This window comes from Paenibacillus cucumis (ex Kampfer et al. 2016), assembly GCF_019748695.1.
Classification (GTDB): Bacteria; Bacillota; Bacilli; order Paenibacillales; family Paenibacillaceae; genus Paenibacillus; species Paenibacillus polysaccharolyticus.
Map to the genome: position 1 here is coordinate 346,029 of NZ_JACLIC010000023.1, position 92,789 is coordinate 438,817.

Below are 92,789 nucleotides of genomic sequence, written 5' to 3' on the forward strand. Positions count from 1 at the left end.
GTGATGTGCCGAAGCTGTGGATATGTGGCGGGCTGTCCTGAATGTGACATCTCTTTGACATATCATCAGCGTTCCAACAATTTACGCTGTCACTATTGCGGGTATGCAGAAGCGGCGCCCGAAACGTGCCCGGATTGTGGAAGTGAGCATATTCGCTACTTTGGTACAGGAACGCAACGGGTTGAAGAGGAACTGGCCAAGCTGTTTCCAGGGATACGAGTAATCCGTATGGATGTGGATACAACAACGGAGAAAGGCGCGCATGAGAAGCTGTTAAAACAGTTTCGGGAGAAAAAAGCCGATGTGTTACTTGGAACCCAGATGGTTGCCAAGGGGCTCGATTTCCCTGATGTGACGCTCGTTGGAGTCATCACCGCGGATTCAGCTCTTAACTTGCCTGATTTCCGTGCTGCCGAGAAAACCTTCCAACTGCTGACACAAGTGGCAGGCCGAGCGGGTCGCCATCAATTACCGGGTGAAGTATTTGTACAGTCTTACACGCCAGAACACTACTCCATTGGACATGCAAGCCAGCATGACTATGTATCCTTTGTGAAGGAGGAATTGCTACATCGGAGAAATTTACAGTATCCGCCATACTGTCGTCTGATTCTGGTAACCTTCTCCCATGAACAACTTCCTGTACTGATTCGATTGGCTGAAAACTATACCCGATTGCTGAAAGAAAAGGCGAATGCTGCTGGATGGCTGGGCAGTCTGGACCGTTTCAGTAACGAAGCCTTTGATGTGCTTGGGCCTGTAGCTTCTCCAATTCCAAGGATCAAGAATAGATACCGATTCCAATGTATGATAAAATGGCGTGGGGATGTGGATGCCATCGGCCTGGCTCTGGCAACGGCCCGGCACATGGACGATGATGTTCAGGCCCAGAAGCTGCTCATTAGCCTTGATGTAGATCCGCAGATGTTAATGTAGACATTTTATAGCATTTTGATGCGAAAATGTGGATGTGAACAAGCGGTATAAACATAGATTAAATGAACAACGAAATAGAGATTATTGCCTAGAAACTATGATGAGAATTGGGAAGGTGCTTACAACATGTCGATTCGTATTATCGTTAAAGAACCAGATGAGGTGCTTCACAAAAGAGCCAAGGAAGTTACCAAAGTTACACCTAATGTGCAAAAGTTGCTTGATGATATGGCAGACACGATGTACGACGCAGAAGGGGTAGGTCTTGCAGCTCCGCAAGTCGGTATTTTGAAACGTTTGATTGTGATTGATGCAGGAGATGAGCAAGGGCTGATCAAAATGATTAACCCGGAGATCATTTCCAGTGAAGGAGAACAGTTCGGACCTGAAGGATGTCTGAGTATTCCTGGAATTAACGGTGATGTTCGTCGTTTTGAGACAGTGACCGTTAAAGGCCTCGATCGTGAAGGTAAAGAGTTGATTATTACAGGAACCGGTTTGCTATCCCGTGCGTTTCAGCACGAAATTGACCATTTGGACGGTGTGCTCTTCACAGATATCGCTGAAAAAGTATATGAAATTACCCCAGAGCAAACTGGACCGCGTCGCAATTAAGGAGTGATCGATTTGAATATTGTCTTTATGGGAACACCTGAATTTGCCGTTCCTTCTCTGGATATGTTGATGGCGGAAGGATACCATGTGGTAGGCGTGGTAACACAGCCGGATAAACCGCAGGGAAGAAAAAAAGTGCTTACACCTACACCGGTTAAGGCCGCAGCTGAACGCCACGGTCTGCCGGTGTTTCAGCCTGTCAAACTTCGTGATCCGGAAGCGGTAGCCCGCCTTGCGGAATGGAAACCGGATTTGATCGTCACTGCCGCATTTGGACAGATTCTTCCCAAAGCGGTGTTGGATATGCCGGTTCGCGGCTGTGTGAACGTGCATGGATCTCTTCTGCCTAAATATCGCGGAGGCGCTCCGATACAACGTTCTATCATTAACGGAGAATCCGTCACAGGGGTCACGTTGATGTATATGGCAGAAGGTCTGGATACCGGGGATATGATCTCTCGTGTGGAAGTACCAATCACGGATGAAGATACATCCGGCACGATGTTTGTCAAATTAAGTGAGGCCGGCTCCAAGTTGCTCCAAGCGGAGATGCCACGTCTCATCGCAGGCGAAACGACAGCTGTTCCACAGAATGATGAGGAAGCTTCCTATGCTCGTAATCTGACACGGGAAGACGAGAAGATGGACTGGAATCGTACATCCCGTGAATTGTTCAATCAGATTCGTGGTCTTGTTCCTTTTTCGGGTGCATTCACGATGTGGGATGAACAGGTATTTAAAGTTTGGGCAGCGTGCAATCCAGATCAGGTGGCGAATGAAGCTTCATCTGTTTCCAGTGCTGGACAAGCCGAGCCTGGAACCGTGTTGCAATTGAACAAATCAGGCATAGAAATCAAGACAGGCAATGGTTCTTTGTGGCTGACAGAAGTACAACCCGCTGGCAAAAAAGTAATGCAAGCTGCTGACTTTGCTCGCGGTGGAACATTGAAACCTGGTATGGTGCTGCGATGAGTACTTCAAGATCAGGACATTCTTCAGGAAAAGAACGCAAAGGAGCAGGCAACGGAAACGCAGGAGGCCCCGCGAATCTTCGTCAGACTAGCAAAGGCTCTTCTGCTAAGGGAAGCCAGACTCATGATCGTTCGCAGAAACCGAAGACATCTGCTCGTGCACTCGCTGTCAAGGTACTGAGTGCGGTGGAGCAGGACGGAGCATACAGCAATCTGGAACTGAACCGCCGTCTCAAAGAAGCAGATCTTAGTTCTGCTGATGCAGGACTCGCTACGGAACTGGTGTATGGAACGATTGCAAGACGAAACACGCTGGATTATTATCTGGAGCGTTTTGTTGCCAAAGGAACAGCAAAGTTACAGCCTTGGGTGCGTAGTTTGCTTCGGATCAGTGCGTATCAATTGATCTACCTGGATCGAATTCCGGAACATGCCGTCGTCAGCGAAGCAGTGAACCTGGCTAAGAAACTTGGTCATCAGGGAATCTCAGGTATGGTTAACGGTGTGCTGCGGAATATGATTCGAAACAAGGAGCAGTTGCATGTTCCCTCGCATCTGCCGGTAGCTGAACGGATCTCACTGGAGCATTCTCACCCGCTGTGGATGGTGGAGCGGTGGATTGCTCAATATGGGGAAGAGACAACTGAGGCCATCTGTCGTGCGAATAATGAACCTCCAGCAGTGAGTATACGTGTGAATACGACGATGACAACACGGGACAAGCTGATGGAGGAAATGGTAAGCTCGGGAGCTGTGGTTGAAGCTTCGCATCTTAGCCCAGATGGCATTCTGGTTCGAAGCGGTGGCAATATGGCTCTAACGTCCTGGTACCGCGATGGGCTTTTCTCGGTTCAGGACGAAAGTTCTATGCTGGTCGCTGAAGCCGTAGCGCCGGAAGAGGGACAAAAGGTGCTGGACTGTTGTGCAGCACCTGGCGGCAAGACAGCTCATATCGCAGAGAAAATGCGGGACCGTGGACGCATTATAGCTAACGATGTTCATGCCCATAAACGCGAGCTTATTTTGGATCAGGCTGAACGTCTTGGATTAAGCTGCATTGATGCGGTAACCGGGGATGCGCTTGATCTAGACAAGCGATATGCCGAGTCTTCGTTTGACCGGATTTTGCTGGATGCACCTTGCTCAGGTCTAGGAGTCATTCGTCGCAAGCCGGATGTGAAGTGGACTAAATCCTCATCCGACATCGAAGATATCTCCAGTTTGCAACGAGAACTTCTGGATTGCGTTGCGCCATTGCTCAAACCGGGTGGCATTTTGGTATACAGCACGTGTACCATTGAATCGGCAGAGAACGAGGATATGGTAGCGGACTTTTTGGATCGTCATCCAGAGTATAAGGCTATCGAAACATCCGCATGGTCACAGCCAGGAAGCAGGGAATGGAAGGCTGTGAATGGTGGTGTTCAGATTTTGCCACAATACGCTCACAGTGACGGTTTCTACATCGCAAGGTTGACAAGAACGGTCAATTAAACGTTTAATAGAGCACTAAAGGAAGGCCGCCGAGGAAAACCCTCGGCGGATTTCTTTGTGAGAGGCCACTTGGTGATTACTAACTCGTTTATAAAACGATGTCAGGATGCGATGGTAACAGTGAGATGTTATAATGCATGAAGAACGGGTCTCCAGGGTATACATGGATGTAAAGTGCCGTTTGTGATAGAATAGGACGAATGCAGTAAAACGATGGAAAGCAAAAGAAGTGCAAATGAAAAGAAAAAAGGAATAGGTGTTGAAAACAAAATGAAACCTTTTATATACGATTTTTCCCTGGAGCAACTGCAGCAATGGGCTGTGGAGAACGGGGAACCAGCGTTTCGCGGCGGTCAGATCTTTGACTGGATTTATGTGAAACGTGTTAATGATTTTAGTGAAATGACCAATCTCTCCAAGACGCTACGCGAGAAGCTCGCAGAGCAGTTTGAATTCGTAACTCTTAAGGAAATTACGAAGTTCGAGTCCAAGGATGGCACGGTGAAATTCCTATTTGGTCTGCATGATGATCATGCGATTGAAACGGTTATTATGAAACATAACTACGGGAACAGCATCTGTGTAACAACGCAGGTTGGTTGCCGGATTGGTTGTACGTTCTGTGCATCCACGCTCGGGGGACTGAAACGTAACCTGACAGCCGGGGAGATCGTTGCTCAGGTTGTACAGGCTCAGAAAATTCTGGATGAGCGCGGTGAACGTGTCAGCAGCATCGTGATCATGGGTTCGGGTGAACCATTTGAAAACTATGAAGCAACGATGACGTTTTTACGGATTATGATTCACGAAAAAGGTCTGAATATTGGTCAGCGTCATATCACTGTCTCTACAAGTGGAATCGTGCCGAACATCTACAAGTTTGCAGATGAAGACACGCAAATCAATCTGGCTATTTCGATTCACGCACCAAATGATGCCTTGCGTTCGAAACTGATGCCGGTGAACCGTCGTTTCCCATTTGATGATGTGATGGAGTCTCTCCGTTATTATCTGGCCAAGACAGGCCGAAGAATTACGTTTGAGTACGCATTGATCGGCGGTGTGAACGACCAGCCGGAGCATGCGGCAGAACTGGCAAGTGTGCTCAAAAACATGTTATGCCATGTCAACCTGATCCCGGTTAACCATGTGCCTGAGCGCAAATATGTTAGAACATCAAGAAGTGATATTTTTAACTTCCAGAGAATTCTCTCGGAACAGGGAGTTAATGTAACGATTCGCCGTGAACAGGGACATGATATTGCTGCCGCTTGCGGCCAGCTTCGTGCAAAGCATATGGAGTTGAGGTGAGAGCGTTTTGATCAAAACAGTTCATGTGAGCCATATCGGACGAGTACGTTCGGTGAATGAAGATTCAGCCTGGATTCGGAATCTGGATACAGGATATATTCTGGGAATCGTTGCAGACGGCATGGGTGGACATCTTGCTGGTGATACGGCAAGCCGCCTTGCAGTGGAGACGTTGGTACAGGATCTGGCAACACTTGAGCCAGGTTTGTCCCATGCTTCCTTGTCAGCTGCGCTTAGCGATGCGATTCTTCATGCGAATGAGGTCATATTCCGCACTGCATCCACGGACGATAAGTATCATAATATGGGGACGACAGTTGTCGCCGCTCTGTTAAATGATGCGGAAGGTGTGATTGGACATATCGGGGACAGCCGTGCATACAAAATTGCAGGTAAGGAAGTATTCCAGCTGACCGAAGACCACACACTGGTGAATGAATTGTACAAAAATGGTCAGATTAGCAAGGAGGACGTATCTCACCATCCACGTCGCAATGTGCTTACCCGGGCACTTGGCACAGATGCTGAAGTGAAGGTGGATATGGACGCTGTTCGATTGGAAGAGGGGGAAGTACTGCTTCTCTGCAGTGACGGACTCAGTAACCTGGTCAGCAATGAGCAGATTATTCAGGTTGCAGGCAATCTTGACCTTCCACTGGAAGATCGTGCAGATCGACTGCTACAGCTGGCATTGCTTGCTGGAGGAGACGATAATATCACTGTCGCTTTATTTGAGCCTCAGCAGCAAGACGCCCCACAAGTGGAAACGGGGTGTGAGTCATGATTGGGCATCAGCTAGGCGGACGCTATGAAGTCATTGAGCGTGTCGGTGGTGGCGGCATGGCTCTGGTTTACAAAGCCCAGGATTTGCTCTTAAACCGAAATGTGGCAATTAAAGTGCTCAGACAACAGTTTGTTCATGATGAAGAGTTTATTCGCCGTTTCCGGAGAGAGGCACAATCAGCTGCATCGCTCTCACATCCGAATGTCGTCAGCATCTATGATGTGGGTCAGGAAGATGACGTTCATTATATTGTTATGGAGTACGTTGAAGGCAAAAATCTAAATGAAATTATTAAGGAACGTGCGCCTTTGCAGGTCGACGAAGCGGTACACATTGCTTCTCAGATCGCGGATGCACTGGATCACGCCCATCATAATCAGATTATTCACCGGGACATTAAACCGCATAACATATTAATTGGCCGGAATGGCCGGGTAAAAGTAACAGATTTCGGGATCGCGCGTGCTGTTACCTCTACAACGATCACACAGACTGGCTCTGTCGTGGGCTCAGTACATTATTTCTCACCAGAGCATGCCAAGGGTATTGTGACTGGAGAGAAGTCGGACTTATATTCTCTTGGAATTGTACTTTATCAAATGCTTACAGGACAGCTTCCATTTCTCGGGGAAAGTCCGATTAGTGTAGCCTTGAAACATTTGCAGGAAGAGTTTGATGAACCACGCAAATTCAATCCGCTCATTCCGCAAAGTGTGGAAAATGTCATTCTGAAATCCATGCGTAAAAATCCGCAGGAGCGATATCAATCTGCGAAAGAAATGCAGCATGATCTGGAAACATGTCTCATGCCAGAGCGTCGCAATGAGTCCAAGGTTGATTTTCCGGATGAGGATGACATTGATCAGACACGTGTAATGCCAGCCATCAAACCGGAACCGCGTGGAATGAAGTCTACTGGAGCGGTACCTGTGATGGAAACAGATCAGGAACAGAACGCAGGTAAACCGAAGCAGAAAAACTGGAAAAAACCAACGCTTATCATATCCTTGACGGTTCTTATCCTGATCGCCATGGTCGGAGTGGTATGGTATGTCAAAGGTATGCTTGTTGTACCTGAGGTAACGGTGCCTAACGTAGTCAATCAGACAGAAGAAAAAGCCCGCCAACTGCTGGAGGAACAGGGCTTGGTGGTGAGCAATGAAGTCATTCGACAGTACAAAGAAAATGTAGAACCAGGCATTGTCTTTGACCAGAGCAGGAATGAAGGCGATGTGGTCAAAAAGGGCACTGAGGTTCAGCTAAGTGTTGGCGCTGAAAAAGAATTGGTGAAAATGATTGATGTTAAAGGTATTCCATATACAGAGGCCGTCAAAAATTTGACTGCACTCGGTCTTAAGGAAGACCAAATCAAACGTAAGGACGAGTTTTCCAATGAAGTTCCTTCAGGTGAAGTCATTTCTCAGACACCAGGTGTGAACGAAGAATTTGATCCTGAAGCTGTTGAGATTGAGTTAACCGTAAGCAAGGGCACTGAAACGGTCAAAATGCCTGATCTGAAAAATCATACGCGCAGTGAAGCAGAACAGATGCTGAAAGAGAAGGGACTTGTGCTTGGACAGGTACAGGAGGAATCCAGCTACACTGTAGAAAAGGGAAAAGTTACCCAGCAATGGCCTGTGGAAGCAGGAACCGATGTGAATCCTGGCGACAAGATCACGATTTTTATCAGCACAGGATATCCGGATCAGGCTCTGGAGTATTCTTTTAATATCAATGTATCACCAAAAGAAGCAGGGAAAAACAGTAAAATTCGTATCACCTTTGAAGATGCACGCGGCAAAAATCAGGAGTGGGGCACACGTACAATCAATTCCGCTCAAGTCTTGACGATACCGCTTGTACTCGCACCGAATGAAAATGGCGCTGTGTCCGTTTATCGTGATGGTAAATTCCTGGATACGTATGTTGTGTCTTACAGTGAAGCGAAGAACGGTACAGTGAATGTACCTTCCATCGACCCTGAACAGAACACGCAAGCACCGCCAGCCAATACCCCTGATCCAGGGAATGGCGACAATGAAGGCAGCGTAGATAGTGGTCAGGAAAAAGAACCTGACTCCACCCCGGCTGATGGAGAAGGGGATAATCAGGAAGGCGACACTTCAGCAATGAAGACGGATAAAGGTCCAGGCAAGCATAAAGAGGATAAGAAAAAAGGAGTTATCAACGCATCAGGCCGTCCATAAGGACGGCTTATGCTGACGTAAGGAAAGAATATTACTCATCTGAAGGAGGGCGACGGAGCTGTGCCAGAAGGTATCATCGTTAAAGCGTTAAGTGGTTACTACTATGTCATGCCGGTAGAAGACAACGGGGTTCCTTCGGTTGAAGGTTCCGCCGTTCAATGCAGAGCCAGGGGGATTTTTCGCAAAAGAGGCACTTCTCCGCTTGTTGGTGACCGTGTAAGCTACATGCTCACGGAGAATGGGGAAGGAACCGTTGATGAGATTCACAAGCGAGAGACCGAGTTAATTCGTCCGCCGGTGGCAAACGTCAGCTTGGCTGTTTTGCTATTTTCGGTCAAAGAGCCCGATATGAACCTGAATCTCCTGGATAAGTTCCTCGTGCATATTGAGCAAGCTGGACTTGATGCCCTTATCGTGCTGACGAAACAGGATTTGATTGATCCAGAAGCTGAGGATCGGAACATCGTGGCTGAAGTGAAGGCGATGTACGAACAGATAGGCTACGAAGTCATATCAACCAGTTCGCGGACTGGAGAAGGCAGTGAGCTGCTTAGAGAACGCCTTGCGGGCAAGATCAGCGTGTTTTCCGGTCAGTCTGGTGTTGGCAAATCATCGATGCTGAACGCATTGATGCCAGGACTCACCCTAGAGACGAGTGCAATCAGCATGCGTCTTGGGCGCGGTAAACATACGACCAGACATGTGGAACTCATTCCACTCGATAATGGCGGATTTGTTGCGGATACACCGGGATTCAGCCAGTTGGACTTTCTGGAGATTGGTGTGGAGGAATTATCCACATGTTTCCGAGAGTTTGCTCAGTTTGCTGATCAGTGTAAGTTCCGTGGTTGTACACATACGCATGAACCAGGTTGTAAAGTGCTGACAGCCAAGGAGGAAGGTCTGGTCTCCGAAAGTCGATATCAGCATTATGTTCAGTTCCTGACAGAAATGAAAGATAAGAAGCGGAGGTATTAATATGATTAAAATTGCCCCATCAATATTATCGGCTGACTTCGCCAAATTAGGTGCAGAGGTTGCCGAAGCACAAGCAGCAGGCGGAGATTGGATTCATGTTGACGTTATGGACGGGCACTTCGTTCCTAATATTACACTCGGTCCTGCTATTGTTAAGGCCATTGCACCTCATACAACATTGCCGCTTGACGTTCATCTAATGATTGAGAATCCGGAACGGTACGTGGAAGAGTTCGCTAAAGCCGGCGCAGCGGTGATTACAGTTCATGCTGAGGCGTGCGTGCATCTGCACCGTGTCATTCATCTCATTAAAGAGCAGGGAATTATGGCAGGCGTTGCTCTTAATCCTGGTACTCCAGCAAGTGCAATTCAGGAAGTACTGGACGATGTAGATATGGTTCTTGTCATGACGGTGAATCCTGGTTTTGGCGGACAAGCATTTATTTCCGGTACGATGAACAAAATCAAGCAGATTCGTACATGGCTGAACGAAAGAGGACGCCATGACGTACATATCGAGGTAGACGGCGGTATTGCTGCAGATACAGCTCCACTCGTTGTGGAAGCTGGTGCTGATGTTCTGGTCGCTGGTAGTGCCGTATTCGGACGTGAAGACCGCGCTGCTGCCATTGCCGAGATTCGTAGCAGTTACGAGGGTTAATTCATGACTTTTAAAGAGACATTGCTGACAATGGCGGGAAGCATGATTACGGGCTTGGTGCTTGCACTGTTTTCAGTTCTCCAGGCTCCATTTAATGCGCTCACGTCATTAATTGGGGTTGCCGTAGTTATCATGTATTTCCGAAAGTTTGATCGGAAGGGACATCGGATTACTTTTGTCATTTTCAGCATACTGTATTATCTCATGAGTGTTTTTATGATCGCTGTTTATCAGTACATCCCTACTCAAACGTAAATGGGCTGATCTCAGGCTTGTCATTGTGGAATAGGGACAGCAGGTTCCGCATAAATATGGTTACATGAGCAGGTTTCTCATGTAGCCTTTTTTGTCGTGTTTGGGTGAAAAAGGCCTGAAGCATAGGATACGGCGGATGCATGAGCATGATGGGGAGGGTGAAGTATGAAATTTTACACATTCAAACTGCCGAAGTTTTTGGGAGGGTTTGTAAAGGCGATCCTGAATACGTTTCAAAAGAACTGATCTGATTAACAGCACAGTTAGTCGAATACCGCCGTTTTGGCTCCACGCTCATCTGGAGAACCAGATCTGTATGATGTGCCATGCGGCGGCCATTCCTGTGTGTTGGACATGTGCTTTTTGGAACACCAAAAAAGCACCTGCAAGGAACAAGGTGCTTTTTGCTTACCCGATTTATAGTAGCTTTGCGTGATTATACGCGAGTCACTTTACCGGCTTTCAGTGCACGGGTGCTTACGTATACACGTTTTGGTTTGCCGTTCACGAGAATACGAACCTTCTGAACGTTTACGCCCCAAGAACGACGGTTACGGTTGTTAGCGTGGGATACGTGGTTACCGGTGCCCGGTTTCTTACCTGTCACATAACATTTGCGAGACATAGATTACACCTCCTATCCTAAAATAACCAGTGCCTTTGGGAGAGACAAACGTCATTCCATAAGGACTTAATTGTTCTTACCTGATCCTAAAGGTCAGGCTTCAGTAGCTAATGGGTTGTTCAAGCCGGCATGGCCGGATCATTTCCATTACTTAACCTGCATAAAACAATACTTAAATATAATATCATAATCAAAAAAGCTTCGTCAACTGATCCAAAAACTTTATTTATTTCTCTTGTCTAATATAGTACAATGTTGAATAGTCCATAATACAGCCATGAATAGGCTGTTGCCGCGGGAAGCCGGAGAAAAAACCGTACGTAGAGGTTGGAGGTTTGCTTTTTTGGCAACGCTGTGAGATGCGGCATTCCATCATTGGCACCAGTCTCCATGCGGCATTCATGTCGGCTTCTGATACCGGTGCATATCCCTATGCCCGCATAACGGGTTGCAGAGAATGCAGGATATTGGTAGCCCGGCCGCCCAGACCGTTTATCCGGCTGACATGTTGTATTATATGCCTGTGCCGGACAAGGTATGGACGAAGAATAACGCAGCCGCGTTAGCGCATGAACAGACCAAATTGATTCTTGGTGCAAGTTGTTCGTGTATCAAGCTAGGAAGGGGAATTCTCACTTGAGTATACGTTCTTTAAATGGAACAGATTTCACCGCAATGGTTCTCGCCGGAGCGGAACAACTAGGGCAGCACGCAGAACATGTCAATTCCCTGAATGTTTTCCCTGTGCCGGATGGTGACACGGGAACAAATATGAATTTGACAATGACTGCTGGTGTTGCAGAGATCAAAAGAAAGAGCTCTGCTTCCATCGGTGAAGCTGCCGCAATACTGTCGAAGGGCTTGCTTATGGGCGCGCGAGGAAATTCAGGGGTTATTTTATCCCAATTGTTCCGTGGATTCAGCCGTTCAGCAGCTCCTTATGAAGAATTGAATACGATTCAATTCGCAGCCGCCCTGCAAAATGGTGTTGACGCAGCATACAAAGCTGTAGTTAAACCTGTGGAGGGAACCATTCTTACCGTAGCTAAAGAAGCGGCTAAACATGCCAGCTACTATGCAAGACGGACGAATGATATCACTGAATTAATGAATGAAGTTCTATTAAAAGCAAAAGAAGCGCTGGCGATGACTCCAGAGTTGCTGCCTGTTTTAAAGCAGGTCGGTGTGGTGGATTCGGGTGGTCAGGGTCTTGTATATATTTATGAAGGTTTTATGGACGTGCTATTGAAAACAGACGGTAGTTCACGTGCCTCACTGCAAAAAGAATCTGCTTCTTCAGCAGTAACACCGGTGAAAACGCCTGCAATCGAGCCAGTTGCAACGAAGGCGGCACAAGTAATTACGCCCGAGATGCCTTTGTCAGCTCAGGCAAGATTGGAAACAGAAGATATTGAATTCCTGTACGACATGGAGTTTTTCATCAATCGTGAGCTTGGTGAGAATGCAGGAGCAACATTTGATGAAGAGTCGTTCCGTAAATCGTTGTCAATAAATGGAGATTCGATCATCATCATTGCAGACGATGAAGTGATTAAGGTGCATGTGCATTCCAAGACACCTGGTGATGTATTAAATCTGGCTTTGAAGTATGGAGAGATTACACAGATTCATATTCTCAATATGCGTGAACAGCACCGGGACCTGCTGAGCGCAGGCATGGATATTGCAGCTTCACCTGATCTCTTTGCTGACATTCCGCATGAGAAGACAAGCACATTGGAAGAAGCGGTGCTTCCGGCTGATGAAATGGCACCTTACGGCTTTATTGCGGTTTCTTCCGGTGACGGCATTGCGGAAATTTTCAAAAGTCTGGGTGTAGATGTGGTGATGTCTGGTGGTCAGACGATGAACCCAAGCACAGAAGACTTTGTAAAAGCCGTTCGTTCGATTGCGGCGGATCAAATCTTTATTTTACCGAACAACTCCAACATCGTTCTTGCAGCTGAACAAGCTCGTGAATTGCTGGAGGATGAGCGTCGGATTACGGTTATTCCAAGCAAGACGATTCCACAAGGGATGGCAGCGGCATTTGCTTTCCAAGAGGATGAGTCTGCAGAAACGAATCGTGAACAGATGCTGGAGGCCATTAGCCGCGTGCAGTCCGGACAAGTGACACATGCCGTTCGGGATACACAATATGATGAACTGGATATCAAAGCCGGAAATTATATCGGAATCTATAACTCCAAAATTGTTGCGACAGATGAGAGCATGCTTCATGCTTGTGAAGGTCTGCTTGGGCAGATGATGGAGAGCGGAGATGAAGTGGTTACGGTTCTTGAGGGGGAAGAGGCTGACGCTGAGATTACTTCTTCTCTTGTTGCATGGCTGGAAGAGCAGTATCCTGACGCGGAAGTCGAGGTACATCAGGGAGGACAGCCCGTGTACTATTATCTGTTCTCTGTAGAGTCCTAATTGCGGTTGTTTCACAAGCCAATCACTATTGATTTTAGACGCTGGACGAATGACTTGTTAAACATGCATGATAGCACTTGATGTGAAGAGGAGGAGAGCCTGTGAGCCACAAGGTTGCGATTGTAACGGACAGTACGGCGGATATTCCTGAGGAACTGATTCGTAAATACGGTATACATGTGGTTCCCTTGCGTGTGTTGTTTGGGGAAGAAAACTATGCGGATGGAGTGGAACTGACTTCGGAGCAGTTTTACGATAAGTTAAGGCAGAGCGCAGTCCTGCCTACGACTTCACAGCCTTCTCCTACCGATTTTATGGATGTGTACCAGCGTTTGCTGGACGAAAACCCGGACAGACCTATCGTATCTATACACTTGTCTTCGGGCATGAGTGGTACGTATCAATCGGCGATGCTCGGCAAGTCTCTACTGGAACGGGAAGCGGATCTAACAATCATTGATTCAAAATCGGCTTCCTACGGGTATGGTCTAATGGTTGTACATGCTGCCGAGCTTGCTGAACAAGGTAAGTCTGTTACTGAGATTGCAGTTGCTGTGAAGGCAATGCAACAATCCCGTAAACTGTTTTTTCTGGTGGATACGCTGGAGTATCTGCAGAAAGGTGGACGGATTGGCAAAGCTTCAGCGATCTTGGGAACGCTATTAAATATCAAACCGATCCTGTCTATCGATGAAGAAGGCGTAATCTACGCCGTAGAGAAAGTCAGAGGTCATAAAAAGGCTATGGCACGTATTATTGAACTGTTCCAGAGGGATCTGGCTGGAAAGCGAGTCAACCTGGCGGTAGGTCATACGGCCGACCCCGCGTCAGCAGAGGCTTGTGCGGAACAGTTACGAGGTCATTTTACATTGAATGAAGTGATCTATACGAACATCGGGGCCGTTATTGGCAGTCACGTGGGGCCCGGTGTTATTGCTATCTTTATGTGGCCTGTTCCGGAATGAGGGATTAGATATGAACTTGGAAGAAATATCAGTCAAGCAAATTAACGGCGTGAGTGCTCTCAAAGAGGGAGAGCTTCACGCCTTTGGCATCTCTAGTGTGAAAGACTTGCTGGAGTATTATCCGTTTCGTTATGAAGATTATCGTCTGCGTTCGCTTAGTGAGGTAAAAGACGGAGACAAAATTACGGTACAAGGTCAGGTTATGGGTGTTCCGGTGTTGCAACGTTACGGTAAAAAGTCCCGTCTGACTTGCAAGATTATGACGGAAGAGTGGATGATTACAGCAACGTGGTTTAACCGCCATTTTCTCAAGGACCAGCTTACACCCAACCGGGAAATTGTGCTTACCGGAAAATGGGAACAAAAGCGTATGCAGCTTACCGTATCTGATTCGGAATTCCCGGATAAAGGCGATGGACGTTCAGGCACACTGCAACCGGTATATTCCGTCACGGGCAAGGTCACGCAGCAATGGATGCGCAAGACGATTAACCAGGGACTGACTCAGTACGGTGAGATGATTCCGGAGATTTTACCACAGGCATTGATTAAAAAATATAATCTGATGCCACGCAAGCAGGCAATAGCCGGTATTCACCGTCCGCAAGATAATCAGGAAGGTCAGCGAGCCAGACAGCGCATGGTCTATGAGGAGTTATTTTTGTTCCAACTTAAAATGCAGGCGTTTCGTGCGTTAAATCGAAACCGAATGGATGGCATGGTACATACAACGGACAATACGACGATTCGAGAGTTTGTACGTAGTTTGCCATTTGAGTTGACAGATGCGCAGAAGAAGGTGGAACTTGAAATATTGCATGATATGCGTTCACCCTATGCGATGAATCGGTTGCTGCAAGGCGATGTAGGTTCTGGTAAAACGGTGATCGCAGCCATTGCACTTTATACGACGGTGCGCTCCGGCTTTCAGGGAGCACTTATGGTGCCAACTGAGATTCTGGCGGAACAGCATATGCGTTCCTTGCAGAAGCTGTTTGAGCCTTTTGGTGTGACGGTGGGTCTGTTAACGGGCAGTGTCAACGGGCGCAAACGCAAGGACTTGATCGCCTCATTGCAGATGGGGATGCTGGATATTGTTGTGGGCACACACGCCCTGATTCAGGAAGATGTCTTTTTCCGGGAGCTGGGCCTTGTGGTGACGGACGAGCAGCATCGCTTCGGGGTGAATCAGCGCAGCGTTTTGAGACGTAAAGGCTTTAATCCTGACGTATTAACGATGACTGCTACGCCGATTCCCCGGACACTTGCGATTACGGCTTTTGGTGATATTGAGGTGTCGACGATATCGGAGCGGCCGAAGGGACGGATTCCGATATCCACGTATTGGGTGAAGCACGACATGATGGAGCGAGTGCTCGGTTTTATTTCGAGAGAGGTAGATCAGGGACGTCAGGCTTATCTGATTTGCCCACTGATCGAGGAATCGGAAAAGCTTGATGTGCAAAATGCGATTGACCTGCATGTGCAGATGCAGCAGAACTTCCCCAAATACAAAGTGGGACTTCTCCATGGGCGCATGACAGCTGCGGAAAAAGAAGAAATGATGCGTGAATTTTACAGCAATGACATTCAGCTACTGGTGTCTACCACGGTGGTAGAAGTCGGGGTGGATGTGCCTAACGCTACTCTAATGGTGATTATGGACGCAGACCGTTTTGGTTTGTCCCAGTTGCACCAACTTCGCGGTCGTGTTGGACGTGGTGCTCATGCATCCTATTGTGTGCTTATTGCTGATCCGAAGACAGAGGTCGGGCAGGAACGCATGAAGGTCATGACCGAAACCGAGGATGGATTCGAGGTGTCACGGCGTGATTTGGATCTGCGGGGGCCTGGCGATTTCTTTGGCACGAAGCAGAGCGGGTTACCTGAATTCCGTCTGGCCGATATGGTGGCGGATTTCGCTATACTGGAGCAGGCTCGGGATGATGTATCTGATCTGATTGCGGATGCTACATTCTGGACGTCTGTTGACTATACACCACTCCGTGATTTTCTTCAGCAACAGCAGGTGTTCAAGGGCGATCTGATCGATTAAGCGCTGGATGTGTTTTAAGGCATGTTTTGTAAAAAGTGACAAGTGAACAAGCCCTCCCGACATATGAATAAGAAGTGAGTTCATTTCTTGGGAGGTGCTGTACGTTTTGGGTTACCAACAATATGGAATTAGTCCGCAGCTGGTGGAGCGGATCAAACTTAAGATGAAAAATCCTGCGGTCAAAGAGCGGATTAAAAAGCTGATCGATGGCGTAACGAAGGCCGATCTGCAGGATAAAGCGAAGGTGCGTCGGCTCATTAAATCGTCGGCAGTCATTATGAATGAGAACTTCTCGCCTGCACAGGAGGAGCAATTTGTTACTTTTGTGATCGCGCAGAAGATTGATCCGAACAATACGTTTCATTTGATTAAGCTGTGGGGTATGTTCAGGTAAGGTTGAATGTGATGGGGTTACTTCAAAACATATAGGGGTTTACACGGGACACTCCGAGTGCAGTACCATCTTCCGAGCGCTGTTATCCCCGGATTTTTTGGAATTACCCTTTATAAGGGTAAAATCCGGTAATAAAGGCGCCCGCTTCGCTTCTTCAGATTGGTTCTGCTCTCTCCGTTAATTTGCAAACTGAATTTTTTGAAAAGCCGCATTACATTCAAAAGAGTATGGTAATGTAAAGAAGGGTGTTTCATCAGTCATGTGTGACTTGATGAAATGCCTTTTTGGATTTTTAGAGAAGATAATTTCTGTTTTCCTCACTTGGAAGGGAAGACCGCGGCATACGAGCGGGGTATTGATAACTTCGCAGTATGAGATGCAAGATGTATTACAGTTACCAGGTTATGTTATTTTTTGATAGATGTAGAGGAAGTTAGATTGGAAATATTTACGATGCTGAGAGGGCACCGGGGACTAGGTTTTTCTAACGATCACCAGAAACGCTATTTCAGCGATATCACACGTTTTTATTTTCTAACGATTCCAGGGAAGCTTATTTGAGTTGTTTGCCGCTAAAATGGGCTTGTTTCTTCTGTTTTTGTTGAAATAAGCTTTGTGGAGATCGTTACAATTTCAGAGGGCTCTATTTCGCTTAAATAAGCTCATCTGAGATCGTTAGAATTTGGAGAGATATGGTGAGCAGTTTTACTGGGAGGCTTTGCTCGTTAGATCATAATTGAAAATTACAAAATAAATTGTGTTAGCTAACGTTTGCTGCGGAAGAAAGGTTGTAGTGTTGACTATTGTTATCTGAGGAAGAGAAGTTGGTCAATTCAGCCAAGTGAGGATAGTGGAAGAAGGACGTAGTTTTGGCTGGCTTTATATGTGCTTGCCAAGTGTGGCTGTGTTAGCAGCGTTTCCAGATCAGTCTAGCATTCTCTGTGCAGGAAAAGATGCAATGACTTTGCACCAAACCGGCAAACCTCAAAGAACCAGGTCATCACTCGTGACTTGGTTCTTTGGTGCTGCACGTAACTTTGTACTGTTTCCGGAATTCCTCGGGGGTCAGTCCGGTCACTTTTTTGAATACGCGGAAGAAGTATTTTGGATTATCGTAACCAAGCTGCTTGGCAATGCGATAGACTTTGTCCTCTGTCAAGGTTAAGGCGTGCTTTGCTTGTTCGATACGCAGGCGGTTAACGTAATCTGTGAAGTTCTCTCCGTGTTTTTCTTTAAACAGATAGCTGAGATAACTTGGGTTCAGGTAAAACAGGGAGGAGACCCATTCCAGCGTTAAATTTTTGGCATAATGAATATCGATATATTTCCTGACGTTGTCGATAACCTGATCGGATCGATAAGGATTATATTCTTGAAGCAGTAGTGCTGTCCCTGTCAACACCTTGTCCATATACTGACGAATGGATTCCATATCAAATGAAATGTCAAGCACGGCTTCTAGACTGGAGGAAGCATTTCCGTTGCTACTGCTACCGCTTTGCAAATAATGTTGCAGCAAGCGTTTCGTTTCAGCCACAATGTCCCGGCACTGCTCTTTCAGGTGTGCTAGTAAAGCATCAGGTTGCTGGAGAAAGAAAGCAAAGAAATCAGCGATTAACTCTTGCACTTTGGATACGCTGCCGCTTTCGATGGAAAACAGTAATTCATGCGACTTGCTCCAGCGCAAGGAAGACAAGGTGTTGTTCTCCTCTGTATAGGTATAACATTTACCGAAATCGGTAATGGAGCGTTGGTCGAGAGCTAAAATAGTCTGATGATGAGCATCACGAATACGACTTACATCGGATAAGGGGAGACTGATTCCGATACAACATTCCGCTGTTGTTGTTTCTGCAAGGATACGCTCCGCGTATAGAACGGCACGTTTTTGCAGTTCAGCAACTGTGTCGCCTGGATCACACATCATGAGAAAAACAAGTTGTTCTGATTGGGGATGCGGGATATAGAGACTGTGCGGAAAAGATGGAAGATGCTCCACGATGAAGGGTTTAGGACTATAGATCATCATAAAAAGCAGAAGTTCGGCTTCCAGAAGGACAGCGAATTCTCGGGAACGGAATATAGGGCGCTTCGCGGGCAGATATGGACTCAGCACAACATGAAGAAAAGTCTGATGGTCAGCATCGATTTTCATCTGTTCTGTCTCCACAGTCAGCTGAACAACCTCTTGTTTCAGCGCGCGTTCCTGTTCAAGTGTTCGTATGGCTTGTTGCAAGGCACGTTGAACTTCGTCCCGGCTAAACGGTTTAAGCAGGTAATTGACTACCTTGGCCGAGATGGCCTCCTGCATATAATCAAAATCAGTATGGCCACTGATCACGATGAGTTTGATATGAGGAAAACGCTGGCTCACCGTTCGAATTAACCATTGCCCGTCCATCTCGGGCATGCGCATATCTGTGAAGACAATATCGGGGCTCAAAGATTCAATCAATTCCAATGCCTCGGCTCCATTGTCTGCTTCACCAACCAGCGTCATCTTATGCTCCGATGCCTCCAGTTTTTTTAACAGACCTTTACGAATCAAATGTTCGTCATCCACAACGATAAACGTATACATAGCCGTCACCTCTACTCTCAAAGACTTGGAATTTTTACGGTAATTCGGGTTCCTCGATGAACCTCACTATGGAAGGTCAACCCGTATCCGTCACCATAATACAGAACAATTCGTGAATGTACGTTTTTGATGCCAATGCTCTGCTTGAGCCTTTGACCGACAGAAATGAATTCTGGCGGCTGTAATAGTAGTTGTCTCAGCTCATCTGCCTGTTCAGGTGCAATGCCTACGCCGTCATCGCATACTTCAAAGATGATCTGTTCATCTTGAACCTTGCCGGTAATCATAATCGTACCCTTGCCACGTTTGTTCTCCAGACCATGATAGATTGCATTTTCCACGAGCGGTTGCAGCAGGAGTTTAAGCATATAGTGGTTTTGGATCTCAGGCTCCACGTAGAGCTCGAAGTTGATTTTATCTCCGTACCTGATCTGCTGAATGGCCATATAATTTTCAACATGCTGTAGCTCTTCGCTGACGGTCACGCGTTCACTATCTGTTTTGATGCTGTAACGGAACATATCGCCGAGTGACTTGGTCATAATGACAATGCTTTCGACCTCTTCAATCTCTGCAATACTGTTGATTGACTCCAGTGTATTGTATAAGAAATGAGAATTGATCTGTGCTTCGAGTGCTTTCATCTGTGAATCGAGTGTCAGGATTTTATTTTGATAGCTCTCCCGAATATGGGTATCAATATCCTTCATCATTTTATTGAATTCATGATAGAGGATTCCGATTTCATCCACATGTTTGCTTTTTTGCGGTTTGATCTTCACGAACTGATGTGATTTGGTCTTACGCATCATTTTGGTTAATTCAATGATCGGTTTGGTAATCAGGTTGGACAAGAAAAAGGATAAGAGTAGAAAGATTACAGCACAGCTTACAGCAACATACAAAAATAGCTTTTGAGAGATGTTGTACTGCTCGTATAAGCGTTCAAGAGAGATGTTGGCAATGACATTCCAGTTATGTCCAGGCACCTTTTGTATAACGGTCATCATTTTATCCTGAATGGTTTTATACTGTGAACTACTGTTCACTTGCTTCATTGCCGGATTAAAGCTGGCAGGAAGAGGATGTCCGATCTGGTCGCTTTCCGTGGAGTATAGTATTTTCCCCTGATCGTCAGCCAAATACAGGTTGGAGAGACTTGGCGCAGGATTCCGTTTCAGTCCGTCAAAAATGTTCATCCCGCAATCCAGCATGAATACGCCGAGAAACTCATGATTGTTCGGATCGTAAAGGGCTCTGGAGAAACCGATCGACTGTTTGGCATTGATAATATAAGGTTTAACGCCCACCTCGCCAACATATAAATCGCCTTTACGCTGAATGGTGTCGAGATACCATTGATCCTGAAGAGCAACGTAGTCTAGACGCAGATCCGTGCCACTGCTTCCATAACTGATCCATTTTCCGTCTGGTGTGAAGAGGTAGAGACCATTAATGTAATTGTATCCGAGCAAAATATTTTCAAAGATCAGCTTGAGCTTGCTACGTATCATAAAAATGTCATACTGATCATTCGTATCGTTCAGCTTCGTTAGTTCATCACTAACTGTGCTGTAAGCGGTTGCATTGGAAGACTGCTGAAGAAGAGTGACCGAAATGCGGTCGATGTTCTGCAAAATCTCTTCCATACTTTTGACCGAATTGCCGATTGTTGTGGATGTAATCAGAGAAGTCTGCTCATTCACCAGCTTTGTATAACTTCGGTAGGAACTCAGGGATACAACGATAATAGGTATGATCGACACAAGAACGAGGATCAGAAACAGTTTGGTTTTGATATTGAACAGAATCATACGTGCTCCCCCTGCGAATGTCAATTCTAAAAATAGTGCACCACACAAGCTAAAGTAAATGTACTAATGAACGCCGTATGATGAAAATGTGCACAAAGCAAGAATAAACATGAATCGGGGGAATGACAAGATGAAAAATAGAAAACAACTGTGGCCTTTGACTTTAGTGCTGCTAATGACGTTCCTTAGCGCATGTAGTTCTGCCAGTCAGGAACAGGGAAGTTCCGACAATAATGGGGGAGCCGGTGACTCTGCCAAACCGATCACGTTGACGATGATGCTCTCAGGAAACAAGGCGTCGGAAGGGGAGGACTTCGAACTCGAAACGTTGCCTCGTCTAGTCAAGGAAAAGTTTCCGAATATCACGCTGGAAGTGCAGAAGCTTCCTGATGATCAATACAACACCTCGGTACGAACGAAACTGGCAGCTGGTCAGGGGCCAGATATGTTCTGGATTTTCCCCAAAAATTCAGCAGGTGGAGTCGTTGATTTTGCCAAAGCCGGATTTGCCGCTGACCTGTCTGACCTGAAGTTCTGGAATAATATCAGTCAAGGTGCAAAGGATGATATGTCTGTGGACGGCAAGCCATACGGCGTATCGGGTGGTATTGCATTTCTGGGGGCTTATTACAATAAGGAACTGTTACAACAGGTCGGTTACTCCGAATTTCCGAAAGATTGGCCTTCGTTTCTGGAATTATGCCAAAAGTTGAAGGATGCGGGGATCACACCGATTGCTATGGGAGATAAAGATCCTTGGGTGATCCAATTTGGAATGTATCAGATTGCGGCCAACATGGTATACCCGGATGATAAGGATTTTGATGTAAAGCTGCAAAAAGGTGAGAAATCACTGACCGATCCAAAGTGGATTGAAACGATCTCAAGGTATAAAGATCTGTACGACAAAGGTTACATCGTGAAGAACTCACTGGGTATCGGCAGTGCACAATCAGCACAGCTGTTCATTGATGGCAAAGCAGCGATGACATTGACCGGTACATGGGATTACGCTTCCATGACATCCAAAGGTGCAGCTGACTTCACTCGCGGATTCTCTTCCCTTCCAGGCAATGATTCTGGCAAACCGGTATATGTGTCTGGTGCAACATCGGCCGGTTATGCACTCAATGCAAAATCAGCCAATCTGGATGCAGCGAAGCAAGTGCTGAATTATCTGTTTGACGGACAGTCAGAGTTGTTCAAAGCTTTTGTGGCTTCCAACAGTTCAATCAGTGTGTACAAAGGCGTGACATTGGAGAAGGAATTGTTCAAGGAAGTAAATGACAATTATCAACAAACAGGCAACTCTATATATTTTAGCAATCAGATGTGGCCTGCGGGAGTGTCGGATGTCATGCAAGCCAAATTCGCAGAGATTATCGCTGGACAAAAGACAACACCTGAAGAGGTCGCAGCTGCGATGGAAAGCAAATTTAGAGAGCTGTGGAAGAACTAGAGTGTGTCTGAAAAACACTTGATCAAGAATTAGATGAAACTGTCTGTTGCCATGGGGAAGGGCTTTTCAGCTACTTCCCTGGCCGCATTCTTCTGGGAGAGGATGGAGCAAGATGAACTCGACTGTCATGAAAAAGTCCATGTACTGGTTTGCTGTACCCGCATTACTTTTTTACCTTACATTCTGGATTTTCCCGATTCTGCGGTTATTCCAGTACAGTATAACGGACTATAACGGATATGCTCAGGCGTTTAGCTATATCGGATTGGACAATTACAAAGATTTGTTTCGCGGTGATGTGCTTGGTGTATCGTTGAAAAACACATTAATCTATACGTTTGTTACGGTTGTTGTGGGTAATCTAATCGGTTTGGGGATGGCCTTGCTATTAAATATGAAAATAAGAGGAACCGGAATCTACCGTTCTTTGGCCTATATTCCTACGCTATTCAGCGCAATCGTTGTGGGATTTCTCTGGAGTTACGTATACATGCCGGATTACGGGCTGATTTCTTCCTTTCTGAATAAACTGGGTATTGCGAGTGAACTGAATTTCCTCGGTGATTATTCAACAGCCTTGTATTCCATTATTTTTGTGGAAATCTGGAAAACGATCGGGACTACGATGATTATTTTCCTGGCCGGTCTGCAAACAGTCCCGAATGATCTGTTAGAAGCAGGCCGGATCGACGGGTGCGGTCCTTGGCGGTTGTTGAGACATGTGAAGATACCTCTTCTGGCAACGGCTATCACCATTAATGTAACTCTGAGCTTAATCAACGGGCTCAAAGCGTTTGACTTTCCGTTTATTATGACCAATGGCGGCCCGGGTACAGCGACGAATACGTTAATCTTTTCAATCTATAAAATGGCATTTACCGAGCAGCTCTTTGGTAAGGCTTCAGCGCTTGGTGTCATATCCTTTGCTGTAATTATCGTTATTACGGCGGTATTTGTACTGAAAATGAACAAGCGGGAGGTGTCGGCATGACTTCTCGTAAATGGATGGGAAAAGGGTTTACTCAGCTCGCTGTCATTTTAATTATGGCGCTGAATCTTATTCCACTGATTATTGCTTTTTCGACTTCACTGCGTGATCCGAAAGATAACACCAATCCGCTCGTCCTGTTTCAAGGTATGTCTCTGGCAAGTTACAAAGCTGCCTTCGAGCGTATGCATTTTCTGGATGCTTTATGGAACAGCGTTGTGTTAACTGGGGTATCGGTCATCTTTGTGGTCCTGTTCGCAGCGATGGCCTCATATCCGATGGCCCGGCTGAAAACAAAGCTCAGCAAGTTTATGTATTTATTTTTTCTGTCGGGGCTCGTGGTGCCTGCTCAGATGGTGTTGATCCCTATCGTGCAGATGATTAATGCGCTGCATATTCCGACGAACCAGTATACTCCGATTTTTATGTTTATAACCTGCAGCTTGCCGTTTTCCACCTTCCTGTATACCGGATTTATTCGCAGTGGTGTACCTGAAGAGGTGGAGGAGGCTGCACATATTGATGGTGCCGGATTATTCCAGCGTTTCTGGACAGTTGTTTTTCCGCTGCTCATTCCAGTGACGGTGTCCGTTATTATTACGCAGGGAGTATGGATCTGGAACGATTACTTTTTTAATATGATTTTTATTTCCGGAGCCGGAGAATCACCTTTACCACTGGCGATGCTTGGATTTATGGGGGATCAGCAAAACCCGACGCAATGGAATGTATTGTTCGCAGCTTGCTTTCTGTGTGCACTGCCGCTGTTGCTGGTCTTTTTATTTTTACAAAAATACTTTGTTGGTGGTATGACGGTTGGTGCAGTTAAAGGTTAAGGAGGGGAACCTGACATGAGTGAAAAGATTATAAGTGAACGCAGGGTGGGCGAACATATCGTAAACGAATCATGGATGGATCAGGCGCAGCAATGGATTCCAAAGCTCCACGAGCAAACGGTATATCCCGAGCGGATCGTTCGTTCCATGTCAGATTCACATGCATTTCAAGGATGGCGGATGGAGACGATAGGCCCGGCTTCTGTTTTGCCCAAGCAAACGCTACGCAAGGGAGACGAGATAACACTGGATTTTGGCCAGCATCTTGTCGGTTATGTAACCCTTTCACTGCTGAATGTACGAAGCAATGCAGATGCACCTTTGAGATTAAAATTGACATTTGGCGAGATGCCATGTGAGGTTGCTGAAGACTTTTCCACATATGAGGGGTGGCTTAGTCGTTCCTGGTTGCAGGATGAGGTGCTTAATGTGGACGTGCTACCTGGCACAGTTACGTTGAACCGTCGATATGCCTTTCGTTATCTGAAGATTGAAGTACTGGACACATCGATTCGGTATGATATCCAGATCAAGGATATTTATTGTAGGGCGGTGACTTCCGCATCGATGGATGCTATACCGCCATTGCCGGAAAACATCGATGAAGAGCTCGCACAACTTGATCTGGTATCAATTCGTACTCTTCGGGATTGTATGCAAACGGTATTTGAGGACGGTCCGAAGCGGGATCGGCGGTTATGGATTGGTGATCTGCGTTTGCAGGCCTTGGTCAATTATGAGACATTTGGCTGTAATGATCTGGTGAAGCGCTGTTTATATCTATTTGCCGGATCAAGGCTGGAAGGTGGGCAAGTTGGTGCGTGCCTGTACGAAAAACCGGAGCCTTATGTAGATGACATCTACTTGTATGACTATGCCCTATTTTTCATCACTACATTATGGGACTATTACGAGGCAACGAAGGATCGAGAGACACTGGAGGTGTTGTGGCCTGTTGCCAGAGAGCAGATCGACATTGCCTTGAAAAGGCTGGATGCACGTGGTGTTGTGCAGGATGATGACACGTGGTATTGCTTCCTCGATTGGCATGAGCAGTTGAATAAACAGGCAGGTGCACAGGCGATATTGATCTATAGCATGAAAAGAGGGCAATGGATTGCCCGGGAACTGGGGCTGTCCGCGCAAGAGGAACAGATTCAGATGCAGGTTCAGCAGGCGGAACGGGCTACCCTTCATTATTTATGGGATGAGGAACAAGGTTTCTTCATCAGCGGTGAGGGACGTCAGGTATCGTGGGCATCGCAGGTCTGGATGATTCTGGCTGAAGTGGTGGATAAGGATGCAGCGTGGGCATTATTGCAACGGTTGATGAATCATAAGGAAGCAATTCCAATGAACACGCCTTACATGATGCATCATTACGTAGAGTCGCTGTTGCAATGTGGAAAAAAGGAAGAGGCCTTGGCGCAGATTCGAGCTTACTGGGGCGGCATGGTAAAGGATGGAGCAGATACGTTCTGGGAGCTATATAATCCCGACGACAAGACATATTCTCCGTATGGCAGTAATCTGATCAATAGTTATTGCCATGCCTGGAGCTGTACACCAAGTTATTTTATTAGACGAATATTTGCTTCAACTGCTTGCTGATTCAAAAGCAGTGGAACGAGGTCAACCGGATGTTCGGTTGGCTTTTTTACGATATTCACAGGATATCCTTTGCTTTCCTCCAAGGGGGAGGGTAAACTGTTGCATACGAGTAGTACAGATACAATATCGCAGTGTGGGATGCATGAGGGTGATCTGGCGCTGTTATTGTTATTTTTTCAGATAGATGTGGAGGAAGATGGATTGGAAATGTTTACGATGTTGCTGGGGCTGTTTGAGCGGGCGGCGCTGCTGATTATATTTTTGTTTTTTCTGTCGCGGGTGCCGCGGTTCAGGCAGATTTTGCAGAAGGGCAAGTTAAGGTGGCAGGAGTATGCTGCGGTAACTATGTTATTCTGTGCGTTTGCCATCTTTGGTACATATACAGGCATCAACGTTGAAGGCTCACTTGTTAATGTGCGGATTATTGCGATTTTATCGGGTGGAATCTTGTTTGGAGCACCGGTGGGCATTATTACGGGACTTGTGTCCGGAGTGCATCGTTATCTCATCGATATGGATGGTATAACCGCAATTCCGTGCCTGATCACAAGTATACTTGCGGGGTTGGTGTCGGGTTACATTCACAAATACACCCCAAAATCCAAACGCTGGATGATCGGTATTGGGGCAGGCATGATCATTGAAGCGCTCACGATGCTGCTGATTCTCCTATACTCGTATCCTGACCCGCTTGGAGCAGATATCGTTTCGAAGATTGCACTGCCGATGATTCTGGGTGAGGTGAACATTGGGCTGATCGTACTTCTGGTGCAGAGTGTGGAGGGGGAAAAGGAGTTAATTGCAGGCCGTCAGGCCAAGCTGGCATTGGAGATTGCGAATAAAACACTGCCTTATTTCCGCTCCATTGATGAGGATTCCCTGCGCAAAATATGTAAAATCATTCAGGAAGATATCCAAGCGGACGCGGTAGCGATCACGGATACACGGAATGTTTTGGCTTATGTTGGTTTTGGTGAGGAAAGGTATCATATTGGCAATGAGATTATTAGTGAAATGACCAAGAAGACGATCTCCAGCGGGGAAATTACGATCAGTAACGATGTAACAGATGAGAAAACCCCAGATATCCACTCGTTGCTGATCATTCCCCTGAAAGAACGGGGCGATGTGACGGGCGCGCTTAAAATCTATTATCGTAAAGCCTACAAAATTACGTATCCACTGCAAACGATGGCTGTGGGACTTTCTCAGATTATCTCCACACAGATGGAGGTGTCTCGCGTAGAGGAGATTAAGGCTGCGGCGAACAAAGCGGAATTACGCGCATTACAGACAACGATTCATCCTCATTTTTTGTTCAATGCGCTGAACGCTATCGCTTCGTCCATACGCACCAAGCCGGATCGTGCGCGGGAATTGATTGTTAACCTCTCGGGTTACATGCGTTACAACTTGGAGCTGTCGGATGAGTTAATTGATATTCATAAAGAGCTGGAGCAAGTCCGTAATTATGTGGAGATTGAAAAAGCGCGTTTTGGCAGCAGACTCACGGTTATCTACGAGATTGATGAAGTGGCAGTGCATATTCCAAGCCTGGTCATTCAGCCTCTCGTAGAAAACGCGATTATACATGGGATTCTGAAGGTTAAAGGCCCTGGAACCGTGCGGATTCAGGTGCAGGATCATTCTGATTTTGTGCGTATTAGCGTGAGTGATACCGGGGCAGGCATCAGTGGAGATATTATTGAAAAAGTCTACCATGATCGCATGCCGGGCAACCAAATCGGGCTATATAATGTGCATCGGCGTGTGAAGTTGATTTATGGACAAGGCCTAACGATTAGAAGGTTAGAGCAAGGGACCGAGATTTTATTTGATGTACCCAAAGGAGATGTCATATCAAGGTGATGATGAAGCGATGAGAGCGTTAGATGAAGGCATGTTGAATGGGGTAGACAAAAGAAGGATGAGAGCCTTAGTTGTGGAGGATGAAATTCCGGCAAGCGAAGAATTGAGTTATCTCATTCACGAGCATAGCCAGATTGATGTTGTGGATTGTCTGGAAGATGGCCTGGATGTGCTTAAATTTTTGCAGGAGCAGGAAGTGGATGTACTATTTCTCGATATTAACATTCCTTCGCTGGACGGTATGATGCTGGCACATCATATTGGCAAGTTTGCACGTAAACCTTACATCGTATTTACGACAGCATATAAGGAGCATGCGGCTGAGGCTTTTGAACTGGAAGCCTTTGATTATATTTTGAAGCCTTATGACGAGAAGCGGATCGCAGCCATGTTGCACAAGCTGGAGCTGACCTTCAAGCGGGATCAGGAGCAAACGGAGAACTTGGATAGCCTAATGCAGGGGGAGAACCGGGCATATCGGCGCGCAGAGGAACATTCGTCAACAAATGATCATGGGGCTCAGCGAGGACATGACACAAGAGAAGATCAGGTTCGCTCTGGCGTACGGCAGGCACATCAAGGACTGGAGCAGCGACCGATATCTTCTAATTCTCCATCACAGGCGGCGGATCATCTGACAGGAACACGGGTCAATTTGCTGCGCAATGACAATATCATTGTCACCGATTCGGCAGATATCTATTATGCAGAGGCTCAGGAGAAGGTCACTAAGGTGTATACCAAAAACGGAGAGTTCACGATGCCGGTCAGCATTTCCGATTTTCACAGTCGCTTGCCTCAGGATGCTTTCTTCCGTTGTCATCGTTCCTATCTCGTGAATCTTGTCCAAATCCGTGAGATTGTGCCTTGGTTTAACAATACTTATCTGCTTCGTTTGCGTGATCTGGAAGCCGAAGTGCCCGTAAGTCGTGGCAAAGTCAAAGAATTCAGGCAACTCATGCGCATATAACGGCATTTCATTCCGTATTTGATGCAACTCATGCTGCAAACGGCTCTATGAATCCCCTTTCATGTATGATGGTCTTGTGAACGCATTCAAGTATGTTTGAATGGTACAGAGAATGTTCAACATGTCACAGACATCGGCAAAGGGGAGATTACGATGAAAGCAGCTATTTCATCCGCTTCATCAGCATTGAATTCAACCACGACATCATCTTTATCCATGAACCGCTGGCTTATTGTACTGGGTACAATTATTGTACAAATGGGACTCGGCACCATTTACACTTGGAGTTTATTTAATCAACCGCTGTCTGATCGTTTCGGATGGGACGTCAGCTCGGTCGCGATAACTTTTTCGATTACGAGTTTTGCTTTGGCATTTGCTACCTTGTTTGCGGGCCGATTGCAAGAGCGCTGGGGGCTTCGGCGTTTGATCCGTGTAGCCGGGGTGGTACTCGGGCTTGGACTTATTCTAAGTTCTCAGGTGAGCTCGTTAACGCTGCTGTATCTGCTGGCTGGGTTTGTGGTTGGTTTTGCGGACGGCACAGCATATATCACTTCTCTATCCAATCTGATCAAGTGGTTCCCTGAACGTAAAGGTCTGATCTCGGGTATTTCGGTAGGTGCTTTTGGTACCGGTAGTCTATTGTTCAAATATGTGAACTCCGCCCTGATTAGTGCGGTTGGCCCAGCGCAAGCCTTTATGTACTGGGGGATAATCGTTCTTGTATTGGTTGTTGCCGGATCATTCCTGATCCGTGAAGCGGTGGTTCGTGAACAGTCTCCGGTGACTGCCAAAGAGGGCGCGGTCAGTGAACCTGCAGAAGTCCATCATGAATATACAGTTAAAGAAATGCTTCGCACAAAAGAGGCGTATATGCTTTTCGGTATTTTTTTCACAGCATGTATGAGCGGTCTGTACCTGATCGGCATTGTCAAAGACATTGGCGTACAGCTCGCAGGTCTTAACGTGGCAACGGCTGCAAATGCGGTTGCCATGGTCGCTATTTTTAACACAGCGGGTCGTATAATTCTGGGAGCCTTGTCGGATAAAGTAGGACGGATGAAAGTCATCGCCGGAGCGTTGCTCGTTACAGCCGTGGCTGTCATGACGCTGAGTCTGGTGCCGCTGAACTTTGGAATCTTCTTCGCTTGTGTGGCAGCGATTGCCTTCTGCTTTGGGGGTAACATTACCGTGTTCCCAGCCATTGTGGCCGATTACTTCGGGTTGAAAAACCAGAGCAAAAACTATGGCGTGATCTATCAAGGGTTCGGATTTGGTGCTCTGGCTGGATCATTTATCAGTGCGCTACTGGGTGGTTTCCATCTTACCTTTATCGTCATTGCGGTACTCTGTGCGGTATCACTGCTGATGGCACTGATCATCACACCTCCAGGTACAAGCCTGCGGGCACGTGATTCCCATAATAAACAGATGCAGTTCAACCCGTCATCGCGGGCAAGCTAAGTTGTAGTTATATCGTTGTACAGATCCATATATACGTATCACAACATCACAGAGACCTAGCGATTGGACACGGCATTGGGCTAAGAACGAATACCAAAAGTTAGATTAGATTAATGGCAAGCGGTCTCAGATGAGGCCGTTTTTACCTTTTTCAAAAGCTTCACAAATCCCAAAAGCCTTGTTGCCAAGTGCAAGAGCGACATAACCACGCTGACGTACATCCCAAGATGTGCATTGCTACCTTTGCTTCTGTTATACTTTAGGTGAATCAAAGCAAAACTGTACTCGATGACGCGCTATAAAATGATATACGGTATGCGACACGATGACATTGAAATGATCTATCCTGAGGAGGCATATTCATGAACTTTGTAAAATACACAGAACCGGACTTTGAACATTATTATGCACTCGTTTCCAATGAGGACGTCATGAAGCAGATTACCGAGCGGGCGATCCCGGAGCCGGAAGCGAGAACACAGTTCGATTCCATGCTAGATTATAACCTTCGTTCTTTATGCGGGCACTATCGAGTGACCACGCAGGATGATGCGGGTGTGGCCTACGCCAAATTGATTCTGGATGAAGATAACCCAAGCCGGGCAGAGATGGGGTATATGATTCTACCGGAGCATTGGGGCAAAGGTCAGGGTACAGCTATCGCGTCCCGCCTGATTATTCAGGCTCAGGCTGCAGGCATTGAGGTTCTATATGCCGTTATTGATCCTTCCAATGCGGCATCCCGTCAGATTTTGCTTAGACAGAACTTTGAATCAACATGGGTGGGAGATTACGACGGTTTGCCTGGGGAGATTCTGGAGTTGAATCTGCGTCCTAACAGATAAAGACGTTAGATACACATGAAAGTATATGCTTAAACATGCTGCAGCCGCTTATAAAGCGGCTTTTTTCTGTGCAATCTATATTAGATAGAGAATGGCCCTAAATTACATGTAAAAGGAGAGCATATGATAAAGTCATTGGAATGGATTACGCATCCTCCGTTTAACCCTATTCATGATAAGCTTTATTCTCCCTTTGAGTTGCTTAAGGGTTTTAATGTGGATGATGCACGGAGTCTATTAGCCACGCCAGATTTTCGGTGTTTTACATATTTTCATCAGCAAGGAGGTACAACCGTTTCAGATCCTTATGCTGCGATGATGGAGGCTGTGCATGATACATCCGTTGTACGCGAAATGAACGGATTTCTGGCAACGGAGTTACAGGCAGGCCGTCGTCCTGTTGCAATTATGGGAGGACATCGTGAGAAACGTGGAAGCGAAACCTATCGTAAAGTAGCACGAATTGCCCAGAAGCTATCAGAATCTGGCTTTATTGTCGTTAGCGGTGGTGGACCTGGTTGTATGGAAGCAACACATCTTGGTGCTCTTCACGCTGGACGGTCCGCAGACTGCCTTGAATCTGCAATAAATCGTTTGGCAGAGGAACCGTTCGCTGAATTCCCGCAAAACATGAGCGATATTATCGGTAAAGATGGACAGACCTTTAATGAAGAACTGTTAAGCAAACTCCATAAATGGATGCTTCCCGCATGGGAAATAGCAAATGGACTCAAGAATCAGCTCAGCCCACTCAATTGCAGTTTGGCACTGCCGACCTGGCATTATGGCCACGAGCCTTTTACTCCGTTTGCTACCCACGTTGCGAAATACTTTCTCAATAGTATACGGGAAGATGTACTTCTTACACTCGCTTCATGCGGTATCATTTTTTCGGAGGGGCGGGGAGGCACAATCCAGGAAGTGTTCCAGGACGCCGCTCAAGTCTATTACCGTGAGAATGACGCGTATAATAAGGCTCCAATTACTTCAATGCTGTTTCTTGACAGCCAGTTCTGGACCAATTCAGAGACCCCTGATAAAAGGCTGCACATGCCAGTGATGGGTTTGCTTTATCAACTTTTTGTCGGTACGAAAAATATGACAGAAGAGGAATTCAAACGTTATATTCGCGTTGTCGATGATGCTGATGAAGCCGTAAACATCATTATTGAAAATGCACAATCTGCGAGTCAGGTCGTGCACAAACTAGCCAGAATTGGCATTAGCAATATTGATTCGGAGCTTATGGCTGAAAGAGCAGAAGATTTTGTTAATCAGCGAGGAAACAATACTGAAATATGACTGATAGAATGTGCAGAAAATGAATGAACCGTTCCCATCGTAATCCATGAACAACCTGATTCAGAAAATAGAACAAAGTCCCCATAAAAGCTGTTACGCTAGCAGCTTTTTTGTTTTCCCGGTAGAAATCCGTGTAACTTCGCGTACCACAGGGTAATGCTTAGGATAGAATAAGGAGTATAAGGTGTCTTGCCTCAGTACAGCGCTCCGTTGTATTGCAGGGCTAGTATCTCTTGTAAGATACTTCTATAGGTAAACGTGGAGGAGATGACATATGAGTGATTCAACGATGGAACGACTGAATGCTCTGTTGCCCGAGTGGTTGGAGACCAGCCGCCTGCATACGGGACAGGGGAAAGTAGCTTCCTATATTCCGGAACTGGTCAAAGCATCTCAGGATGATCTGGGAATACATATCATGGACGCGGCAGGTAACCATGTGTCTGCCGGCGATTGCGGAGTTCCTTTTACGATGCAAAGTATCTCCAAAGTGTTCACCCTCATTCTGGCCCTGATGGATCACGGGGAAGAGGCGGTCTTCTTTAATGTAGGAAAAGAACCCACCGGCGATGATTATGACTCCATGATCAAGCTGGAACTGGTTGAACCAGGTATTCCGTTTAATCCTCTCATTAATGCGGGGGCGATCACCGTATCCTCTCTTGTTGGTGGTGACTGCAAGGAAGAGAAGTCCCGCCGTATTCTCGAATTTTTCCGCAAGTTAGCGAATAATGAACGATTGGGTTATAACGAAGACGTTTTTCGCTCCGAATCGGAAAGTGGACATCTGAACCGTTCTCTCGCCTATTTCCTCAAACATAACGGTGTCATCAAAGATGATGTGGAAGATGTGCTGGCAGTTTATTTCCGCCATTGTTCTATTGAAGTCACCTGTGCTGACCTGGCTCGCATGGCGCTTGTTCTCGCTCATGATGGAACCGATCCGATTACTGGCGAAGAACTCATTCCCCGTCGTTATGTGCAGATCGCCAAGACCTTTATGACTACCTGCGGGATGTACAATGCTTCTGGTGAATTTGCCATCGAGGTTGGTTTGCCCGCCAAAAGTGGTGTTTCCGGTGGAATACTGACGCTTGTTCCGGGACAATTCGGCATCGGTGTGGTTGGCCCGGCACTTAATCGCAAAGGCAACAGCCTCGCTGGCGTTCATCTGCTTGAGCGTCTGTCCAAGGAGTTCGACTGGAGTTTCTTCTAATATTAAAAAAGCAACGTAATAGCTACCCTTCTAAGGCAGTGGATGAATCAGATTCCAGTTATTTTGCTTCTTTTGAACGAGGCAGAATGAACGGACATCGGTTTTATCGACTGCTCTTTTATGTTCTTAAAGTATAGTAGGGATACGGTCCTGCACAACGTGAAGCTGCTGCATCTATCAAGGGGTTCCCACCATGTCCATATGTGAAGAAATGCTCATTTTGCTACATCACTCACATGTTTACTCATCCATCCATTCACCTGCTGGAGTCACACCTGTAATGAGATTCATCTGAAGATCCCGATTCCCGTCATCGGTTAGCAGTCTGAGTGTACGGGCGGGGCGATCCAATCGGAGCACACGTCCAGTATAAGAAATGTCATCATGCTCGTGGAACAGTGTAATCGTAACGCGGTCGCCAAGTACCATGGAGTTGCTCAGCAAACGGGACATTTCATCTGCGGCCTGGGCATCCAGGGAGGGACGCGTGCGGGGGGCAAGCTGCTCCTGATGAAGAATATAGGCTTCCCGGTGTTCGGGAAGCATCATGCGTGAGGATTCAAAAAGTCCGTTTTGTTGCAATTTTTTACTCATCTATAGTGACCTCCAATTTTATGAGAACGATCCTGCGCCTGAGCGGACGAGCACAGAGATGAAGCACGCATGATGGCGGTATCTCCGAACTTGCGCTTGATATCATCCGTGGCTCGCTCCAGTTCTCTCTTGCGTTCGCGGTCGTCAAACCAGGACAGTTGTACTTCTGAATCGGGTACAAGTCCGCTCAGCGACACATGGATGCGTCTTATGGGTAATCCGTCCCAATGGCGCAGAAACAGAGTTGCCGCCGCATCATATACTTCATCTGTGATGTTGGTCGGTTCATTCACCTTCATCTGACGGGAAAAACCGGTTGGCCGGTCGTAATCCTGTCCGCGACACCCGACCGAAACGACATGCCCCATGAGTGATTTGTCCCGGGAACGTCGGCTGACTAGTTCCGCGAGCTCCAGCAACACAACCTTAATCTCTTCCCAAGTCTCGTAATCCCGTGGCAGCGTCATCTGATGTCCGATCCCCTGCTGCTGGTGTGTGTATGTTCCGGGTTTTACCGGAGAATCATCTATACCGCGGGCGATACGCCATAACACTTCACCATTTACACCCCACCGCTCCTTGAGCCGGGATAGCGGTGTATTCGCCAAATCACCAATCGTATGAACGCCCATTTTGTAGAGATGCTGTGCCATGCGTGAACCAACCATGAACATATCGCGTACAGGTTTTTCCCAGATCGTGGAGGGCATATCCTTCCTTGGCAGCGTATAGATGCCTCCTGGGACTTTTTTGGCATACAGGTCACAGGCCATTTTGCTGACGACTTTGGTATCGCTGATGCCGATTCGAATGTAAACGCCAGTTTCATCCATCACTTTGGACTGAATGCTGCGTGCAATTGTTTCGGGACTGCCGAACAGATCGAGGCTTCCCGTGACATCGAGAAACTGCTCGTCGATGCTGTAGGGTTCCACCAGATCGGTATAGGACTGAAGAATACGTGTAATATGAAGGGATACGCGGATGTATTCGGCCATTCTTGGGCGAATAACGACAACATCTGGACATTTGGCAAGCGCCTCTCCCAGTCGTTCTGCGGTTGTAATACCGTAGGACTTGGCGAGAGGACACGCCGCCAGAATGATACCTGAACGCCTCGCCGGGTCACCAGCTACAACAAGGGGGCGATCCTTGTACTCAGGATGTGCAGACTTCTCCACACTGGCGTAAAATGACTGGCAGTCTGCCAGCATGATGACACGTCTGTCTTGGCGGGGCATGATGTTTCCTCTCCTTATCTGCAATTCTTGATGTTGCTCCTGTCGTCTGATCCTTGCAGAGAGCTGTTCATTTACAGTTTATTTACAGTATGGAACAAGTGTTCCTGTTTTATAAGCATAAAGGACAATTCAAAATGCGGCAACCGGAATTATTTTGCAAATTGGACACAATTATACGCTAGGCAGACTAGGGACATGAAATAGGAAATAAGATGTGGCTTTTTACATTTAATGTGAGATATCTGTGACCTCTGGGCGATGACTGGTAGTTCATTTTGATTTTTGTAAAAGTGTCGTTCATGGACAGAGTCCTAGATAGGGGGACTGATGTCCTTTTTTCATTTTCAGTACTTTTCAGAAAACCTTGATAGGACGCGGATTTTCAGTGATGCGTTATCGGACTATAGTATCAATTTTGTAATCTTTATGGTTAATACTGTAAAAAACGCGAAACTTTAAAATGTTACTCGCGTTTAATGGGGTATATGTTTTTCGGGGGAAGAGTGCCTGTATCCGCGTTGCACATAACAATATTACGTGAAGATGTGCAGGATAAGCAGGGCATTCATCTGTGCTTTTCGGCAGATCACGAATGTAAAAAGACCGCAAACGGAATTGTTGCCTTGGAGTGCTGGCGGGTGGCTCAACGGGCTGAGTATGGGCAGAACGTTCCATATCATGTTTGCTTCCATCAGCCTAGTTACAATGCAGAGGCTTAGCGCTATAGTGAGAACTACACCGCTGACATCTCTACCAAGCGGACATCCGAAGCGGAATGATCGTATGTTTCCTGCATGGGTTTGTGCAATGCATGAATCTGATCTATGGGGAAGCAGGATGCATACTAGAGAGGTGAGCAATCAGAAGTCATGAGCAGACAACGACGAAGACGCTGGTTACTGACAGCTTTGACAGGCGCCTTGGTGGTGACTGGCGGAATACTTGCCGGATGGCATTACATGCAGCCAAAGCTTGTCACGTATACAGCGGAGAACGGCACGGAAATGAAATTCAAGACCGATGGAGACCGGTTCATGCAATATGGGCCAGATGGAACGTGGAAGGAAATGTTCGTTAAAGGGGTGAACCTGGGGGCCACTTCGCCGGGACATTACCCGGGAGAGTTTCCACTCACCGAGGAGGATTACCTGCGCTGGTTCGAGCAGATTCAGGATTTGGGCGCGAATGTGATTCGGGTCTATACCGTCCACCAGCCGATTTTTTACTCCGCACTGGTCGATTATAATCGTGGCCGGGAGCAACCGTTATATTTTATACAAGGCATATGGTCACCTGAAGAGGAATTGATTGAGAAGCAGGATGCCTACGCCGATCATATTGAACAGAGGTTCAAGCAGGAGATAGAAAAGGCCGTATCTGCCGTGTACGGTGATGCAGACATTCCTGCCAAGAACGGAGAGTCCAGCGGCAAGTACAGAACCAATGCCGGAAAATACTTGATGGCTTGGCATGTAGGTACCGAGTGGGACCCGGGGATGGTGGACAACACCAATAAGGTGCATGCGGATGTGCCGCAGTACAAAGGTGTTCACTTTTCCGGCAGTGCAGAAGCATCGCCGTTTGAAAATTGGTTAGCAGAGCTGCTGGACTACACGGCGGTTCAGGAGAAAAAATATGGATGGGAACATCCGATGACGTTTACCAACTGGGTTACAACCGATGTGCTGGATCATCCAGGCGAGCCGCTCTATGAAGAGGATCTCGTCAGTGTGGATGCACGGCATATTAAGCCGGAAGCATGGGATGGGGGTTATTTTGCTGCCTACCACGTGTACCCGTATTACCCGGATCTGTTCCACATTGATAAGACACTGCAAACCATCAAGGATGAAAAGGGCGAGTACAACACGTACAAAAGCTATCTGCAAAAGCTAAAAGCCGAGTTTTCCGATATGCCTGTAATGATTACAGAGTATGGTGTGCCGTCCTCACTTGGTATATCTCATCTGGGCATGGGTGGTCGAAATCAAGGCGGGCATAACGAGGTACAGCAGGGAGACATCGATGCTTCGCTTACGCAGGATATCTATGATGAAGGCTATGCAGGAGCGATTCTGTTCATGTGGCAGGATGAGTGGTTCAAAAAGACCTGGAACACGATGCCGCTGGAAATTCCGGCAGATCGCCGGGCGTACTGGCTAAACGTGTTAACCAACGAAAAGATGTTTGGTTTGCTGGCCATGGACCCAGGGAAACAGGAACAGCTGACGATAGATGGCAAGCTGGATGACTGGGATAAGCTGAAAGATGAAGAAGTTACGGTCTGGCAGGGACAGGTGAATGGTATTCAGGAGATGAAAATGACCCATGATGAAGCTTATCTGTATGTGGGCTTGACGCTGGATCAGCCATTTGACCCGGAGAAAACTGTACTTCGCATTGGGACAGATACTCTTACCGGCGGCAGTCAACCAAGCAACATGTTGCCAGGCAAAACGCTAAGTGATGGACTGGAAACGGTCATCACATTGGGTAAAGATAACGAGTCCCAGGTACAGATTGCGAAGGACTATGATTTCAATCAGCGTCTGTATGGCAAGGACGGGTATAACATGATCCCAGACGAGGAGTTGAAGTCAGCCGATCCGTTCCATCCGTGGGAACTGGCTGTCAGTCTGAAGATGACCCCGCCAGATACACGTTCAGCGCATCCATTCATGGCGGAGAACGTGGGAACGTTAAAGAGAGGTACGACAGCTCCAGGACAGGCAGACAGCGATTCGTTAACAGCTTGGCAGTATAACGGCAATCAGGTGGAAATGCGAATTCCGTGGATGTTGCTTGGTTTCGGTGATCCGAGCTCCTTGCAGGCCATCGAATACGGACCGCTGAAAAACGGTCGGGAGTTTTCTACAACTAGCGTTGAAGGTATCACGCTGGTTCCATGGCTGACAGATCGTTCCACGAAACAGATATCCTGGCCTGGGGGCGAGCAATCAACGCTGGATTTGAAAACTTTACCCGTTTACAGCTGGAAACCTTGGGAGCAGGTCGAATATAGCGAAAGACTTAAGTTAAGCTATGAGAAAATGCGGCAGAGCTACGAAAAAATGCCTAGTTTTCAGATCGAATAAATCAGCATAGAACATCATAAGCAAGTATAAAAGGAGGACTTTTTCACATGTTCCAGAGTTTAGCTTTGGCCTATTGGTTTTTGATCGCCTGCATTGCACTTGTGATTGTAGGCGTCATCGTTCTGTTTGCCATGAAAATGTCCCACAACGGCAAACGACGCAAAACCGCTTTGTATGAAATGAAGCAACGAGACTATTTCACGTATCTGCAGACCGCTTTGACGGAGAACAGCCCACTCAAGTTGCCGCCAGGCAAGCTTGCTCCACTAGAACGACGGGTTATTCAGGACAAACTGATTGAATGGATTGACCAGTTCAAGGGAGAGTATCGTGACAAGCTGATCGAACTGTGCCGCGAGGCCGGATTCGTCGAACACGATCTGAAAGAGCTGGGCCGTCTGCGTTACGGACGTCAGATTGATGCAGCATATCGTCTCGGAGGCATGCGCTGTCCCGAAGCAGTTCCAGGTTTAATGGAGCTTCTCAAGGATGAGAAACCGGGTCCGATGGCGATCATGATTGGACGTTCGATTGCGAGATGTACAACCCGGCATGGCGAGCTGAAAGACATGCTTACACTGCTTTTAACGAAAGGGAAATCGATTCATCATCTGGCTGCGGACATCTTATTGGAAGCAAACCTGGATACGAGTCGTGTGTTGATCGAATTGCTTGAGGATCGCAACCCTGATTTTGTCAAAGTAGGACTTGTGGCGATGTGGGGACAAGCGGTGCCGGAAGTAATGCCTGCACTCCACAGACTCGTCGGAGCAGAGCATGAGGATGTTCGTGCCGAAGCAGTGAAGCTGTATCTCAGTGCAAGTCCAGCACTTAAGGATGAGACGATTCTGAAGCTGATCCAGGACACCGATCCGGAAGTTCGGGCGGAAGTGGTACAGGCACTTGGTTCGAAGCATGCATCAGGCAGCATCCCGTTGCTGCGCAAGGCACTTCGCGATGAAGACTGGAGAGTTCGCTATAACAGCGCGGAAAGTTTGAGTAAGCTGGGCGAACCGGGATTCGAAGCTTTGTGTCAGGCAGCAGTTCAAGGAACGGGTGCAGAGCGCGAGATTGCCATGCAGCAGATCGAGAGCACGATGCAGCATTCGGGAACCGACCACAAGGCGATAGAGCAGATGATTGCACATAACAAAAAAAGACTGCTGTACGAACGTTATTTTGGCCCGGTGCGCGGCGAAAACCGTACAACCAAGAAACGCACAGGCGTTGCAACAGTAGGAGGGGATTACACTGCTTAGAGATCTATTGCTAATCTACGGTATGGTCGCCATCTATTATGTGGTGTTTGTTAATACGCTTTATTTTTCCATACTGGCCTTATCATTTCGTAACATCTGGACGATCTTCCGGAGGTCACATTACTCCAAGTACAACACGTTATCCGGCTCGGAACTGGTTCCTTCGGTATCCCTGCTGGTGCCAGCGTACAACGAGGAACTGACGATTATTGAAAATGTAAACTGCCTCATGACACTGAACTATCCAACGTATGAAGTCATTGTCATTAATGATGGTTCGAACGACTCCACCTTGAAGGTGTTGCTGGAAGAATACCGGCTGAAGCCGGTGCCGAATACGCAGATTCGCGGAAAAATCTCCTGTCAGAAGATTCGCGGCATCTATCATAACCCGGACTTCCCGGATCTGTATGTCATCGACAAGGAGAATGGTGGTAAGGCCGACTCCCTCAACGCAGGGATTAATTTGTCCCATTATCCGCTGATCTCTTCCATCGATGCCGATTCACTTCTGGAGAAAGACGCTTTGATCCGCATGGCACGCATGTATATGGAGAATCCGGAAGAGACTGTTGCGATTGGTGGGGATGTCCGCATTGCCAACGGCTGTAAAATCGAAAACGGTGCGGTACAGGACGTATCCTTGCCGCGTAAGATTTGGCCGATGTTCCAATCTATCGAGTATTTGAAAGCTTTCCTCGGCGGACGCATTGGCTGGAGTCACATGAACGGTCTGATCATCGTCTCTGGCGCATTCGGCATGTTCCGTAAGGATGCTGTTATCGCCGTAGGTGGATACCGCGACGGTTACCCAGGTGAGGACATGAACATTATTATCAAGCTTCACCGCTATATGCTGGAAAATAAACTCAAATACCGCGTCGCTTTCTGTCCTGAAGCGGTGTGCTGGACACAAGCGCCGGATTCGTACCGCATTTTGTCTAGCCAACGCAAACGCTGGGGCCGCGGGAATCTGAAAAACATGCTGGAAAATCGCGGCATGCTGTTTAATCCGAAATATAAGGTTATGGGTATGATTACCATGCCATATAACGTTATTTTCGAAGCACTGAATCCGTATTTCCGCATTACCGGACTGATCGCTTTGGCTGGATACGTGCTTCTGGACATGACCCAGTGGCCGATCCTCGTTTTGTTTGGCTTGCTGAACTTTGTGAGTGGATATCTGCTGAGTGTAGGGGCGTTGATTCTGGAGGAGATTGCATTCAAACGGTATAACAAGCTGTCCGATCTGGTCAAAATGCTGGTCTACTCCGCCCTGAAATTTGTGGGATATCATCAACTCGGCGTGCTGTGGAGATTGCAGGGACACATTCAGTTTTTGCAAAACAACAATTCATGGGGCACGATGACACGCCAAAGCTGGTCTGAGGAATCCAAGGACGCAAGCAAAGCGGCTTAATTGTAACAACATTATAGATGTTCAACTCCATTTTTACACGATGATGGAGAGGACAGAAATAATCTGAAGAAGCGAAGCTAAAAGCTTTCTGAAAGAAAGCTGCATCGGAAGCATAATCTTCACCTTTATCACCGGATTTTCCCCTTGAGCAAAGGGAATCGAAAAAATCAGGGGATAACAGTGATCGGAAGATTGTTCTGTCATCGGAATGTACGTGTAAACGACTTGTTGAACTTGTATAGAACATGAAGAAGGGTGGAAAAGAACATGCCAAATACGGCGACATTGCAGCGTGAAGCTGCCGTTAATGTGTATCGCAATGTAGAACAGGGATTGAAGGAAACGGGTGCCGAGGCTTGTGGCTTAATGTTCATTCACTGTGCAGGTCAGGTTCAGCCGGAGCAGCAGGTCAGGACACATCTGGAGCAGGCGGGATATACGTCGTTCCAGGTATGGCAGGATAGTCATACACAGACCACTGCTGTCCTTCTTCCAGGGCTTACGCTCGATGAGGTGCACTATGAAGGACTTCGTATCAAGCATGAGTTGCAAGAGAGTGCTCCTGGTGCTGATCCGCAGATTACACTGGCCAGTTTCCCGCCGGGGGAGCGCCCTTCGAAGGCAACGATTCAGCATATGGCCGAATCTTCGAAGCTTGTGGATTCATCGGAAATTCATATCTATACGCTGGAACATACGGCGGATGACCCCGAACGGATTCTGATCGTGGATAATGATCCGACGGTTCGAGAATTTTTGCAACTGCGTTTGAAAATGCAGGGATATGAAACCTATGAAGCAGTGGATGGACTTGCTGCACTCGACCTGATCGAGAAAGTGACACCTGACCTCGTGCTGACGGAGTTGAATCTGTATGGCATCGATGGGCTTCCATTCATTCACCACATCCAGAAGCTGGAGATGGAGCAACCGCCTAAAATCGTCGTGTTGACGGAACAGCGGGTGGAGCAGACGATCAGCCAATGTTTCAGTAGCGGGGTAGACGATTATATGACCAAACCGTTCTCACCTGTGGAGCTGGACGCCCGGATCAGACGTTGCCTGCACTAGAAGATAAGTAGATTAGAGTCACAACGGTTACAGTTACAACCACATCTATATGATCTGAACTATTTTTTACACTTTAACGGAGAGGACAGAAAAAAACTGACAAAGCGAAGCTAAAAGCTTTCTGAAAGAAAGCTACATCGGAAGCATATGCTTCGCCTTTATCACCGGATTTTCCCTTTAACAAAAGGGAATCAAAAAATCTGGGGATAACCGCTACTCTCCAGGTTATTCTGTCATCGGAGTGTCCGTGTAAATCCTCTTAGTTCAGCTCATATAAGCAACATCAAATATATTGCGCGGAGGGAATATCATGGAGAATCAACAATTTCACACTTTACTGAACGCGATCGAAAATAAAGAAGCGGTACTGGGCGTTGTCGGCCTTGGTTATGTCGGCCTTCCCCTTGCGGTGGAGATGGTCAACCAAGGATTTACCGTCATTGGTATCGACCTGGATGCTTCCAAAGTCGACAGCATCTACAATGGAGATTCCTATATTCACGATATTTCGTCCGACGAATTGAAAAAAGTAATGCAAAGCGGTCGCTTTCAGCCAACAACAGACTACAGCATGTTGCGTGTCATAGACGCACTGAGTATTTGCGTACCGACACCGCTCAGCGAAAACCAGGACCCGGATACCTCTTATATCGAGACGGTTGTTGATCAGATTAAACTGCATATGAAACCAGGCATGCTGATCACACTGGAAAGTACGACGTATCCAGGTACAACGGAAGAGTTGATCCAGCAGGAGCTGGACAAAATCGGACATGAGGCGGGCAAAGACTATTTCCTGTGCTTCTCACCTGAGCGAGTGGACCCATCCAACGGTCGTTTCACCACATTTAATACACCGAAAGTCATCGGCGGTACAACGGAAGCTTGTCTGAAACTAGGCACTGCGCTGTACAGCAAATATGTAGAGACTGTGGTTCCGGTATCTTCACCTAAAGTAGCGGAAATGTCCAAATTGCTGGAAAACACATTCCGCAGTGTCAACATTGCCTTTGTCAATGAAATGGCGATGATGTGTGATCGCATGGGCATCGATATTTGGGAGGTTATTGACGCGGCTGCGACGAAACCGTTCGGCTTTATGCCATTCTATCCAGGTCCGGGTATTGGCGGACACTGCATCCCGCTCGACCCGATGTATCTGTCGTGGAAGGCCAAAGGATTCCGTTTTTATAGCAAATTTATTGAACTGGCGCAATCCACCAATGACAATATGCCGTACTATGTACTGAATAAAACGTCAACGATCCTGAATGAATACGCGAAGTCTGTTCGTAAATCGAACATTCTGCTGCTTGGCATGTCGTACAAACCGAACATTGCCGATCTGCGTGAATCACCAGGACTGGAAGTATACGAGCTGTTTAAGGAAAGCGGCGCAAACGTTAACTATTACGACCCGCATGCAGAATCATTCAAAGACAAACATGGCGAAACCGTGCACAGCCAAGCCTTTAACCTGGAGCAGTTCAAAACGTACGATTGCATCGTGCTGATCACCAACCACAGCGACTTGCCTTATTATGATATTGCGGAACTGGGTGTACCTATTCTGGATACACGTAATGCATTCCGCACGTACAATCACTCACATATTTACAAGATCGGTCACTCGGTACAACATCCTGTGTTTGCACCAAGTGAAGCGGTTCTCGTCTGAGGCGACCGATGAGAATACAGGGCAAGTTGGCAGGTAAGGCAAAATGGGCTATTGTGGCTGTGGTGTTCTGCCTGCTGCTCCTGTCCTGGCTGTTCAAATGGTTTTCGCATGAGGAACACAAGGCAACCTGGCTGTGGGATACGTCGATCATTATGAAGCAGACACCTGAGATTATCGCGTTCTCCAAGGAACAGGGCGTGGATACCATTTTCCTGCAAGTTCAGGATGAGGTGCCTGATGCGGCTTATCGTAAGTTCATTGCGGCTGCGACCAATGCCGAGATTGAAGTGCACGCGCTGAATGGTCATGCCGACTGGGCTTATCGCGAGAAGCGTGCAGAAGGACTTGCTTTTATTGAACGCGTGCGGGCATACAATTCTTCTTCTGCGAAGAATGAACGCTTTGAAGGCATTCAGCTCGATGTCGAGCCGTACCAGTTAAAACGCTGGGAGAACGAGCAGAGCAGTGTCATTGCCGAATGGCAGAATAATATGGAGGTCTGGACGGAAGCCGGAAAGGCAGCAGGACTATATATGAGTGCAGCGATTCCATTCTGGCTGGATGCCCGGCAGTCTGCTGGAGGCAAGGAGACGTTCAGTCGCTGGGTCATCTCCCGTTTTGATGCGGTGGCCATTATGGCTTATCGAGACAGCGGGCAGCAGATGTACGATCTGTCTAAGGAAGAGCTGGCTGAAGCGGATGATCTGGGCAAGAAGGTCTGGATTGGAGCAGAACTCGCGGATACACACGAGGGAGATCACCTGACCTTTTTCCGCAAACCCATCAGCAATATGGACGAAGAGATGCAGAAGGTGTTTGAACTGGGCGCCTCACATTCATCGTTTGCAGGTGTGGCTGTGCATCATTATGAGGCGTGGTATGCGAAGCAAAACGGCATCCCGCTTGTCCGTAAGACCGGGGAAATGAAGGAAGGATCACAACATCAGAAACAATAACACAAGCTTTAACGTTTAGTTGATAATCCCTTCTGGGCAAAGCAGCAGGTATTCGTTCCTGCTGTGTGTAGCTCAGAAGGGATTTTTATATTATTTAGAGAATGTGAAAGTGTAGAAATGGAGGTTTCTCTATGTCGAAAAGAGTGAAAATCAGTTTGATTGCTACTTTAGCGTTCGTTGTGGTGATATCAGGTTGGGTGTACTTCAGTTTATTCGGTAATCCAATTCAAATGAAAGATGCTGAAAAGAAAGTAAGGGCTTATTTAATTCAACAAAAGGGATATTCCCCTGAGGAAATGATAGATATAACGGGTAACTATTCCTTCACAAGCTCAGAGGCACCATATGGTGCTTCCGTAACATTCGCGGATGAGCCTAATAATAAATATTATTACATCCTTTTCAAGGACGGGCACATTCAGCAGCACAGCTACATGGACGATGATCCCAAACATCAGGAGCCTATGGTTAGATAAAAGCGTCCCAATTGGTGCGCTTGTTCCCCGTTTTGGTAAACGTGCTACCTTTGTAAATTAGTGTAACGTAAGTTACTCTTTACTCACTTGTACCGTTTTCGTCTGCGAGTTATAAGAAACGTTAATGTCGTAGACCGAAACGATATCTTTTAGCGGAAAATAAATGCGGTTTTGAATCAGAAGAACGGGATCACTCAATCGAAATGACTCATCATTGTGCTGGAACGTATCACTTCCAACCTTGAACTGTAATTCTGGGGTAGGAATTGCAAAGTCTTCATTGAGTACCTTAAATGTTTTGGTCTCGGATTGAAAGGATAACGCTTTGGAATTAATTTGGAACGGAAGGCAGTTCACGAATCCGTCGAGATCAACGTAGGTATGCCCTTTAATCATCAGACCTGTAAATGATTTTTCACCCAGCACATTGGATTGGATGTTCACAGTTGATCCGGAAGCGGGGGGAGAAGCCGCATTTACGGATGAACTGAAGCCAGCCATAGCAAAAGTTAGCACAGTCACCACTAAAAACTTGGAAATACGCATGATAACCACTCCTTTGGTATATTCATTATTCATTAGGATTAACGTAAGAACCGGTACATAAGTTACATATGTTGAGAGTAAGTTTTTAGGAAGTGCCAGATGAGATTTTTTCGTAATTTAACTTGTGATCTATGAAAAAAACATTTCGACTCGTCAGAGACAGCAGATACTGATTCTAGCTCATCTAAAATAGAAAACCTGAATAAGGCAAATCCCGATCACTCGCATAGTGAAGGGGCTTGCCTTATTCAGGATATTTTAGTGTTTGAGAACAGGAAATCGCTCCGTTAGCGCGGGTGTTCTGGTGTTCTCTTAACCAACTCATCTAGTCTCTCTTCTGTTCTGTTGTCGTTGTCCGATAACGGTTAGGAGGTAGACCGACTTGCTTTTTAAAAGCTTTGGAGAACGAAAATAAATCCGGGTAACCCACGGAATGAGCGACCTCCGTTAAACTCAGCGTGGTCTGCACAAGCAGGAGTTTGGCTTGATTCATTTTGAGTTGCTGAATATATTGCACTGGGGACAAGCCGTAGGCTTTGCGAAACTGTTTGGCAAAATGGGTTCGATCCACCCCTGCATGGGCAGACACACCCTCCACCGAAATGCCGCCTGCGAAATGAAGTTCAATGTACTCTTTCCCTTTTTGAAGCCAGGGGGTGGCTACATCCGGTTGCAAGTCTTTGGTCGCTGGAGAGCGCGCAATGCGGTCGAAAAGGCCGAGAAACCGGATCAGTCGTCCCAAATCACTGGCACTGTCCTGCGGTTTACGAACGTCCTCCATAAATGAACGCATGTTGCCTGCGGTCTCGGGTGTCAGTACACCTGAACGGTACGGATTGTCAGGACTTAAGCCAATTCGGGAGAGCAGTTCAGCGGCATATGCTCCGTCAAAGGCAATAAATATTTTCTGCAAAGGATGGTCGGGATCTGTCCAGTACTCATGCGTCACATGCGGAAACAGACAGAAAGCATCTTTGGCTCGCAAGGGATACTGCTGTCCGTTCTGAATGAATGAGCCTTCGCCCTCCAGCACAAATAACAAATAATGATAAGGCGTAGTCCGAGGACCTATATGATAATTGCTTTTAGCAATGTTACGACCAATGCGTAAGGGCCATGCACCGCTGGCCTTCTCAAATTCAGACGGAGTAAAAAATAGAATATCCAAAAACTCGTGGTGGTCCTCCTTCATGCGCTCAAGCTCGGTCACCAGGAACACCTCTTTATTGTATAAGTATCGTCGATATCTTCTAAAAGATTCATTTATAACCTATTATACAGGTGGGTTTTATACAAATTCAAGATCAGGTGAATCTGAATTCGAAAAACGACCACAAAATGACAAAAATAAATTACCGCGAAATGACATTGATCACAGACAAATCAATTGATATGATGTCCATACCTATTAAACCAAGTTAATTAATCGGCATTTGGATGTATACTTTACAAAATAATTAGAAATTAGGCGCACTTTAAAAATAGGGTTTAACGAGTGCGAACGTAGTGGAGGGGCGAAATCGATTCTGAAGAAACGTAGTGTTCGCCTTTATCTCCGGATTTTCCCTTTGGGAAAGGGAACCAAAAAAATCTGGAGATAACAGCGATCGAAAGAACGATTCGTACCCGGAACGGCCATGTTGCACAACACCGATCTTATTTTTAACATGAGACTTTATTTATCCATAGAAGGGAATGACGATGGTGAGCGAGCAGGAAGAGATGAAGTTTGGGTGGTTTTTACCAACGGCTGGAGATGGGAAGTATGTAGGTGTAGAGCCGGAACGTGAGCCAAGTCTGGATTATCTGGTGCAGGTGGCACAGACGGCGGAGACGGCAGGGTTCGAATTTGTACTGATTCCGACAGGGGGAGCCTGTCTGGACGCATGGGTGGTCGGCTCAGCGGTAATGAGTCACACCAAGACATTGCGTCCCCTTGTAGCGATTCGCCCGGGTCTGGTGACACCCGTACTCGCAGCTCGCATGGGTGCGGCACTGGATCAGCTCTCTGGCGGTCGTGCCATGATTAACGTAGTTACAGGCAGTTCGGTTCGAGATCTGGAAGAACTCGGTGATCCACTGGCACATGCGCATGATGAACGGTATGTTCGCGCAAGCGAATATATGGAAGTCATGAAGCGTTCGTGGACGCAGTCGACAGGCTTGAATCTGACGGAATTCGCCGGAAGTGGCGCACAATCAGGTGCAGATGCATCCAGCGAACCAAATCCTGAATTCAACGGTCAATATTACAACTTCAAAGGCCCGGTAGGCATGCCGGAGACGGTACAGAAGCCATACCCTCCGTTCTATCTTGGAGGAAGTTCTCCGATTGCAAAGCGAGTGGCAGTTGAACATGCGGATACCTTCCTGATGTGGGGCGAGCCGCATGACTGGATTCAGGAGCAGATCGAAGAGATCGAGGTCATTCGGGAGCAGGTGAAAGAGGAAACGGGACAAGATCGCCAGCTCCGTTACGGTATGCGTGCACAGGTGCTCATTCGGGATACCGAAGAAGAGGCATGGGCAGCAGCGTGGGAGATCATCAGCAAAGTACCACCGGAAGCGATTGAAAAGGCCAAAGCCGCGTTCGCCGAAACGGATGCCACCAACCAGCGCAGACAGAATGAGCTTCGTGAATTGTCCGAGAAACAGCAGTTTGTGGTTGGGCCAAACCTGTGGACAGGTTTGTCGGTAGTACGCTCTGGGGGAGCCATCCTCATCGTGGGTACAGCGGAGCAGGTTGCAGAACGTTTGATGGAATACGGAGACCTGGGCGTGACAACATTCATTCTGTCCGGTTATCCGCATCTGGAAGAAGCCGAAATCTTCGGCAAGACCGTGATGCCCATCATCCGCGAGAAATGGAAAACAAGACAGAAACAGCATTCTATTACTGCCAACTAAATAAGTAAAACTTGTTTTTTACACGACAACGAAGTATTCAAAACAAATCTGGAAAAGCGGAGCGCTCGCCTTTATCCCCGGATTTCTCCTTATATATTAAAATTGAAAAAATCCGGGGGTAACAGCGATTGAAAGATTGTTATGAATACGTAGTGTTCAGTGTAAATTTAGTCGGTTTAACTTACGTTTATCATCCTTAGGAGGTCGTCTTTCATGAAAAAAAATAAAAAAATGATCCTGCCGCTTGTCAGTATGCTGGTGATGTCCATCCTGCTGTCCGCTTGCGGCGGTGGAAATAATGCGGCATCCGGAGAGAACGGCTCCTCAGGTTCAGGTAAAGTGACCATTAGCTTCATGCACTGGCGGGGCGAGGATTCCGAAGCATTTAACAAGACGATTGACGCGTTTGAAAAAGAAAATCCGAACATCCATGTGGAGATGCAGACGCTCCCTTCGGATCAATATCAATCCACCGTGCAATCCAAAATCAGCGACGGCTCCACAGGGGATGTGTTTGCCTCTTTCCCGGGTGCTCAGTTCCAAGCATTCAGCAAAGCCGGACTATTTACGGATCTGACGGGATCATCCTTCCTGTCGGCTTACAATCCGAAACTGATCGAAGCCGGACAACACGATGGCAAACAATATGCGATTCCGTATCAACTTGTATATAACGATCCGATCTATAACGTTAAACTGTTTGAAAAGTACGGCCTGACCCCACCGAAAGATTGGGAAGGGTTCCTGGCGCTGTGCCAAAAGCTGAAAGACAATGGCATTATTCCGATTGCCTTTGCCGGAGCGGATATTGGTCCAGGCCAATTCATGAATACGATGGTGATGAACAATGCACCGAGTGACGACATTTTTACCAAAGTTGAAGCGGGCGAAGCCAAACTGACAGATGAGTTCTGGGTAAAAACGTTGACGCAAATCAAAGAGCTGAACGATAAAGGATACTTCCAGCAAAATGCACTGGGTACGAAAGACCCGGCAGCAGGTGCACTGTTTATTCAGGAGAAAGCGGCGATGCTTGCAAGCGGATCGTATCAACTTGCTCAGAACAAACAACAAAACCCGAATCTCGAGCAAAAGTTGCTCGCGCCGATTACGGTAAGTGCCGACCAGGCGAAATATGAGGGAGTGCATACGACCACATTCATGCTTGCGGTAAACAGCAAATCGAAACACCCGGAAGAAGCGAAGAAATTCCTTGAATTCCTGAGCAAACCGGATGTAGCTGGCGCATACGCCAACCAGACAGGACAGAATGTAACGGTGAATGACGTGAAGTATGATACACCAGAACTTCAGGTTGCGGGAGAATGGGCGAACAAAAAGACCGTGTTCCAGCCACGGTTCACCATCCTGAACGGAGATAACCAGAAGGCGGTAACCAACTCCATTCAGGCTGTGCTGAGTGGCACTTCCCCGGAAGAAGCAGCACAGCAAGCACAAGCGATCATTGATCAGCATATCGGGAAATAAACGATGAAAAACCGGTTTCAGCTATCCCTGTTTCTGTTACCCGGATTGCTGCTGTACGTTGGATTGTTCGTATTTCCTACATTGACGGGGCTGTTCTACTCCTTTACGGATTGGGACGGGGTATCCCCGTCGTATGCATTTGTAGGGCTGGATAATTACAAGGACAGTCTCAGCAGCATCGTATTTCGCAAAGCCTTCGGCAATAACGTGGAGTTTATGTTAACCGTTGTGATCGCACAAACCTTTATTTCACTCGTTCTAGCCCTGCTTCTAGTACGCAATACCAAGACAAAAGTGGTACTTCGGGCGCTTTATTTCCTGCCGGCGATTCTGTCGTCGGTATCCGTTGGTCTGATCTGGGCGTTCATGTATGACCCGTCCATTGGACTGATCAATTATGGATTAAACGAGGCGGGGATGAGTAGCATCGCTCGTAACTGGATCGGTGATCCGAAGATTGCGATTTTCTCTATCGCTGCGGTGCAGGTTTGGGCTCACGCAGGGCAGATGATGATTGTGTTCATCGCAGGTCTGCAAGGGATCCCAGCAGAACTGTACGAAGCGGCACGTATGGACGGCGGGAGCAAATGGCAGGTATTCCGCACCGTGACCTGGCCGCTGCTGGCTCCATCGGCAACGATTGTGGTAGCCTATACGACCATCCAGTCGTTCAAGGCTTTTGATCTTATTTTCACAATGACGGACGGAGGTCCGAACTACGCCACTGAAATTTTGACCACATACATTTATCATACTGCTTTTGGCAGCTATTCGTTTGGTCTGGCTTCTGCCGGTTCGATGATCTTCCTGGTGTTGCTCGCGCTACTGACGTTATTACAGTTCAAGGCGCTACGTGCCGACCGGGTGAGCTATTAACGGATAGATGATTGCCTCTTTTCGTGAGCGTGTTCGAGAAAAACGTAGTAATTTGATTTTGGATGTGAAGATTAACTTTAGGTGTGAGGTTGAGAGGAAGGAGGGATTTTTTATATGGTTTTCAAATGGTTCAATCGACTGATCCTGTTTGTGTATGCGCTGCTGATCCTTGTGCCGCTGTATTTTGTATTTGTATCTTCGTTCAAAACAAGTAGCAATTTCTTCACCAGCCCATTCAGCTGGCCGGACCCGTTTACATGGGATAATGTGACGGGATTGTTCCGTAATCAGCCCATGTGGCAATATTTCGGGAACAGTATGATTGTAACACTGGGGACAGTAGCGATTGAGCTACTGCTCAGTAGCATGATTGCTTATGCCATTGTCCGCTGGGGCGGCGGCGTAGGCAAAATTGTGTTTGCACTCTTTGTTGCTGGTCTAATTGTACCGTCACAGGTCAGCATGTTGCCGATCTATTCCCTCACACGTACGCTTGGATGGTCCGACAGTCTGACAGGTTTGATTATCGTATCAGCTGCGATGTTGATGCCCGTTTCCGTGTTTATGCTGACAGGTTTCATGCGTATGTTGAATTCGGAAATTTTGGAAGCAGGTAGTATGGATGGGGCCAACGAGTGGAGACTCTTTACCCGGATCGCTCTGCCTCTGGCGGCACCTTCACTGGCCGCAACCGCAACGTTCCTGCTGGTGATGGTCTGGAATGACTTGCTCATTCCGATGCTTATGCTCACCAGCAAGTCCAAACTCACCTTGCCACTTGCCCTGATGCAATTCCGCGGGGAGTACGTGACGAATTATCCGATGATGCTGACTGGTGTTCTAGTGACAGCGATCCCGATGATTGTGCTGTTCTTGCTACTTCAGCGTTATTTCGTCGCAGGTCTTACGGCAGGTTCCCTTAAGGGTTGAGGCCTGGAGATAGAAATTGACGAAACAGCTTGAAACTGGAAAAGCCCAAAGCGATTGTACACATAAGGCTGCATCTCGCTTTGGGGTATATTCTCTACTCTTCTCCAATTCACAATTAATCGAATAAAATAAGTACTTCTTTTTATTTGTCTGTAATACTGGGCGCGTATTAATCAATGCTAAATCCAGATGATTGTAAGTCATCTAAAATCATATTTAACGCATCCGTTTCTTTAGCTATTAATAGATCAATAGAGTTCGCCAGATTAGACAAAGACATAGGGTCAAGAGAGATTGAGTACTTCAGTATAATATTTCGTTGTATATATGCAAGTTTTTCTATCTCTTTATATTTTGAATAAATATTGGGATTTCTTATATAGTTGTGTTCCCTCATATAGTTTATTCTCTCAACCATACAAGTTTTGTGCTCTAATAAAATATGAAAGGGACGTATATCTGCTTTAGTTGAACCTGATTTTAGTATTTCGACATATCGTTTAAGATAATAATATGTGTCGATACCAAATATAGGATTTGGAGGGAGGTAACAGTTTCCCTGAATCGTATTTATTGATAGTAAATAATCCTTTATTGAACGCATGACATTGTAGATATTAAATTGTGGTGTAATGTAGTTGTTGTAACTGTATAGAATAGTGAGTTTGTAATCAGCATGATTATAAGCTTTTCTAAAATCTTCAAAGGGAACTTGAGTGCTGGCAAAATGACGAATCTCATTAAAACCTAGAACATTAAATTTTTTATCTTCGTATCCATAAACCAAAATATTATGAGTGAAGTGTTTATTTACTTTTCTATTAGGAATATAGAATTCATCAACATGAGTATAAACATAGCAATCATTATTAATGCTATTAATAGTGTAGTCTACAATGTCGATTTCACTAATTGAAAATTCTGGTTTAGAAGCATAGGTCTCGATACATGGGTAACTGAACAATCGATCGTTTGGAAAGTAGAAATCAACGAGATGGTCATTCGTATGCTCAAAGTATTCTGGATTACATATTATTTGGATGAAGTTATTATAGAACCAAGGAATATATTCATTGTGATTACCTAAAATTGACAATGGATAAGCATGATGTAAAAAACCGATAACTTTTGGTTGAGAAATTGGAAGTATTTTAGTCACCATTGTTGTAACTCTCCTTATGAATTATTTAATTAATACTGATCCTAGTATGACTATGGTTAGTTTGATATTCTGAATAGTTATTATTTTTGGGGATTTATAAGCCAATGTTTTTATCATTCGAAACGATTCGAATTAATTTTAGAATCCCCTCTATTAGTTATAAATGGAAAATTATAAAATTGCAAATTTACTGCTTTAATTACAAAAAAGTATAAAGTATTTATGTTCACTTCCAGATGTACATGTTTCATTTAGCGTGGCCCTGTATTTTGCATTGATTTCTGGTTCATTCTGCATAATAATGGTTTAGTGTCAGGATGACTACATAGAGATCAAGGGAGCTATTAATCTGATGAGTAAATTGGAAGTGTTGCGGAATCCCAAGCAGCGCAAGCTGCTGTTCAGTGCCGGTATGAGCTGGCTGTTTGATGCGATGGAAGTCGGCATGATCTCCTTTATCGTAGCTGCACTCGCGAAGGAGTGGAGTCTAAGTCCCGGACAAGTCGGGGTGCTGACGAGTATCAACTCCATCGGTATGGCACTGGGTGCCTTGCTCGCAGGTGCACTCGCAGACCGTTTTGGAAGAAAAGCGATTCTGATGTGGACGTTGCTGATCTTTACGATTGCAAGCGGTCTATCGGCACTCGCTACTGGTTTTGCAGTCTTGTGTGCACTACGTCTCGTTGCAGGGATCGGTCTTGGCGGCGAGCTGCCCGTAGCATCTACGCTGGTATCGGAATCGATGCCTACAGCGGAACGTGGACGTGCGGTTGTGTTGTTGGAAAGCTTCTGGGCAGGGGGCTGGATTGTATCGGCGCTGATTGCCAATTTTGTTATCCCTGAGTATGGGTGGAGAATTGCGTTTGCGATTGGTGCACTTCCTGCGTTCTATGCGCTGTATTTACGCCGTGCTATCCAAGATCCTCCGCGGTACAAGAATCACACGAAATTGCATAAAATCACTTTCCGCGAGAAGGTTGCCACGGTGTGGTCTGCACCGCATCGCCGCACCACATTGATGCTATGGATTTTGTGGTTTACCGTTATTTTCTCGTATTATGGCATGTTCTTGTGGCTGCCTTCGGTTGTAATGGCAAAGGGTTTTACGTTGGTCAAAAGTTTCCAGTATGTGTTGATCATGACGATCGCACAGTTGCCAGGTTACTTCACTGCTGCGTATTTCATTGAACGATTTGGCCGGAAGTTTGTACTTGTCGTTTACCTTACTTTGACTGCGTTCAGTGCGATTGCCTTTGGACTGGCTACAACCGAAGCGACCATTTTGGCCGCCGGAATCTGTTTATCGTTCTTCAATCTCGGTGCTTGGGGCGGATTGTACGCATACAGCCCTGAATTGTATCCGACTTCGGTTCGTTCCACAGGCGTTGGACTAGCTACATCGGTCGGCCGGATTGGAGGCGTACTTGCACCATTTATGGTGGGTATGCTTGTTCAGAAGGCAGTTCCCATCAGCCTGATTTTCACCATTTTCTTCGTAACCATCCTTATTGGAGCAGCTGCTGTGCTGTTCTGGGGCCGGGAAACGAAAGGGCAGGAACTCGCCGAATAATGTTCAGAAAATTTTAGCGCAACTTTTATACGGGTCTGCCTGCCTACGGAAAAGGGGGTTGGACAAGCGATACAAGGTTGATATAAGAAGAGGTGTGACCCTGATACGACCATGGGCTCATGCCTCTTTTTGATATGTGCAGGACTCATTTTTTCATGCTCCATCGGTCCGATAGACGGGCTATTTTTGATATCCTATAATGACACTCGGGATGTCCAAATGTGAGGATTCAGTGGGAAGTAGTATATCTGGATTCAGAAAATTGGAGGGTTAAGGAAATGATGAAGAAAAATACAAAGAATGAAATGCATATGACGAGTGAACAGCATAGCGTGTACGAAATGGTGAGAGTTGATGAAGAGTCAGGGATGAATATCATATATGGGTATTCTGATCCGAATGATCTGCGCATGAGTGCAGACGATATGGAGCCTATTACCGTGAGTCGTAAAGTCACCCATCGCAGGGGGAAAAAGACGAACAAAAGAGCAGGCCGAGTCAGTATGCTTCTTGGAGCCTGTGCAATGACGCTTGGACTTACCGTTGCTGCCCCTTCAGCAGGGGCACAAAAGCTGGAGCAGGGCATTCGCAGTGAACATGTGGTGCAACTGCAAGAGCAATTGAGTGACCTAGGATATTTTGATGCTGGTGTGACAGGTTATTATGGTTCGATTACTCAGAACGCCGTTCGTGAATTCCAGCAAGCGCAGGGATTAAGTGCCGATGGTGTAGTAGGGCCTGTGACGCTGAACAGACTGAACCAAAAGGTCAAAGCCGAAGGAGAAACACTGCGTCAACTGGCGAAGCTGATCCATGGGGAAGCGCGCGGAGAATCTTTCGAAGGACAGGTCGCTGTAGGGGCAGTTGTCTTAAACCGGGTGCAATCGGGGGAGTTTCCGTCATCCATCTCCGAAGTCATTTTCCAGAAAGGTCAGTTCACAGCTGTAGACGATGGTCAATTTAATCTGAAGCCAACCGCAACCTCGTTCAAGGCTGCACGTCAAGCTCTCAATGGTGCCGATCCAACGCATGGAGCGCTATTTTATTACAATCCGAAGATTGCCACGTCCGAGTGGAGCAAGAGCAGGCCCACACTGCTGACCATTGGGCAACATGATTTTACGAAATAAGGTGGTAATGCAAGAAGCCAGCTAATTAGGTAGAGTGGTAACTAATTTTTTGGTCCAACAACAAACCCTGGTTGAACGCTGCAGAAGATTTGCAGATATTTTACCAGGGTTTGTTTTATTTATACGTTGTTATCGCGGAGAAAGAATATATGGAGTAGTGAGACAGCGCAGATTCAACGTTAATCTTTATTTTCGAATGGAATCGTCAATGAAGTCGGCTCTACAATCGTTTTTTCCGTATCATAGTCATAGACCTTGTTGAAAATTAATTCGATGGACTCCAGTTCATCAGGATCACCAGTGTATACGAAACCAGCGGCTATATTATCCATGACTACACCATTATATTGATGATAGACGTAAGGTTTCCTCATGAAATTACGATCTGCTGAAATAGGGTTGCCCATATTCGGATGAACAGAATTCAGACCGTAAAATCCTATATTTTGATCCGTTGTATTTTCGACACTGTATAGGATTTTGATATAAGTCATTTTAGAAGCGATATCCTGTTGATTGAGTACCGAAATGTTTTTCAGGGTGTCCTCGGGAATATCATTTGCTTCTAGTAATTGGACATCCATCAGATGAATAGTTAATGGTCCAACTGCAATACTTTGATCCAGAGAAACTGTTTTTAACAATTTCAGCTGTCCACCGTATTCGAATATGCCCGTATCCCCAGCTTTAGATAAGATCGGTGATGAAGTATTTTCCAAAAGTTTATCACTAAGATTGCTCGCGGACTGCTCGAATGCATTGTAATCTGGCTTAAGATCTTTGTATGTTAATTCCGACCGGAAAGGTTTCATACCGGATTCCAATACAAGTTCAGGCGAAGCAATTTGAGTCTGTAATGATGTGCTCTCCAGGTTTGTAGATGAAGCATAATCTGAATTGCCTGAACCGCTCAAAAGTGCGAGAGCAACCAGTAATTGAATAATAAACATGAAGAAGCGACACCCTTTCTCTTGATCCATTGATGTAAATACTTTTATTAATCATCATAACAAAACCATTTAGGAAGACCATGAGAATATTGGACTAAGTTCAGATAATAACATATTGACGAGTGATTGATTTGGAATGGTAGCAAAGACCCATTGATATAAAGTCTGGTATTCCGGATTGCTAAAGTTGAGGTCGAGGTACATTGTGAGCTAAGATTAGATGATCGCTTTGAATGGATGAATTCGAGAATTAAAAGAAGAAAAATTAAAAGAGTCAGGGTGAATAGAGATGAAATTACTAAAGACCTCATTGGTTCTAGTAACACTCGTGATCATTGCTTCTTTGGCATGGTATGGGTCCTATAAGAGTGATATGAAGAAACTTGAGGATAAGTTGAGAACGTATTTAACGGTTGAAAAAGGAATGGATGAGCAGACGATCACCAGCATCACAGCTCGCCGTAGTAAAATGCCGATGTATCCTGTTGTTGTTAAATTTAAAGACAATCCGGAGGAATATATCTACTACTATAGAGAAGATGAATGGATTCAGCTGGCACCTGATCCGAATTCGTAAACTTTCATAAAATAACTTAAACTTTTGGAATCTTTTATGAAGGCGCGATCTTAATATGACCCACCATTGGATTCATCTGCCTAATCCTGTACAATGAATAACGACAAAACAACGGTAGATTAAGGATGGATTAGAACGATGAGGATTATTATATCACCAGCCAAAAAGATGAAGGTTGATACCGATCTAATGGCTAGCGCGCAGTTGCCGCAATATATAAACGAGTCAGAACAACTCCTGAGTCTGCTCCAGACGTTATCTTATGAAGAGCTCAAAACGTTATGGAAGTGCAATGATGCTATCGCTGAACTGAACATGGAGCGGATTCGCAGCATGAATGTAAAAGAAAATCTTACACCGGCCATCTATTCGTATGAGGGCATTCAGTATCAATATATGGCGCCGGGTGTTTTTCAGCAGGAAGAGCTGGCGTATCTGGAGCAGCATTTGCGGATATTATCCGGGTTTTATGGCATGTTGCGTCCTTTGGACGGGGTTACTCCGTATCGGTTGGAGATGCAGGGCAAGCTGCAAGGGCCGGGATTCAAATCCCTTTATCAGTTCTGGGGCAGCAAGCTGGCTGATCAGCTTCAATCCGAAAGCAACTGCATTCTGAATCTGGCTTCCAAAGAGTACAGCAAGAACATCACGCCTTTTTTGAAAGAAGAAACCCGTTTTATCACTTGTGTATTTGGACAGATGGTTGGTGGGAAACTGGTGGAGAAGGCCACCCGCGCCAAAATGGCGAGAGGTGAGATGGTACGGTATATGGCAGAGCGTAAGATTACAGATGTGGAAGATATCAAAGGATTTGATCGGTTAGATTTTGTTTTCTCGGAAGAACAGTCAGATGAGAGTACTTATGTATTTATTTATTGAGAAAAAGTAGTAGTGAAGCTTATTTAATATGTAAGAGAGTACCAATCTGTTTTGTTTTATCCAAGAGTCGCCATCTGGCGGCTTTTTTGTTTTATCCACACCTTTAAAAGGAAAAAAGTCCCTAAAATCAAGGACTAAATAACTATTACCTAAATTAAGGAAAATGACGATACTTATAATTCGACCATCTTTATCTCTTTTAAGGGATGAACTGGAAGATGAATATAAAGGAGGAAAAGAAATTTCATGAATCTACGAAAAGGCTTTATTATTTTTCTAGTTTTCTGGCTTGCTATTGGAACCATGCTTCCAACTAGCGGTTATGCACTTTCAGATCCATCAGCTTCAATAGTAACGTCAGAAAGCACGGGTGATGATGTCAACCGTTCTGCGGAGGATGCAGTGCTAATAGGACAGACGGATGTAGAGGGTTGGGACCCCGAATTCTATGAAGAACCTGAGGATGTAAATGAAGGTGAAGAACATAAGAAGGAATCAGACCCGTTGACGGTGACGGATGATACATACGGAGAGCACATGTTCACTACCCAAGCAGTGGCTTTGGCGAACGAAACACTAGTCATGAATCCGGGAGAATCATATACATTCACCAATACCGGGACCGTTGCCAGGAGTTTAAGTATCAATGCATCAACCTCAAGAGGCAGTGCATACGATTATGCCAATTATAGACCGGACGGAAGTATTTCAGGTGATAATTTAGACTTTACCGGAAGTATAACGGTAAATTCAGGCTACACGATCGTCATTACATCAAGCGGGGAAAATCCTTTCACGGTTACGGTTCGACCGGAGTTTTCCTATGGTGTGTCCACAAACCCTGCGATGCACCGAGTTACTTTATCCAAAGGAGAAAGTTACCGCTTCTTCAATGAAGGATCACAGTCAAGAGTTTTAAGTGCGGGTACTTCCACAACCCAGGATAAGAAGATAGACTACGCTGTTTACAAAGAAGATGGTAGTCTTGTAAGTTCAAATTTCCAAACTACAGGCAAGCCTTCAGTTGCTGGAGGAAATGAAGTTATTATTACAGGTGCAGGTTCACAGCCTGTTAGTGTTGGTTTTCCCTATGAAGTATACACGGGTGACTGGAGTGACGAGCCGGCGTATACACGAGTAACTTTGAATCAAGGAGAGAGTTATCAGTTTACGAATATTAGTTCCAAATCGGATGCGCTTCAGAGTGATGGGACCTCTAAAGATAAACATGATTACGTTGTTTATCTTCCCGATGGTACAGAAAGTACGACCGGGACCAATTCAACCACAAAGCCGACTATCGCTGCGGGCAGAACAGCTGTGGTGACACTGGTAACCTCAACACCTGTGACATACGGTGTGCCTTACAGGACTTTCGATGTTCAGAAAGCTGGCGGTGATGCGATAACAAGAGTGACCGTATATCCTGGCGAATCTGTTATTTTCCGGAATAACGGATCATTAGCCAACCCAATTAAAAACAATGCGAGCAGCGCGAACGGAGCTGTGTTTGATTACACCTTGTATACCTCGGAAAATGTTGTGCATTCTGACGGCTTTAACAAAAATGTCAATCCGATGATTCGATCCCAAGGTTACGCCGTTGTATCCGTTGTAGGACAAGTTCCGATTGAATTTAGTTACACGGATGATTTTTCCTTTGAATACAGCCTGGAACCTTCCCATCACCGTGTAACGTTGAACCAGGGGGAGAGCGTGACATTCTGGAACTACGGTAAAAGTCAGGAATATCTCGATAGTGATGCTTCATCGAATAACAAATCTCGTTTATTTGATTATGTAACTTATTACTCCGATGGTACGGAGCGCAGCACCAAAAAATCAACCTCGACTGCCCCGGTGGTATTTTATGGGAACAAAGCCGTAATTACAGGTGTATCTTCACAACCTGTTACGATGGGTGCCATTTATACCATTTTTGATGTGGAGGATCGGCCTAACGAAGCCTTGAGTAAGATTACTGTTGAACCGGGACAATCCGTGAAATTTCATAACGGCGGTTCCCTTAGTAATCCAATCCGTAGTAATGCGAAGACGGTAGGTTCTCTATATGACATCGTTGTCTACAAATCAGACGGCAAAGCATATAGTGACAAATTCAATAACAATGGTAGTCTCGTTAACATTCCATCTGGTGGTGAAGCCATTGTTACCGTTGTAGGAAGCACACCTGTGTTATTTGAATATACAGACGATTTCTCCGTCGTGGATAGCCAGGAACCCGCCTATTTACGTGTAACGTTAAACAAAGGAGAGAGTTATGCCTATACAAATATAAGCTCCGATTCCAAGAGAATCAGGACGGATGCCTCTAGTAATCAACAGAAAGTCTTTGATTATATCATCTACAATTCAGATGGAACGGAATCATCCAAGAGAACAGCGGTTGCTTTTGATCCCCTTGTCGTGGGTAGCAAAAAAATTGTCGTTACGAATACTTCCGAGCAAGCGATAACGTATGGAGGGATTTATCGTATTTTCCGTGGACAAGACGACGAAGTCCCGTCACCTGAAACGGAAATTACAGTGAAGCAGGGACAGAGCGCAGTCTTCACGAATCCGGGTTCAACAACGGCTCTAATCAATCGGGTAGGAACAAACAGTTCCATTGTTGATTTTGTAGTTTACGAAGGAACCGATAAATTTTTGCATCTAACGGCAGGTTCGGACTTGGATGCTTGGGAAATACCTGCTGGCGGAACACTCGTGATGACTGCAATATCTTCTGAGCCAGTAACGATTCAATATAGCGTGCCTGTGACGGCTAGTCCCAGTCAGGAGCCTGCACTCCTTAAACGAAATTTGGAGCCGAACACGACGGCGGTGTTCTCTAACACATCTTCTTTCTCATCCGTGCTCTTTACATCTCAAGTAGAAGGATTAGTCTACGATTACGTTGTCCGGAATCAGAACCAAGTCGTTGTCAAAGAAGGGAAAGACGCAGTAGGACCACAACAAATACCTGGAAAGTCTGAAATTCAGGTGCATAATGTGTCAGACCAAACGTTGAAATTCGTAGCTCCATACCGCAATTTTACGGTAAAGCAAGTCGAAGTAGAGTTTCTGACTTTGTATGAGAACACAGAGACTGAACTTCCTAAGGAGCAAAAAGGTAATATCTACTACCGTTTCAGTCCATATAGCTCTGATAAATATCGAATTGCAATCAAAGAATCAGGAGATTTTTCCATCGAACCTCGAATCGAGTTGTATGAAGACAAGGAGCTTAGCATACCTCTGGTGTCTTCCGTAGATCAGGAGCAGGTGTACGGCGAGCAATATACCGTGCTTGAATGGGATCTGCAGGGTGGCAAAACGTACTATCTCAAACTGAGTGAAAAGAATGGCAAACCGATAAAAGGAGCCATCAAAGCGGCCTGGATGAACATTCGCAACGATAACAGCTACGAATACGGTTATGCGAATCAATTGCTTAAAGTTGTGCTGTATACAGGAGATCAGATTGTATTTGAGTATGACCGTAACGGTAATTTAACGAAAAGAACAAAGAAAATTTTCCCATTTAATTAATGATTGTTAATACTAGGTTGAGGTGATGAAGTGTTTAAGAAAATAACATTGATATGGTTATGTGCGATATTAGTTTTTAGTGGGCTTGGCTCTTTTGCGTATGAAGGGCAGGCTGCGGCGGCATCGTCGTCAGAAGGAAGAGATTCTCTTCCTTCAGCTACCTATATTACAATTCATAGTTTACAAGAGCAGTTTGGTATTCAAGAGGAATGGATCAGAGCGAAACTGGATCAAGGTTACTCCTTGTATCAGTTGTATAAGGCGTTACAGACAGATCGCTCAGGCGGTGCGGCTGCTGAGAACTGGCTTCAAACCCAGGAAATCAGCGAACCGATTACCATGGAGGGGTTACGCCCTTCCTCATCCACACCGTCTGATTCATCTCAGCTCAAACCCTTTTCAATCCTTGCAGTTGACGATGAAGTTCCAGGTACAGGAACAACCGTGGATCAAACAGGGCTTGATCATGTCGATCTTCGGGATGAAGCATCCCAGTATATGACGTCTTATGGAGCTGAGTCCATCTCAACTGCTACAGGGGAGATGACGATTCAAAGTGCCGATCTGTCACTTCCAGGTTTGATTCCCTTCGATCTGACACGTATTTATGATACAGCTAGAGCGAATGGACAGCTTGGTGTGAAGTATGACGAAGCGACTCAAACGTATTCTAATGCGGTAACACCGCGTAAAGAAACAGCGGCAGGCCTTGGACAGGGCTGGCGTTGGGATCTGCCTTTTATGGAACAACGTGGTGAGAACCAGTACATTTATATTCCAGGTGTGGGCTATTATCGTTTAAACGCAAATTTGGAACTAGAAGGTTACGTATGGAATGATATTTCAATTCAAAGAGATGCGACTGTAACGGTGGATGGGGTAGCCAGCAGTTATCGTTTGTCTGTCCGGAACGGGTACGAGTATTTGTTTACACAAACAGGAGAATTGCTGCAGATTACGGATGCCTACCGAAACACGGTGAATTTTAAATATACGAATTCCAATGGTAACCGTGTTATCTCTCGTATCGAAAATAGCGAAGGTCAAGCGCTGACATTTACGTATAGCGATCTGAAAATGACTGTTCAGCTTGCTGGAACGGATCGGAAAGTGACCTATACACAGCGTGAGGACGGAGATATTCGTATTCTGAGAGAGTTTACGGATGCGCTGGATCGAACAACGACCTATACGTATTATTATCCGGAATCCAAATTCAACTTTTTACCGGAGCTTCAACAAAATCAGAGTGCACATGGTGTGATGCATACGGCGCTGCTGTCGCGTATTACAAGCCCATCCTCAGCGATAACAGACTATGCCTACATACCGGCTTTGAAACAGGTTGGAACGTCTTCCGTACATTTTGTATACAAAGTAAGAGAGCGCAAAAGCCATTTTAGTTCAACCGATGCCGAAGGTGATCTGGACAAAGTTAATTTCGAATACTCTGGAGAGGATCTGGAGTCATACGGTCAGTCCGCTTCATGGACGACCAAAGTAAAATCAGGAAATACGGTGGATACATGGAAGTTCTCTAAATCATTCGGTGCAGCTGCACAGCCGGATTTAATCCGGGTGAACAAGCATGAATTAAGTGCAGATGGCGTCGTCTATAACACGGAGTACAAGTACGATAGCCAAAATAAACGGAATCTGCCGACAGAACAATCCGAATGGACTAGCGAAAGTGGGCGTACAGGAGATAAGCTGACCACTTCGGTGACCTATGATCCGAATGGAATGGTTACTTCCGAGAAGCAAAGTACGGGACAAGAATCCACTTATGCCTATGAAACCGGGAAGTCTCCGTACTTTTGGATCCAACCCATTCGTACAACGACTAAGATTAATGACAGGTTAGAAAGATACACGGAAACGACTTATAATGGACAAGGATCTGTATTACGAAGTGTAACCAAAAACGGATACGGAGGACAGATATTATCTGACTCCGAAATCAAACTCGACGCAAAAGGCAGAGTTGTCACAACAACGGATAAAGGTGGTTATCTGGCTAAAGACCGCGTGGTGACGCTGAGTTATGATGCGAATGCGGGACATTTAGTTCAATCGAAATCAACCACTGTCAATGATATTGCAGGGAAGGCAACTCCTTATGTCGATTCATATGAATATAATGGTGCTAGTGAACTGAAAAAAGTAACCGATGCTTCCGGTGAAGAAGAAACGTATCAGTATGACCAAGCCGGACGGGTTCTTCAAGTCACCCATGCGGATGGCACAAAATCAGTCACTGCCTATGATGATGTGAGAAATATAATTACCAACACCGCCCCGGACGGTATGGTTACCAAAGAGCGGTATAATCCGTTAGGTCTTCTGGCAGAAGAACAGACGGCAGAGGCTACCTATAAGTATGCCTACGATCGTGAAGGGAATGTCACCGCGGTTGAAGATGCTGAAGGAAATGTAACCCGATTCGTTGTAGATGCGTTGGGCCGAACGACCAAGACTCAATACCCGGATACGACCACAGCTAACACAGCGTATAACGCTGTAGATCGTACGGTAACGTATGAAGATGCTGCTGGCAACAAAACCCGGGAAAAAAGAGATGTATTGGGCCGCGTGACAGTGATGGAAGAATATCAGAACGGTGCATACGTTCCATTGCAGCAGAAGGAGTATGATCTGGATGGTAATGTGACGGCATCCATTGATGGTAACGGCGAACGGACAACGTATACGTATGATGCTATGGGTCAAATTGCAACGGCCACCACACCGAAGCAAGAGACAAGCCGTTATTTCTATAGCTATCAAGCTCAGACGACTCAGGTCGTATCAGCGAATGGTCAGACGGTAACCAAACAATATGATGAACTGGGCAGGCTGATTAAACAGACTCCACCTATTCAGGATGGCTCTGCAACCAGCTACTACTATGATAAACGAAGCAATCTGATCAAAAAGCAGGATCGACTTGGAAAAGTCACCGAATACACGTACAACAGTGACGACATGCTCACAAGCATGAAGGCGCCAGATACGAGCGTATCGTATACGTATGATGCTGTTGGGCGCAGAACCTCCATGACCGACGACCATGGCAAAACGACATACAGCTATCAGCAATCAGATGGAATATTGGACGGATTAACATTTCCAGATGGAACACAGTTGAGTTATGAAAATAATACACAGCAACGTCTGGGATACACGATGACCGATGTAAAGGGACAAGCCCTTCGTATTCACGGCGAGCTTGACGCGATGAATCGGGTCACTTCCATGGATATTACCTCGGGTACAGGAGGAGCTTCTGCTCTTGCTTCATCGGGAACAACACCGGTAGATCGTATGACGTTCAGTTACAAACCGAATAGCTTACTGGAAAAACTATCATTTGGTAAAGGACTCAGTACGAGCTACCAGTATAACGGATATGACCTGTCGGGGGTTACAGTCTCTCAAGGGGCTTCCGCGGTTCAACAGTTTAGCTATGAGTATGACGGTAACAAAAACATGACGACCCGTATCCAAAACGGAAAAACGGATCAATACACGTACGATGAATTGAGCCGGATTCAGACTGAAACGGGCACGCAAAAAGAAACGTACACCTATGACCAGAACGGTAACCGATACAGTACCGGAAGCGGAAAGATATACGGTCTGAAGGATGCACAGTATACGTATGACAGTCAGAATCGTATGGTTAAAGCGACTGGAGAAGGTAAAACCGTAAACTATAGCTATAACGGCGATGGATTGTTGTACGAACGTACCGAAGGCGAGCAAACGATACGTTATTACTATGACGAAGAAGCCAAACTGATGGCTGAGGCTGTAGTATCGTCTGGAAAAGCGGAGCTTGCTTACGTTTATATCTATGACTTGTATGGGCAGCTATGGGCCCGGCAGGATAAAAAGACGGGCAAACTGGAGTACTACCAGTTGAACGGACATGGTGACGTTGTTGGCCTTGTGGACGATGCAGGCGAAGTTCTAAACAGTTACACATACGATATCTGGGGCGGACCGTTAACCAAAGAAGAAACGGTTCCGAATGTACTTCGATACGCAGGAGAATACTGGGATGACACCGTAGGTCTGCAATACTTGAGAGCTCGCTGGTACGACCCAGGCATGGCCCGTTTCATCGGTGAAGATACGTATGAAGGTGAACTGAATGATCCACTGAGTTTGAATCTGTATTCGTATGTTCACAACAATCCGTTGAAATATGTGGATCCGAGTGGAGAATCAAAAAGACCAGCTAATAATGCTCTGCTAGGTTTGGAAAGTGGTAGTGGCAGTTCCCGTGGGGGACGAACAGTTCCAGGCGGAAGCATGGGTGGCGGTGGAGGTAGAGGAGGGAGCAGTCCTTCTTCTAAACCCAATACATCAAAACCGAAGAGTACTAAATCTATTACAGGAAAAAGATCTATAAATGGATTAACAAGAGATGAAGCCAGAAAATTTGCCCAGAAGTTAATTAAAAATGGGGAAATTAGAATAACCCACTTAAAATCAATGATTCCAAAAGGGGTGAAAAATACATTTGTAAAAACAGATACAATTAAAGTAGGAGCAAAATATGAATTTTCACTTGCTGACGGACAAAAAGTAATCATTAGATGGCATTCCCCTGATCCTGTTGCTAGGGCGAAATATCCTGCTTCTGCATCTGGTAGTCGTTGGACTGCACAAATTAAAATAGGTAATAAACAATTAAAGACAGATGGTACATGGACAAAAAATCAATCTTTGGATCAAGTTCATATTCCAATTAAAGGGAAGTGATTAAATGAACATTGAAGACGTTAAGAAATTACCTGACAGAGTATCTAAAGAAGTGTTGCTAAAATTTTTTAAGAAAGTTTTAAAGGATTTTAAAGATGAAATTATTGACAAACGAGAGTTTCTATTGATACTGATCGAATTAACAGATCGACAGGTCATGACTTATGAACTATTAGAAGAAGATACAAGAAATGATCTGGATACTGCATTAAGAAGGTTGTGGAGCACCGATTCCTATGAAGAAGTGGATACTATATTGTCTATCGTTGTTAATCTTGGTCTAGAGAAAACTTTTAATAAAATTAAAGAGTCAGTAACTAAAGAGCATAACATAGACTTGATAACTCTAAATGAGATAAAAGAGACAATTATTGAGGTAGGAGATCATATATCTAACCCCTACTATGACCTAGAAAAATTTAAGTCTTCAAATGAGTAAATTAAAGCTATAAAAATATTAGAGGATGTCGTACTCATAAGAAGGCTACGAAATCATAATAATATGGTGCTTCTATTAGGTTGTTAAGATTTCAACAGGTGAAATTATATTGTAGTACTATCATCCCCTTCTAATTATATGAGGAATAAGACATCTGTTAAGATGAATTAATCATATAAACGAAGGGGATCTTTTTATGAACAATATAGGACAGCTAAGCTGTCAGCACTCAATACTTCTTTGTATTGAAGCTGGAAATAGTCCACTAGCTTAACGAAAATCACATGAGTATAACTGAAGTAGTAATACATGTTGATATTGAAAAAAAAAATTTCTTTATCTAAAAGGGATGCCTAGAACCAAGTTTTCCAGTAAGGGAAAAGAGCCGACATAATTGCACGCGAGATTGGATACTTAAAAAAGTTGTATTCAAATCTACACAAAGAGTAACGAGTAAAGCTGTCAGGTTTCAGAGCATAAGTCCTACAAGAGTGTCTTAGCAATCAAACGATAGGGAGTTGCTCTATGATTCGAAAGAAACGCCGATTCTTTGGAGCGCAAGCTTCGTTGGTGAATCTCAATCGGCCTTGAGCACCAGTATCGGGCTAATACGCTACGAACCAAGTTACCTCTATTCGAGTTGGAGAACACCTTCTGTATCTTTCTACCATTTTTATAATCTTAATCATGAATAAGGAGAGGTGTGTTATTTTTTTGAAAAAAGCATTATTCATCGGCATCTTCTTGATCATTGCAACAATAGGTTGGATATGGTATTTAATGAATGACCTTACACCTATATCATCGACCACGCACATTGTTTCAGTTGAACTACAGGCTGATTCATCATGTAAGGTAACTGTTAGCGACCCATCAAAAGGGCACAACAGAACGAAGACAGAAACATTCGAAAGTCCATCATGCAGCAAGCTAAAAGGAGGGGATGAAATAAACTATAGGTATCTTAACGAGGGGAAATATCTATACATCGTTTCAATTAATAAAGAATTGACAAAAGACCCTTTGACAGGAGTGATCGCTAAAATGATTGAACATGATGGTTACTTTTATATTCACGTTATATCTCCTGCTTTTGGCAAAGAAACCTTTCCGATTGGTAAAAAGAATTGGGAAAAGTTAAATACCAGATCCAATATTACATTTTATTTAGACCATTGGAATCATAACATTGAACTACTATAAATGAATTCGATTCGTAATAGAATTTTTATAAGGGAGGTTGTATCCAATACACACTACCATCAAGGATTTATTAGATGCAGAGAGGTTCGAGGAAGCAATGACTCGGATTGCTGAGGTGGGAGAAAAAAGAGATCGATCTTCAGTAGAGTTTCTAATTGGGATTTTGACCGAAACCAAGAATGCTCTTGTCAGAAATCAAGTGGCAATCGCACTAAGAGACATTGGAGACAATAGAGCGGTTTATCCGCTAATTGAGGCTCTATCTAACGCTCAGTTGAGAAGGAGCAGGGGCACTCTGCTATACGCAATGGAAGAAATGCATTATGAGCCTTATATCGAGATCATTGTGGCATTGATTGGAGATGCGAGTTTGGAAGTAAGGCTGCAGTCCTTTCTATTATTTGAAAAGGTGGCGGAGAAATTAAGCGAGCAGCAGAAGCAGGTTTGCAAAAATATTATATTGCAGTGCAAAGCTGTAAGTGGAAATGATCTGCTAGATGAAGCGATAGCTTTGTTAAAGAAGTAACCCAGAGGAGAAAACAAGATGATACACAAAAGTGAAATATCTAGATTGTTTTTAGAAGTGTTCCCCGAGTTTGAAGCGGCCTATCAAGAACATATCTCTGAATACAATGAGGAGCTAGCCCATGTTTTTTTCGGCGATCATGTCACTAGTGAAGTAATTAATCAATTGAAGTTGGAAGCATTCAACAGTAAGGCTGTTAAATATTTTGCATTTTTCGAGGATATAGCGAAGGAAGCGGATCTCTATAGTAGACAAGTTCTAACCACAACCATTTTAACAAGAATTGGCGATGACATCACTATATTTAAAGAAGCTCAAAAATATATGGGTGAACGAACCAGACAATTATCGGATGAAGTAGAGTTATTTATTGGAAGGAATGATACTACCAGATGAGACAAAATGTATAAGTAAGGAGAAGGATGGATGGAGAAAGATATCTTCATAAGTCAATTTCTAAAACTGTTTCCGGAATTTAATGATCGATATATTGAGCATATGGAGTTTAATCAAGAGTTTCTAGGACATGTATTCTTCGGAGATGAAGTGTCTACTCATGTGGAAAGATTGCTTCAGGAACATAGTGACATTGAACAAATAGAGAAATTCTTTAGTTTTTTTGAATGGATGGCACTACACTCGGACCTTTATATCGTACAAATATTATCGACTACGATATTGTACAACCTTGGAGGAGATATTGATGTTTTATATAAAGCGGATCGATATATGGGGGTTCACACTAAAAAGCTTTCAGTAGAAATAGAAGATTTACATACAGGAAAGCATTTTTCATGAGAGTGAAGCGAAAGAAAAGTATGGAATTTTGCAGAATTTGGAGGTGAGTGTGTGTCGAGTTGGATGAAATGGATTTGGGGTGCTGCGGTTCTAGTTAATTTAGCCGTATTTATTTGGTTTCTAGTTGGTGCTACATCCAATTTTCAAAGATCACTCGATTTGATCGGTATGCCGATCATGCTTCTCTGCGGTATACCATCGCTCATTATTAACATGATTTCAATAGTCGTTTTAATAAGAAAATGGAATTCTTCGTTAAGTATAAGTACCATGATCTATGGGGTTATATTCATTTTGATATTAATGTTCTGTACTCCAGCTTTTATCAATGCATTAGAACATACGGTGAAACCAGAGAAAGTGGAAAGTGATCCTGTCAGCCTCACATCGGATGAGAAGTACGAGTACAATCTGGAGATAATCAACATGTCCCAGCGAAATAATCAGGTAAATTTAATTGTAAAAGAGGTCTCTAATCAAGCTGTTAAGAAAACGATCCCGCTAGATCTGGATGGGAAAGAGATCGCGGCTATCACGACGCACCCAGGATCAGATTGGCAGTGGACTGTTCTAGAACCTACAGAAGAACCTGAAATATACAAGCTAACCACTACCGAAAAATTAGGCATACATAAGATATATAGGATTGACGTTGTAGAAGGGCTATCAGAAGAAATGAAGTGAGTGCGGAATGATGTAGGACCTCAGTATGGAAACTCAACACTGTGAGGTGGGAATAATAAATTGAAATCAGGAAATTAGCCGGATGAAATTGCCATCAAACTTCTGCTAACATAAGTAAATCCTACATAAAAATAAGCGGTGAAAACGGATGAGTACAATCAAAGTAACACCTGAGCAGTTACATCACGTATCCAGTCAGGTGGATCAGGCGAGACAGCAATTGGAGCATATCCAAGATCATCTCTCCAGGCAGATTATGTTCCTTCAAGCCATGTGGATGGGTGTGACACAGGAGCGCTTTTATGATGATTTTGCAAGGTCGCGTCCTGTACTACAGAAAGCACTTGAGAGCATGGTGTATACTTCGAAAGAGTTAAAGGATATCGCGATCCGGTTTGAAAATGCGGATGCGGAGAAAGGGAGTCTGGGCGGTGTTATTGGTGCTGCGGGTGCGGTAGCAATGATGAAGAGTGCAGCAAGTGATGCGGGTTCGGAGGACAAAGGCTACCGGATGGCTCAAGTCAATATCTATGGTAGGCTGATGTGGATGCCAGTAAACGAGAATGGCGTTCCCGATCAGGCATCTCTAAAGGCTTATGAGAAAGATCAGGGGCATTTGGATATCAACCGGATGCAAGCAGGTCATGCGGAAGAGCCAGGGGAAGATATTCATGCATTGCAGATTAAAGCTTTTGAAAATCGAATCCATCCCTTCACGGGCGAACCTGTATCCGATAAGTATGCTCAGATGATGCTGACTTCCCTGAAGTTCAGCCAGATCTTTATGGCTTTTCAGATGGTTCGCGGAAGTATGCCTGGTCGCAAAGGGCCGTTTCGCTTGCCTGCTTCTGATCCGGCTGTGACGAAGATTAAAAAGAACTTGGAAGCGGCTGAAGCAAAAAAAACGAGTAATATTAAGGGGACGGGTGATGTTAGAACTGTCCAAATCATTGAAAATAGATATCCAAATGAGATTCAGCAAGGGAAGAGTTTTGACTATGTTTTGAAGAATGGCCAAGTTAAGATTCGAGATGGAATTAAAGAAGTTGACTTTGTCATAGATACAGATGGTAACTTAAATGTTGGAAGAGGACACTCTCATTTAGCAAATGGAGCTGACGTTCAAGCTGCTGGAAAACTAAAAGTCGATGCAAACGGAAATGTTAGAAGAATAACAAATGAATCAGGACACTATACTCCAACAACTGAGCAAGCTAAAAAATATGAGCAGATATTCAATAGTGCTGGAATAAAGACAGAAAACGCTTGGTTAGAGATATATCAACTAGAAGTAACGAGAAGTGGTTATGTTGATATAGGGAAATTAAAGAAAGTATATTCAGCTAAGCTGAAATAGTAGGAGGAGATATTTTGACTACTCAAATGAATGAGGAAATTTTTTCGACTAATTTATCTAAAGCAGTTGATAAGATAAAAAAGGCTAAAAACATTTCGAGCGATATTATTAAGTTTATCATAGAGCCTGTTGAGGAACAGGGGAAAATGTTAGATGGTGGCGATGAAATGATGAAACGTCTTGTGTTGTCTAAAGAGAATATTGGTGGTAAAAAACTATTGTTAGAAGATGTAGTTGGGGTTTTAGGAGGGCTTTTTCCGAAAGCTCCTATATGGATTAATGTATCTTTTATAGAAATTGAAGGAGATACCGCTATCTTCAAGCTGGAAACCAGTTTGCGTTTTAGAAAACCGACTTTATTAAGGAATGCTGAAACAGGTCATGCTCCTTTTAAAGCCATTGTATAGACGGAGACTCTTTGGAAAAAGAAGATGATTTGATTGGTCATATCCTGGACGAAATAGTGAACTCATACTTATAGGAGATACGAACATGATTAAATATAGGTGCACTATTGAATATAAAGAGGATTTCAACGAAGTCATCCTGGACTTAGGCATTAATTCATCTTTAAAGAACGGTTATCTAATTACTAATTCTTTGGGATCAGATATTTTTGGAGATTTCGCCACGATCCAGGAAGAGGCTGGAAACCTAATTGAATTACTGAAAGGAAAAATAAAGCTATACGAAGGTGGAGGGAACGTCAATTTAATAAGATCAGACAAGTTTTTTACAAATTTTGAAGATATCTTTGCTGAAGATGATGAACAGGACAGTAGATGTGAAATTGAGACGTTAGAATATGTAAAGTTTCTATTGTTATGGGCAAAAGAGAACTTTCAGTATAAAAGCCAGCGAGATGTTATTTTAAAAGAAGAAGCAGAATTAGCAATAGACTGGGTCAATAAAAAATATATCGAGATCTGTGAGATTGGGATTCAATAATCATAGAAGAGAGTTAACCTTGCTTATATTTTATAAGGAACGACTAATGTTGAGTTTGAAATTTTCTGATGTTCCCTATTGAAAATTCTAGTGAAGTAGGAAATGCTAATTTTATTAGGTATGGTGGAACGATTAAAAGGGCTATCAAACAAAAACTATTAGAGCAATTAAATTCATATTGAGTTTGGACACAAAGCTACTGAGGATAAGGTGAAAAGTTAGGTGTAGATGAAGTAGATTCTCATCATATTGATTGTTGGCTGACCTTGGATCAAGCTTATTGAACAGAATGCAGATTTGATTACATTAATTTAGGTAAAAGTCATCTTCGTCGCTATGTTAAGTCCAACTGTACTGCAAAAGTTTGAGTTGAAAATATACGGACCTAAATACTCAAAAGGCCATAGGGTACTAGAACTTTGTTCTGATGCCCAAATGATCACTTAACCATTCAATTCTTTAATTCATGTAGTGACAAATTTCATGCATTTATTCCAATATTTTCAGGAATCTATGGTACTATAGACATGTAGTAGAATTTTACTATAAAAATATTATTTTATGTCTATGGGGGAGATTTTGTGAAGCTAAAAACTGTTTCGATTCAAAATTACAGAAGATTTTTAAATACATCATTATCTTTGGCAGATGATGTGACTTTGTTAGCGGGTGCTAACAATAGTGGAAAAACATCTTTAATTGAACTTTTTGAAAATATTCTAAATACCAAAAAAACGGAATATTGTGTTTCAGATATTCCTGTGACTCTCTCAAAAGAATGGATTGATCGAGCTTATTCTATTTTTATTAATTATTTTGATAAAAATGAAGATAGAGATAAGACGATTCAAGGAATAGTAAATGATATTTTTTGTATAGATGCAGCTACAGGGAAAGAGAAACTCCTTATTTCACCAACAGTAGTTCAACTAAGAGTTGATTATGAGGCAAATGAAGAGATTGGGGATTTCGCAGACTATATTATGGATTTAGATCCTAGCCATTGTTCAATCTATTTTGAATATTCATTTGAGGTTACTTCCACTACTTTTAGTCAATCACTAGATAAAGACTATGAGAAATTAAAAAGTAGATACGTAAAGCTTTCTGGAGAAAAAGAACAAAATACTAAGATAGGTTTCTTTAAAGAAAAAATATTAGGTACATACGTTTCTAGTATTATTGAGAAGTGTTATTTTGCTGATAGGCAGTTTCAAAATAAAAATGAAATGGAACTCTCACATTTCCGAAAGTTGTTTAATTTATATAATATTTATGCAGGTAGGCCATTAGAAGACCAGAATGTAGGTCACTCAAAAAGTATTAGCAAAAATGTCCTTGATCTAGCACATCATGATGATGCATGGAAAGCATTTCTGGGAGCCTTGCCAGATAAGATACTTCAGCCAATTGAAGAACTAGGGATAACAGATATTGTAAGGAAGGTTTCGGTGGATGGACTTACCGAGACAATTTCATCCATTGCACAAGCTAATGGGGGGAATACGGGGAGCATTATGCTTGATTTAGAGATCTCGGAGGAAACGATTAGTTCTCTTATCAGCCAAATTACTCACGCTAAGTATGATCTTCAGGGGCACTATCTCAATGAAACATCACAAGGATTGGGATACAGTAATATGATATTTATTCTCTTGCAACTTGAAAGATATAAAAGGAATATTGACCCATTGTTGGTGAACATATTTATTATTGAAGAACCTGAGTCACACATGCATCCACAAATGCAAAATGTCTTTGGAAAATTTCTGAAAAAATACTACCAAGAAAAAAAGATACAAGGGTTAATAACTACGCATTCTAGTGAGATGGTTAGAGTAACTGAGATGAAGAATCTCAGAGTGGCAAGACCGACAACTCCGTTCATAAGCAATATATTTGATTTCTCATCTTTTAAAGAAAGTGTAAGTAAGGACCCTGTTCTTGATAATTTCTATGATTGGTTCTATGAAATAGGATTCTCTGATATAGTATTTGCCGATAGAGTCATTATTTATGAGGGTGACACAGAAAGAATGCTTATTAGAAAACTCTTTTCTTTGGATGATTTTGCAGTATTAAACCAACTATATATCGCATTTGTTCAGGTGGGAGGAGCGTATGCTCACAACTATAGAACTCTCATTGAGTTTATGGGAATAAAAACGCTTATACTGACGGATCTTGATTATAATAAAGCCTCAAAAACAGAAAGTCACATAAGAGCCTCGGGAACAACGAATGCCACGATTAATAATTTTTATGAAATAACACATCCAGAAACCAAGCCAACTGTAGCAGATTTATATGAGTGGAAAAAGAATGAGGGGAACATATTGTTTAAAGGCTGTGCATATCTAAATTATCAAGGGGAAAAGGACAGCTTTGCTCGTACCTTAGAAGAAGCAATGCTTGCTAAGCATTATAAATTAACAGCAGTTGAGCAAAAGAGTCGGGAGGATTGGATTAATTTAAGAAATGTTGACAAATTGAAGTTTACTATTCCTCAAGAAGAGGGACAATATACAATTAGAGACATTGTTGAGCATACTTCAAAAGGAAAAACAGATTTTATGTATTCAGTAATCCTAAATAATTTAACTAAAAATATGTTGCCAGATTATATTGAGGAGGGGCTGGCATGGCTGAAGAAATAGTAGATAAAAATATCTATTTAGTTAATGCTCCGGCCGGAAGTGGTAAGACAACGGCAATCAAATCAATGATTTTTAAGCATCTGGTTGAATACCCCAAAAATAATATTCTTTGTATAACATACACAAATAGGGCTGCAGAAGAATTAGGGAAGGATATGGATAATAAAAAAGTTTATTTTTCAACAATTCATTCTTTTTTACACAACTTTCTAAAGATTTATTTTTCACATGAACAAATACTAAATTTGTACTTTGAAACATATGGTTCTGAAATAATGAAGAGAATTTCCAATGAAAATGGGGATGAAAAGATAACCAGAAGTAATGAAAGGTATATTGAGAAAAACGGTGAGTTATCATTTAATTATATTAAGGAAAACCTTAAGTCTATCTATTACAATGAGTCTCAATTTAACTTTTTATATTATGGAGGCTTGTCCCATGATGATCTTATAACGTTTTCTAAATTGGTATTTGATAAGTTTCCTGTCATTAGAAGGAGATTGACAAAAAAGTATCAACTTATATTTATTGATGAGTATCAAGATTCGTCGGCAAATGTATTAAAATTATTTTATGAAGCAGTTCATGCAACCTCTACAGAGCTATATTTTCTGGGAGATAAAATGCAACAAATATATAGGAACTATGATGGCTCATTTGAGGATAAACTTTTAACCCTCAATCAATCAATTAAATTAACTACTAATTATAGATCAGTTCCTGCTGTTATTGATATTTTAAACAATTTGTATAATAACAATTCGTATAAGCAAGAACCTGCAGAGAAAAATTTAAATGTAACAGTTGATCACTTGCCTAGAATTTTGTTATGTGATGATGTTTCTGAGAAGCTTAAGTTAGAAAAACAAAATTATCCTAACGCATTATTGTTGTTCTTGCTTAATCAAAAACGATTTGACTCTATTGGAGCAGGAGATCTTTATAGAAAGTATAACAAAATGGAACGATATTCGCATATACAACAATATAGTGCTGTTGATGTGCTTATAAATGATTCACAGGATAACCCAGATAGTTTAGTTAAATTATTGTTCTTGGTTAACCAAATTGCTCAGGACTATGGTACTAAGAGCCTAGGCAATATCGTTCAGTTGTTCAAACGAAATTCTAAAATATTTAATGATACTGTATTTACTGTGAAAAAACATGAAGATAAACATAGATTGGATAATTTATTGCTTAAAGTTTCGGATGTATATAATAATTCTCAAATGGAATATAGTATAAAATCAGTGTTAAATACACTTTTGGAAACTGCACTGGTTAGACCGGAGTATATAGGCTCCATAATTGATGACGAAGAATACTCTTTAGTTTTGGAAGTTAATATAGCAGAGTTTCGTCTTCTAGCTGAGTACTTAAAAACACCAAATGTATCTACACAACATGGCGTAAAGGGAGAGAGCCATGACACAGTTTTTTTTATAGCGGAGGACAGTAACAGCAAGCCATTAGTCCATATGTATAAGTTCTTTAACATGTGGAGTAACATGGAGGTGTCACTTAATGAATTTGAGTCGTTCTATTATGAATATGTTGAGTGGATAAAGGATACAACTTCATACTTAGGGTTCAAGTTATCTGAAATTAATAGTGAGCTGCATAAAAAACATAGAGAGTATTTAACATCAAGAATAAATCAACTACTTAAACATTTTGAAAATAATAAGTACTTCAAAAATTTATGTGAGAGTGATCACAAAGCATATTTAGACAATTCACTTGTAAAGACAGCGAAAATGTGTTTTAAGGAAAGCCAAGTGTATGGGTCTTTAAGTGCTTATCGTTTATTTTATGTAGGTTGTTCTCGTGCACGAAGAAATTTGTCAATATTTATTGATAAATCTAAAATTGAAGGTTTTACTTCTCGATTGACTAAGAAATTTAATGAAATAGGGTTCGAAGTTACGGAATAATAAATCTAGGTATCCACTTCGAAAAAAAGAAAAGAGTATCTTTTTTACTGGATGCTCTCTTTTTTATACCTTAAAGAGCAAACAGCCCTGATTATTCTAAGTAGTCGTTTTTTGGAGGGAGACAAAAAATGTGCAGAGGTGTGACAACTAATTACTAAGCTTCATGGATATTACTTGTTATGGTGAGAGTGCTACAAAAAAGCTAATCGCAAATTTAGCCGAGCTAAAAAATATTATAATGAATAAGAATTTTACTCTCTCTTTATAGTATACTGGAGGCAAACTGAAGTTGAAAGGTGGATTTAAACTGATTACAACAGTAGCTGATCTATTGAATTCTCTTATGATCAAGGAGAAAGAGTTGTTAAAAAAATACAGCATAATTAAGCATGGCCCTACAATAGGGGATATGTATGAGGGACTTACAACAAATCTTCTTAATAAAGCTATATTCGAAGGATTAGATATAAGAGTTGTGTCAGGTAAGATACGTAATGAAGAAGAATCCTTTAGTAATGAAATAGATTGTATGATAGTAGAGGGAGAAGGCGAAGCCATTCCGTATACAGGAAAGTTTATATATAATCTCTCTCAAGTAATTGCAGTTTTAGAAGTGAAAAAAAACTTGTATCAGGAGGATCTAGTAGATGCCTACAATAAAATGAAGCAGATTTACTCAATTACTGAGCCAAGCAATGAATTATTAAATATGAAGGCGTTTAGAGATGCATTTAGACATACAGTACAGAAAGAACTTCCTGACTATGAAGAAGTGATCAAACTGCCTCTGCATGAACAAATGATTTATCATAGTTTGTTAATGGAGGAAATGATGCCGGTTAGAATAGTATTTGGTTATTATGGATATGCATCAGAATATGCCCTAAGACAAGCATTTAATAAATATTTAGAAAAAAACTCAGGTATTAGCGGGTTTAGTCCAACTATCTTTCCTGATCTTATTATATGTAATAACAGTGTCTTAGCAAAATTAGATGCTATGCCTTATATAAGTCCTTTGGATAGAGAAGGTAATTGGAACTTCTATGGTTCAACAACACATAATCCATTTTTAATACTTCTAGAATTCGTTTGGACAAAGCTAAGTTATAGATATAACCTTAGCAATGATATTTTTGGTGAAGATCTTAATTTCGAAGCTTTTCATCCTTTTCTGCGGGCTAAGGCTAAAATAATTAACAATAAAATAGGTTGGGAGACCAATTCTATCTATATCCCTAAAGATGGATTAAATCATGAACCGCTATTTTGGGAGTGGAAGCCCGCAGAACTTGACGAGGTAGAATGGTTTATAATAACTTGGTTATGCTCACATCAAGAGCTCAATACAGAAGAATTAGAATTTCAACAATGGTTGTCTAAAAAAGGTGTGAAACTAGAAGATGTTATTAAGAGTCTCTCAGAAAAGAGACTTACTACTTTTGAAAGAAATAAGTTTTATTTGTTGACTGACGAGTGTGCAGTTGTTACCGTTAACGGTAAGTGGTATGCTGCCGAAAATAAATCAGGTAGACTCACAAATTGGGTTAAAAAGATTATGCAAGCTAGATACGAATAATAGCTTAGTTTTATTTATTTAAATACCAATGTTTATAAAGTTATTTGGAAAGGCAAGAAGTGAGTCAGTTCTAAGGATAAGGTTTCCGTATGTCCGTCCGGTTTAAAAGATAGTCTGTGCTGGTCTGATGATAATCAGCCAGCTTTATTAATATAGCTGTGGGAATATCCAATTCACCACGTTCATAGTTGCTATAAACACGTTGACTACAGCCGAGATAGGCTGCAATTTGTGTCTGGGATAAGTCTTTGTCTTCACGCAAATTGCGTATACGAGCATACATGATCATCACCTCACTAATATCATATCTTAGCGCGCTATCCGCTATTGATTTTTAGCGGAAAATCCGCTAAAGTATAATTAGAATAGTTGGTAAAAAGACTAGGTGGGGATAATATGTCAAACCTGATCGAAGATTTGTTTCATGGAAACCTAAGATTGGACGAGTCGATTCATCCTGAACAGGCCGAGTATTACGAAATTAACCGCCAAATATCGGACATCATGCAAAACTACAAAACAAAGCTCCCAGATACAGACTACGATGCGTTGGAGCAATTGATCGACTTGATCGGACAGTCCACATCCATATATGTGGAAGCGGCGTTTGAGCAGGGTTTTCGTACAGGCGGCAGACTGATGATTGAGGTTCTAGCCAAACCGTGAGTATCTATCTGCCTTATGAGCCAACAGACAATACACAGCAATTCAAAAATCCCCTTCTCCATTACCACCGATCAGGCTGGCATGGGGGAGGGGACTTTGCTTTATGAATTATTCTTTTATCTTACCAGCCTATACCTACCGGGCTCCAATATTCTTACCCGCTGGCGTTCCCGACCCAATCAGATCACTGCCACCCGCTAGCTTCAAGAAATTACCCAATACAGGCGTACCGTCTGCGGCACGGGTTACCGAAGGCACGAGGGAGACAAAGTCGGCTGCGCTGGCGAGCAGGCCTTTGTCGTTGACGCTTTTTTTGTTTTTCCACCAGACGTTGGTGCTGCTGACATCGGTTCCACTGGTTTTATCGCTGGCGCCGCCCTGGAAGGACAGGTTGTTGGTGAAGATGTGGGTACCTTTGTCAAAAGCAAAGTTGCTTTGTCCATTGTTCCATGAGGTGTTGTTGGTCATCTGGATCGAACCTGGATTGCTGTTATAGGTAAAGCCATGCTTTTTATTATTAAATGCAATATTGTTCTCGACAATGTGATTCACGGCAATTTTCTCGCCGCCCAGTTTAAAGCCGTTACCATCACTGTTCGAAGTGGAGGTTCCGTCAGCGGTGGCGCCGTTGCCGTAAGCAATGCTGTTACGAATCGTGACCGCACCGATGGCGCCTGTGTCTGTTTTACTGTAAAGATCCCAGCCATCGTCTACGTTATAGGCGGCAATGCAGCCGTCAAAGACGTTCCCTGGACCGACCGTCAGCTTGGCGGCAAAACCGTCTGCATCCTCGCCGTCATCCGGGTCATAGTTGTTGTGGGAGTAGGAACGAATGACTTCGTTATATGAAGGCCATTCACTTTTGGCAGCAGTGGAAGCATAACGCCCGATCTGAATGCCGGTATCCCGGTTATGGTGCGCTTCGATCTGCTCCAGACGGTTGTAGCTGCCTCCGATGAATATGCCGTTATCGCCTGCACCCTTGACTTCAAGTCCTTTCACAAACCAGTAGTCTCCGAACATTTGTAATCCCCGATTCGTGGAAGCAAAGGCTTGAGCCGAGAAATCAAAGACAGGTTTTTCCGATCCGTAGGCGACCAGATTTTTACGTTGTGAGGAAGTGCCGCTGTTACCACGTTCAATGGTAATCGTTTGCGAGAAGCTGTAGGTTCCGCCGCGCAGATAGATTGTTTTGCCTGGGGCGATCTGGGTCAGAGCATTAGCCAGTGACGTTGGACTATTGATCGTTCCTGGATTGCTGGCAGAACCGTTAGGAGACACATACAAATCGCCCGCAGCCAGTGTGATATTGGAACTGTTCACCACTGACTCTGATTCTGAGGTATTAGGCAATCCGCCTTCCAAAAGTTCTGCGGCACCCACGGAACCACCGCTTAGCAGTAATAGAGGGAACGCAGCACTGAGACAGATGTTAGTCATTTTGGATTTCAGGGAACGCTGGGATCGTGCAGATGCATGAGTAGATGTGGAAGGGAATAATTTCATGATGCAAGCCTCCTTGGTTAATTGAAATAAAATATCGAGCTGGCGGCGGGCGGCAACCGAGTATGGGCCGAACAGAGCAGAACAGAGCGTACCTTCAATGGGAACAGAATATGGTACGTCACGTGCTTCGTCCTACCGCCCGGCTAGCTAAAGGGTATCCACCCGGACACAGCTTCATGGTAAATGTTGTAAACGTTATCATCAATAATCATTTGATCAGGTTGCGTTTAAGGCTGGCAGAGCGGCATGACTGCTCCCGATCCCATCCCATTCATAGGCAATATGTAATCCGAACATTGGCTAATCGCCTTTTTTTAACGAAGTATCGTCCGAAATGAACGTAAATTGGTCGGTTGTTTTTCCCCTTTTCGCACCAAAATTATCTATTATCTACCTGGATGAACCTCCAAGCCTTGAACTTTATGTTTGCTAAAAGACTTATATCTCTACAAGTTCCCATGAAGTGAGGTATAATCGCGTGAGTCATCGTTCAACCTCTATTTATACCAGCCAATGTTACTTCATGATTCGACAAAAAAATCTTGTCATGCGATTCACATTATGGGATAATTAACTTTTGCCCAACGGCCTTTTTTGAAACGGAAAATAGAAATTGGACCGCTTTGTCTAAGAATGGAGGCTGACCCAGGATTGTCTACACAACGTTACCCTTTTGCATATGATCCGGCTGAACCTTTTGTATCCCGTCTGGGAGAGTGGGTTGCCGATGTGTTTTATGATATTTTGCCAGAGTCCGGCTTCGAGGTACGGGACGAACAGATTTTTATGGCGTACCAGCTCGAACGGGCCTATGGAGATAAAAAGACGATTATGGCCGAGGCCGGCGTAGGAACAGGTAAAACACTCGTTTATCTGCTCTACGCGGTTTGTTATGCACGTTATACGGGCAAACCGGCGGTGATCGCCTGTGCCGACGAGTCTTTGATTGAACAGCTGGTGAAGCCGGGCGGAGATATCGCGAAGCTCGCTGAACATCTGGATTTGCAAGTGGATGCACGTCTGGGCAAGTCGCCAGATCAGTACGTCTGTCTGAACAAGCTGAGTGCCGTCCGATTCGCCGATGAGGATGCGCCAGTGATTGAAGAGGTGTATGAGAGCCTGCCGGATTTCGTGAACACGCCGGGAACACTTCAGGCTTTCCATCCGTATGGTGACCGCAAACAGTATCCGCATCTGAACGACCGCCAGTGGAACAAGATCAACTGGGACCCGTTCCAGGATTGTTTCGTGTGTCCCAAAAGACAACGCTGCGGCCTGACGCTGTCGCGTGATCATTACCGTCGTTCCAAAGACATCATCATCTGTTCCCATGATTATTACATGGAGCATGTGTGGACCTATGAAGCGCGCAAACGTGAAGGACAATTGCCATTATTGCCTGACCACAGCTCGGTTGTATTTGATGAAGGGCATTTGCTGGAAGAAGCCGCATTGAACGCCTTGAGTTACAAATTGAAACACCGCATCTTCGAGGAACTGGTCACACGTCTGCTCGAAGGGGAGATTCGTGAAACCCTTGCCGAGCGTGTAGATGAAGCAATCGAGAGCAGTGAGCGATTGTTCCGCCTGCTGGATACGTATACGGTGGCGATTCCGGGCTCGGAGCGGAAGGAAGTGCGCGTAGAAGCGCCGCTGCTGCAAGAGATCGAACGATTGAACAGTGTGCTTGATGCAATCGGCGAAGAGCTGGTATTTGAGAGTGGATTATTCTCACTGGATGGGTATCAGATGCGTGTCGTGGAAGAACATCTCGATATGATTCAGACGGCATTGTCTCTGTTCCGCAAGGAAGATGGTTACATCTGTTGGGCGGAAGAGAGCGAGGAAGAGACCACGTTGTCGATCATGCCGCGTACGGTAAAAGAAATTCTGAACGAGCGTGTGTTCAACACGGGTATTCCGATTGTCTTTTCATCCGCTACGCTGTCCGTAGACAACTCATTCCGCTATGTGGCGGATAGTCTCGGGATTGACGATTTCGTATCGTTCTCGGTTGCATCTCCTTATGATTACGCAGATAAAATGCAGATGAAAATTGCTGAGCAAGTCTTACCAGGTCATGTAGAGAACGAAAACCGTTTGCGTGATGCGGCGGCTTTGCTCCAAGAGAGCGGCGGTCGGGCATTGATCCTTTTCCGTACGATGGAGGAATTGCGCGCGTTCAAGCAGGACATCGTCCATGTCCCTGAAGCAGAAGGATTACGCTTTATGTACGAGGGAGATAGAGAGATCAGTGATCTGATTGCGGCATTCCAGCAGGATGAGGAGAGTGTGCTCTGCTCCGTTAATCTGTGGGAAGGACTCGACGTGCCGGGGCCATCTCTGTCCAACGTGATGATCTGGTCACTTCCGTACCCACCGCAGGACCCCGTGTTCAATGCCAAACGGAATGCATCGGCTTCGCCATATGAAGAGATCGATCTGCCGTATATGCTACTGCGTGTGAAGCAGGGTCTTGGACGTCTCATTCGCACAAGCAGTGATTCCGGTTCGGCGGCGATTCTGGATGAGTCGATCTATACCCAAAAGGAAGCCAAAGACCGCATTGCGGCTCTGCTCCCGGAAGGTGTGGAATGGACAACCTTGGCACATTAATCGATGTAGATCACATATAGATTTCATAGGAAAATAAAAATAAGCTCCTGTTCACCGGGATACATGATCCGAGGTGAGCAGGGGCTTATTTGTTTTGATTTTCTATTCGGTTATTCATTTGGTTCTCGATTTTGTTATGCAATATGGACGTAGAGCTTGAGAAGGGATGATGCAGAGAAATAATAGATTGTCGGGTTATGGCTCGTTGCCTTCGGCCTTGTTAAAAATACCCATGCTCAGATACCGTTCCCCGGTATCCGGCGCAATGCAGAGCACCCGGTGCCCCGGCCCCAGTTCCTTCGCGATGCGAAGGGCGGCCCACACCGAAGCGCCAGAGGAAGGGCCGAGCAACAGCCCTTCCCGGGCAGCAAGCTGCCGCATCGTATCCAGTGCGTCCTCATCGGACACCTGGATGATGCCATCCCATACGTCGGTATTCAAGATGTCCGGGATGAAGCCCGGACTTGTACCGACGAGCTTGTGCGGCCCGGGCTCGCCGCCGGACAGCACCGGGGAACCTTGCGGCTCCACCGCATAGATGCGGAGGGCGGGAAGCTGCTTGCGCAGCTCTTCGCCCGTTCCGGTGATTGTGCCGCCGGTTCCGGCCGTAGCGATGAAGGCGTCTAGCCTGCCATCCATCTGCTCTATAATTTCGGGCGCCGTCGTGATTCGGTGAATATCCGGATTCGCCTGATTCTCAAACTGCTGGGGAATGAAGCTGCCCGGCAGATCGGCGTGAAGTTCCTTCGCTTTGCGAATCGCTCCAGGCATCCGCTCCGCAGCGGGCGTAAGTACAACCTCTGCGCCATATGCCTTCAAAATGTTAATCCGCTCCTTGGACATATTGTCCGGCATGATCAGAATCGCTTTGTATCCTTTGGCGGCGGCGTTCATCGCAAGGCCAATTCCGGTATTACCGCTGGTCGGTTCGATAATGGTTGCCCCAGGCTGCAGCAATCCATCTCGTTCAGCCTGAGCAATCAGGTTGTAGGCGGCACGATCCTTGACGCTGCCGCTTGGGTTGAAATACTCTAGCTTGATGAACACGTCAGCGGAGTCACTGCCTGTGAGCCTGATGAGTCGAACCGCAGGGGTCTGGCCGATCAGTTCTGTCACATCTGCGGCTACGAGCGGATGTGGATTTGTATTATTTTTCAAAAATGAAGGTGAATGCGAATTTGAACTTCTATCCATAAATACAGCTCCTTGATTGAAAAGACGTTTAAGATATATCCGTTTCCCATATTGGAATGGTTGGATATGTCTTCTCCATCTTAATGACAGAGCACGCAATGGTCAACCTGTTCAGCAGTCACTTGCCTGGGATATGGAGTCTCGGCAGAGCCTTGCTTCTTTCATCTGCTGGCTTGGGAACCAATCGCGCCTCCATACCTCGGAAACCAATCATACTTAAGTTTGGGTCAGATCCATCTGAAGATGGCGACTTAGCTCTTTTTTAACCTCATTACGTGCAAATGTCCAGAGCATATAGAACCGCTGTCCGTATCCCCTGCACAAATAAAGGGTTTCGATGCCATCCTTTCCCCGCGTTTCCTCCAGAACTTTCACGCCGCGGGTTCTCATCTGTTTGCGCAGTTCGAGCATCTCCTTAAGTACCTCATTCTGAATACGGGTGAGCGAGAGAATATAGACCTCAGGCATTTTCAGAAGCAGCGTATCCAGTGTTCGAATATCCCGTTCCAGTACATCCAGCAAAAGGGTGCGTACGACCATGCCTTTGATCAGGCGGTGATCTTCATCGGAAGGGGTGGGGGCGGAAGTAGAAGAGGATGTCATGGCAATTCACTTCCTTAGTCTATAATTGGAATTTAATGTTTACAGAACAAGTGTTCCTATATTATAATCAATATATGCAAAAGATAATCGTTATACAACCGAGAAATAATGGAAATGAGTTTGTTCTCCATTTTTAATCGTTTATATAGAAACCTAAGTTTGAAGTAAAGCGAATGCATCATTCATCTCAATTAAGTCTAATTGCCAAGTAAGAGCACATGATTTGCGTTACAACATATATGATGGTGTTAAATTGAGAAGTTTGTGGTTTTCAGATGGGTGAATACTTGCTAAGAACGGACAAGCTGACTCCAAAATTTAGGTATAATTTATGGGTTTTGCAGGAAACCTAAGGTCAAAAGCAACATCAACTTGGTAAAACATATATTCAGAGCTAACGTTCCTTATATGCGAATATTGTAATTAGATATAACAAAGAAAGAACACATTGAGGAATTGACAAAACGAGCATCAAAAAAGCCCTGCCTTGGGCGGCGGGGCCTTGAGTATATGCTGCCGATACAGCGGCAGTCTAAATGTTAGATGTGTAATGGAATAAAATAGAAGCATCTTCAACAGTAAATAAACAACTAAAACTAAAGTCTGCAGCAGGTTGTTACCCAATTTTAAGCAAGATATTGAGGTTTCTCGTAATATGCTTCTTTTTCTAAAATGACTTTGTAAGGCCGCTCCTTGCCCTTCAGTGATGGGCCGATGGTAACGAGCGGTACGGCCGGTTTGTGGAAACGATCCTCTTCCTTGGGTTCCGGAACCGGTCGTGATGAATCAGGCGCAGAACTAAGGCGAACTTTCTTCTCGCTGCCCCAGCGCTTGCTTATTTTTTTCATTTCCGGTCTCATTCCGGTTCGCCTCCTAACAGATCGTTGATGGCGTTAAACAGTTGACGATTTTGCAAGTCAATGTGCTGAAACACCGCCTCATCCGCTTCAATATGACCTATAATGTGAACGGTAATTACATACCTCTTGGCTACAGGATAGCACAGCAGATACTCTTTCTCAAGGTAATCGTCGTACAGATTTACTTTGATTTTGTTTTCTTGATATGAATCGACAACAAGAATGCGTTTGGGATCGTCCGGCGGTTTGTCATCATTGGCGGACAAGTCGTATTTTCTGCCGGGTTCTCCAACATTACCACATAATTGCTCAATGTAACCATTACCATCTGTACGATAGATCGCAGTGCCGCGTACAGTGAATGGCGGATGTGAAACAAAGGCACTTCGCAGTGCGTCACTCATGCGTTCGAGCATCTGGGCATCTGCTTTGCGTGTACGCAGCAATTCCCTAAAGAAACGTAGCAGTTTGAATAATTGCAGTCTTGCCTGATCTTCGGAGCGCTTATGATTCTCGATGATACGCTCAGCTTCGGGATCACTCCAGCGTCCTTGTTCTTCAATGCTGTCTGCGATCTTGGAGCAGGCTACAGATACGGCGGGAGCCCATTTTCCGTCAGAACGAATCTCATATACCAGCGGATTCAATCCCAGCAGATCGGTGGGCATCCGCAATCCTTCGACTTTGGCAGCATCCTTGATGTCCGTAATATCTTCAGGAAGAATGAAAAAAATACGCTTTCGTCCCAGACGGCCCATAAATAGACCCATTTCAAGCATTGTATTATCCCGAACCGATGCGTAGTACTTCCCGCGAATTTTGGATATGTCATCTGGATGGAAGATAAAAATGGCAAAGTCCGTTGTGCGTACCTCAGCTTCCAGATCGTCCATGGTATAACTGCTTGGATTAAATACCCCCGAGTACCACGGGGTGACTTCGGCTGAAAAGCGCAAGTTTTCGTGTACAGCGGCTGCAATCGGCTTCGCTTCCAGCGAGCAGCCAATAAAGACTCTCGGCTTTAACGTTTTCATCACTCCGCCTCGCTTAAACGGTAATGGGATTCAATTGTTATATTATACCATAAAAAGCAGAGTAAGTCTGGAAACGTTTGAATTGTATTGGCGATACCGTTCGCTATAGTGTATGTGCATAAGGAAAAGGATTCCTTTGCTAACGACTAGAAAATAAAAAAAAGCCCGTAATTGTCACAGTTGGGTGACTGCACTGTTATATTTGAAAGCTTCGGTCATAGAATAAAGGAGCAGGTAGCACCATTCGTTAGCTTTGCTGATACGGGTGTGCCTGTATGACGGCTGGAGCAGCCCAGAGGCTGTTTTATGCGTGTTTTTGCTGGGTTGCTTGTTTAGACCCGGTCACATTGGTGTTATATAATAGAAGTACAAGCAAGTTAGCTTTGGTGTTTAAATTGAATGAAATAAAATGCTGTGAGTTGAATCTCCCTTTTACACGTTAACGAAGAATGCAGAACCCATCAGTAGAAGCGAAGCGCTCGCGTTTATCACAGGATTTTTCCTTTTGAAAAAAGGAATCAAAAAAATCCGGGGATAACAGCGATCGAAAGAGGGTACTGCAATCGAAGTGGTAAGTGTAAAGCGACCTGTTCAACCTTCTGCATCATTTATTTTTCAATTTAATCAAGCACAGCTAACCACAAAACACAGAAAGGATCAGGATACCATGAGTCCCCGAAGGACAATCTCCCCAAGGACAATCTGGAAACGTTACGATCTCTCATACACATAGCGCCCCTTGTAGAGTAAACCAACCGGTTCAACAAAACGGCTGACTCTGCGAAAGAGGGGATTGGGATGAATATTCGAAGGACGTACACGATGATTTCTTCCAGGCTTACCTTTTGCAGGGTACGGTCGGTCTAAAAAACCAACTACAAACTGCGAGGGAACCTGTATGAAGAGAACATCGTTAACCGTACAACACGTTAAGACAGAAGCGATCAAGTTTGCAATTATGTTACTTGGTACATTTATTTTGGCATTTGCTTATTATCACATTAACTTTCAGAATCATTTATCGGAGGGCGGATTTGTCGGTCTGGCCCTGCTCGGAAAATATGCAACGGGTTTATCGCCGGCGGTCGGCATGTTGCTACTCGACATTCCTGTCATGATCCTGGCCTGGTTCATCAAGGGCTGGAAATTCATGATCCAAGCACTGCTTGGTGTGGGTGCATTTTCCCTATTCTACGACGGCTTTGAGCGTTACTCCACACTGGTGATGAATTTTAACGGAAACCTGTGGATTCCTGCAGTACTGTCCGGTGTATTGACCGGGGTTGGTGCGGGAATTGTACTTCGCTTTGGTGGAGCGACAGGTGGAGACGATATTCTCGCTGTGCTCGTCAGCCGCTGGAAGGGATGGAAACTGGGAACGGTTTTCTTTGTCAGTGATGCGTTCGTTTTGGGATTGTCACTCTTCTTTCTTCCGGTAAAAGAAACTTTATATACAATTCTGGCTGTATGGATTGCCAGCAAAATGATTACGTATGTGGTCGGCATTCCGGCTCGCGGTACAGTGGTTACAACATCTGCTGTAAAATTACCGATTCCATCGGTTGCCGCCAAAGCGGTCAATGCAGCTACAACACGGACTTCCGTGGCACAAGGCGTAACGAATTGAGCAGGCATTTCAGAATAACCCATAGCTTATATGGCATAAAAAGTGTTCGAGCTTTATCAAGCTTTGACTGGTTTGAAGTAAGCTCTGATTTAGAGAGGAATCCCTTTTGTCTGCAGACTCTGCAACAAGAGGGATTTTTTGTTATGCGTTAGGAATGCTTTTAAATAAATGTCCTTGAACATTAGTGTGATAGATGCACATTAGGATTTAAGAGAACGAGCAATTTGTCCATCCTGATTATGAATAATGGCTCGAATATGATGTTTGGTGCTCCATGCTTTAGCGGCATCAACAGCCTCCACTTTGGTATCGTAGGTGGAATGGTAATCGGATGTGCCTTCTTGTTTAATGGCCCAGCCCGATTCGGTTGGTACAACATGAATGTTGTGATGGCTCTTGGATGAGGAGACAGGTTCGGAGTGGCGCCGATTCCGAGAAGAAGATTCTGAAGAAGAAGACTCGTCAGGCTTTTTTGATGTTGTACGAGAAGACGAATCGGAGCCTGACGCCGTATGATCAGGGTGATTCTCATCCCACTCCTCCGCTTTGGCCGTTGCGATGGCAATTGCCCGTCCTTCTTCATAACCGTCATCAAGCAGAGCGTTGGCAATGTCGATCGCTTTATGCCGAATGCGTGGCTTCAGATTTTTCATGGATACCGGGTAGTCGCTTTTATTCCATGGCATATGTTATCCCTCCTGAAATAGTATGGGTTAGTAGTATATTACCCCCAGGCATATCAGATAAACGCCAAACGGGTTCTCGCTCCTTTTCTATACTTCGGGGGACATAAGGCGTATAATACGTTGGTGATAAAAATTGGATAAAATCAAACATTAGAACCAATATAAAGGAGAACGTACATATGTTCAGTCTAAGTCTCGCTCTTCCAATGATATTCACCATGCTGATCCATGCAACAGATAGCTTATCTTATGCACTTCGTCTTGGCGGTTTGCGTACGCGCCGGATTGCTCTTGCGATATCACTCGCAGGCATTTTGCTACTCGTCTCTCGTACGTCCAATATGGCACAGGGTCCCATGATCGGTAGTCTGGTGGACTCCGCCACTCGTGGAGCCAACCCGCACTTTGCAGCACAACTGCATTGGTTGATGGGGGCAGCAACGGTAGGAACAGCATTAGCCATACTCTGTTTCCCGACAATGGTCAAACTCTCATCGCGAATGGTTGTACATTTTGAAGTGGCAGGTTCCATTCCTGGCATGATCCGGCAACTTCTGAAGCGGAGTAAGCTTCGGAATGCAACGTATTATATTACTCCACCTTCTTGGGAAATGGCCAAACGTTTGGTACAACACAGCATGCCAAGACGGTTAATGTTGCTCAATGTAGCCGTAACTGCCATCTATACTACAGGTGTTTTGTCCAGTTTATACGCAGCGTATCTATACCCGGATCAGGCTGTGGCTGCATCTCAGTCGACAGGATTGATTAACGGTATGGCAACCATTTTGCTTACGATTCTGGTCGACCCGCGGATTTCACTCCTGAGTGACCGATCTTTGCGTGGTGAAATCCGGCTGAATCGCATGAATCAAATTTATGGCTGTATGCTGATCTCTCGTCTTTTTGGCACACTGGTGGCGCAGTTACTGTTGATTCCTCTGGCCTACTGGATTGGCTGGATCGTAAGTATGATGTGATCATTTTTTCACAGTGCTTACGAATGAGTGAGAAGGGATGCCTTACTTCTATCGATTGACAGAAATTAGGGTGCGTGCTAATATTAGACCGAATAGTCGGTTTTTTTGTAGGGAGGGTATATTTATCGAAGTCAAACGGAGAAAAGACGTTGCTCAGATAAAAAAAGATATTGTACGTAATACCAAAGAGCTTTTTGCCCAGAAGGGGTATGGAGCCACTTCGATGGAAGACATATGTACGATTAACAATCGAAGCAAAGGTAGCATTTATTATCATTTCAAAAGCAAAGAAGAGCTATTTATGTACCTCATCAAGCTGAACAACGAAGATTGGATGGACGAGTGGGTTGAGAAGGAACCTCAATATAAGACCGCTACAGAGAAGTTGTACGGACTCGCTGATCATTATGTGGATGACATGGCGAATCCGCTGAATCATGCGATTAATGAATTTGTCTCTAGTCAGGTGGTTAGCCAAGAGATGATGGATGAGATGCTTGCTCTGATTCGGATTCCGTATGCGACCTACGAGCGTATTTTATCTGAAGGTATGGAAGCTGGAGAGTTTAAAAAGGGTAACCCGCAGGACATGATGCATATTATTTACGGCCTGCTTAGTGGATTAAGTACACTTTATTTCGAAAAAGATGTGCAAGAAATCCGGCGCCTGTACCATATCGGGATCAGTAGTTTACTGACAGGCATCCAGCAACGTTAATGAGAACAAACTGATGAAATATCAGTTTTTCTTTTTAAACAATAATAAACCGGACAGTCGGTTTAAAAAGGGAGATGGAATATGAATACGTTATTCAGAAACAGAGCTTTTCTTATCATCACAGGATCAGATTTGTTGCAAAACCTTGCGATATGGATACGCAATATGGCAATCCTCTATTACATTATGGATCAGACGCAAGGAAACCCGGTGGCAATCTCCCTCATTACTGTTCTGGAATATGCTCCAATCTTTATATTTTCCATCATAGGCGGTGCGCTTGCAGATCGGTGGAATCCCAAACGAACGATGATTATCGGAGACATTCTAAGTGCTATATCGATTGTCATCATCATGGGTATTCTTAGCTCGGGATACTGGCAGGTTCTTTATGCAGCAACCCTCGTTTCCTCCATCGTCAGCCAGTTCTCTCAGCCCTCATCTGTCAAAATAGTTAGACGGAATGTCAAAAAGGAGAATGTACAGTCCGCGATCGCCGTAACGCAAAGTGCAAACTCCCTTTTCCTCATTTTGGGGCCAATCGTAGGTACTTTTATATATACTGCTATGGGCATTCAGACATCCATGACGGTGTTGCTCATCTTATTTGTCGCTTCTGCTATTTTGCTAACGTTTCTGCCCAAGGATCAAGCCAAGCGGGAAACCGGTACTTCTCTCTTCGCTGATATTAAAGAAGGATGGAATTATGTCACTCAGTCTCGTTCACTTCGCATGTTGGGTCTGGTTTTTGGCTGTGTTGGCCTATCCGCAGGCCTGATCAATCCACTAGCCATTTTCCTGGTTACGGAGCGGTTGGGATTGGAACAAACCGCACTACAATTTCTGTCGGGAGCATCCGGGCTTGGTTTGCTGATTGGCGGGGGGATCGCTGCGGCTGTCAGCAACAAGTTGAATCAAACGAAAACATTAATAATCGGGCTGTTGTGTGTGGCTGTTACCATGTTAGGTGAGGTCCTATCCAGTTGGCTCTGGTTAACGATGGGTCTGACGTTCCTGAGCTCCATAAGTCTTGCTTTTATTAACATCATTATCTCTTCCTATATGGTCAGCCGGATTGATGAACACGTCATTGGCAGGGTGAATGGAACCATTATGCCCTTATTTATGGGAACGATGCTGATTGGTTCCTCACTCGCGGGTGTGATCATGAATCAGACTTCTTTGATTTTTGTGTATGTGATATCGGTCATCATCATGCTTCTGAGCATAATTCCGGGTTTAAGAGTTCAGTTTAATGATCAGAATATTTTGAATAATGGTGAACTAAAAAGGTGATCGCACACTGTGGCTTGAAGGTTTCGAAGCCGATATGTTAATTAAAATAAAAAAAGAGCAAAGGGATCTAAAATGTACCCCTTGTAAAGGACAAATTAA

77 protein-coding genes and 2 pseudogenes (1 of these 79 only partly in view) are annotated in these 92,789 nt (G+C 44.7%); 62 read left to right on the top strand and 17 right to left on the bottom strand.

The features are described 5' to 3' along the window. The 11 genes from priA to spoVM all read left to right on the top strand — a co-directional run. A protein-coding gene (gene priA, locus H7T88_RS14890; RefSeq protein ID WP_154983138.1) for a primosomal protein N' crosses the window boundary here: on the top strand, positions 1-936 show its end. 1,614 nt of this gene lie to the left of the window's left edge; only the last 936 of its 2,550 coding nucleotides appear in the window; its start codon lies off the left edge, out of view; its stop codon occupies positions 934-936. Positions 937-1,062: 126 nt separating this feature from the next. Further along, the gene (gene def / locus H7T88_RS14895) at positions 1,063-1,551 is read left to right on the top strand and encodes a peptide deformylase (RefSeq protein ID WP_154957711.1); all 489 of its coding nucleotides are present in this window, start codon (positions 1,063-1,065) and stop codon (positions 1,549-1,551) included. 12 nt (positions 1,552-1,563) lie between these two features. Continuing rightward, positions 1,564-2,523, top strand: a complete 960-nt coding sequence (fmt, locus tag H7T88_RS14900) for a methionyl-tRNA formyltransferase (RefSeq protein WP_154888319.1) — start codon at positions 1,564-1,566, stop codon at positions 2,521-2,523. Next, entirely contained in the window at positions 2,520-4,016 is a 1,497-nt protein-coding gene (rsmB, locus tag H7T88_RS14905; RefSeq protein ID WP_221789057.1) for a 16S rRNA (cytosine(967)-C(5))-methyltransferase RsmB, read from the top strand. Before fmt ends, rsmB begins: the two co-directional genes overlap by 4 nt. Before the next feature lie 270 nt (positions 4,017-4,286). After that, positions 4,287-5,327 (top strand): dual-specificity RNA methyltransferase RlmN, encoded by a 1,041-nt coding sequence (gene rlmN, locus H7T88_RS14910; RefSeq protein ID WP_090923780.1) that lies wholly within the window; start codon positions 4,287-4,289, stop codon positions 5,325-5,327. 7 nt (positions 5,328-5,334) lie between these two features. Then, positions 5,335-6,111: a Stp1/IreP family PP2C-type Ser/Thr phosphatase gene (locus tag H7T88_RS14915; RefSeq protein ID WP_154888323.1), complete on the top strand. Its 777-nt coding sequence runs from the start codon at positions 5,335-5,337 to the stop codon at positions 6,109-6,111. Further along, the gene (pknB, locus tag H7T88_RS14920) at positions 6,108-8,318 is read left to right on the top strand and encodes a Stk1 family PASTA domain-containing Ser/Thr kinase (protein WP_221789058.1); all 2,211 of its coding nucleotides are present in this window, start codon (positions 6,108-6,110) and stop codon (positions 8,316-8,318) included. The genes H7T88_RS14915 and pknB overlap by 4 nt, the downstream gene beginning before the upstream one ends. A 60-nt stretch (positions 8,319-8,378) precedes the next feature. Next, entirely contained in the window at positions 8,379-9,296 is a 918-nt protein-coding gene (gene rsgA, locus H7T88_RS14925) for a ribosome small subunit-dependent GTPase A (protein WP_221789059.1), read from the top strand. A 1-nt stretch (position 9,297) separates the two neighbouring features. Continuing rightward, the gene (gene rpe, locus H7T88_RS14930) at positions 9,298-9,957 is read left to right on the top strand and encodes a ribulose-phosphate 3-epimerase (protein ID WP_090923634.1); all 660 of its coding nucleotides are present in this window, start codon (positions 9,298-9,300) and stop codon (positions 9,955-9,957) included. 3 nt (positions 9,958-9,960) lie between these two features. Further along, positions 9,961-10,212: a hypothetical protein gene (locus H7T88_RS14935; RefSeq protein WP_090923633.1), complete on the top strand. Its 252-nt coding sequence runs from the start codon at positions 9,961-9,963 to the stop codon at positions 10,210-10,212. A gap of 165 nt (positions 10,213-10,377) precedes the next feature. Further along, on the top strand, positions 10,378-10,458 hold the full coding sequence (spoVM, locus tag H7T88_RS14940) for a stage V sporulation protein SpoVM (RefSeq protein ID WP_019424875.1): 81 nt from the start codon (positions 10,378-10,380) through the stop codon (positions 10,456-10,458). 190 nt (positions 10,459-10,648) lie between these two features. Here spoVM and rpmB read toward each other — a convergent pair whose 3' ends face one another. Both rpmB and H7T88_RS14950 read right to left on the bottom strand, forming a co-directional pair. Beyond that, positions 10,649-10,837 (bottom strand): 50S ribosomal protein L28, encoded by a 189-nt coding sequence (gene rpmB, locus H7T88_RS14945; RefSeq protein WP_024631107.1) that lies wholly within the window; start codon positions 10,835-10,837, stop codon positions 10,649-10,651. Between the two features lie 226 nt (positions 10,838-11,063). Continuing rightward, positions 11,064-11,240, bottom strand: a complete 177-nt coding sequence (locus H7T88_RS14950; protein ID WP_186809620.1) for a hypothetical protein — start codon at positions 11,238-11,240, stop codon at positions 11,064-11,066. 45 nt (positions 11,241-11,285) lie between these two features. On the opposite strand from H7T88_RS14950, the gene H7T88_RS14955 reads away from it, so the two are divergent. The 5 genes from H7T88_RS14955 to H7T88_RS14975 all read left to right on the top strand — a co-directional run bounded on the left by H7T88_RS14955 (position 11,286) and on the right by H7T88_RS14975 (position 16,688). Then, positions 11,286-11,477, top strand: a complete 192-nt coding sequence (locus H7T88_RS14955; protein WP_154888327.1) for a hypothetical protein — start codon at positions 11,286-11,288, stop codon at positions 11,475-11,477. Next, positions 11,474-13,273, top strand: coding sequence for a fatty acid kinase ATP-binding subunit FakA (gene fakA / locus H7T88_RS14960; protein WP_154983135.1), 1,800 nt, complete (start codon positions 11,474-11,476; stop codon positions 13,271-13,273). Before H7T88_RS14955 ends, fakA begins: the two co-directional genes overlap by 4 nt. Before the next feature lie 101 nt (positions 13,274-13,374). Next, on the top strand, positions 13,375-14,238 hold the full coding sequence (gene fakB, locus H7T88_RS14965) for a fatty acid kinase binding subunit FakB (RefSeq protein ID WP_221789061.1): 864 nt from the start codon (positions 13,375-13,377) through the stop codon (positions 14,236-14,238). Between the two features lie 10 nt (positions 14,239-14,248). After that, positions 14,249-16,294, top strand: a complete 2,046-nt coding sequence (recG, locus tag H7T88_RS14970; protein WP_221789063.1) for an ATP-dependent DNA helicase RecG — start codon at positions 14,249-14,251, stop codon at positions 16,292-16,294. Positions 16,295-16,400: 106 nt separating this feature from the next. Then, entirely contained in the window at positions 16,401-16,688 is a 288-nt protein-coding gene (locus H7T88_RS14975) for a stage VI sporulation protein F (protein ID WP_145331903.1), read from the top strand. A gap of 1,000 nt (positions 16,689-17,688) precedes the next feature. Here the strand turns inward: H7T88_RS14975 and H7T88_RS14980 are convergent. Both H7T88_RS14980 and H7T88_RS14985 read right to left on the bottom strand, forming a co-directional pair. Continuing rightward, on the bottom strand, positions 17,689-19,290 hold the full coding sequence (locus H7T88_RS14980; RefSeq protein ID WP_221789065.1) for a response regulator: 1,602 nt from the start codon (positions 19,288-19,290) through the stop codon (positions 17,689-17,691). Further along, the gene (locus H7T88_RS14985; RefSeq protein WP_221789066.1) at positions 19,287-21,083 is read right to left on the bottom strand and encodes a sensor histidine kinase; all 1,797 of its coding nucleotides are present in this window, start codon (positions 21,081-21,083) and stop codon (positions 19,287-19,289) included. Before H7T88_RS14985 ends, H7T88_RS14980 begins: the two co-directional genes overlap by 4 nt. Positions 21,084-21,213: 130 nt before the next feature. On the opposite strand from H7T88_RS14985, the gene H7T88_RS14990 reads away from it, so the two are divergent. The 10 genes from H7T88_RS14990 (at position 21,214) to glsA (ending at position 33,643) form a co-directional block, all read left to right on the top strand. After that, entirely contained in the window at positions 21,214-22,542 is a 1,329-nt protein-coding gene (locus H7T88_RS14990) for an ABC transporter substrate-binding protein (protein WP_090922698.1), read from the top strand. 127 nt (positions 22,543-22,669) lie between these two features. Further along, positions 22,670-23,533, top strand: a complete 864-nt coding sequence (locus H7T88_RS14995; protein WP_260510925.1) for a carbohydrate ABC transporter permease — start codon at positions 22,670-22,672, stop codon at positions 23,531-23,533. Continuing rightward, entirely contained in the window at positions 23,530-24,366 is an 837-nt protein-coding gene (locus H7T88_RS15000) for a carbohydrate ABC transporter permease (protein WP_154957701.1), read from the top strand. The genes H7T88_RS14995 and H7T88_RS15000 overlap by 4 nt, the downstream gene beginning before the upstream one ends. A 15-nt stretch (positions 24,367-24,381) precedes the next feature. Further along, a complete protein-coding gene (locus H7T88_RS15005) occupies positions 24,382-25,977 on the top strand; it encodes an alpha-L-rhamnosidase-related protein (protein ID WP_154957700.1) in 1,596 nt (531 codons plus the stop codon). Positions 25,978-26,193: 216 nt separating this feature from the next. Next, a complete protein-coding gene (locus H7T88_RS15010; protein ID WP_154958053.1) occupies positions 26,194-27,846 on the top strand; it encodes a sensor histidine kinase in 1,653 nt (550 codons plus the stop codon). A 58-nt stretch (positions 27,847-27,904) separates the two neighbouring features. Beyond that, the gene (locus H7T88_RS15015) at positions 27,905-28,816 is read left to right on the top strand and encodes a LytR/AlgR family response regulator transcription factor (RefSeq protein ID WP_154958052.1); all 912 of its coding nucleotides are present in this window, start codon (positions 27,905-27,907) and stop codon (positions 28,814-28,816) included. A 153-nt stretch (positions 28,817-28,969) separates the two neighbouring features. Next, entirely contained in the window at positions 28,970-30,280 is a 1,311-nt protein-coding gene (locus H7T88_RS15020) for an L-lactate MFS transporter (protein WP_420874628.1), read from the top strand. Between the two features lie 362 nt (positions 30,281-30,642). Continuing rightward, complete coding sequence (locus tag H7T88_RS15025) at positions 30,643-31,125, top strand: GNAT family N-acetyltransferase (RefSeq protein ID WP_090922690.1); 483 nt, start codon at positions 30,643-30,645, stop codon at positions 31,123-31,125. 123 nt (positions 31,126-31,248) lie between these two features. Beyond that, the gene (locus H7T88_RS15030; RefSeq protein ID WP_221789067.1) at positions 31,249-32,427 is read left to right on the top strand and encodes an LOG family protein; all 1,179 of its coding nucleotides are present in this window, start codon (positions 31,249-31,251) and stop codon (positions 32,425-32,427) included. Between the two features lie 274 nt (positions 32,428-32,701). Further along, positions 32,702-33,643, top strand: coding sequence for a glutaminase A (gene glsA, locus H7T88_RS15035; RefSeq protein ID WP_221789068.1), 942 nt, complete (start codon positions 32,702-32,704; stop codon positions 33,641-33,643). Between the two features lie 240 nt (positions 33,644-33,883). Here glsA and H7T88_RS15040 read toward each other — a convergent pair whose 3' ends face one another. Both H7T88_RS15040 and H7T88_RS15045 read right to left on the bottom strand, forming a co-directional pair. Further along, positions 33,884-34,237 (bottom strand): YolD-like family protein, encoded by a 354-nt coding sequence (locus H7T88_RS15040; protein WP_090922683.1) that lies wholly within the window; start codon positions 34,235-34,237, stop codon positions 33,884-33,886. Then, the gene (locus H7T88_RS15045; RefSeq protein WP_221789069.1) at positions 34,234-35,478 is read right to left on the bottom strand and encodes a DNA polymerase IV; all 1,245 of its coding nucleotides are present in this window, start codon (positions 35,476-35,478) and stop codon (positions 34,234-34,236) included. Before H7T88_RS15045 ends, H7T88_RS15040 begins: the two co-directional genes overlap by 4 nt. An 869-nt stretch (positions 35,479-36,347) precedes the next feature. Here H7T88_RS15045 and H7T88_RS15050 point away from each other — a divergent pair. The 7 genes from H7T88_RS15050 (at position 36,348) to H7T88_RS15080 (ending at position 45,436) form a co-directional block, all read left to right on the top strand. After that, complete coding sequence (locus tag H7T88_RS15050) at positions 36,348-38,573, top strand: hypothetical protein (RefSeq protein WP_221789070.1); 2,226 nt, start codon at positions 36,348-36,350, stop codon at positions 38,571-38,573. Positions 38,574-38,620: 47 nt separating this feature from the next. Then, a complete protein-coding gene (locus H7T88_RS15055; RefSeq protein WP_221789071.1) occupies positions 38,621-39,832 on the top strand; it encodes a HEAT repeat domain-containing protein in 1,212 nt (403 codons plus the stop codon). Between the two features lie 22 nt (positions 39,833-39,854). Then, positions 39,855-41,255: a glycosyltransferase family 2 protein gene (locus tag H7T88_RS15060; protein ID WP_208606804.1), complete on the top strand. Its 1,401-nt coding sequence runs from the start codon at positions 39,855-39,857 to the stop codon at positions 41,253-41,255. A gap of 267 nt (positions 41,256-41,522) precedes the next feature. Continuing rightward, entirely contained in the window at positions 41,523-42,326 is an 804-nt protein-coding gene (locus H7T88_RS15065; RefSeq protein WP_154983745.1) for a response regulator transcription factor, read from the top strand. Between the two features lie 310 nt (positions 42,327-42,636). After that, positions 42,637-44,004 carry a nucleotide sugar dehydrogenase gene (locus H7T88_RS15070; RefSeq protein WP_090922673.1) on the top strand — a complete coding sequence of 456 codons (1,368 nt, stop codon included), beginning with the start codon at positions 42,637-42,639 and terminating at the stop codon, positions 44,002-44,004. An 8-nt stretch (positions 44,005-44,012) separates the two neighbouring features. Next, positions 44,013-44,960, top strand: coding sequence for a hypothetical protein (locus tag H7T88_RS15075; protein WP_221789072.1), 948 nt, complete (start codon positions 44,013-44,015; stop codon positions 44,958-44,960). A gap of 131 nt (positions 44,961-45,091) precedes the next feature. Continuing rightward, complete coding sequence (locus H7T88_RS15080; RefSeq protein WP_221789073.1) at positions 45,092-45,436, top strand: DUF3139 domain-containing protein; 345 nt, start codon at positions 45,092-45,094, stop codon at positions 45,434-45,436. 72 nt (positions 45,437-45,508) lie between these two features. Here H7T88_RS15080 and H7T88_RS15085 read toward each other — a convergent pair whose 3' ends face one another. Together H7T88_RS15085 and H7T88_RS15090 are read right to left on the bottom strand one after the other, a co-directional pair. Beyond that, positions 45,509-45,982, bottom strand: coding sequence for a stalk domain-containing protein (locus tag H7T88_RS15085; protein WP_221789074.1), 474 nt, complete (start codon positions 45,980-45,982; stop codon positions 45,509-45,511). Between the two features lie 325 nt (positions 45,983-46,307). Further along, the gene (locus tag H7T88_RS15090; RefSeq protein ID WP_312027624.1) at positions 46,308-47,192 is read right to left on the bottom strand and encodes a helix-turn-helix transcriptional regulator; all 885 of its coding nucleotides are present in this window, start codon (positions 47,190-47,192) and stop codon (positions 46,308-46,310) included. Between the two features lie 485 nt (positions 47,193-47,677). Between H7T88_RS15090 and H7T88_RS15095 the strand changes: the two genes are divergently transcribed. From H7T88_RS15095 to H7T88_RS15110, 4 genes are all read left to right on the top strand, one after another. Further along, entirely contained in the window at positions 47,678-48,889 is a 1,212-nt protein-coding gene (locus tag H7T88_RS15095) for an LLM class flavin-dependent oxidoreductase (protein WP_221789075.1), read from the top strand. Positions 48,890-49,102: 213 nt separating this feature from the next. Continuing rightward, a complete protein-coding gene (locus tag H7T88_RS15100; protein WP_221789076.1) occupies positions 49,103-50,377 on the top strand; it encodes an ABC transporter substrate-binding protein in 1,275 nt (424 codons plus the stop codon). A 3-nt stretch (positions 50,378-50,380) separates the two neighbouring features. After that, positions 50,381-51,253 (top strand): carbohydrate ABC transporter permease, encoded by an 873-nt coding sequence (locus H7T88_RS15105; RefSeq protein ID WP_221789077.1) that lies wholly within the window; start codon positions 50,381-50,383, stop codon positions 51,251-51,253. 114 nt (positions 51,254-51,367) lie between these two features. Beyond that, positions 51,368-52,183, top strand: a complete 816-nt coding sequence (locus tag H7T88_RS15110) for a carbohydrate ABC transporter permease (protein WP_221789078.1) — start codon at positions 51,368-51,370, stop codon at positions 52,181-52,183. Between the two features lie 169 nt (positions 52,184-52,352). Here H7T88_RS15110 and H7T88_RS15115 read toward each other — a convergent pair whose 3' ends face one another. After that, a complete protein-coding gene (locus H7T88_RS15115) occupies positions 52,353-53,345 on the bottom strand; it encodes a hypothetical protein (RefSeq protein ID WP_221789079.1) in 993 nt (330 codons plus the stop codon). A 352-nt stretch (positions 53,346-53,697) separates the two neighbouring features. Here H7T88_RS15115 and niaP point away from each other — a divergent pair, with 352 nt between their 5' ends. Next, the gene (gene niaP, locus H7T88_RS15120; protein WP_090922661.1) at positions 53,698-54,915 is read left to right on the top strand and encodes a niacin permease NiaP; all 1,218 of its coding nucleotides are present in this window, start codon (positions 53,698-53,700) and stop codon (positions 54,913-54,915) included. A 278-nt stretch (positions 54,916-55,193) separates the two neighbouring features. Continuing rightward, positions 55,194-56,045 carry a cell wall hydrolase gene (locus tag H7T88_RS15125; protein ID WP_260510926.1) on the top strand — a complete coding sequence of 284 codons (852 nt, stop codon included), beginning with the start codon at positions 55,194-55,196 and terminating at the stop codon, positions 56,043-56,045. A gap of 179 nt (positions 56,046-56,224) precedes the next feature. Here H7T88_RS15125 and H7T88_RS15130 read toward each other — a convergent pair whose 3' ends face one another. Next, positions 56,225-56,995, bottom strand: coding sequence for a hypothetical protein (locus tag H7T88_RS15130; RefSeq protein ID WP_221789080.1), 771 nt, complete (start codon positions 56,993-56,995; stop codon positions 56,225-56,227). Between the two features lie 373 nt (positions 56,996-57,368). Here H7T88_RS15130 and H7T88_RS15135 point away from each other — a divergent pair, with 373 nt between their 5' ends. The 17 genes and pseudogenes from H7T88_RS15135 (at position 57,369) to H7T88_RS15210 (ending at position 78,904) form a co-directional block, all read left to right on the top strand. Further along, positions 57,369-57,572, top strand: coding sequence for a hypothetical protein (locus H7T88_RS15135; RefSeq protein WP_423246138.1), 204 nt, complete (start codon positions 57,369-57,371; stop codon positions 57,570-57,572). A gap of 138 nt (positions 57,573-57,710) precedes the next feature. Further along, positions 57,711-58,451 (top strand): peroxide stress protein YaaA, encoded by a 741-nt coding sequence (gene yaaA / locus H7T88_RS15140; protein WP_221789083.1) that lies wholly within the window; start codon positions 57,711-57,713, stop codon positions 58,449-58,451. Between the two features lie 246 nt (positions 58,452-58,697). Continuing rightward, on the top strand, positions 58,698-62,003 hold the full coding sequence (locus H7T88_RS15145; protein ID WP_221789085.1) for a hypothetical protein: 3,306 nt from the start codon (positions 58,698-58,700) through the stop codon (positions 62,001-62,003). 30 nt (positions 62,004-62,033) lie between these two features. Then, positions 62,034-66,773: an RHS repeat-associated core domain-containing protein gene (locus H7T88_RS15150; protein ID WP_221789086.1), complete on the top strand. Its 4,740-nt coding sequence runs from the start codon at positions 62,034-62,036 to the stop codon at positions 66,771-66,773. 4 nt (positions 66,774-66,777) lie between these two features. After that, positions 66,778-67,212, top strand: a complete 435-nt coding sequence (locus H7T88_RS15155) for a hypothetical protein (RefSeq protein WP_221789088.1) — start codon at positions 66,778-66,780, stop codon at positions 67,210-67,212. Between the two features lie 714 nt (positions 67,213-67,926). Continuing rightward, positions 67,927-68,415, top strand: a complete 489-nt coding sequence (locus H7T88_RS15160) for a hypothetical protein (protein WP_221789090.1) — start codon at positions 67,927-67,929, stop codon at positions 68,413-68,415. Between the two features lie 37 nt (positions 68,416-68,452). Then, a complete protein-coding gene (locus tag H7T88_RS15165; RefSeq protein WP_221789092.1) occupies positions 68,453-68,941 on the top strand; it encodes a HEAT repeat domain-containing protein in 489 nt (162 codons plus the stop codon). Positions 68,942-68,959: 18 nt separating this feature from the next. Beyond that, positions 68,960-69,337, top strand: a complete 378-nt coding sequence (locus tag H7T88_RS15170; protein WP_221789094.1) for a DUF7674 family protein — start codon at positions 68,960-68,962, stop codon at positions 69,335-69,337. Positions 69,338-69,367: 30 nt separating this feature from the next. Continuing rightward, the gene (locus H7T88_RS15175; protein ID WP_221789096.1) at positions 69,368-69,739 is read left to right on the top strand and encodes a DUF7674 family protein; all 372 of its coding nucleotides are present in this window, start codon (positions 69,368-69,370) and stop codon (positions 69,737-69,739) included. A 63-nt stretch (positions 69,740-69,802) separates the two neighbouring features. Beyond that, on the top strand, positions 69,803-70,423 hold the full coding sequence (locus H7T88_RS15180) for a hypothetical protein (protein WP_221789098.1): 621 nt from the start codon (positions 69,803-69,805) through the stop codon (positions 70,421-70,423). Between the two features lie 148 nt (positions 70,424-70,571). Beyond that, positions 70,572-70,829, top strand: a pseudogene (locus tag H7T88_RS28760) (WXG100 family type VII secretion target); the annotation flags it as partial. A gap of 537 nt (positions 70,830-71,366) precedes the next feature. Further along, positions 71,367-71,780: pseudogene (locus tag H7T88_RS28765) on the top strand (IQM protein middle domain-containing protein); the annotation flags it as partial. 26 nt (positions 71,781-71,806) lie between these two features. Continuing rightward, on the top strand, positions 71,807-72,187 hold the full coding sequence (locus H7T88_RS15190; RefSeq protein WP_221789166.1) for a hypothetical protein: 381 nt from the start codon (positions 71,807-71,809) through the stop codon (positions 72,185-72,187). A gap of 85 nt (positions 72,188-72,272) precedes the next feature. Beyond that, the gene (locus H7T88_RS15195) at positions 72,273-72,728 is read left to right on the top strand and encodes a hypothetical protein (protein WP_221789102.1); all 456 of its coding nucleotides are present in this window, start codon (positions 72,273-72,275) and stop codon (positions 72,726-72,728) included. A 581-nt stretch (positions 72,729-73,309) separates the two neighbouring features. Continuing rightward, a complete protein-coding gene (locus H7T88_RS15200) occupies positions 73,310-75,385 on the top strand; it encodes an AAA family ATPase (protein ID WP_221789103.1) in 2,076 nt (691 codons plus the stop codon). After that, positions 75,370-77,325, top strand: a complete 1,956-nt coding sequence (locus H7T88_RS15205) for a UvrD-helicase domain-containing protein (RefSeq protein WP_221789104.1) — start codon at positions 75,370-75,372, stop codon at positions 77,323-77,325. The genes H7T88_RS15200 and H7T88_RS15205 overlap by 16 nt, the downstream gene beginning before the upstream one ends. A 289-nt stretch (positions 77,326-77,614) precedes the next feature. Next, a complete protein-coding gene (locus H7T88_RS15210; RefSeq protein WP_221789105.1) occupies positions 77,615-78,904 on the top strand; it encodes a DUF6602 domain-containing protein in 1,290 nt (429 codons plus the stop codon). A gap of 70 nt (positions 78,905-78,974) precedes the next feature. On the opposite strand, the gene H7T88_RS15215 is transcribed toward H7T88_RS15210, so the two are convergent. Then, positions 78,975-79,187 carry a helix-turn-helix domain-containing protein gene (locus tag H7T88_RS15215; RefSeq protein ID WP_221789106.1) on the bottom strand — a complete coding sequence of 71 codons (213 nt, stop codon included), beginning with the start codon at positions 79,185-79,187 and terminating at the stop codon, positions 78,975-78,977. A gap of 113 nt (positions 79,188-79,300) precedes the next feature. On the opposite strand from H7T88_RS15215, the gene H7T88_RS15220 reads away from it, so the two are divergent. Beyond that, positions 79,301-79,570, top strand: a complete 270-nt coding sequence (locus tag H7T88_RS15220; RefSeq protein WP_221789107.1) for a DUF6809 family protein — start codon at positions 79,301-79,303, stop codon at positions 79,568-79,570. A gap of 135 nt (positions 79,571-79,705) precedes the next feature. On the opposite strand, the gene pel9A is transcribed toward H7T88_RS15220, so the two are convergent. Then, the gene (gene pel9A / locus H7T88_RS15225) at positions 79,706-81,076 is read right to left on the bottom strand and encodes a pectate lyase Pel9A (RefSeq protein ID WP_221789108.1); all 1,371 of its coding nucleotides are present in this window, start codon (positions 81,074-81,076) and stop codon (positions 79,706-79,708) included. Between the two features lie 633 nt (positions 81,077-81,709). Here pel9A and H7T88_RS15230 point away from each other — a divergent pair. Then, entirely contained in the window at positions 81,710-83,692 is a 1,983-nt protein-coding gene (locus tag H7T88_RS15230) for an ATP-dependent DNA helicase (RefSeq protein ID WP_221789109.1), read from the top strand. A gap of 195 nt (positions 83,693-83,887) precedes the next feature. Here H7T88_RS15230 and cysK read toward each other — a convergent pair whose 3' ends face one another. From cysK to H7T88_RS15250, 4 genes are all read right to left on the bottom strand, one after another. Then, the gene (cysK, locus tag H7T88_RS15235) at positions 83,888-84,985 is read right to left on the bottom strand and encodes a cysteine synthase A (protein ID WP_260510927.1); all 1,098 of its coding nucleotides are present in this window, start codon (positions 84,983-84,985) and stop codon (positions 83,888-83,890) included. Positions 84,986-85,102: 117 nt separating this feature from the next. Continuing rightward, on the bottom strand, positions 85,103-85,489 hold the full coding sequence (locus H7T88_RS15240) for a YhjD family protein (protein ID WP_221789110.1): 387 nt from the start codon (positions 85,487-85,489) through the stop codon (positions 85,103-85,105). Between the two features lie 626 nt (positions 85,490-86,115). Further along, on the bottom strand, positions 86,116-86,349 hold the full coding sequence (locus H7T88_RS15245) for a hypothetical protein (RefSeq protein WP_090922613.1): 234 nt from the start codon (positions 86,347-86,349) through the stop codon (positions 86,116-86,118). Then, the gene (locus H7T88_RS15250; RefSeq protein WP_090922612.1) at positions 86,346-87,383 is read right to left on the bottom strand and encodes a nucleotide-binding protein; all 1,038 of its coding nucleotides are present in this window, start codon (positions 87,381-87,383) and stop codon (positions 86,346-86,348) included. The genes H7T88_RS15245 and H7T88_RS15250 overlap by 4 nt, the downstream gene beginning before the upstream one ends. 898 nt (positions 87,384-88,281) lie before the next feature. Here H7T88_RS15250 and H7T88_RS15255 point away from each other — a divergent pair. Continuing rightward, positions 88,282-89,010 carry a YitT family protein gene (locus H7T88_RS15255; protein WP_221789112.1) on the top strand — a complete coding sequence of 243 codons (729 nt, stop codon included), beginning with the start codon at positions 88,282-88,284 and terminating at the stop codon, positions 89,008-89,010. A gap of 200 nt (positions 89,011-89,210) precedes the next feature. Here H7T88_RS15255 and H7T88_RS15260 read toward each other — a convergent pair whose 3' ends face one another. Beyond that, positions 89,211-89,696, bottom strand: a complete 486-nt coding sequence (locus tag H7T88_RS15260; RefSeq protein WP_221789114.1) for a DUF2188 domain-containing protein — start codon at positions 89,694-89,696, stop codon at positions 89,211-89,213. A 179-nt stretch (positions 89,697-89,875) separates the two neighbouring features. Here H7T88_RS15260 and H7T88_RS15265 point away from each other — a divergent pair, with 179 nt between their 5' ends. The 3 genes from H7T88_RS15265 to H7T88_RS15275 all read left to right on the top strand — a co-directional run bounded on the left by H7T88_RS15265 (position 89,876) and on the right by H7T88_RS15275 (position 92,690). Continuing rightward, entirely contained in the window at positions 89,876-90,676 is an 801-nt protein-coding gene (locus H7T88_RS15265; RefSeq protein ID WP_221789116.1) for a lipid II flippase Amj family protein, read from the top strand. 124 nt (positions 90,677-90,800) lie between these two features. Beyond that, a complete protein-coding gene (locus H7T88_RS15270) occupies positions 90,801-91,394 on the top strand; it encodes a TetR/AcrR family transcriptional regulator (protein ID WP_312027626.1) in 594 nt (197 codons plus the stop codon). Between the two features lie 81 nt (positions 91,395-91,475). Continuing rightward, positions 91,476-92,690, top strand: coding sequence for an MFS transporter (locus H7T88_RS15275; RefSeq protein WP_221789120.1), 1,215 nt, complete (start codon positions 91,476-91,478; stop codon positions 92,688-92,690). The last annotated feature ends 99 nt before the right edge of the window (positions 92,691-92,789 follow it).

Coding starts and splice junctions, on each gene's coding strand:
- H7T88_RS15155 (WP_221789088.1), top strand. CDS start 66,778: ATGAACATTGAAGACGTTAAGAAATTACCTGACAGAGTATCTAAAGAA.
- H7T88_RS15230 (WP_221789109.1), top strand. CDS start 81,710: ATGGAGGCTGACCCAGGATTGTCTACACAACGTTACCCTTTTGCATAT.
- H7T88_RS15125 (WP_260510926.1), top strand. CDS start 55,194: ATGATGAAGAAAAATACAAAGAATGAAATGCATATGACGAGTGAACAG.
- H7T88_RS15275 (WP_221789120.1), top strand. CDS start 91,476: ATGAATACGTTATTCAGAAACAGAGCTTTTCTTATCATCACAGGATCA.
- rlmN (WP_090923780.1), top strand. CDS start 4,287: ATGAAACCTTTTATATACGATTTTTCCCTGGAGCAACTGCAGCAATGG.
- H7T88_RS15040 (WP_090922683.1), bottom strand. CDS start 34,237: ATGAGTAAAAAATTGCAACAAAACGGACTTTTTGAATCCTCACGCATG.
- H7T88_RS15055 (WP_221789071.1), top strand. CDS start 38,621: ATGTTCCAGAGTTTAGCTTTGGCCTATTGGTTTTTGATCGCCTGCATT.
- H7T88_RS15010 (WP_154958053.1), top strand. CDS start 26,194: ATGTTGCTGGGGCTGTTTGAGCGGGCGGCGCTGCTGATTATATTTTTG.
- H7T88_RS15085 (WP_221789074.1), bottom strand. CDS start 45,982: ATGCGTATTTCCAAGTTTTTAGTGGTGACTGTGCTAACTTTTGCTATG.
- H7T88_RS15105 (WP_221789077.1), top strand. CDS start 50,381: ATGAAAAACCGGTTTCAGCTATCCCTGTTTCTGTTACCCGGATTGCTG.
- H7T88_RS15050 (WP_221789070.1), top strand. CDS start 36,348: ATGAGCAGACAACGACGAAGACGCTGGTTACTGACAGCTTTGACAGGC.
- H7T88_RS15015 (WP_154958052.1), top strand. CDS start 27,905: ATGAGAGCCTTAGTTGTGGAGGATGAAATTCCGGCAAGCGAAGAATTG.
- spoVM (WP_019424875.1), top strand. CDS start 10,378: ATGAAATTTTACACATTCAAACTGCCGAAGTTTTTGGGAGGGTTTGTA.
- H7T88_RS14935 (WP_090923633.1), top strand. CDS start 9,961: ATGACTTTTAAAGAGACATTGCTGACAATGGCGGGAAGCATGATTACG.
- pel9A (WP_221789108.1), bottom strand. CDS start 81,076: ATGAAATTATTCCCTTCCACATCTACTCATGCATCTGCACGATCCCAG.
- recG (WP_221789063.1), top strand. CDS start 14,249: ATGAACTTGGAAGAAATATCAGTCAAGCAAATTAACGGCGTGAGTGCT.
- rpmB (WP_024631107.1), bottom strand. CDS start 10,837: ATGTCTCGCAAATGTTATGTGACAGGTAAGAAACCGGGCACCGGTAAC.
- H7T88_RS15215 (WP_221789106.1), bottom strand. CDS start 79,187: ATGTATGCTCGTATACGCAATTTGCGTGAAGACAAAGACTTATCCCAG.
- H7T88_RS15240 (WP_221789110.1), bottom strand. CDS start 85,489: ATGACATCCTCTTCTACTTCCGCCCCCACCCCTTCCGATGAAGATCAC.
- H7T88_RS15220 (WP_221789107.1), top strand. CDS start 79,301: ATGTCAAACCTGATCGAAGATTTGTTTCATGGAAACCTAAGATTGGAC.
- H7T88_RS15020 (WP_420874628.1), top strand. CDS start 28,970: ATGAAAGCAGCTATTTCATCCGCTTCATCAGCATTGAATTCAACCACG.
- def (WP_154957711.1), top strand. CDS start 1,063: ATGTCGATTCGTATTATCGTTAAAGAACCAGATGAGGTGCTTCACAAA.
- H7T88_RS15075 (WP_221789072.1), top strand. CDS start 44,013: ATGAGAATACAGGGCAAGTTGGCAGGTAAGGCAAAATGGGCTATTGTG.
- H7T88_RS14990 (WP_090922698.1), top strand. CDS start 21,214: ATGAAAAATAGAAAACAACTGTGGCCTTTGACTTTAGTGCTGCTAATG.
- H7T88_RS15005 (WP_154957700.1), top strand. CDS start 24,382: ATGAGTGAAAAGATTATAAGTGAACGCAGGGTGGGCGAACATATCGTA.
- H7T88_RS15145 (WP_221789085.1), top strand. CDS start 58,698: ATGAATCTACGAAAAGGCTTTATTATTTTTCTAGTTTTCTGGCTTGCT.
- H7T88_RS15205 (WP_221789104.1), top strand. CDS start 75,370: ATGGCTGAAGAAATAGTAGATAAAAATATCTATTTAGTTAATGCTCCG.
- H7T88_RS15045 (WP_221789069.1), bottom strand. CDS start 35,478: ATGCCCCGCCAAGACAGACGTGTCATCATGCTGGCAGACTGCCAGTCA.
- H7T88_RS14985 (WP_221789066.1), bottom strand. CDS start 21,083: ATGATTCTGTTCAATATCAAAACCAAACTGTTTCTGATCCTCGTTCTT.
- H7T88_RS14950 (WP_186809620.1), bottom strand. CDS start 11,240: ATGAATGCCGCATGGAGACTGGTGCCAATGATGGAATGCCGCATCTCA.
- H7T88_RS15060 (WP_208606804.1), top strand. CDS start 39,855: ATGGTCGCCATCTATTATGTGGTGTTTGTTAATACGCTTTATTTTTCC.
- pknB (WP_221789058.1), top strand. CDS start 6,108: ATGATTGGGCATCAGCTAGGCGGACGCTATGAAGTCATTGAGCGTGTC.
- H7T88_RS15100 (WP_221789076.1), top strand. CDS start 49,103: ATGAAAAAAAATAAAAAAATGATCCTGCCGCTTGTCAGTATGCTGGTG.
- H7T88_RS15065 (WP_154983745.1), top strand. CDS start 41,523: ATGCCAAATACGGCGACATTGCAGCGTGAAGCTGCCGTTAATGTGTAT.
- H7T88_RS15195 (WP_221789102.1), top strand. CDS start 72,273: ATGATTAAATATAGGTGCACTATTGAATATAAAGAGGATTTCAACGAA.
- H7T88_RS15170 (WP_221789094.1), top strand. CDS start 68,960: ATGATACACAAAAGTGAAATATCTAGATTGTTTTTAGAAGTGTTCCCC.
- glsA (WP_221789068.1), top strand. CDS start 32,702: ATGAGTGATTCAACGATGGAACGACTGAATGCTCTGTTGCCCGAGTGG.
- H7T88_RS15030 (WP_221789067.1), top strand. CDS start 31,249: ATGATAAAGTCATTGGAATGGATTACGCATCCTCCGTTTAACCCTATT.
- H7T88_RS15180 (WP_221789098.1), top strand. CDS start 69,803: ATGAAATGGATTTGGGGTGCTGCGGTTCTAGTTAATTTAGCCGTATTT.
- rpe (WP_090923634.1), top strand. CDS start 9,298: ATGATTAAAATTGCCCCATCAATATTATCGGCTGACTTCGCCAAATTA.
- H7T88_RS15110 (WP_221789078.1), top strand. CDS start 51,368: ATGGTTTTCAAATGGTTCAATCGACTGATCCTGTTTGTGTATGCGCTG.
- H7T88_RS15130 (WP_221789080.1), bottom strand. CDS start 56,995: ATGTTTATTATTCAATTACTGGTTGCTCTCGCACTTTTGAGCGGTTCA.
- H7T88_RS15255 (WP_221789112.1), top strand. CDS start 88,282: ATGAAGAGAACATCGTTAACCGTACAACACGTTAAGACAGAAGCGATC.
- H7T88_RS15095 (WP_221789075.1), top strand. CDS start 47,678: ATGACGATGGTGAGCGAGCAGGAAGAGATGAAGTTTGGGTGGTTTTTA.
- niaP (WP_090922661.1), top strand. CDS start 53,698: ATGAGTAAATTGGAAGTGTTGCGGAATCCCAAGCAGCGCAAGCTGCTG.
- H7T88_RS15115 (WP_221789079.1), bottom strand. CDS start 53,345: ATGGTGACTAAAATACTTCCAATTTCTCAACCAAAAGTTATCGGTTTT.
- rsmB (WP_221789057.1), top strand. CDS start 2,520: ATGAGTACTTCAAGATCAGGACATTCTTCAGGAAAAGAACGCAAAGGA.
- H7T88_RS15260 (WP_221789114.1), bottom strand. CDS start 89,696: ATGCCATGGAATAAAAGCGACTACCCGGTATCCATGAAAAATCTGAAG.
- H7T88_RS15265 (WP_221789116.1), top strand. CDS start 89,876: ATGTTCAGTCTAAGTCTCGCTCTTCCAATGATATTCACCATGCTGATC.
- H7T88_RS15025 (WP_090922690.1), top strand. CDS start 30,643: ATGAACTTTGTAAAATACACAGAACCGGACTTTGAACATTATTATGCA.
- H7T88_RS15135 (WP_423246138.1), top strand. CDS start 57,369: ATGAAGAAACTTGAGGATAAGTTGAGAACGTATTTAACGGTTGAAAAA.
- H7T88_RS15000 (WP_154957701.1), top strand. CDS start 23,530: ATGACTTCTCGTAAATGGATGGGAAAAGGGTTTACTCAGCTCGCTGTC.
- H7T88_RS14995 (WP_260510925.1), top strand. CDS start 22,670: ATGAAAAAGTCCATGTACTGGTTTGCTGTACCCGCATTACTTTTTTAC.
- H7T88_RS15175 (WP_221789096.1), top strand. CDS start 69,368: ATGGAGAAAGATATCTTCATAAGTCAATTTCTAAAACTGTTTCCGGAA.
- H7T88_RS15080 (WP_221789073.1), top strand. CDS start 45,092: ATGTCGAAAAGAGTGAAAATCAGTTTGATTGCTACTTTAGCGTTCGTT.
- yaaA (WP_221789083.1), top strand. CDS start 57,711: ATGAGGATTATTATATCACCAGCCAAAAAGATGAAGGTTGATACCGAT.
- H7T88_RS15190 (WP_221789166.1), top strand. CDS start 71,807: ATGAATGAGGAAATTTTTTCGACTAATTTATCTAAAGCAGTTGATAAG.
- H7T88_RS15070 (WP_090922673.1), top strand. CDS start 42,637: ATGGAGAATCAACAATTTCACACTTTACTGAACGCGATCGAAAATAAA.
- H7T88_RS15245 (WP_090922613.1), bottom strand. CDS start 86,349: ATGAGACCGGAAATGAAAAAAATAAGCAAGCGCTGGGGCAGCGAGAAG.
- H7T88_RS15250 (WP_090922612.1), bottom strand. CDS start 87,383: ATGAAAACGTTAAAGCCGAGAGTCTTTATTGGCTGCTCGCTGGAAGCG.